The following is a 115,343-nucleotide window of genomic DNA, read 5'->3' as shown; positions in this document are numbered from 1 at the left end:
GGTCGCCGATCAGCTCCGGCCTCAAACTGTCCAAGCTCGCGCCCCTCATGGACGAAGCCGAGCTCGGCGTGCGAGCCTATATGAGCTTCCCGGCTCCGCACCACGCCAAGCTCCACTCGACCGATCCGATCAAGGGCCTCAACGGCGGAATAAGCGGTGGACCGAAGTCGTCGGCATCTTCCCAATGAAGACGCCATCGGTCGCCTCGTTGGTGCGTTTTTGCTCGAGCAAAACGACCAATGGGTCCTCCAGCGCGCCCGCTACATGACACTGGAAACCATCGCGTCATTGAGCGATCATCGTCGTTCTGCCCGCTGTGGCAGGCTGATGCCTTCCGACCCGCCGGAACATCGGCGGTGACCTGCCGCCAGCTACACCACGCCACGGAACACGATCCGCCCAAAACGCCGTGATCGACGGGCTGAGCCGTCGCCTACAGAACTGCCGCGCGCTCAGATATGCTCCACCAGCGAACTCTCCTTTTCCATGGAAGCTCACGATGCGCTCTCCAGCGTGATCCCAAGAACGCAGGGTTCGAAGCCCGTGGGCGGCGGGCCTACCAATTCTGCCTGCTCTTTCGGCTCGCGAGACGCCAATAAGGATCATGGAGCCAACTCATCGACATGGTCGAGCGGATCGTCGACTCGACCGCACGGCCTGTGCGCGTTCACGGTGATGGCTCCTTCGGCAATTTCAATAATGCGCGCCTGCTAGCACGAGAACTTCGTCAGCGCGGGCGTCCCGGGTGTCGCGTATGAAGGCCCCGGTGAGAGCCGACGCGAACTAGTTGCCAAGGCTCGCATGATGCCATCCACGCAGCATTCCCGGGACTTGAGGCCGTCGCGAAAGCTCGACGTCGCGCTAGTCCTTATCCTCGTCGCGCTCCTGCGACGGATCTGAGATCAGCTTGAGGCGTATCGCCTTGATGATACCCAGGACGCGGGTCCTCGTATCAAGCTCTTGCCGGGCGTTCTTAACATGATAATTGACCGTATTCTCGGTGATCTTCAGTTCCTTCCCCATGACGATCTCCCTTCTGCCCCCAACTGGAGGCATTGTTTTTCGCGCTCGGATAGCTTCACTGACGTATCGTGGTTCATGTTTTAGGCGCTCCGTATTACGACCAGATCGCAATCTCTAACCAGCAAGCCGCATGCCAGTTGGGGGCTTGAGAAAATCAGGCGACAAATGCTTGAGAAAGGGCGGACGATCGATTTGCGTCGCCTTAGCGGTCGAAGCATCGCGACATAAGTCGGAAACTCAACGTCCCCTTTGCAGCACCGGCGACATCAGTCGATATCGATCAAGAAGAGCGCGGCCTAGAATGGGACCGTTTTGCTCTCTTCATCTGCGGCGACGGCGCGGTGTGTAACTGAACAGTAACCGGCATGTGGCCCCCACCGAGCCGCCGCTCGGTTTGCGCTCGATAAAGCCTGGCATGAGCTGATCGGTGGAGGTGGAACGATGGCAAATGCCATGCTTGATGCCAGGCAGGAAGATGACGCCTATCGTCGCGTCGAGGTGATCACCGGGGAGCGCCGACGGCGTCGGTGGACTAGCGAGGAGAAGGCCCGGATCGTGGCAGAGAGCTTTGAGGAGGGTGCGAACATCTCCGAGGTTGCGCGGCGCAATGGCGTTTCGCGCGGGCTGCTTACGGTGTGGCGCCGCCAAGTTGCGGCGGCGGTGGGGGGCAAGGCACCGAACTTCGAGCCAATCGAAATTGGTCCCGGGATCGATAGCGGGACAGCGGGCGAGCATGAACGTATTTCCGGGCTACAGACGAGGCCTTTGGAGATCGCCGCGCCGCCGGCCAAGGTTTGCGGAGTTGTCGAGATCGAGGTGAACGGGGCGCGCATCCGGGTCGAGCCGGGCGTTGAGCTGGCGACGCTGTCGACCGTGCTGGCGGCGCTTCGGGGTATCCGGTGATTGCGCTACGCTCTGACCTCAAGGTGGTGCTGGCGACACAGCCGGTCGATTTCCGCAAGTCGGTGCATACACTGTCGGCACTGGTGAGCGAAGCGCTGCGTGCGAATCCGTATTGTGGTGACGTCTTCGTGTTCCGCAGCAAACGCACGGACAGAGTGAAGCTTCTGGCGTGGGACGGCAGCGGCATGGTGCTGGTGACGAAGTGGTTGCACCAGGGGCACTTCACCTGGTCGCTGATCCGCGAAGGCGTGGTGCATCTCAGTGCGACACAGCTCGCAATGCTGCTCGACGGACTCGAGTGGACGCGCGTCTCGGCCAAGCTCGTGAAGCAGCCGGCAATTGTCGGCTGAGAGGAGAGGATTTCGCTGGAGCCTGCGGCGCGCGGAGGTATGGTCCATTTATGGCGATACGCCCCGGGACGTTTCCCGACTGATCCAGCCGCTCTAACGGAGATGGTGCTCGCGCTCGACGCCAGAACGAGAAGCTGCGTGTTGCGGTGCAGACGCTCAAGGAGATGATCTTCGGGAAGCGCTCGGAACGCCTTGCCACGCTCGTGGCCGAACAGCTTGCGCTTGAGCTTGACGATCTTGAGACCAGTGTCACGCCGCCTGCAGCTGCCAACGACGATGCACCTGCGGTGAAGCCGTCCGATAAGCTACGTAAGAAGGCGCGCCGCAACATCGGCGCGTTGCCCAAGCATCTGCCGCGCTGTGAGCAGGTCCTGGAGCCGGAGGTGACGGCCTGCCCGTGCTGCCAGGGCCAGCCTCACAAGATCGGCGAGGACGTCAGCGAGGTGTTGAACGTGATCCCGGCGCTCCTGCGCGTGCTGCGCACGATCCGTCCCAAATACGGCTGCCGCGGCTGCACCGATGGCGCGGTCCAGCCAAAGTGCTGCCGCGCCTGATTGAGGGCGGTATGGCCTCGACGGCCCTCGTGAGCCATATGGTGGTCTCGAAGTTCGCCTGGTATTTGCCGCTGTACCGGTAAGTTCAGATCCTGGCCGGCCACGGCATCCATCTTGACCGCGCGACACTCGCGGTTGGGTCAAACGTACCGCCTGTGGCTCAGGAGCCTTTATGAGCTGTAGCTGCGGATCATTCAGGCTGCGCCGCGCGTGTTCTGCGACGAGACGCCGATGCCGGTGCTTGATCCAGGACGACATCGTCCCCGCATCTGCCAGTTCTGGGCGCATGCTATGGATCACCGGCCATGGGGTGGCCCCTCGCCGCCGGCGGTTACCTACGTATTCGCCGACGGCCGCGGCACCGAGGAGATCGCCGGACAGTTGACGGGCTTTTGCGGCGTTCTGCAGGTGGACGGTTATGCCGCCTACAAGGCCGTGGCCCGCCGTCATGGCGGCGCGATCCAGCTCGCCTTTTGTCTCGTCCATGCTCGACGCAAATTCGTCAGGTGTACAAGTCCACGCAGTCGCCATTCGCGCGCGACGTGATTGAACGGCTGCAGGCGGTCTATGCGATCGAGGCAGAGATCCGCGGCAGCAGTGCGGAGCAGCGGCTGGCCGCCCGCCGCACCAGGAGCGCCCCGTTGATGGTGGCGCTCAATGCGCTACTGATTGAGATGAGCTGTTTTCCCAATCGAAGCTGACAGAGGCGATCAACTATGCGCTCAATCACTGGGACGGACTGACGCTGCTTCTCAGCGATGGCCGCGTCGAGGTCGATTCCAACACGGTCGAGCGTTCCATGCGCCCGATTGCCATGGGAAGACGCAACTCCTTGTTCAGCGGGAGCGAAGGCGGTGCCGAGAGCTGGGCCATCCTCGCGTCGCTCATGAACACCGCAAAGCTCCATGAGCTCGATCCGCAAGCCTATCTGACCGACGTGCTGGAGCGCATTGTCTCCGGTGGAACCAAGAGCCATCAACTGCGCGAACTGCTCGCCTGGCACTGGAAGGCGGCGCGCCAGCGCACCGCACAGGCCGCGGCATGAGCCCGGTCGTCATAAAGCAGCGTCGTCAATGACGCAGCCGCGATGCCACTCGAGGAGCTCGAGCGATGGCTGCAGGCTAGGGTCGATCAGCATCCTGACGCCACCAATCTCCCCATGCTCGACGGCTACGTCGCCGCAATCGTGGCCGGACCGGTGTCGATGAGCCCACTCGACTGGATCTGCCCGCTGCTCGCCATCGATGCCGATGCCTTCAACCACGGCGGCACCCCGGAGTTTGCAGCCATATCGGCTGTCGTCCTGCGTCACAACGACATCAGCAACACCCTCTCGACCGCACCCGACAGGTTCGCGCCGATGCACCGGCGTAAACCCAGTGGAGACGTCGATCCGCGACCATGGTGCCAAGGCTTCTACGCCGCGATGCGGCTCAAGCTATTGGCGTGGGCACCGTTGCTGGACATCGGCAACGTCAATCACGGCCTACTTCTACCTATCCTGCTGCACTGTCGCGACGATCAGGGCCGACCGCTGCTTGGACCGCCACGAAGCGGCCGCGAGACCAAGAAACTTCTGCGTAACGCCCACGCCGATATTCCCACGGCGGTCGAAGCCTTGCGGCAATACTGGATGCCGATCCGCTACGCCCGCGCTCACTGATCACTGCGGACGTGGGAGCTCATGCCGGTTACCTTCAAAATAACCGCGGCAGCGCAACCTACGGGAATCTCGCAATGCATCCCCGCTTTGGGACTGAAGGCCGTGGGGAGGGGGCCAAGGTCCTCACGCGTGTGTGTCGCCTGACCCCGGCAGTACAATGGTCAAACACTTGATCAACGCAGCCGTGGAAAACGGTTTGGCAAGAAAGCAGATCCCGCCAGCCTTGATCGCTCGTGCGCGCACCCCATCGCCGTGATGAAGATGAACGGCATACGATGACCGGGGCTTCGCATATGCATCAGCAGGTCAATTCCGCTCATCATGGACATTTGGACGTCGGTAATCACGCAGGTCGTCTCGGCCAATGCCGCAGCGCGCAGGAACTCCTCGGCGGAGGCAAAGGCAAGGACCGCGTATCCGTACGATGCCAGAAGATTGCTCGTTGCACTGCGAACGGATGGATCATTGTCGATGACCGAAATGATAGAAGGCTTTGACAAACTGATTGCTCGTGATCCGGGCTGCTCCGCCTGCGGAATGTTCACAGTAGAGGGGCTAGGAGCCACATCAGAGGTTTGGGAGCAGCTTGAGTGTCGGGAGAAGGAGACGCTGCAAGACGCGGAACGTCTAACCGAGCAACTTCTGGACCGGCTGATTTCCGAAAGTTTGCCGGACGAATCCGTAACCCAGGATCATGTCAATGTACTGTATCGGCATTGGCCATTGCCGATGTACAATCTCGACCTCCATCCGATCCCGGTATCTCTCGAAGAGCTGAAGGCCGAGCAGGAGCGCCTCCTCTGGGCAGAGGTCGGCGACCCTCGATGACACTGACGATTTGAGTGATCAATCCGATATCAGCATGAGTTTGCGAGGTTTGAGCTGGTCCCGCAAATCTGAACAGCGCGATAAGTGGAGTTTCTGCCTGACGGCGGGCAAGATTGACCCGCGAATCAGGAGCGACGATGAGCAGACGAGCACGGCGGAACGACACTGCGGCTTTCACGGCGAAGGTGGCGCTTGCCGCCCTCAAGGGTGACGGCACGCTGGCACAACTGGCGGAGCAGTTCGACGTTCACCCCAATCAGATCACATCGTGGAAGGCGCAGCTCGAAGGCGGCGCTGCCGATGTGTTCGGTCCGGACGGCGGGAGTCGGATCGCCGAACCCACCATCGACGTGAAGTCGCTGCACACCAAGATCGGCGAGTTGACGCTGGAGAACGAGTTTTTAGAAGGAGCGCTCACCAAGGCGGGATTGCTGAGCGCAAAGCGATGATCGACCGTGAACACGATCTGCCGATCAGCAAGCAGGCGGAAGCCCTGAGCATCAGCCGCGGCAGCGTCGATTACCTGCCGCGTCCGGTGTCGCCCAAAGACCTCGCGCTGATGCAGCGGCTCGACCGGCTGCACCTGGAGTTTCCATTCGCCGGTTCGCGTATGTTGCGACGCCTACTGGCTGCAGAGGGGTGCAAGATCGGCCGCCGGCATTTCAAACCGCTGATGCGGCGGATGGGGATAAAGGCGCTGTACCGCCGTCCGCGCACCACCCAACCCGAGCCCGGGCACAAGATCTATCCATAGCTGCTGCGCGGTATGGAGATCACGCGTCCGAACCAGGTTTGGGCGATGGACATCACCTACATCCCGATGGCACGAGGCGTCGTTTATCTGGCCGTGGTGCTGGACTGGGCGACCCGCCGGGCGCTGTCGTGGCGGCTGTCGATCACCATGGAGGCCGCATTCTGCGTCGCGCCACTGGAAGATGCCATGGCCCGTCACGGCAAGCCGGAGATCTTCAACACCGACCAGGGCTCGCAGTTCACCGGCGCGGCGTTCACCGGAGTGCTCGCTGACAATGACATCGCCATCAGCATGGAGGCCGCGGCGCCTGGCGGGACAACGTGTTCGTCGAGCGGCTGTGGCGCAGCGTCAAATACGAGGAGGTGTATCTGCGGGCCTACGACAGCGTCAGCGAAGCTCGCGCCTCGATCGGCCGTTATTTGGACTTCTACAATTGCCGCCGTCCACATTCGAGCCTTGACGGCGGCACACCGGATCAAGCCTACTTCACCTCGCTGCCGCTTCGCACGGCAGCCTAAACCCGGCAGAGGCTCCACTTATCGACGCGCAGTTGCTGTTCAGACAACCGGGACCAGGTCAGTTACGCGGCCAAGGTCATTCGAATGGGACGCCTTCTTTGGTGTACCCAAGTTTGTCGGCGGCGACCACTAGTTCGTCTCAGGGTGGGTCGCGCATTTATATGGCTTGGTCACGCCTTGGTCGAAATGCATCTCGCCGAGGCACGAAGAGACACCCGCTATAGGGGCTATGACCGCAGCTTTTCGATCTCCGAACGCAACTGCGCATGTTTTTCAGGATTTTGCGTTTTCAATTTTGCGATATTGAGCAGCTTCCGCCGAACCGCCGGTAATTGCGCGGCCTGCGGTAAGCCGATAGGCCTCGAAGTCCGGCTCGCCGTCATGGAGCGTTAGCAGAAAGCGCATCGCCGCGTCGTCGAGCCGTGCAAGCATATCGGACAATAACCGCGACCGCGCTGCCTTGAGCTCGTTGAGGCCGACGGGCGGCACCGTCACTCCCTCGAACTCCTTGGCAAAGATGTCATCAAGTTCTGACAATGACGGACGGACGAGTTCATGCGGAGGACGCCCCGAACTTGCGACGTAGACGAGGAACGTGCGGTAGAGCGCGTCGGTCAGTTCTTCATTGTCATACAGAAACTTCACCTCGAAGAGGTCGCGCGGATGCTGTCGGTCGACAGCAGCATTGAGCTTGCCGCCGAAGAGATCCTCGAATGCCACCACTTGCATCTCCGCAAATCCGAAGGCTTCGGCGGCCGGATCGCTGACGACGCGAAGCTCGGGAGCGTGAACCTTGCCGCATGCGACAGGTGACGTCTCGACTTTGATTTCGGCGCCAGCCTGCCGGACGAGGAGCCGCGTGTCGTTATTGTCGCTGCCGGCGATGCGCTGAACGCTGACGCCGCGGAGATCACGCTGAATATCCTCGCGAATGCGATCAAGAGCGGCGTCGATCCCTGCGAGGGTTGCGTCGCGGTCGCCGATCGGCAAGTAGACGAGGTCAATATCGACCTACAGTCGTGGCATGTCGCGATAAACGAGATTGATCGCGGTGCCGCCTTTCAGAGCGAAGCTGTCCTGACTCGCGATGTAGGGCAATGTCCGGACCAGCAGCTCCACCTGGCGCATGTATCGTTCACGCGCCATCGACCGTTTCCTGTGGCACGAGCTCGGCCGGAACTGTCATGCGACAGGTCGGGTGAAGCCGCCCGCCTTGCACAAGGCTGCGGTCACCGCGGCCCAATTCTATATGGGCGGTGTCGATGTGCTTTCGCCACGGATGTACATGCTTGTCCGCATAAATGAAAAACAAGCGCTTGACTTTGATGCTGCGGCACTCCTCGAGCAGTTGGTTCAGCAGTTTTGGTCGCAGGCTCACCAAGCCCTCGAACAGCGTATCGACCTTTTGGAAGCTTTCATCCGCAGGGAGCTCATCCAGCATTTCGAGAATCGCTCTCTCAGGCGAAGACATCCTGATCGGCCATCTCCAGGGGCTGAGCGCAAGTTCGCTGTTATCGTTGTCCGACAGGCTGAATGCGGCATCCTCGACGCCGACCGGCTGAGATCCAAACGGTGCGTCGGATGTCTGAGCGGTCAGGAAGGTCCCGCGGCTGAAAGAATCCGAACGGCGACCCGAGCAGCCTTCGAGGACCTTGTCACCCAAGCGATCAACGGACAGGTTGCTTTCATGATCATCGCCGGCGATCTCTATGATGGCGACTGGCGCGATTTTCAGACCGGGCTCCTTTTCGTCCGGCAGATGGGGCGCCTGCGCGCGGCGAACATCCCGGCTTTCGTTCTTCACGGCAATCACGACGTTGAAAGTCAGATCACTAAACGGTTGCCACTCCAGGACAACGTGCAGGTGTTCAGCTATCGCAAATCCCAGACCTTCAAACTCGACGATCCTCGCGTTGCGATCCACAGTCAGAGCTTCCGTATGCAGGCGACGACGGATAACGCGGCGGCGGCTTATCCACCGCCCGTGAAGGGGTATTTCAACATCGGTGTTCTACACACCGCCCGTGGAGGACCGAAAGGCCCCCATGAGAATTACGCACCGGGTACGCTCGATGAACTGGTAAACAAGGGCTACGACTACTGGGCTCTTGCACACGTGCATCAGGGCGGCGTGCTGCACGAGCAGCCGCACGTCTCTGCGGCAACCTGCAAGGCCGCCATATCCGCGAAGCCGGCGCAAAGTCGGCGCAGTTGATCACGGTGAGGGACGGCGCGCTGCAAGGCATTGAGCCATTGCATACCGACGTCGTGCGATGGATATATCTCGACGTGCCGGTTGGCGAACGCGCACGATTTGGGGACGTCATCGATCAAATCAAGAGCATCATCGGCGAGGCCACCAGAAACGCAGAGGGCCGGTTGCTGGCCTGCCGCATCCAGCTGAGCGGCGCGACCGCTCTCCATGGCGAGTTGCTGGCCTCCGGGCTGCAATTGCTGGCGGAAGCGCGCGCCGCAGCCCTCGCGCTCGGTGAAGAGGTCGCCTGGATCGAACGCGTTATCAATGTGACCAGATCGGCATCGGCGGTCTGCATTCTGTCGGATGGGAGCGCGATCAACGATCTCCCTGTCCTGCTGGCTCATGCTGCGGACGACGCTGACTTGCAGGCGGAGATCGCGAGCGATCTGGGCGATCTCGTCCGCAGGCTTCCGCATGATGCCGCGCTGGATATCGACGATCCGCTTCTGGAGGCGGCGATCAACAAAGACTTTGGCGCGGTGATTGAGCAGGCAGGCGCATATCTGAGCGCGCGCTTGGCTGCGAGAGAGGCGGTGATCCATGCGTGTCCGTTCCCTTGACCTGATCCGGTACGGACACTTCACCGAAGCCTCGCTTCATATTCCGTCTGAAGGGCCCGATTTTCATATCGTGTATGGCGAGAACGAGGCCGGCAAGTCGACGACGATGTCGGCGATTGAAGAGCTGCTGTTCGGGATTCCGGGTCAGTCTGCAAGAAACGTTCTTCATGAGAACGCGGCGTTGCGCATCGGCGCGACGTTGGAACGTGAGGGAACGGAGCTATCGATCCGGCGGCGCAAGGGCAACAAGGACACGCTGCTCGGCCTTGACGAGCTGCCTCTTCCTGCGGGCGACGGGCTGCTTGGACCGTTGGTCGGCGGGATAGATCGCGCATTCTTCTGCCGGATGTTCTGTCTCGCCCATGAGCGCCTGCGCGATGGCGGCCGGGACATCATCCAGGCCAAGGACGATGTCGGCGCGACCTTGTTCGCCGCGGGGGCGGGCGTCTCCGGTCTTCGCGATCGACTGGCGGCGATGCAGGAAGAAGCGGACGGGCTGTGGGGCAGCCGCAGGGCGGGGCACCGGAAATATTACCAGGCGGAGGAACGTCTCAAAGAGGCCGAAGCGACGTTGCGCCAACACACGGTCACCGCGACCAAATGGCAGGAGCTGAAATCCGCCTATGAAGAGGCGCGCGACGCTGTGTCCAGATCGAGAAAGAGATCGAAGAGCAAGTCGCCGAGCTCGCCAAAATCGTGCGCGTCCGGCGCGTTTATCGCAACGTACGGCGTCTCGGCGAAATCGAATACGAGATAACGGCCCTCGGCGTCGTTGCCGATCTGCCCGCTGATGCCGCGAAGCAATTCGACAAGGCGTCGGCCGATAACGCCGCCGCGGAGGCGCGCATCACAGCCTTTCAGAAACAGATAGCAACGTTCAGCGCTGAGCGCGCCGCGATCGCGATAGACGATAACGTTCTGCTCCATGAGGCGGAGATCGAACGCCTGTCCAAGCTCAGAATCCAGCTCGCTTCGGGAAGAGCTGATTGCCAAAGCGGCGGGCGGAGCTCGCAGCGGCGGAAGACGCTCTCAAGTGGGCCGCGTCCGAACTGGCTTGGACGGGTGAGACCGCCGAGCTGGTTGATAGAATCCCGCCGCGTGCCAAAGCTTCGGCCGTGCAAGGCTTGCTGACCTCTCGCGGCGGCCGCTTTGCGGCCGTCGAGAATGCCCAGAAGACCCTTGAAGACGCGGGCGAAAAGCTGGCCAATCTCCAGGCTCGCATTGAGGCGATCGGGACCCCCCAGGATCTGTCGGGCTTGGCGGGCGTGGTCAAATCCACTTCCGCCTTGGGCGATCTTGACGCTCCTCTCCTGGCTACCCAGCGAGAGTATCGGGACGCGGATGAACTATGTCGGCAGCAAATGGCGATGATGAATCCCGCGGTCGTTGACGAGACGAGTTTGCGCGCCATGAAAATCCTGGTCGAAGCCGCAGTGAAGGCACATCGCGACGCGGTGCGCGATCTTGAAGGCCGTACTCAAAGCCAGCAAGCGGCTATCCGCGATCCGACTCGGGCTGTCGAGAACAATCGAAAGTCCTACGCGCGGTTGGTATCCGATGAAAAGATCGTGTCGGCCGAGGATTTGACGAAGCTGCGGGAACGCCGGGACGCAGGATGGCCTATCATCAGGCGTCGGCATGTCGACAATATCGCAGTGCCGGAATCGGAAGAGCGCGCCTTCGCAGATGGCGACGCGCTGCTCCACGCCTATGAAACGGCTGTCGGCCATGCCGATGCGGCGGCGGATCAGCGGTTTCAGAACGCAGAGTCGACGGCTGCGGCCATGGTGCTGGCTCGGCAGATCGCCGACCAGCAAGACGCTCTCGACTCCAACAAGCAAGAACTTGCCTCGTTAGCTGCAGAGCGGAGCGCCTTGGCCATGCCTGGGCCGGCATGTGGAACGGTGTCACGGATGGCCCGTTGCCCCCTGACGAGATGCTCGACTGGCTCGACGCGAGGGCCGATCTGCTGGATCAGATCGCCAAGCGCGACGGCGCAGCTCGCTCGGCAACGTCGCTGCAACACGAAATCGCAGAAGCCAAGCGACAGCTAGTGGGCTTGCTGCAGGATACGGCGATTGCGGCCTCGGCAGGCAGCCTGCCCCTGAACGGCATTTTGGCGACGGCGGAAGTGCGCATCCGCACGGAAGAGGCGAATGCGCAAAAGCGGACCGAGCTTGCGCTCGATGAGCGGAAGCTCAAGGCCGACGTCGAGCGCAAGCGCGGTGTGGTCGAGGGCGCCGAGAAAGAACGCGCCGCCTGGAATGCGCAGTGGAAGGACGCCTTGGCGGCGCTCAGTCTTTCGGCTGAAGGTCCCATTGAGACCATTCAGGAGCAAATCGACGCGATCGACCAGATGCGCGAGACGTCAGTTAAGATTGCGGACTTGCAGCACGAGCGAATCGGAAAGATCGAGCGCGACATCAAGGCGTTTGCAACGGAGGTCGAAAGGCTCGTTGCATCGGTGTCGGTGCAGCTGGCGGGTGAGGACGCAGACGAGGCCGCCCTCAAGCTTCATGCACGATTGAATGCGTCGAAGCAGGCGCGTGACTCACTTAACGAGAAGAGTGAAGCGGTTGAAAATCTTCAGAAGAAGCTGGACGACTGCGACAGGTCGAGAAATGACGCGCGGGTCATTATGACAGGGCTCCAACGGGCGGCCGGCGCTGGAACGATCGACGCGTTGCGCGAAGCTATTCAGCGGTCTGACCAACAACGCGCGCTCAAGGATGAACGGGCGCGGTTGCGCGACGCTCGAAGCCGATGGTGACGGTCTTGGCCTAGTGGTTCTCGCCGAGGAGTGCCACAGCAACGATCCCGACCAGGCTGCGGCGCGGGAACAGACTTTGAAGAAATCGCTCGAAGAGGTCCGGGAGCGGCAACTGACCAATATCCAGCACAGTAAAGATACCGAGCGCGTATTCGAGGCCGTCGGCGGCGACGCTGCCGCGCAATATGCGCGCGTTCGTTCGGCGTCGGTGATCCTCAGATGGGCGATCGAGCGGTTCCGGCGTGAAAAGCAGGCGCCGCTGCTCAAGCGAGCCGGGGAATTGTTCTCGATCCTGACCGCCGGTTCCTTCGAACGGCTTACGCTCGCATACGATGAGAAGGATGTTCCGCACCTAGCGGGTCTGCGCGGGGATGGAGGCGCCGTCCCAGTATCAGGACTGAGCGAAGGCGCGGCCGATCAGTTGTTGATGGCCTTACGCATCGCTGCCGTAGAAGAGTATCTTACGCATTCCGCGCCAGCGCCATTTATCGCCGATGATCTTTTCATCAATTATGACGATGCGCGGGCTGCGGCTGGTTTCAAAGTCCTGCAACAGCTGGCGGAAAAGACGCAAGTGCTCTTCTTCACTCATCATCAGCATCTGGTCGGCGTTGCCCGCACAGCTTTCGACGGGCATGTGGCGACCGCGGTTCTCGAACCCCGCGGGGTTCCGATAAAGAACGTGGCCTGACGGGTAGACGGCATCAGCGCGAGGGATCGAAGCCGGACGGCGGGTGGGCTCGTTCACGAGCCCGGCCGGTGAGCCAGCACGCGGAGCGCGCTGCCGAGGCTATTCCTCAAGCCGCCATCGGCTATGCAGGGGCCTTGCCGATGGTAATCGCATCGCCGACAAAGCACCGCAGCGGCGTTGATCTTCTTTAGGATCTCGATGGGCGAGGTTGAAATTGGATGAGATTGCGGGCGACTTCAATTTCGGGAACTGCAAAGACTGGCCGATAGCAGTGAGGCGACTATCTGCACTCTCTGTTAGAAAACGGGCGTTCGGTGTACCTGCGAACGATCCGAACGACTCCGTCGCCTGATCACGCGCAATCATACAGCACGCCAACGACTCCTCGCGCAGTGACCAAGGTCGGTATCACGCCGAAGATATCGGTCGCCTCGGTCGCGAGGACAATCGACGAACCGAGGCCGCCGATCGTCTCGAATTGGCGGAGGTGAGCCAACTTACCGGGCAGACGGGCACCGACCCGCTTGAGAATGCTCGTACCATCATCGAGCGTTACTGCGACAAGTGTGTTCTCCCATCGATCGAGATAGCCAATTGTTAGCTCGGCGCCGCCCAAAATGATCTGACCGGGAAGCGCGAGTGGAACGGCGCTGTCCTCTCTGACGCGGTAAGCGACGACGACGTGCGCAAGCTCCGGCACCATATCGACAGGCGTTGCCTCGCCACTTCCAGGCGGCGGCGGCATATCGGTGAAGATTGCGCCGACAATGCGGTGCACGCGCAGCTTGCTCTCGTCGAACGTCAGTGTCGGGCGCGAGGTCCGCGGGTCGGGCATCTGCGCAGCTAGCGAGACACCGATTGCGCCACGTGACGTCACCAGCCGTCGTGCCAGCACTCGATTGCGATACTGAGCAATCACAAGATGTTGGTCGCGGCCAGGATAAGGTTCAACCTCGACGATCGCGACCGCGCCGCCGGGGATAGCAAAGCCCAACGTGTCGCCGCGGACGTAGAAGAGCGCTTTGCCCTCGAACCATTCGCCACTAAGCCGTTCGACAGCAACATCTTGCGTCCCGCCCACGGGCAATTCGCCGACGAACGCGGCGATTTCTGGGCAGAGCGGAACGGAAAAGGTGGGGCGGATGATCGGCCGCAAGGGCGCGACGTCCGTTCTGCTCTCGGAAGGCGCGAGTGGCTCCCGCCACCGGTACAAGCGAAATTGTTCGTGGACCTTTTCGATGCTGGTCCGCAGCCGCGCGAAGTCGGCTTCGACAGCCTTTACGTCCATGTAGCTGATCGACGCCTTGTCGTGGTGCGACGTGTTGAGGACACGCCGCGGCTCCGCCCCTTCGGCGAGGGCGGTATCCTCCGCGAACCGCTTGACGACCGGATTGGCAAACAGTTCGCCTGTCCCGATCGAGACGAGCCCGCGCAGCTTGTCCATCAGAGGGATGAGCGTCAGCGGCTTCGTCGATGTGGCATACGCGGGATGAGCAACATCATCGAATAGATCACCGAGCCGCGATTCGAGGAAGACGCGCAGGCCGCATAGTTCTGTGCGTCAGAAGCGGAATCGGAGTTCATATGAAACGCGTGGCGCCCGCGATCGATCTCCTCGATCGCTGGCGAGACGATGAGAGTCGGCCGCACCGCGTTCACCGGGTGGACAGATAGATGCTCAACGCGGTCGGCGGCACGATTCTCGGCAACGAGCGAGCGGGCGAACTTGCGATCGTGGGTGGTCACTAGAAGCTGAGCGCCCGCCTCGGCGAGCCCAGCCAAACCTCGCGCGAGGCGCTCGCGATTGTCGTTGTCGAGCATTCTGCGGGTCGTCGAGCACCAGCAATGACAGACCGCCGCGGGTTGTGAGGACGTGCTCGCGGAAGGCGAGAAAGAAGCCGAGCAGCGCGCCGCGCAGCGCAGAAGCGTTGGAGACATGCTGGGCAGGTGCGGTCACGCCCTCGCGGCCGACCTTGAGCTCAAGTACGCCCCGTGCGTCCATACCAGTTCCGGTAAGGTCGGGAGCAAAGCCGGTCGCGTTGCGGTAGATCGCGCGCCGCCAGTGCTCCGACCGGTTGTGCAGCTTCGCCCGTAGCGCCTCAACCTGAGACTGGGCGAGCTCGGCGAGTGGCACAAGCAGATCAAGCGCGGATACGGCCCTGCAGCAGGCGTCCATACGCGCCTGCTTCGATGCATGTTCCACGCGGGCGGCTTCTATCCGGCGAACATATTCGATCGCGGTATTAAGCGGCGCGACGCCCTCAACGATCGCGAGCAGCGATGACAATCGGCGGCCGATCGCCCGGCTCGCGTCGGCGGCACCGTCCTGGCCGCGCCGAACGGCTGGAGGAAACTCTTCAGTGCTGCGGCGTTGGCTCCGCGCCATTCGGCGAACGCCAACGCACGCACAGTGCGGTCGACTATCCGCTGCAACGCCGTCGTTCCAGTCACCAATACGGCAGGCAGCACACGAGTGTCCGGTTCTTCGAAGGCAGGCAAAGTCGCGAGGCGCTCATCCACGAGCGCCGAAGCATCGGCGCGAAGCGCCGATAGCGCACCGCGGAACGATTCCGTCCCGAACAGTTCGTCAATCAATCCAGCTCTCAATAAGTCGATGGGTGACCCTGGCAAGTCGCCGCGGGTTTCCTTCGCGAGGGTAGGCGGAAGATCTTGGAGGAGGCGACTGCACCAGTGCGACGACATTCGGCGACGGTGCGCGCGATAACCTCGCGGTCTCGCGTGGCTTCCGCTAGGTGGTCGCTGACCGTATTACCAGTAACCGGATCGCATTCCCCGTGGAGCGGGCCGACGCAAACCGGGCACATGCCGTCATCGGCATGGCCATGCTCGTGCATCCAGGCGGAAAGCCTAGCGTACAGCTGCGCCCGCCGCGCGCGGTCGGGGCTCGCAGCAAGCGCGGCCAGCGTCGCCGCCTCGGCATCGATCTGCGCCAACAGTCTGGCGACCACCGCGATCTCGTCGGCGCTCGCCGACAGGGCCGAGAGCCGCGCGATGGAGGGCAACTCGCTGAGATGCTTCGATAGCTGTTCGATGGCTGGCCGAATGCTCGCCTCGAGGTCGTCGCGGGCCTTCTTGTCCTCGGGGTTGAATTGTTCGCCCAATACTTCGCGCGCCTTGGCCAGTGCCGTCGCCTTCAGGGCCGCGAAATGCTCATTGATCTTCTGGATTCCGCCTTTGGAATCCTCAGCATCGACCGCAGGTGCATCTCCTTCGAATGCGATGGCGGGAAATTCCGCGACGGCGCCGGCGAGGTCGTCGGCAGCCTGCTGGTAGCGTTCTACGACTGATGCGTTGGGCTTCGAGTTCCTTGGTCGTGCGCTTGGCAATCCGCTCGGACGCTTTACCGGCATGCTTGGCGAGATCGACGAGGTCAGCGAGGCCGGTCAGGCGGGCGACTGCCTCGCCGAGTTGCGACGTAGAGCCGACCGCCAGAAACGGCAGCAGCGCGGGCATGGTCGTCGCAATGCGCGAGGCAATTGGGTCGATGCCGATTGCGTCGAGATCGGGCGGTGTCTCGGTGATCTTGCCGCGCGGGGTGCGGCCCTCCTGGTGGCGGAGGGGTGGCAGCGGGTCACCGTGGGCGTCGACGAAGGTTAGCTCGACCCAACTGTCGGCTGGAATCGCCTCGCCGTCCGCAGGCAGATCGCTAGCTTTGTGTGGCATAGGCGTGATTGCCGACATCGGGTGCGTCGTTACCGTGTCGTCGTTGCGCGCGGCCTCGCAAACGAACTCGGTCGGTCCCTCCTCGGGTGGGCGCTGGGAGCGGATGAGGTGACCGGTCAAACACCAGACGATGGCGTTGGCGATGGACGTCTTGCCCGAACCATCGGCGCCCTAGGTGACAGTCTTGCCAGATTCGAAGACGAACGTGTCGGGAGGCGCGGTGGAACGACCGTAAACGTGCAGCCCAGCAAACCGGTGTGCGACGACCTTTCCCAGCCGCAACACTTTGACAGTGCGAGCTTGACCATCATCAGCCGCGGTCTCCAGCGTCGGCGGCTCCGTCCCAATGACGTTGATGATTGCCTCGACGTCGCCTGCGGAAAGATTACCGGCCCACTTGCCCCGATTGCGGCGATACCAATCCAACACCGCGCGGGCATCGTCTGAGTCTATCGAAAGATGGTCGCCCGCGGCGACAGCGACGGCTCGCCCGCCGATCAAATCGGCGAGCAGTGTGTCGGTAGTAAGCAGATGAATGTCACGCGGTGCCGGTGAGTCTTCGTTCACGTTTGCCCCCTTTGCCGGCACTTACCCTGTGAACGCTTATCAGTCCAGCGAATTGAAGGTCCGGCAGCGGCGATGTTCCTTGCGGATCCAAATTCAGGACCGGCAACTTGAGTACAAGGCTGACCGCGCGCGGCTTGAGGCCAACAAGATCGCTGATGCTCGCCAAGTCGTTTCGGACGACCTCCGTTGCTTGATCAAGCTCGCGGAAATAGCGGGCAATGTTGAAGGCGAAGGAATCGTAGTTGTCAATGATGGCAATCAAAGTGCACCAGCTGCTTCAGCACGAAATGCATCAAAGATCCGCTGAGCCTTGGCGAGCGTCTCCTCGATTCGGCCTCTGGGTCCGACAGCACCGTTATTCCACCGCCGGCATGAAATACGGCCAGGTCGTCGTCGATCGTGACAGTGCGGATCGCAATGTTCGTGTCCATGTGCCCGTTGAAGCCGATCGCCCCGCAATATACCTCTCGCGCCACGCGCTCGATTTCCGCAATAATTTCCATCGAGCGCACCTTCGGTGCCCCGGTGATGGAGCCGCCGACGGCGCATCCACACGACAATACATCATTGCGCGATCGATCAGCATCACGCGGCCCTACTGCGCAGGGCGGTATCACTACCGGGGGTTGACACGCAAAGATTTGTTGCACCACTATGGCCAACCGATACTAGGATGCAGACCAATCGAGCGCGGACGCGAACTTGACGATCGAAACAGCCACAATCCCCATCGTCCGGACACCGAAAACCAACGGCATCGTCCCCCTCGATCTCGTCGAAGCGATGTCAGTGGTCGCCGCCTCTCGCGCCACCCTCGCGATCATCAAAGCCTACGAAGCGGCCGGCGTGACCGGCAATGTCATGGTTCCGCTCGTCACAGACTGTCCAGTTGATCCCGCCACACTCGGCCGGGCAATACGGCGGGTCTGGAAAGCCGCATTGGAGGATGTTGGAAACGGAGGCTCCGTACGGGTCGAACTCCGACCTAGAGCGGTTCACAGATTTATTGAATCGGAAGGGATCCCGGATCTGGGGCGAATATGATTCAAGATGCTGGCTGGGCTGGAGGCCAGCATCTGATGGTCCGACCAATTTCCAACGATTTGCGTAAGCGCGCGGTATCCGCTGTTGCCAAGGGTGAGAGCTGCCGATCTGTGGCGGAACGGTTTGGCGTTGCGGTCTCGTCAGTCGTGAAGTGGTCTCAGCGTTATCGAGCGACCGGCTCGGTAGCCCCCGGCAAGATGGGTGGTCACCGCAAGCCTGTGCTTGATCCGCACCGGGCCTTCATCGTCGAGCGGATCACCGAGACGCCGCACCTGACGCTGCATGGTCTGAAGGCAGAGCTGGCAGCCCGTGGGGTCAAGGTCTCACACAACGCAGTCTGGCTGTTCCTGCGCCGGGAGGGGCTGCGGTTCAAAAGAACACTGTTCGCCCTCGAACAGGCTCGCGCCGACGTCTCTCGTAGGCGCCTGCGTTGGCGATCTTGGCAGGCCGGGCTCGATCCGGGCCGGCTCGTCTTCATCGATGAGAGTGTGCTGCAGACAGCGGAAGGAGTTCAAATGAACTAAGACCGATGGTGAAGCTGCGAGAAAGATGGGGGCGGGCCCCCGAGATCAGCTTTCAGGGGCGGGTCTCAAACCAATCCGAGCTGCTGCGGTAAAGAGCTGTGGTGGTGAGCGTCGGATCAGAAGTTCGGAATATACCGAGCAGGTGAGTGTCCGAAAGACGAACGAAAGTGAACCCTCCTGAGACGCGTCGTTATTAATTCAAGTGTCGTCAAAACCAGGACCGTCTCGTCAACCTGGGACACGTCCGCCAGATGCCTGACGACTGGGCGGGCGGCGACCGGCGTAGAGGGGGCGTGAGTCGGACACAGGCTTTCGCGTGGAACTGCAGGAACCAGGCTCTTGATGCCAAGGGAGAAGCGCAAGCGGTGCCAACCGCGAGGCGGGAGTACCGATGCAAGAGACTGGGGCGGACCGATCCGTAGGAGCGTTGAGGGCCCTGTAATGGGGACGGAGCAAAGGGATCGGGTCAGGTAGTCGTACTCTTGGACCAACTGGAAACAGGATGACTTCGAACAGTGCGATAAACAAGCCGTTCTCGATTGAGAAGCGGCGAGTGTACGAAGCGTACAAGGCGGTCAAATCCAATCGCGGAGCGGCTGGAGTGGACGGACAGACCTTCGAGATGTTCGAGAAAGACCTTGCAGGGAATCTCTACAAGATCTGGAATCGGATGTCGTCGGGGGTGTACTTTCCACCTCCGGTGCTCGCCGTCTCCATTCCAAAGAAGACCTGCGGCGAAAGGACTTTAGGTGTGCCCACTATCAGCGATCGGATGGTGGTCAAACGGATGATTGAGCCGGAACTGGAATCCATCTTCCTGCCGGACTCTTACGGTCACAGGCCAGGAAAATCGGCTCTGGACGCCGTGGGCGTCACGCGTCAGCGGTGCTGGAAATATGATTGGGTCCTGGAGTTCGACATCAAAGGACTGTTTGACAATCTCCCGCATGATCTTCTTGCTGAAGGCGGTCCGGAGACACGTGAAATGCAAATGGGCGCTGCTCTACATCGAAAGATGGCTGACGGCATCAAGGGAAAAGGACGGGAAGCTCGTTGAGCGGATCCGCGGAACCCTCAAGGGGCGTGATCAGCCCAATACTGGCCAATCTGTTCCTGCATTATACGTTTGATCTCTGGATGGCGCGGACACATCCCGACCTTCCTTGGTGTCGGTATGCCGATGACGGACTGGTGCACTGCCGGACCGAGCAAGAAGCAGAAGCCATTAAGGCGGAGCTTCAAGCGAGGCTGGAAGTGTGCGGACTTCAGATGCATCCGACGAAGACGCAGATCGTTTACTGCAAGGACAACTCACGGCACCCTTCGTCTTCGACGGCCCGATCAATGGCGAATGCTTCCGCGCTTACGTGAAGCACCTGCTCCTGCCGACCTTGCGCGAGGGCGATATCGTCATTCTCGACAATCTCGGAAGCCACAAGTCGAACGCTGTCAGACAGATGATCAAGGCGGCTGGCGCCAGGCTCTGGTACCTGCCGCCATACTCGCCCGACCTCAACCCGATCGAGCAGGCATTTTCCAAGATCAAACACTGGATGCGGCAAGCCCAGAAGCGCACCCTCGAGGACACCTGGCGCCATATCGGTCACCTCGTCCAGGAGGTCCAGCCCCGCGAATGCGCCAACTACTTCGCAAACTCAGGTTATGCTTCAATCAAAATGTGAAACGCTCTAACGAGGACGCGGTCGATATCATCGCAGGACCTGCAACGGACATCCGTCCCGACAAGTCGAGCAAAGCCAGCTTCCCGCAGCCGTCGTCCTCTTAGAATCCATACGGCCGTTCGGCCCAGCGCAGAAGCACTCGAGCATCCCGATTGGGCAAGATGACACGCTGATCGCGGAGGCCCTTGGCGATGGTTTGACCAACCTCCGGCTCGACGCGATTGCCATGCGTAATCAGAAAAAACCAGCCGAATGGAACGCCGACTTCACGGTCGATCGCTTCCACGCGGTCCATCAAGAAATGGACGGACGCACCTCCCACGCCAAGCCTCTCGTCCGGCAGATGAAGGGGACGCGGCACAAATCCAACCTCGCGCGTGCCTTTGTGGTCGTAGTCGCAAATATCGAGGGCCCAGTGCGCGTAGACGCGTTCAGCCGAGGCGCTCGATTCGTCCCAGTCCTGGAAGAAACGGTTCTCCCGCGGTACGAACTCGAACCAGTCCGGCACCAGTTCAAGAAACGGCGTCTCGGTTGTGCCCTCCCGTGTCACTTCACGCACCGCACGACGTTCCATCTCCGGCCGCTGCGCCTCGCGCCTCTCGCGCTCGAGTCGGGCGCACCGCGTAAGGTAACTCCGAACGTAGATGACGCTGCTGCCCGCGCGCCCAAGCATCCGATAGAGCGGACCCGCGATGACCTTGTTGTCGGACATCTCTTCGTGCGTGATCCATGACGGATCGAGTAATTCGTCCTTGCCCCAAGGGCGGTACGTCGATTGACGATCGGCCCCGCACGCGATTCGACTTCCCGGCCGAGACGGATTTGCACATAGTCCGCCGCGCCCGATCCAGTCGGCGCGAAGGCGTAGACCGTCTTACCGCGCCATTCAGAAGTCTGAAGATCGCTCTGGCGCAATCGCGTCCAGAGCGCGCCGATGTCGCCGTTGTTCTTGGCAAGCTCGGCTTCCATCCACGACCGGTATTCTGCGATCCGTGTCCCGTCAGCGGCGATCACCGAGCGTCTGTCGCGCCAATACTGGTCATCGATGGCCGCCGTCGAAAATGGGAATCCAGCAAACGTCTCTGTCAGCGCGGCCGCCAGCGCCGTTTCGTTAGCTCCGATCGGAAGACGGGCGAGGACCGCCTCGATCGTGGCGGGATCGGGCAGTCGTGCGGAACATTCTCCGGAGGCTCATCCATGACTTGATCCCATCATCGGAGCCTGTTTCGCCGCGCGCTCGATCTCTTCCATTGACGCCAGGATGTGCTCGAACCGAAGCCCCGCCGCAAGATCATTGGCGTCATGTTCGCATAGTCACGCGCGAGCGCGTCGATCGGCGCACGAGGCCGGTTCGCTGTCGTTAAGAAAAGATCGAACTTCTCGCCGGATGACCTCCTTGCAAGCTGCGCTGCTCACGAGCCATCCTCCGGTATGGCGTCGTCACGCTCGAGCAAGGGCCTAAGGAAATCCTGCATCCAGATCGGCATAGCTGACAGACCTGCGCGAAGATCGTCGCGAATCACCCTTCCATGCTGCGGATTTGCAAACAGTCTGTTCAGGAGGTTCACTATTGGCTGTCGATCATACCTACTTGTCATCATGTCCTGCATCCAATAGAGCGCCTGCACGACGCGCATGCCTGGACGTCCGGCCCAATAGAGACGGCTGGGCGCTGCCGACTTGAAATGGATGACCTGCTTTCCAAGGATGATCGGCTTCAGGCGGGCGTCGATCAGGACCTCGATGCGCGATGGGACGGCCCTGGTGAAGCCGAGATCATTCGCGGTAGTCATCCCGTCAACCACGACGCGGGCTTGGTCGCGGCGCGCCACGGCCTTGATGACGGCGCGATAGTCGGGGATTCCCAGCTTGCCCGTGAAATTGCTCTTTCGCGGCCGGTCGTAGAGGCCACGATCGAAGCGGCGTAGTTCGCCAGCCACGACCAGGCGCTGCAACGCCTTGTCGACGGTCGCACGGCTTCCGAAGTCGGCGAAATTGTCCATACCTCTGTGGGTGCCGCGTCGATGCGGGCAATGAGCCGCGATCGGAGGTCCGGGGTCGGCTCCTTGAGCGTGTCCGAAATATGATGTAAATTTCGGTCGGAAGCAACTCAGCTGCGATGGAATCTTTGACTGGAACTCGCCCGTTTTGAGCGGTCAAAGGACCTAAGACCTCGGACCAGTTGACGGACACCCGTCTGCACGCATACTGTCCTCAGTCCTAGGACAGAGGACATGCGCGCGGAACCCATGAAAAGTCAGGATATTGTCGTCCTGCTGAAGCTCGTGTGCTTGCAGGATCATGAGCACGCCGGCGGGGTAGGCCCCTTTGGCCAAGATGGCGAAGACCCATACTCGGTGCGGGGACTCGAGACGTCCCTCGGAATCAGCAAAACCGAAGTCGCCGCCTCGATCAAGCGCAGCCTTGCATCGGGTATGGCAATTAAGCGCCCGATGACGAGCCGTCCCGATCCCAATCGCAGGAACCTGCGCGACTTCATCACATACGGCCTGAAGTTCGTTTTTCCGGCAAGCCCGGGTCCCATGCAGCGCGGCATGCCAACGGCATTCGCCGCCCCGGTCCTGAAGGACTTACTCTACAGCGCGGGTAGCCTGATTCATGTTTGGCCTTATGCGCGCGGCCGCGAGATGGGGCAGTCCGTCGCGCCGCTGTTCAAGACTGTGCCGAAAGCCGCCGAGAGGGATGATCGCCTCTATGCCTATCTGGCTCTCGTCGACGCAATACGGCTCGGCAATCAGCGCGAAGCGAGTCTCGCGGCCAACTTGCTCAAGGAGAGACTAGGGTGACCATCCAGGGGCATCTCAAGGAAATGCTGAAGACAGTCGCCGGCGCACTCGGCGATGAGCTGCGTGCGCGATTGGTCTTCGTCGGAGGCTGCACAACCGCTCTCTACATAACGGATCCGGTCACCCTCGAAGGAGTCAGATCGACAGATGATGTCGACCTGATCGTGGATCTCGTCGGCTTCCCGGAGTGGGCAAAGCTGGTGGATCAGTTGCGAACGCAGGGTTTTTCCGAGACACCCGAGGACAATGTCATCTGTCGGATGAAGCTTAATGAACTCAAGGTCGATTTCATGCCCGACGACGAGAAGATCCTCGGTTTCAGCAATCGTTGGTACGCAAAGGGCATCGAAACAGCTGTTGAGACGCCCCTGGATGATGCCATTACGATTCGTCGCCTCACGCCGCCCTTGTTCATCGCAACGAAGCTGGAGGCTTATCGCGGAAGAGGTAGTGGGACCTTATCGGCAGCCGCGACGCCGAGGACATTCTCCTGCTCGTCGACGGGCGGGAGGAACTGCTTGACGAAGTTGCCGCCTCCGATGCAGACATTAGCTCATACATTGCCGAGCAATTCGGAGCGCTGCTCGCAGATCGCGACTTCGATCATTTCCTCGAAGGAAATATTCGCGGCCCGGTGGGGCGTGCTGACATTGTTCGCGACCGATTCGTTGCATTGAGCCAGTTGGGCAACGGCTGATATGGCGTTTGCAATCCAATGGCACAGCCAGCAGGGAACGAGGACGACCGACAACCGGGATTGCGCCGGGATCGGCATACGCCAGACGTCGGCCCTCGCCATAGTGCTCGACGGTTCGACCTCTGGAGCAGAGAGCGGAGCCTTTGCCCACGAGATTGCGCGTCGGATGGTCGATTGGTACGTGTCGACCGACGAAAACATCACCGCGGGGGTTCTCACAGCTCAACTTCGCGCGACGCATGCTAAACTGTCGAAACAGTTTCGGAGGGATTCGGCGAGTTACCTTCTGATGCATGTCGGCGCTGCTCAAACAGCTCTCGTTCTGCACGCAGGCGATTGCCTGGTTGGCCGTCAGGCGCCGGCGGGTCCGATGTCCTGGCTAACCCAGCCGCACACGCTTGCCAACTCGGTGTCGCAGATGACGATCGGCGACCTTGCGAACGATAGCGGTCGTCATCGCCTCACGCGAAGCTTCCGCTCGCGAGAATTCGTCGAGCCAGCTTTCTGTTCAATTGCGCTGGACGACACGCCAGTGCTCGTGGCGACTGACGGGTTCTGGGCCGAGCTGGATCATCGCCAGCAGAGCGCTTTCATCCATGGTCGCGTTCCGGAGAACGCCGGAGAGAGACGACCGCAGCGTACTTCAGATCACACGACTCGGAAGAGGCGGGTTGTCCAAGGTCTCACGGAGCGAGCCTCCTCGCAGAATCTACATGGTCTGCAAGCGCAAAATTGTCGCAAATTTTGCCCCTCTCGATCGAGACAAATTTCGTGGCGTTGAGACGTGACAGATTTTGTGTGGAATTGACCTGGCATGGACGAGTTTTTGGCTAACGAGATTCTAAATTTCTTCTCTTACGGTGCCCGCGGGCAATTGAAGACCGTGGAGTGTTCTGGATGTTTGCCAAGTTGATGCTTCGCGTTCGTGGTCAGCTGATTGCGGGTTTTGCAGCGGAATGTGCGATCATAGCGCTCTCATTCGGATATGCGGTTTTCGCAGTTAGCGGAGTCTCAACCACCGTCAATGAGATGGTGGGTCTTCGTACGCCGGTTGCGATCGCCAGTGCCGAGTTGGCCGGCAATACCGTAGTCTTTGTCGCTTCCGAGAAGGCTTCGGCTAACCTAGAGTCGGTTGCCTGCGCCACTGAGCAGATGAGCTCATCAGTGACCGAAATCGGCCGCCAAGTGTTGGATGCCGCGCGCATTGCGAGCGCCGCGGTTCGATAGGTGCCGTCGGCGACATTCGGCGCTTTGCCGATCCGACCAGGCTGGTGAGCTACCTGGGGCTGAACCCGAGCGTCAGGCAGTCTGGCGAGGGCCCCTACCATGGCAGGATCACCAAGCAGGGCTGCGGCCAAGCTCGCGGAATGCTCGTCGAAGCAGCATGGGCTGTAGCCCGTTCGGCGGGACCGCTGCGTGCATTCCTTCAACGTGTCGCTGCACGACGCGGCAAGCACATCGCGGCAGTCGCGACGGCGCGGAAGCTGGCGATGATCATCTGGCATATGCTGACCAAGAGCACTGACTAAATCTGGACGAGGCCGGCCCTGCTGGCGCACAAGTTCCGGAGCATCGAACTGCGCGCTGGACTACCCACCAGCCATGCCAAGCGTGGATCGGCCTATGATACAACATCCCCGCGAAGAGGGCTGAGGAACGAGCAGGCGTGGAATGCGCCGAGAAGGAGTATACGAGATTGGCGGCCAAAGCCGCGATCCCGACACAGCAAGGCTTCTGCAACATAGGGCTTGTCTACAACATCCGTGTCGGTCGGCTTGCCGGGCTGCGAGAAGTCCAGCATGACGCCGCGCTGGTAGGCCCACAGGTCAAGATCGCGCGACACGAACTCGCTGCCTTGATCGACGCGGATCGTGGCCGGGAAGCCCGCTTCTTTGCAGGCCCTTTCCAGCACCGCCACGACGTCGGCGCCGCGGAAGGTGAACCGTGGCGCCAGCGCCGGTGAGAACCGTGAGAAGATATCGACGATTGTCAGCACGCTAAGCTTGTGTCCTGTTGCCAACTGGTCATGGACGAAGTCCATCGCCCAGGTCTCGTGGATCGCGTCGCCGGCTTGCGATCATCGCGCAGCTTGACTTTGACGCGGCGCTTGGGCCTTTTTGTTGCGCAATTGCAGGCCCAACTCGCGATAGACGCGCCGGGTCTTGTTCTGGCACGGCGCCCATCCTTCACGACGCAGCAGCACGTGAACGCGGCGATAACCGTAGCGAATGCGGGCATGACAGGTCTCCTTGATCTTCTGCTCGAGGGCAGCTTGGCCGGAGCGACGGGACTTGTAGTGGTGGGTCGACCTGTCAAACTAAAACGCCGCACAGGCCCTGCGGATCGAGACCTGCCATTCGTTGCGGACTTCGTCAACCAGCTTGCGCTTCCGGCAAGGCCTCATAGCCTTCGGCGGATCACGTCCTGCGGCATCTCCTTGTCGAGCGACAGGCCCGCGACCAGTTTCTTCAGCTTGCCGTTCTGGGCCTCGAGCTGCTTCAAGCGCGGCATCTCCGTCGGCAGCAGTCCGTCACACTTCTTCTTCCAGTTGAAGTAGGTCGCTTGGCTGATCCCGACCTTGCGGAAGATCTTCGCAGCCGGGACGCCATCGTTGCCCTGCTTCAGGATGAACGCCTTCCGGGCGTCCGAGAACTTCGAGGCCTTCATCGTCCTTCGCTCCTCCCAGCCGAGGGGATTCGGCAGCGAAAACTCTAGCCAAAGTGGTCCAGCTTGCCGGCCTCAGATCATGTCGTTGAACCGACACGCACGATGGTTTCACCGAAAGGGTTAAGTGTTGGCGCCCTGCCTTCGGTCATGAAGCGCTCGAAATTGAGCGATCTTAACGTCGCTACCGTGTTGCCCCGTTGCGAGCGCTTCTAAGCCTGCTCGTTGTCGTCGCGCTCGCGCACAACCGTTCGGCGCGGCGAAGGACGTTGATCATCGAGAGGAGATCGTCAGCGTCGGCTTCAATGCGGCTCTTCACTCGCATCCCAGTCGGAAACTGAAGATGTCGGCGACCGCGTCCAAGACCTGCTCGCCATCTGTCTGGAGCCTCTGATTCCGATCCTGCGGTGTTTGAAAAGGCGGTAGGCCTGAAGCAGGTGCTCGATTACGACTCGGTCGCCGGATCAGAAGGCCTGGTGCGGCTCGAAATCGTCATGCTCGCGCATGTGAGGGGACTGCGTCGCAGGCAAGCTCGAGCGGGTCCGTGGGACCATAGGACACCGAGAACCAACAGTCAGAGCTTGGCTCTTTTCGTACCAACGCGTCGCGCTTCAGACAACGTGTCGGGAGTCGGACGACGCGAAATCATCGCTGGCAAACCAAATGGCCAACTCTTTTCGAATTCCGTCGGCTCTGGGGGCGCGAGCCGAGTGATCTAAGGGCTGGTATGGCGCTTGCTTAAAGAGAGGCGGAACCACGTCTACGCCCCCTGGCGATTAAATACCTTCGCCTGCGATGGACCTAGGAGATCGGTTCTTTAGCACGAGGAGCTAATAGCATGTCCGGTGTTGCTGCTGCGTTTCTATGCTCTTCAAGCAAGTCACGGGCGACGGTTTATGATCGGCTCAAGCACATGGTTCCGAAACTTGCATTTCGCGGTCAGGCGGGGGTCGGCATTGCAGCTTTCATGCACAAGGAAGGTGTTCGATATGCGAGAGCGCTTCAGTCCTCATGCGACTCAGTGCGCATTGAGCACGATGAACAGGATCCGAATTTTAGGCCCCATGTTGCAATCGCCCATATCCGTAGCCGATGCCGCGGAATCAGCGATGGCGGGGACCTTCAGCCAATTCACAACAATGCGGGCACCAGCCGCAGTTTGGCAATTTCTCTAGATGGAGCCTTGGTCAATGGCCGTGAACTCAGGGGAGAATTGCTTGCCCAGGGCTATAGGTTGGGCAGCAACACAGATGCTGAGCTCTTGCTCAAGTGGATTGAAGGCTCTTGTGAAAGAGACTATTGGCGGCACGGTCTGCCCGTCAATTACGAAAACATCTTTCGCGACATTGATGACCGAATTGATGGCGCTATTAGCGCGATTCTCCTGGACGGAGAAGGAAATCTGGTTGCATACCGTAATCGATGTGGTTTGCGTCCATTGGAAACTATGCAAACAGATGACGGGTTCTTGCTGGTTGCTTCGGAAAATTGTGCCTTTGCCGATCTGGAGGGTAAGACACAGCAAATCTTACCAGGGCACATCAGGTATGTAGACGGGAAAATGGGGTACTGCGTTGATCGTTCCGTGAGCAACGGGCAATACAAAGCCAAACTCTGCGCCTACGAAGCTCTTTACTTAGGAAATCCGAACACATCGGTCGAAGGCCAATCACATTTCGAAACCCGTTACAACATCGGAGCCGCCCTTGGTGGCCTTGTTGCGCAGCGACTGCAAGGAGAACTAGGCTCCACACTCACAATCGTTTCCTCCATGCCGCATACTGGCGGGCCGTACGCTGATGGTCTGTTTGCATCTCTCGTCGAATACGGCGTGTTCGCCCAGCGTCGGGAAGTAGTCTCAACGCAATTTTTTCAGCGAACTCTAATCGGTACACCCAGCGAGCGAAAATGTCTCATTGCTCAAAAGTACCGCGTATCGGAAACGAGCCTTGCTGAAGCCGCGATAATAATTGTCGACGAGGCCCTCATTCGTGGCGATACCAGTCAGGCTGTCACGAATATGCTGCTTGCCGCTGGGGCCAAAGCCGTACATTGGGCGATCGGTTCGCCGCCCATAGTGGCTCCTAACTACTACGGCATGGGTATCGACACACTAGATGAGTTGGCATTCTGGCAGATATGGAAACAATTGCCGCCTGAACAGCGCACGCAAATCCTTCGCTTTCACAAGATGGAGCCGCAAGATCTCAAAATCATCGAAAGCAATATCGCGGCATCCATCAACGCGGCCACGATAACGTATCTGCCGTTTCCACTTCTAGTATCGTTGTTGCCCTGCAGGCAAGACGGCGTCGATTTGTCACCGTTTACATTCGAGATGCCAACCCCTGCGGGGCAGAAGCGCGCGAATAGGAACTTGCGCGAATTAGCGGCCGATCTTCCCTATTCGGAATCGATCCTTGCTTGAGGTCAAATCATGAAACCGGTTCTCGTCTTTGATTGGAATGGAACGCTGCTCGATGATACGTACGCACTGCTCCAAACGACAAATGCCATACTAGATCGCTTTGGTCATGCAACAATCGACATGAGCACCTTCCGGGAACATTGCGATGTTCCGCTATCTCTTCTTTATCGCAGTCTCGGAATGTCGCAAGACGAGGTTGCGACGGTGGATCGCGATGGCAGTGCAATCTTTCACGACACGTACGAACCTCTTGCGGGTAAAGCCGATCTGCGCGAGGGCGCGCGCAGGGTGTTGGAGTTAGCGCACCAAGAAGCAGCTTCGTCCATCATCGTGAGCAACCATATAGTCGATCCTCTGCGCTCCCAATTGAGAAGACTTGGGATCGACGACTACATCAACGATGTGCTCGCCTTTGAAAACCGCACTACCCAATATAAATCGATGAGCAAGGGAGAGCGGCTTCGTCTATACATGCAGAAAAACAACCTGAAGCCGGCGTCAACCTTCATCATCGGCGATATGCCGGTCGAAACGGATATCGCGCGCAATCTCGGACTCGTAAGCATATCCATTACCGGTGGATTTGTTTCGGAGTCGCGCTTGCGCGCGGCGCGTCCTGACTACACGATTAACAACCATCATGAGCTGTTACCAATCTTACAAAGGCACGGGTTTTTTCGGAATGCATAAATCATGATTGGCGAGGAATCATCACCCAACGTCGCTCCTAAAACGGCGAAGCAGAGAATAGGCCTTATCGGAGCTGGACGCATGGGAACCGGTATCGGTATCAGCCTATTGCGTCACCAAATCGAGCTGCATATCAAAGCGAACAAAACTCGCTTCGGTGCGGATCGCTTGACTGGTGCAGGTGCCCATGAACATCCTTCGATCGCCGAGTTGGCGCGGCATGTAAACGCCGTCGTGTTATCCTTGCCTTCCAGCCGCGAGGTTGAGGCAGTATGCCTTGGGCAAGATGGGCTGTTCGTCCATATGCCCCGAGGAGGGTTGATAATTGACTGCTCGACGTCTTATCCTGCTTCAACGGTCGCACTGGCTGAGCAGGCGCAAAAATGCGGCCTAAGCTTTATGGACGCTCCAGTAACGCGGAGCCCCGAACAAGCAGAGCTAGGCCTTCTCAACGCGATCGTTGGATCGAATGAAAAGCTTTTTCCTGTCGCTGAGGGCATTCTTGGTGCGTTTTGTGAGACCGTTCTTCATGTCGGAGATGTCGGACAAGGTCACAAGCTCAAGCTTGTTTACAACAGCATGACTATGGGGATAGCGGCGGTAGCCGCGGAGGTTTGCCAGTTTGCGTGCGGCCTTGACGTCGATCTCGTAACACTCCGCTCTCTGGTTAGTCGGGGCTCCACCAATAGCGGAATATTTCAAGCCTTCGTGTCCTTTTTGTTAGGCGAGAAACCCGATGTTCTGGCAATCTCAATCGCGAATTCCGCAAAGGATATTGAGTGCGCTGTGCGCCTGGCAGGCGAGAGCGCAGTTCCGGTGCCGGTCTTGGCTGCCGCCGCACACAAATTAAATGTCTCAGTTGTTGCGGGCAAAGGCGAACTCACACTACCTCATCTGTCTCGCCCATGAGCTCCTCGGCCTATTCATAGCAATCGAGAGCGGGCTCTAACCGCGGAGCGAGTGCAGATCGTCGTTATGGAGAGGTGTAGCTGGCGGGGCCGCGGCCCTCTATCGGTCTGCGCATTTTCATCGATGCAGTGTACGCATCCGGGCAACCCTACGATTACCCACATTTTTTGAGGTGTACTGTGCCGAAAAACTTGAGTCGCCAGAAACGCTTGTGATTCTTTGACGGGTACCTGATTCGAGAAGAGGTGCTCTATGGACTGACTTCACGCGCGCGGGATGAGAAGGCGGATCGGTTGACGTCTGACGCGGTGACCTGGTTTGACCGTGAAGCAGCGCTTTGCGAATTCCATGACACTCGGCTTGGCGAGAGAATTCGCATGCTGCTGAAGCAGATCGGCGGAGACATCGGACAGAGCATTCCGATGGTGTGCCAAGACTGGGCTAATACCAAGGCGGCCTATCGTTTCTTTCTCCAATGAACGAGTAAGCGAGGCCGACATCCTGTCACAGTGCCGGCCTTTGGCATGAGTTGCATCGTGTCGAGACATGATGCATCCGCGCCACGTCCGCGTTTCACCGTATTGGCGACCGGCGCGAGTACATCTGATTGGCAGCTTCATTCCACGAGGCGACCTAAGTGCGGCAAGGCCGCCGCTTTTGTTGACCAGGCGATTGCCGGCATCTGAGCCGCTTCGCGCGAGAAGATCGGTGCTTTCCCGGTACGACGTTTGGAATTGTGCGAACGGATTGTCGGGCGGAGGGAGCTCCAGCCACTCGTCGTCGTACTCGGGACGGTCGTGCTCGAGTCCGTAGTCGAAATCTTCGACCACGTGGTGGGAGCCGGTGTTGGTTTCCTGATGGTTCTCGACGCCCTCCGGATACTCCCAGACCCTAGGGAAAGTCTTCCCAATTCCGGATGCTTAATAACGGCTTCATGGTGGAGCTCCGGTCCCATCTGTCGCTCGTCGCTGCAAACGGCGTTCCAGTCCAGCAGGTCCGAATCGATTTCGTGTATCTCGCCAAAACGTCGATGTCTGATACGGGCGGTTCCATTGCAGTAGACGTACATCACCAGCGATTTCCCGACTCTTTCCGATGGCATCATACCATCGGAGCGCGCCCGCGGTCGAAGCGGATTGTCGATCGCCGATAACCGACGAAGGAGTGCACGACCGGCGTCGAGCAATGGACAGGAGTCGGATCCCGCGCCCAACATACGGCCATGAAGAAGGTCGTGAAAAGCGATGTCATCGGACAGCAGGGAATGTCCCTCATCGAGGGAATCGTTCTCTTGGAGTTCATGTTCTATCCGACCGGCGGCGTCGAAGCGGAGATCGACGGCTTCATCGAGTTGCGTGACGCCGAAACGGGCGAGGTCGCAACTGGTAGTGTCCAGTATCTTTCGCACATTGATCAGGCGACGACTCCGGTCTCAGAGAGTTGCTGCTGATAGAGCGGTCGCATATTCATGTAGCATTTGGTCGACCACGCGTTCCGGCAATGTGCCGCAGCCGTGCCACTGCCAAGTTGAGACAGGATTGACCGTCAGGAAAGGCGCCGATGACACGGGTTCGTCGCCGGATCTCCTTCATGATGCGCTCGAGCGGATTGTTAACCGGTATGAGGATGGCGCGGTCACTGTTTCCGCTACTGGCTTTTCGAACTGGTGGCATATGCTGCGAGTATCCGGGATAGAGGCTCCGGGAGCACGAAGGTGCGGGCGGCCGGTTCGTACGATGAGCTGCGAGCTCGTTTTGTTAGGTGGCCGCCTCTTACGACTCGCCCGGTTGCGCCGAGAGCGCGAATCCGTAGTTGTCGTGTCGCCCGCCGCTCTCGTTATCAACGTGGCGGGGAGGAAAGACGGACATGCGACGCGTAATCGGAATGGATATCCACCGCACCTTCTGGGAGGTGGCGATTTGGGAAGGAGGCGTGCTGCGGCACGCAGGCCGGGTCGACATGACCCGCGTGGCACTTGAAGGCTTCGGGAGGACGCCTAAGCCGACGGACGAGGTCGTTCTGGAAGCGACTGGCAATAGCATGGCAGCGTCGCGCGTACTGTCGCCTTTCGTCGCCCGGGAGGTGATCGCCAACCCGCTGCAGGTGAAGGCGATCGCCCATGCGCATGTGAAGACCGACAAGGTTGATGCAGGCACTCTCGCGAACCTTTACGTCGCGGGCTACTTGCCCGAAGTGTGGACGCCGGACGCGGTTACCGAGCGATTGCGCCGGCTGGTGGCGCGGCGTTACCAGATTGTACGTCGTCGAACACGCGTAAAGAATGAGGTGCATGCGATCCTTGCGTCGCATCTTGTTCCGAAGTGCCTTCACTCTGACCTGCTCAACCAGCGCGGCCGAGTGTGGCTTGCACGGCAGGTCGTGCCGGCAGATGAGCAGCCGGCACTTGAGCGGAATATCCGTGAACTCGATCGGCTCGCCGAAGACCAGGCGGAGTTGGACCGCGAGATCGCACTGAGTGTCATGGGCGACAGTCCCGTGCGAAGGCTGATGACGATCACGAGCGTCAACCTAACGGTGGCCGTCGGCATCATCGCGGCGGTCGGCGACGTCACGCGAGTCAAGAGCCCACAGAAGCTGGTGAGCTACTTCGGCCTGAATCCACGGGTACGCCAGTCGGGCCTCGGCGCTGCCCATCATGGGCGCATCAGCAAGGTTGGTCGCAGCCACGCGCGGGCGATGCTGGTCGAGGCGGAATGGGGTGCTGCAAAGAGGCCTTGTTCGTTCGCATCAGGGCGAAGCGGGGGCATCAGATCGCGGCGGTCGCGCTTGCCCGTAAGCTCACTGTCCTATGCAGGCATCTGCTGACCAAGCAGGAAGACTATCTTTGGGCGCGGCCGGCTCCGGTGGCGAGCAAGATGCGCGCCATGGATGGAGGCTCAGGCGGGGCGGCCGCAGAAGAAAGGCAATCGCCGGGGGGACCACTTACGCCTATAACGTCAAGTCTCTGCGCGACCAGGAACGTCAGGTCGCCGAACTCGCCGAGAAGAGTTACGTACGATTTGTAACGTACTGGAAAGTATGTCCGCCGAGGGCGCGGCGCGCGGACGCCTCAACCCGATAAGGCTTGAATAGGCTGCCTGGCCGCGCTTCCAGCCGACACGCCGCTCTTCGCCACGAGGTCGCCCGCGCCAACCGCGGCGCGGCTCTCTTGGGTATGAATGGCCTTGAGCATGTGGCTCACCTCGCGGACCCGGGTCGACGGCACGAGGCTGAAGACATTGCGATAAAAATGCACCATGCGGCGCTGATAGCGTACCCCCCGTAGTAATCCGTAACGCTTTCGGCAAGACCTCGGCAGGCATCGGAAACCACCAACTGCACGCCCTTGAGACCACGATCGACGAGATGCCGCAAAAACGATGACCAGCCGGACTTGCCTCCGTGGCACCTTCACAGATGCCGAGGATCCCCCGGAATCCCTCGGCATTGACGGCCGAGGCCATCAGCAGCGACACGTTGCGAACTTCACCGGCCCAGCTGCGCTTCATCACAATGCCATCGAGATAGAGATACGGATGCTCGTCCTCGATCCTGCGATTCCGCCATGCCTCGATCTTGGCATAGATCTTCTTGTTCAGGTTCGACACTGTGCTCGGGCTGACCCGGGTGCCCCACAGCGCCTCCGTGATGTCTTCGACCCGGCGAACTGAAATCCCGGCCAGATACATCTCGATCAGCGCCTCCTCAACCGAGCTCTCCCGCCTCTGGTAGCGCTCGATAGTCGCCGTCTCGAAGGTTTGCCGCCGTAGCTTCTGGCCTTCAAATTGACGTCGCCCGCCTTGGTTTGCAGCGTTCGTTCGTAGCTGCCCGCCCGCGTGTCCTGCTGGGCCTGGCTCCGCTCATAGCGTCCGACACCGCACAGCAGGTCCGCTTCGGCCTCCAGCATGGCATTCAGCGTCTCTTCTACCGTTCCGCGGACCATCTCGCCCAGGTGATCGCGAATCCGGGCTTCATCTATCTGGATCACCTGACCCATGGCATTCCCATCGTTCATCCAAAGCTCCTTCATTCTAGAAGAAGCCGTCAGTGCTGAAAGAGCGAAAGATTCTGTACGCAACCTGCTCCTGCGGGTCCAGGGCAAGGCCACTGAGCGCGAACGACTGCAGGTGGAGACCGAGGAAACGTTCGAATTCGCGTGCGCCGACGCTGACATCGAATACTGGACCAAAGGCACGGCTCCCGTCCTGCTGATCGTCGTGGCTCTGAAGACGCGGAAGGCCTACTGCAAATCGCTGAAGGAGTGGTTTGCGGATCCGGAGCGCCGTAAGTCCCGCAGGTCGTCTTCGAGAAGGCGAACCTACCAACGCTAAGGGGTGTCCCAATGGGGCGATCTGAGTACAATAGGACCTATGCTTGGTGGCAGGATTAAGCCGCCACACTAAAAGCGAGGACTACGCATGCGCCCGAATTATCTTTTCGGAATGAGGCAAGCCGCGAGGCAAGCAAAGGCACTCCAAATTCCCGAAATCGCCGCTATCGAGTTTGGCGTCGCTGGCGGTATGGGACTGCTGGAGATGGAACAAGTCGCTGAGAGTCTTCAGGCTGAAACGGGAGTTCGCTTCCGACTCTACGGCTTCGATCTGGAAACTGGCTTGCCACCCTCTGACGATTACCGAGATCTGCCATACCTCTGGCGCGCCGGTTTTTTCAAAATGGATAGGGCTAAATTGGAGCGTCAATTAAAGCGCGCCACCCTGATAATCGGCAACGTCGGCGAGACGGTTCTGGCGTTTATCGAACGCTATTCGCCACCTGTTATCGGCTTTGTGTCTTTCGACCTCGACCTCTATACAAGTACTAAGCCGGCACTAAACCTTTTCAACTCTGCTGCATCTCATTTTCTACCACGGACCTTCTGCTACTTTGACGATATCGTCGGTGATCTTGATGAAGTACACTGCGAATGGGTTGGGGAACTTCTGGCAATCCGGGAATTTAACGATGCTCACGCAGCGCGGAAAATCGCAAAGATAAACGGTCTGTCTTGGAAGTTTGGCGCACCAACGCAGTGGCATGACCAGATCTTTGTGTTGCACCTGTTCGATCACCCCGCCTACAAGCAATACATCAATGAGCGGACGGACTGGCAACTGCCCCTACCAGAATAAGTTAGCTGGTCCCGGCCTTGCGGCAGATCTCCGCCACCGCAACCCCGTCACTGCCCTGCTTCAGGATGAGCGCCTTCTGGGCGTCCGAAAACTTCGAAGCCTTCATCGTCCTTCGCTCCTCCCAGCCAGGGAACCGGTGCGAAAAACTCTAGCCAAAAATGGTCCAGTTTGCCGGCCTCAGATCAGAAGATGGACGGGCAAGGTTCACGGAAGAGCAGGTTATCGCAGTGTTGAAGGAGCATGAGGCTGGAGCGACGACAGCAGGCCTGGCTCGCAAACACGGGTCTCCGAGGCGACGATCTACAATTGGAAGGCCAAGTTCGGCGGCATGGAAGTCTCCGAAGCCAAGCGGCTGAAGCGCTCGAGGAAGAGAACGCGAAGCTGAAGAAGCTGCTGGCCGAGCAGATGCTCGATGCGGCGGCACTGCGCGAGCTTTTGTCAAAAAATGTATGGTTCACCCCGTCCGTGTAAGGGTTCGTAACAACGAAAATGACACTTCCAGTTGCATAAATGTATCCGGCCTCTCGTGAGTGGACTGCTGTTGCAGCCAGGCCATGATGAGATCTGCGCACGCCGTTCCCAATAAATGGTTCGGGCACGAAGCCCGTTTTTTGCACAGGCCTTACGGCATGTTGATCCACTGTTTCGTCATCACTGTTCCCGAGCCATGCAATCGAAGCCAGCGTCAGGTGAAAGCAGGATCTCTGCGTTCGTAGAGAGCTCAAGACCACCCAGACAATGCGTGCGGATTCCGAGATGATGGTGCGCACCGTACCGACTTGATGGCGCGCAGGGTTCCGAAATGATCGCGCCCAGCATTCCGAGCATTTTCCGCGCAGCATTCGGATTTGATCGCGCGCAGATTCGGATGGTGTGAGGCCCGATCGTTGGGCCAATTCTCCGGCTGGAAGCAGCTGGGAGGATTGGATGCCGACGAGGAGGGTTATCATGCGCCAGGTGCGCGAGATTGTGAGGCTGAGCCTTGCATCGGGAGGCGTCCGACGCGATGACCTGGTTTGATCGTGAAGCAGCGCTTTGCGAATTCCAGGACGCTGGACTTGGCGAGAGATTTACATGCTACTGAAGCAGATCGGTGGAGACATCGGCCAGAGCATTCCGATGGTTTGCCAAGACTGGGCGAATACCAAGGCGGCCTATCGTTTCTTTTCCAATGAACGAGTAAGCGAGGCCGACATTCTGTCTGGTCTCTTTAAATCGACGCGGGAACGTATCGCGGCTGCGAAAGGTCCTGTTCTTGTCCCGCATGATACGACCGAGTTCACCTATCAAAGAGAGCGCCCGGATCTGATCGGGATGATTAAGCGCATCCCCAAAAGCAACTCCCGAAGATTGGACGGAAAACCCAAACGTACACGACATGCGGAATATTGATGCATTCGAGCTTTGCGGTGACCCTCGAGGGGCTTCCACTGGGGCTCAGCGCCGTGAAGTTCTGGACCGAAAGAAGTTCAGAGGGGGCGCCGCGCTCAGGCGCGAGGTCAACCTGACACGGATCCCCATTGAAACCAAGGAGAGCATTCGGTGGCTGGAGAACCTCAAACAATCCACGGAGCTTTTCGAGAAGCCACGCAGTGCATCCATATCGGTGATCGTGAGGCCGATATTTATGACTTGTTGTGCGCCGCCCAAGAGGTTGGAACGCATTTCTTGGTAAGGACCTTTGTCAATCGCCTGGCAGGCGATGGCGATCATACCGTTGCAACGATAATGGACGAGGTCGTGGTCAAAGGCCTCCACCGGATCGAAGTCCAGGATAGCAAGGGCAATCCAGACCAGTCTGTTCTTGAAATCCGGTATCGTAAAATCGGTACTTTGCTACCGATCGGCAAGCAGTCGCGGTATCCAACTTTGACTATGACAGTGATCCACGCTGATGAAAGAGGAGCGCCAAAGAACAGAAAGAAGATTGAATGGAAACTCCTGACCGATCTTCCAGTGCAATCGGCGCAGGGCTGCGATCGAGAAACTCGAATGGTATTCCCTGCGATGGAAGATCGAGGTCTTCCACAAGATACTCAAATCCGGCTGTAGGGCAGAGGAGGACTCGCAACTGCGGACTGCTCAGCGATTGACGAATCTGATCTCGGTATTCTGCATTGTGAGCTGGCGCATTTTTTGGATGACGATGCTTAATCGTTCAGCGCCAAATGCCTCACCGGATTTGTGCTGACCAAGGCTGAAAGCCAATTGCTTGATCGGCTCCTCGAAGACAAGAATCCAGTCGACACACAACGAAAGACATTGTCGCATTATCTTATCAAGATCGCCAGGCTCGGCGGCTATCTCGCCCGCGCCAACGATCCGCCACCAGGGAATCTGATCATATGGCGCGGATTATCGCGATTCATCGATATCGCAACGGGAGCGAAACTCTGACTCAAAAAATGTGGGTAATCGCAAGCATCACCGGACGGATACCATCAAGCTTGGCCCACGGCGAGTTCGGGCGCCTTTCGGCCGAGGGCAGGCTGCTCGTCAGCCGCGCCAAACGCAGCATTGCCGCTAGCGCGCAGAACGCGCCGGTCGCGATGAAAAAGAGCGGCCCTCGCAGGACTCTGGATACTGCACAGTCTTAGATGTTGTATTTCGTGTGGACGGTAAACGATACTATCCCGGCCTCGGGCGCGTGAGCCGTTAGGCCGAAGCGGGCTAAGAGAAGAGCTACCGACCTCGATGCTTGTTCTTCCGGGTTCTGATCAATCGCCAGAGCAACGACGCCGGTCTTCATCATCTGTCTGACCTCGTCGCTAAGGTCGTGCGCGATCACGATTGGTGCTCTGGCCAACCACGGTGCCACTGTGTGGGCAAGCCCATTTTTTGATCCCGCGACGTAGATACCGCTGACAGCATCCTCGGACATTCCTTTAGGGCACTCATCGCTCTCCATTATCTCGACGTGTATCGGAGAAGAAAGTTCTGCCTTCACACCGTCTCGAAATCCACTAATCCTAGAGGCCTCCGCTCGGTATTTCAGATCGGAGCAGACCGCTAAGTAGATTCCCCGATTGACCATCCGGGACATGAAGAATGCCGCAGCTCGTCCGGCTCCGTAGTGGTCAATCCCGACGTAGGCCAACCGTGGTGTCGTCGGCAGGTCTGATCCGAGAGTAATGACAGGGGTCCCCGATGAGGTCACCGAGGCAATCGCATCTATCATTTGATCTGTCTCGGGTCCGTACACTATCACCGCGTCTGCCTTGGCCGCGCGAATCAGACCCGGGACCGCTTCCGCATGCCGCTCCTCGAATAGGACGCGTTCGATCACAAGGGATTTTGTAGTTTGCGCGATTTGGCTTTCAAACGCTCGGGCAAGCCGCAACAGAAGGGGCGTCCTTTGCGAAGGCATTATTACCTTGACTCGAAAGAGCCGACGATGGGGCGATGGAAGAGTCCGACTGATCCCCAGCTGACGAGCAGCTTCGATGACTTTCAGCGCCGTCTTCGGGGATACATTAGCTCGTTCATTGAGGACGCGATCGACCGTTGCAATTCCGACGCCAGCGAGCTTGGCTACCTCGTTCAGCCCAGGTTTCATTCGCTTCGGCTTTCGTTTTGCGGTATGTTTGTTGACGATAGCCCATCGCAGGTCAACACCGCACTTCGCACCAAGATGTCATGGATGCACAGGATTATAACTGATGACTGAGCGATGCAGAATAGTCATCGTTGGAGGGGGGCACGCCGGCGGCAGATTGGCGCAACTCTTGTCTCGCGGCCCCGATCGCGTCCACGTGACCCTCGTCGGGGCCGAGCCTATCTATCCCTACGAACGACCTCCGCTATCTAAAGGAGTTCTCCTGGGCACCAGCGGGCTCGATGACTGCGTGTTGTGGAAGCCTAACGACCCAGTTTGGGAGCGTGTAGAGACCCATCTCGGCGTCGCCGTTGAAGATGTTGATCGCGTCCGGAAAAACATCCGACTTAGCGACGGTAAAGTGATTAGATACGATCGATTGGTTCTCGCTACCGGCTCTCGAGTTCGCGGGTTTCCGGTGCAAGGAAGTCAGCTCCGCGGCGTCTTTAGCCTTCGAAGTTACGCCGATGCTCAAACCGTTTCTAAGTACTTCCTGGCATCAAACCGAGTGGCCGTCGTTGGTGGCGGATTTATCGGCCTCGAAGTCGCGGCGGCCGCCGCACAGCGCGGCATCCAGCCACGAGTGATCGAAGCTTCCGACCGACTGCTTTCTCGCTTGGTGCCGCGACTGGTAGCAGATCGCCTTGCCGAGACGCACCTCCACGCTGGTGTGCAATTGACGTACGGGGCCATGGTCGAGAGGTTCGTTTCCAATGGCCATGGTAGCCTAAAGCGCGCTGTTCTCAGCAATGGAGATGCTGTTGACTGCAGTGTCGCCGTCGTTGCCGTTGGTGTTGAACCTGAGATATCCCTTGCGATTGGCGCCGGCTTGGAGATCGACATTGGTGTAATAACTAACGAGCAGCTGCGTACCTCTGATCCCAACATATTCGCCTGTGGCGACATTGCCGCCTTCTGGCATCCACTTTACCAACGGCATATACGTTTGGAGTCGTGGCAAAACGCGGAGGATCACGCAAGAATCCTAGCCGCCGTACTGCTGGGCGAAGAAGTTACGGCGCCGTCAGTCCCATTCTTTTGGTCTGACCAGTACGACCTCTCCCTTCAAATAATGGGGTTACCTCATCTCGGTACGTCGACAAGGCGAAAACCGACAGCGTCTGGAAGCGCGATCTTGCTTCACTGCGACGCACTTGAACGACTCGTCGGCGCGACCGCCATCGGACCCACGGCGCTCATCGGGCGAGAGCTGAGAAAAATGCGTCAGCTGATTGCTTCACGCGCTATCTGCAACTCTGTCACGCTTGACGGAGCCGAGTTAGAGGTCGTTGCGGGTTAAGCCCGTCGAGGTACCAAAACGGTGACCGCTCCATCCTCGATTCTCACCTCGTACGTGCGCAGGTTTATGCATACCGGAGCGCCAAGTGCCTTTCCCGTCATATAGCTGAACCGTCCAGAGTGACGGGGGCACTCCACCGTGTGGCCCTCAACATAACCATCGGACAGGTGGGCGTGTTCATGAGTGCAAATATCGTCTGTTACGAAGATTTCGCCCTTCGGGGAGCGAAATATTGCGTATGAATGCCCGTCAAACTCCCAGCGACGAACGTCTTGAAGCCGAATATCCTCTACCTTGCACGCAAACACCCATGTACGAGCGGTGTCGTCAACCATCTTCAAATCTAGGCTCATGTTGAACTTCTCTTCCCTCTTTAGAATATGCTGAACGTCTGGCGCCATCACTTTTGCACCTGACATCGAACCCTTCGTCGATCGATCCGGCGGCAAAGTCGGGCTATCATTAGGTCGACTTCTAGTTCTCCCGCGTACCCGTCGACCTCATTGCACCTTTGGATCTTCTCAATAGACCATGTATGCATGCGCCGCTTCCGGCCGGGCCCCCCAAACCGATGTCGACCAAGATCCCAGCGCTCTCATAGCTCAAATCAACAGAAAGAGGCCATCTGGATCAGCACACGAAGCGTGTATCGACGATACAACAAATCGCGATCGCCTTGATCTGGACACCTACATCTGCAGTCTACAGTTTGCAGTCTTCAGCAGCGGAGCAGTAGTGGGCTGTAACGTTTCCTGAGTTCAAGCGCTGTCGTTGTGCTCTACGCGTTGTCTTCCAGGTGGGCTCCAGACTTGTCCCAAGCCTTCCTGACGCATTCTCGAAGCATCAGGGCTTCGCTCCAGCGATCCGTTGTATCTTCACCATCTCGACCGGTTATCGCGTACGGCCGCGGCCCCAACTCGCAAGTAAACGCCAATGCCTCTCCGTCCGCCGCGCGCCGGCGCCAACTCCGAAAGCCGTAGCCCCACCACTCTAAGAACTGGTCGAGCCACATTTGGTGCTGCGGGAAGCTAATCTCGATTTGTATTTGCTCGCGGCTTGCTACCCTACCGTGGAACGCCCAACACCTATCCAAAACTTGATGGATGTGGCTGTTATTCTCCTCGGTAATTGGCCATGAGAACTCGCGCCCAACAACGAAGTGCGAAATATCCCCCAGCAGCTTGAGATCGGGGATTCGTTCAAGTAGATCGAGTGTAAAGAACAGGTCGGTCGTCATCCGGTCGCGATGTGTCTCTATATAGACGGGAAAATCGCCCTCCTCGGCAAGCCGCAGCCATCCTTCTAAAAGCGGGATGCAATCATCCAAGCGACGTGGCCGTACATCTGGTTGAATCTCAAGATGATGAAGACCGAATTCCGTTGCATTTTCGAGCACTGGCTTGAGCTCATCGATGGTCTTCGGAAAACACTGGCCTTCGGCTGTCAACCCGTTCGCCTTCAACAGGCCATGCAGCTCGCGTACGTACTCCCGGCTCCGCCAATCTGCGCTAACGCCGTCATAGCCGGCATCTTTGATCATTCGGATGTTTTCCTCAAGCCCGCGTTCTGGCTCCGTCGCGCTTCGCAATTCCATGGCCCAAAGCGACTGAAAGAACAGGATGGTGTTCATGTAGTGTCTACCTTCGAACTGCTGAGAGAGCGGCTTCATGCGTTGAGTGGGCGTTGACGGCATCTGACTGCAAGAGCTTTCTCAAATCGTAGCTTGGGTCCTGCAGGACGGAAGGCGACGGGCGAAGGCGCCTCTCAATTATCGAGGTCGCGACTCGGACGATCTTTGCTACTTGCGATAGGCTACCGAACGCCGCCGTGGCCTCTAGAACGCCAAATCTGTCTAGGAGAAACGTTACTATACCCCCATCGTCTAAACTACGATTTACCTCGACCTGCGATTTGTTCGGAATGCCAGCAACTTGGAATACTTTGTCGAATTGATCAGACCACATCCATGGAACTGCCCTATAGGAAACCTTTCGTCCCAAAATGTTCAACGCGGCAGTGCCCCCCTGGTCCAGCGCATTCTTCCATGCCTCCAATCGTATCGTGTCTTTACCCGTCGACGCCGGATATCTTGCTGCGTCTCCGGCGGCGAAGATCCGAGAGTCTGCAGTTTGGAGGTATTCATTGACGAGAATGCCGTCGTCAGTGGCAAGGCCAGCCTTCTGCGCCAATTCAACGTCGGGATCCGCGCCAACAGCAACCAGAACTGTGTCGGCTACGAATTCCTGTCCTGATCTGAGTCGCACGCCCTCGACCATGTCGCAACCAATGATCGCCTCCACGTCCGCTCCGAGGAAAACCTTGGTGCCGTTGGAACGATGCAGTTCTAAGATTCTATCGGACGTCGAGATCGGCATCACGCGAGACAGCAGAGCGGGTGCCTTTTCCAAAACTGTTGTGTCAACCCCTCTTGCCCGGGCAGACGCCGCGACTTCCAATCCGATCAGTCCTCCGCCGATAACGACAAGCCTTCGTGCCGGCATCAATCTCTCTCGGAGAACGGCGGATTGATCCAACGACCGCAGCGCGATCACTCCCTTCGAGCCGACGCCAGGCAACTGCGGAAAACGCGGTTTTGCTCCTGTCGCGAGCAGGAGGTAGTCATACCGAAAACGATCTCCTCCAGCGAGTGTAACGCTCTGTGCGTCCCGGTCGATTGCTTCCGCTCTGACCCCAGAGCGGAAAAGGATTCCGTTCTGGTCAAGCCAACCTGGGGCAAGAGCCGCTACGCCGCTGAAGCTCTCCTCTTGAGTAAGGACTGACTTGGACAGAGGCGGACGCTCATAAGGGGCGGACCGTTCCTCCGTTAGGAGTACAATCTCGTCGGACCACCCATGCTCCCGTAGTGCGCGAGCTGCACTCGTCCCAGCATGTCCAGCACCAACTATGACAATTCTTCGAGCCATCACATCAAGTCCGAACTGTGCGAGCTTGGAGGTTAGTCGCCGACATCTGATTTAGGCTATTCTGAACCTGATGTTTTTCCATCATGTTTACGATTCGTAGACTCGCTCGTGTGCGGGGCGCCCCGAGTCGGCGGCCTGCCGGCGTAGGATCAACGCCATGTAGTGTGGCGTGTTCGCCGTCAGCGCCTCTGAGACCAGGACTTCACGAAGGAGGATTTCTGGTTCATCGTTGCCGTACGGAGCGAAGTTGAAGCAGAAATCCGGGCCGGACAAAGCCCCGGCAGAACAAGTGCTGAAGGACAACCGACGCCAGGCACCTCGGCAGTATTCAGCGGAAAAGAATATCCGTATCGTGTTGGAAGGATTTGCGCGACGAGGAGAATATCTCCGAGCTGTGTGGCCTCGATGTATTATGGCCGGTCCAAGGAGTTCCTTGAGGCTGGCAAACGCCGCCTTGGGGGGCGACACTGCCCGCTCAGCCACGTCCGGCGAGGTCAAGGATCTTCGTCGTGAAGCCTCCGAATTGAAGGAGGTGGTCGCCGATCGTACCCTGGAGAACCGCTTACAAAAAAGAGTTGAGCGCGGCTGGGGAGGACGAGGCATGAGGTATCCTGCGTTCGCGAAGGCCGAGATCATCGCGCTGGTCGAGCAATCACCATCTGCGTGCCAGACGCACGCTCGAGAAGCTCGGCATCCCGCGAGCCGCATTTTATCGGTGGTACGATCGCTACCGTGCGGTTGGCGTTGAGGTACTGGCTGAGTATCGCTCGAAGTCGGACATGGTCTGGAATCGGGTTCCTGACGAAGTCCGCGGTCAGATCATCGATCTGGCGCTGGAGATTCCCGAGCTGTCGCCGCGCGAGCTGGCGGTGCGCTTCACCGATGACAGAAAGTACTTAGTCTCCGAGGCGCTGGGTCTATCGGCTGCTGAAGGCGCACGACCTGATCACCAGCCCCGCCTATGAGGTGATCAAGACGGCCAACGAGTTCAAGGACAAGACCACGGCGATCAACCAGCTCTGTCAGACTGACTTCGCCTACCTCAAGATCACCGGCTGGGGCTGGTATTATCTGTTCACTGTGCTCGCTGACTTCTCGCGTTATATCGTGGCGTTGAGGATGAGCCCAACCATGTGCGCCTCCGACGTTACGGCCACGCTCGACCGGGCGCTTGTCGCCTCAGGCCTGGAGTACATCAATATAAAGCAGCGGTCACGGCTTCTCAGCGACAACGGATCAAGTTACGTCGCGGATGATCTGGCCACCTGGCTCAAGGGCAAGGACATACGGCCTGTGCGCGGTGCGCCAATCATCGCCAGACCCAGGGCACTGGCATCAGACCTTGAAGAACCGCATCTTGCTGAGCGCATCAAGCGCGAGACCATCGCAATCCGTCGCTTGCGGCATCGACTGCAGGCAGCTTAACCTCTAGCCCAAGATGATCCGGAGCCTCCCTTCTCGAAATGCATGAGCGGTCTCAAATTATCTGACGACGGACACAACGCGAACATTGCGGCGCCGTGGTCGAAGTTGGCGAAGAGTTCGGCCGCGGCGGTGAAGGTCGTGTGGTCCGTTGTGAGCAAGACGCCAAAGTTCGTCGCCGGTGGCGCAGCCCTCAGCGTACAACGGTTCGCTGCTAATAACGCGAGCGACCGGTTCGCGGCGAAGTCGTTCACCTCGAAGTGGCGCCCGGCGCAATCCGTTGTGGCCGCTCAGATGCTGCATCGCGGTTCGAAAGGCAGTGATGTCTGGTGTACCGGTGTTTCGATAGCGAGCACGCTAAGTTGCATCAGTTGCCGATCTGCAATCTATACTCTCGACCGCTATACGTAGCGTGCAGGGGAGCAAACGAGCCGTACAATGACGAGCGTTTAGCGGCCGTGGCGACAATGCAGTAAGCCGTAGCTCGACATTTTGATGGATTTCAATCAACCTAACCATCGAGCCATCCAACGCTCTGCCATATACTGAAGAAAATATAGGGGTGGATTGCGCGCCAGGAGGAAGCGATGATGGAGGAAACTAAATTCGGCCGTCGCGACGAGTTTGGTCACTACGCGCCTAAGGAGCTCATCAGTTATGGGCCGTTGTTCACGTTGCCTCCGAAACCTATGGCGGTGATAAAGTGGTTGCCAGGGTACTTTTTGCCTTGGAACCTGCTGCTTATCGTGTTCGGGATCGGTTATTGGCTCTTTCTTGCGCCGTCTCTTGAACAAATGAAGACACTCGAGATCGGCTGGGGACTTTATCTCGTTCTCCTCAACTATGCCATCGTCGTCCTTTGGTATGGCGCCTGGCACTCTTGGCTCTACGTTTTGCGACGGCAGGAGACGCGCTTTAAGTACAACCCGCGTTGGCCCACGGCCAGAGCTACTGTTTTCGTCTTCGGCAAACAGGCTTTGGACAATATTTTCTGGACGATAACGAGCGGCGTTCCGGTCTTTACAGCATATCAGGTCGCGGCGTTTTATCTTTATGCCAACGGCTACGTGCCTCTCATCACCTTGTCAGACAACCCAATATGGTTCATCGTCCTGCTGTTACTCGTCCCATTCATTCATGAGGTCCACTTTTACGCGGTTCACCGCCTGCTTCATACTCGTCTCCTCTACAAGTACGTTCATTCATTGCACCACAATAATACGAACGTGCTTCCCTGGTCGGGATTAGCGATGCACCCGGTCGAACACATCCTGTATTTTTCTGTCATCGTGTTGATCGCTGTCTTCAATTCACATCCAATACATATGCTTGCCATGGTGATGCGCGCGGGCCTCGCTCCAGCAATTGCCCATACCGGTTTCGATCGAACCGAGCTGGGGGGCGAGCGCACCGTCCCATCTGGAGTCTACGCTCATTATCTTCACCACAAGCTTTTCGAGGTGAATTACGCTGATGGGGCGGTCCCACTAGACAAGTGGTTTGGCAGCTTTCACGACGGCAGCCCTGAAGCCGATGAGCGTCTAAAGCTTCGTATGGAACGGCGTGCTGAAGCTTATGCCAAGAAGGACGCTCGAGCCTGACTGGGTGCTCAACGTACCCTAGAATCCTATTGAAGAACTCAAGCCGCACGGAGAACTCCGCGGCCAAGCACCACGTCAGCAAAGGGGAAACGTTATGATTGTGGCAAGGATTGTTCGTCGCGCATTTCTCGCAGGCGTCGCGGGGATCGCCCTTACAAGTGTAGCGTTCGCAGACGGGCCCACTCCGATTCGAGTTAAGTCGGACGCGCACGCCGAGGTACCGCAAAAGTTTAAGAATCACGCGGTTAAGATCGCGGTTGTCCGCCAGCTCAACACTGGCGACGTGTATCAGGAGTGGATTGCCGGCGTTGAGGCTGAAGCGAAGAAGCTCGGCGTCAAGCTGACGGTCTACAACGCCGACGGCGACAATGCGAAGCAGGCGCTGATGCTGCAGCAGGCCGTAGCCACTCAGCCGGATGCCATCGTCATTGGTTGGGGATTTGGTGATAGTCTGCGCGACGGCATCAAGGCGGCCGCTGACGCCAATATTCCTGTCGTGACCTACTACGTTTCGGTCGAGCCGTCGGACAAGGTCATCACCGTTGATCAGGGCGACAAGCTGATGATGACCGGCATCCTTGGTGCTCTGAAGGCCCATATCGGCGGCGACGGTGCAAAGGCTGACGTCATCTATGTCTATGTGCCAGGCTATCAGGCGCTCGATCTGCGCAACGAAGTCTGGAAGGAATTCTTGAGGGCCAACCCTGGCGTCAATACGGTAGCGACGATCGGCGTCGTCAACGCCAACACTGCCGCCCAGACGGCCGATCAGGCCAAGGCAGCGCTGACTGCCCATCCAAACGTCAAGGCGATTGTCGCGCCGTATGATGAGTTCACCAAAGGCGCATCGCTAGCGATCAGCGAACTCGGTCTGGCGGACAAGGTTAAGACCTATGGCATGGACATCTCAACTGCCGACATCGCGGTAATGACGAAGCCACACAGTCCTTGGGTGGTCACGGCTACCACCAACCAGTCCAATGTCGGCTCGGTCGTACTGCGGGTGGCCGCGGCCAGGATTGCCGGCGACCTCATCGGCAACACGCTGAGCGTGCCGCCGCTGGTTATCACTCAGGAAGAGCTGCGCACGAACAAAGTCGAGAACATCGAACAGCTTGGTGCGGTCTTTCCGGATCTGAAGACGCCGGACGTGGCGAAGGCCCCTTGGATGGATAAGATGAAATGAATCGGTCCACGCAGGAAAGCCTCGCTGGAGGTTGCCCTATGTCCGAGCGAACGAGAGCCCTCGTCGAGTTCCGCAACATCACCAAGCGCTTCGGTGCCACGCAAGCGCTAAAGGGTGTGAGCTTCTCGATTATGCCGGGCGAGACGCTGGGTCTGCTCGGTGCCAACGGCGCCGGCAAGTCCACGCTCATCAAAGTGCTCTCCGGCAATTTCCTGCGCACGTCCGGCGAAATCCTGATCGAGGGCGAGCGGACCGAAATCCGCTCGCCGACCGAAGCGCGTGACTGCGGCATCGCGACCGTTCACCAGAACATCGACGATGCCGTGGTGTTCGGCATGACAGTGGCAGAAAATTTGCTGCTCGACGATCTCTCGACCGCCGACTCGCCCTTCTTTCTCAACCGCCGCAGCGTCATGGACCGCGCGCAGCAGGTGCAGCAGAAGTTGGGCCTCAAGCTACCGCTGGAAGCTCCGGTGGAGGAACTGTCAGCGAGCGGTCGGCAGGAGGTGGCGATCGCGCGCGCCCTAGTGAAGAACCCTAAGCTGTTGATCCTCGACGAGCCGACTTCGACGCTGTCGGCGCGTGAAGCGGAAAAATTGTTCGAGGCGGTGGCGGACCTCAAGCGGCGCGGTATCGCGGTGCTTTACGTCTCGCACCGCATGAGCGAGAGCCAGCAACTATGCAACCGCGCAGTCGTTTTGCGCAATGGTCAGATCGTTTCCGAGCACCAGTCACCGCTCGATACGAATGCGATAGCGACATCAATTCTCGGCGATCTGATCTTGTCGGCGAAACATGTCATCCGCCGCTCGGACCAGGTGCCGGTGTTTGTCGGACGCGGCTTGCGTGTGCGGCCCGATGCGGTGCCCGTCGACCTGACGTTCCGCAAGGGCGAGGTGATCGGTATCACCGGGCTCGTTGGCGCCGGGAAGACCGAGCTTCTGGAACAGATTTACGGTGCTATGCCGCTGGTTTCGGGCAAGATGCTGCTCAACGATCGGCCCTTCAAGCCGCGCGACGCAGCCGATGCGCTGACGAGGGGCGTGGCGATGGTGCCGGAGGAGCGCGCGAAGCAATCGATCTTCCCTGGCGAGGGCCTGGCGAAGCATTGCTCGATCGGCGCAATGGGATTCTTCAGCCGCTATGGCTTCATCGACCTACATAAAGAAGTGGCATTCACCCAGGATATCATCCGTGACTACAACGTCAAGTGTCCCGGCTGGGATGCCCCCATCGAGGCGCTGTCGGGAGGCAATCAGCAGAAGCTGTTAGTCGGCCGCTGGCTCAAGCACGGCTGGTCACTTCTAATTCTTGACGAACCGTTCCGGGGAATCGACATCGGAGCGCGCGGCATCATCTCGGACGCGCTGCGGGCTTTCTCGGAGTACAACTCGGTCGTAGTCTCGTCGTCGGACCCTGAGGAAGTGGTGGAGGTCGCCGACCGCGTACTCATTATGGTCGAAGGAGCGATCGCGGGCGAAGTTATGGCGGATGCGCTCAGCTCCGAAGAGCTTTCTGAAATCATGAGCCGGACCGGTGCAGCTCGGCAAGGCGTAAGTGGGGGCACCCTTCAATGACAATCCAAAACTCGCTCGCGCAGCCGGCCGAGCCTGGATCCACCCGCGGCAGCGCGGAAAAGCTGAAAGTCTTCATCTACCGCTACGGGCTTTTGGCCGTTCTGGTGCTGATGATTCTGTTCTTCTCCTGGCAGCAGCCGTTCTTCCGCACGTTCGCCAATGCAATGTTTATCCTGCAAGCGGCCTCGGTGGTCGCGGTGATCGGGCTTGGCGCCACGGTTTCGATGACGGTCGGCGGATTCGACCTGTCCGTAGGAGCGTCGATGTCGCTTGCGGTGATGGCAGCAACCGCGGCGATGGTGATCGGCGACCTCGGTGGCGCCCCAGCGATTCTGATCGCCGTGGCGGCGGGCGTCGCGGTCGGCCTATTCAACACTTTTCTCATTGTCTACGCCCGCATCCCCGATCTGGTGGCAACGCTCTCCGGCTTGTTCCTCATCAACGGGTTGACCTTGCTCGGCGTCTCGGGCCAGTCGATCGCGGAGGGTATGTCGTTCAACGGCAATGTCGCTCCGGGCAAGTTCTCGCCGCTATTCGGCTGGCTAGGTGGTGGGCGGCTGTTCGGTATCCCAGCGTCAGTCGTGGTCGCAGGTCTGATATTCATCGTCGTCATTGTGCTGCTCAATTACACGCGGTGGGGGCGGGCCTTCTACGCCGTTGGGGGCAATCCGATCGCAGCCGCGGCGGCCGGCATCCGCGTGGCGCGTTATCGCATGGCGGCATACCTGATCTCCGGCGCGTTGGCAGCAATCGCCGGAGTCATGTTAGCGGCCCGCTCCAACCGGGGCGACGTCAATGTGGGCGACGCGTACTTGCTGCAGGCCGTGTCCGCCGCGCTCGTGGGATATGCCGTGCTTGGCGCCAACAAAGCGAATGCCGTCGGTACGCTGGTTGGCGCGGTCTTCGTCGCCACACTAATCAACGGACTGACAATGTTCAATTTCCCGTACTACGCGCAAAGCTTCGTTCAGGGAGTGCTGCTCGTGGTCGCGTTGCTGATGAGTTACACGCTTGGCCCACGCCGCCGTTGAACTTAGTTCTTGGTCGGCGATCTTGTGCGCGGTTGACGAACAAGGAGCTGTTACGCAAGAGATCTCCTCCAATATCCAGGAGGCACACACGGGGCCCGCCGAGTGGCTTCGAGCATAGCCGACGTGAAGCGCCGCGCAACGGAGACCGGCTCGGCTTCGAGTTAACTGCTCACCTACGCGCAGATGCTGTCCAACGACAGCGCGCGGCTGAAGACAGAGGTCCGGAGATTCCTGATGACGGTTCTTGCAGCTTAAAGCCGTCTCGGCGCATTCGGAGGAACGGTACGGAAGACGGAAAACCGTGTGAAGTACTGCAGTGGAGGATTGAAACCTTTGCCCTATCGCGCACTCGAGAACGGTCATTGTGAACCTCGCTAACCGGCGCGTGCACAAGAGATTTCGGAGCCGCCACATCCCAGGACAATCGACTGTCGTTTGACTGCCGAAGCTACGAGGCGTCAGCGTCATAAGTTTGCTAATTGATCCTTGAGGATGACTGCTGCCAGTCCAGCAAATTGGTAGACAACGTGGCTTGAGTACGCCTGACGCGATCCGCGGATCACTTTCTGAACTACCGATTGTTCGACGTTACCCAATCTTACCCAAAGAGAGTTCGGAAAACCGCTTACGACGGAACAGCGGGCGCTAGCCTTGCCGACACTGCGGCCTCTCGAAGAGGAGGGGGCACGAGGTTTACGGGCCAAAGAGCTCACCGGAGGGGAATCATGCCAAGGAAGTACGCTGCTTGTCCGGACCGTTCAGCAAATTTTGCTAGGAAAGCTACCCTTATCTGCTCCACGCTTTTGGCCGGAACGGCCATGGCGCTTACCCACGCCAAGGCAGACGACATCAATTGGCGCCAGTTCGAAGGCGAGTCGATCGTCTGGGCCTCCGATATTCATCCATATGCCGATGCGGTTGCAGCCCAGCTGCCGGAATTCGAGAAGCTTACCGGCATCAAGGTGACGCCGGAGCTTTATCCGGACGATGCGTATTGGAATAAGTTGACGATCCAGCTCAGCACCAAATCACCAAGCTGGGACGTTGTCGGTACGGGCATTCAACCGGCTTGGGATCTTGCGCCCGGTCAATTGCTTGAGCCCCTCGACCGCTATCTGAACGATCCGAAACTTACGGCGGCCGGCTACGATTACAAGGATTTCTTCCCAGCACTACGAGATGCGCTGACTTGGAAGGTCAAGGAAGGCCAGATCGAGCCGGGAAGCGGGCAGGTGTGGGCCATTCCGCATGGCTTCGAGAATATCCAACTGTTCTAACGGAAGGACATCCTCGACAAGTATGGCATCAAGGTCCCTACGACCCCGCCGGAGATGTCCGCGGCATGCGAAAAGCTGAAGGCTGCCGATCCGACGATTACGCCCCTTGGCGTCCGCGGTGTGCGGTTCTGGAGCAGCATCCACACGGCCGCAATCTCGATCGCCAGGTCCTACGGGGTGCACGATTTCACCGTCAAGGACGGTAAGCTCGACACCGGCCTCGACTCACCCGAGTCGATCGCTTTCCACAAGGACTATGTGGACATGATCAAGAAGTGCGCGGCGCCCTCCTTTGCTAACGACAATTGGTACCAGGTGGTCGAAGGCATCAATTCCGGCCGCACAGCCATGGCGATCGATTCCAACATGTTTGGCTTTTGGAACGACGTTGCCGGCAAGCCAGCCTCAGGCAAAATAGCATTTGCGCCGCCCTTGCGTGCTCCGAATGCCAAAAACTTCGAATCCAACATCTGGATCTGGTCTTTGGCGATGAATGCGGCATCGCAAAAGAAGGGAGCTGCGTGGCTCTTCATCCAATGGGCGACTTCGAAGCAAGTGAAGCTCAACGGTGCCGTGGCCGGCAAGCTCGTCAACTCTCCGCGCACCTCGACCTGGACTGACAAGGCATGGCTCGAATACGCGGCAAAGCCTGAATTCAACAACTTTGTCGACACGTTCAAGAGCGTGCAGGACCGGGCAAAGCTGGCCTTTACAGCTCGCGTCGGCTTTGCCGAAGCAATGAATGCCTGGGCCGTTGCCATGCAGAAAATGGTCAACGGAGCTGACGTGAAGGCGACATTGACAGACCTCGCGGCCGAAATCCGATCGACCATGTGAAGTGCCGAGGGGGCGGCGGCGACCCGCTGCCCCTTCTTGCAATTAGAGATGTAGTCATATGGAACTTCGAGGATACGACGCAATCGTGACGCTGCAGTCTTCGGCCAGCCAACTTGCCTCCTCACAGGATCGGCGGATCAAGAGCGCTGAGGAGCCGCGTCTTGACTGGTGGAGCATTGCAGCAATTGCGCCAGCCATCGTCATACTTGTAGGATTTCTGCTTCTGTTCTTCTACGGCGTCTATCAGTCGTTGACTGACCTCAGGTTCGGTCGCCCCTTGGTCCACTTCATCGGCCTCAACAATTACGCGGCGCTGATTAAGACAGAGGATTTCTGGAATAGCATTCGCGCGACGCTGGTCTACTCTGGATCCGCCGTCCTTGCCGAGGCAGCCTTCGGTCTCGCGCTTGCCAAGCTGTTCGCGACCGAAGTCTTCCTGGCCCGCGTGATGCGGCCGGTCATTCTCCTGCCCCTCGTCCTACCCCCGATGAGCGTAGCGCTCATGTGGACGACCATGATGGACCCACAAAACGGGATCATGAATTATCTGTTGTCGCTTGTCGGGATCGGCCGATTTGCCTGGATCTCAGATCCCGTGACCGCAATGTTCTCCCTGGTCCTGATCGACGTATGGACCTACACGCCCTTCTTCGCACTCATCATCTTCGCCGGCCTTCAGGGCATCAATGAAGAGGTGAGAGAAGCCGCGCGCGTTAACGGTGCGAAGGGCTTGGCGACCTTTCTGCACATCGAGCAGCCTCTGATTGCTCCCTACATTCTGATCGCGGCGGTGTTTCGGCTGATCGAGTCTCTCAACCAGTTCGACATCATCTTCGGGACAACCCAAGGCGGGCCCGGCAACAGCACTTCGGTTCTTTCGGTACGTGCCTACATCACCGCGTTCCAGAATCTCGCTTTTGGGCGTGGCGCCGCACTGATGGTGGTCAATTGGCTGATCGTGCTAGTCGGGACGTTCGCCATGGTCAAGCTCTGGCGCTTTGTTCGCCAGCGCGTCAGCTGAAGAGGCCGCGCATGCGCGTCAATCGTTCGACCCCCGCCAATCTGATCCTCAACCTGCTCGTGGGCGTTTGCGCATTTATCCTAGCTTTTCCGCTTATCTGGATATTGATGATGTCGCTGAAGCAGCAGGCCGAAGTCATGACCTGGCCACCGACCTTTCTGTTCTCGCCGACCCTGGAGAATTTTCGCGTGCTGTTTGATGTCGCCCAGGCGGGGGCGACCAGCTATGGCACCATCAAAGTCGATTTCTTGACGCCGATCACCAACAGCGTCGTCATAGCGCTGGGCTCGGTCATCGTGTCTCTGCTCGTGGGCGTGCCGGCCGGCTACGTGCTGGCGCGGCGCGACATACCTCTCAAAGAGGACATTGCGTTCTTCATTCTTGGATTCCGCTTTGCCCCGGTTCTCCTGGTCGTCATCCCGCTCTTCAGCGTATTCCAGACCATCGGGCTATATGACACCTATCTCGGCATGATCTGGGTCTACCAGGTGGTCACACTGCCGATGATCGTCTGGCTGAGCCGCTCCTACATCGAGGACATCCCCAAGGACATCGAGGAGGCGGCTGCCATGGACGGCGCCAAACCCGTTCGCGTCGTGCTGCACATCGTGCTGCCACTGTTGAAGCCAGGACTGATCGGAGCCTCATTGCTCATCTTCCTGCTCGCCTGGCACAATTTTGCCCTCGGTCTAATGCTGAGCTCGACCAAGGCGCCGGTGACGGTCGCTCTGCTCAAGCTTCTCAATCCGGGCGTGCAGTTCTATCCCGTCATGGCGGCCGGGCTCGTCGTGACGATGATCATTCCCGTCATCCTGATCGTCATTGGCCAGCGTCACCTCGAACGCGGCCTCACCTTCGGTGCCGTAAAATGAACACCCGGCCATTGATGTTCTTCGGAACGACGAATCTCGATCTCTGCTTCAACGTCGAGCGACTGCCGACTCCAGGTGAAAGCCTGATGGGCGGCTTGACCCGTTACCCCGGAGGCAAGGGCGCCAATCAGGCCGTTGCTGCCGCCCGGCTTGGCCTCAAGCCACATTTCTACACGCGTCTCGGCGATGACGATGCCGGCCACTGGCTGTTGCAGTCCCTGATGCAGGCCGGCGTTCGCGCAGATGCCATTCAGATCTCTGCGGGCGAGGTCTCCGGTTCAGCCCTGGTCATGGTCGGCGACGACGGCTCGAACATGATCGTCATAGACCCTGGCACGAATTTGAACGTGACACCCGAGATGATCGAGCGCGCGGCCGAGTTCATCGCGCGCGATGCAATCGTTGTTGCGGAAATGGGGATGCCGATCTCGGCCCTTAATCGGCTCTTCGAGATGAAGGCGGACAAGGGTTTTGAACTCATCTTCAAGCCGGCGCCGGTCAGGCCCGGGCTTTCACCGGCCGCGTGGGCAAGCGTTGACTTCGTCACGCCGAACCAGACGGAAGCCTTTGAGCTCACAGGGATCGAAGTCCTCGACTTCCACACAGCCGCGGGCGCGGCCTTAAAGCTTCTCGATCTCGGTCCAGCTGCCGCCCTAATCACCTTGGGCGCGCAGGGCGCTTACTATGCCGACAAGAAGCAATCTTTTTCTCTGCGCGCCTTCCCGGTGAAGGTCGTGGATACCACGGCCGCAGGGGATGCTTTCAATGGCGCCTTCGCCGCTTCATTGGCTGAGAGCCTGCCCTTGAGGGAAGCCGTACGAAGGGCGCTCGCGGTGGCAGCCCTGTGCGTGACGCGCCGCGGTGCTCAAAGCTCGATGCCGAGCCGCGAGGCGGTTGGCGAATTTCTGCAATCACAAACGATCCTGGAGTTGGAATGACTGAACAGTTCTCAGTTTCGGATAGAACGGTGCTCGTAACCGGAGCCGGTGGAGGCATCGGGTCGGCCATTGTTTCAATGCATTCCGGGCGGGAGGGGCGAATGTCCTTGCCACCGATGCTAATCTCGCAAACCTCAGGGAGACCTTGGCTGGCCTGCCCCATGGCAACGGCGTACTGCCAATGGCGATGGATGTCGCGCGGGAGGACGATGTCGCAAGGGTGCTAGATGAGATTGCCAGACGTTTCGGCCGGCTCGATGTGCTGGTGAATAACGCCGGCATCAAGTCTGCGGAGCCGCTCCTGAACGGCAATTCGGAAAAGATCGAGCGCACGATCCAGATCAACTCAGTCGCTGTCCTGCGCTCCTCCAAACTGGTGGTCGACCGGTTCATGAAGGCGAAAGGTGGCCGTATCGTCAACGTCGGCTCCTCGCTGTCCTCGCAAGGTGCAGTCTTCAACTATCAGGCTGGCGGCGCCGACTACTGCTTGTCCAAGGCGATCGTCCACGATCTCACCAAGCTGCTCGCCTACGAATGCGCGCCGCTCAAGATCAATGTCAACGCAATCGCCCCTGGCATTATCGACACGCCCATGCACGGGCGTCCCCGGGAGGAGACCGAAGCCCGCCATAGTGGCCGGATCCCGCTGGGACGCGTGGGTCTACCGGAGAATATCGCGGGTCTTGCTGTCTTTCTCGCAAGCCCCGCGGCCTCATATATGACCGGGCAGATTCTTCACGTGAACGGCGGGATGCTGATGAATGGCTAATACCGCCCCGGCCCATAACTGGCCGCAAGTCAAAGGTATCATTTCGGATCTCGATGGCGTGGTTTATCGCGGCAACGCGGCGATACCAGATGCTATCCAGACATTTGGAGCTTGGCAGACGGCAGGATTGCCGTTCTGCTTCGTGACTAACAATTCCACCCATCCCCCCGAAGATGTCTCCGCAAACTTGCGAGTTTCGGGCTTGTCGTCACGCCGAAAGACGTTGTCACGAGCGCCATCACTGCCGCCGAGCTCATTCGCGCGACATACAAGGATGCAACGCGCGTATTCGTCGTGGGCGCGCCATCGCTGGTGAAGGCCATCACCGAAGCGGGGCTCGATGTGACCGATCGCGAACCCGATGCCGTGGTCATGGGCCTCGATCGCTAGATAACGCATGAGAAGCTGCGGATTGCGGTCGAAGCGATCCTGAACGGTGCCGCATTCGTCGGCACCAACCCCGATCTCCTCCTGCCGACCGCAGGCGGTTTCGAACCTGGAGCAGGAGCAACGATCACAGCTGTAGCTGCTGCCACAGGCGTGAAGCCCTTGATTGTCGGGAAACCTGAGCCGCACATGATCGAGACGGCACTTTCCCGTCTCGGGACGGCGCGCAACGCCACATTGATGATTGGCGACCAGATCCAGACGGATATCCAGGCCGGAAAGCGAGCGAAGCTACCGACGGTGCTGGTCACGACCGGCGTGCCGCCCCGCGAAGACCCATCCCTGGTGCCACCTGATTTTATCGTCTCCAGCCTGGCAGAGATTGAGGTCCCGGCGGCGCTGGTCGAACGGATTCGACAGAGGAGTTCGTGATGGCCGATGTTCGTTTGGAAGGCGTCAACAAGGCCTATGGGACAATCCAGATCCTGCGGAACATTGATCTCACCATCGATCACGGCGAGTTCGTCGTGTTCGTCGGACCTTCGGGATCGGGCAAGTCGACGCTGTTGCGAATGATTGGAGGACTAGAACGAATCAGCGGCGGCCGGCTTCTGATTGACAACGAGCTCGTCAATGATGTCGATGCGGCGGATCGAAACCTCGGGATGGTGTTTCAGAGCTACGCGCTCTATCCGCACATGACTGTGCGCGAGAACCTTGCCTTTCCTCTGCGAATGGCAAAGGTTGCGAAGACCGGGATCGAGACCAGGGTCGCCGAGACTGCGTCGCTGCTACAGATCGATCATCTTCTGGACCGAAAACCCCGACAACTCTCGGGCGGCCAGCGTCAGCGCGTTGCGATTGGCCGCGCAATTGTTCGCGAACCCAAGGTGTTCCTATTCGACGAACCCCTGTCGAACCTTGATACCGAATTGCGGGTGCAGATGCGGGTTCAGATTGCCAAGCTCCACAAGCAGCTTGGGAATACCATGATCTACGTGACACACGACCAGGTGGAAGCCATGACAATGGCCGACAAGATCGTCGTACTCAAGGACGGCAACATCGAGCAGGTGGGAAGCCCGCATGATCTCTATCACAATCCGGCATCCCGGTTTGTGGCCGGATTCATCGGCTCACCCAAGATGAATTTCCTGGGCGGCCACATCGAGGCGGCGCACGAGGCGGGCATGGACGTCAGGCTCGACGCCGGGGCGACAGTCTCCGTCCCCGTGCAGCCGGATCAATTGCTCGTCGGCAAGCCGATCACACTCGGAATTCGCCCCGATGACTTCTCTCCATCTGCGGCGGAGAGGAAAGAGATCGCGATCGAACTCGACGTCGATTTCGTCGAGCATCTTGGCAGCGTCACCTACATCTACGGAAACGCTGGCAAGGAATCGGTGGTCGCAAAGGCGCCAAAGCCGGAGTCACAGAAGAGGTCTGGCAAGGTTCGTCTTGCGGCGTCGCCGGCGGACTGCCACCTGTTCGTGACGAACGGAAAGGCGCTGCGCCGGTTGCACGCGCCCGCAAATTGGAGCTAGTTTTCGCAACCGCCGTGCAGGAGGCGGGCAAGTCATGCACACGCGGACAGACCAGGCAAAGGGCGGCGGCATCAGGCGGTTCTTCCGCAACTCCCGCTCCTTTATGCTTGGGGCTGGAATAGGATCGGGCATGACCGCGCGAGCGGCCGAACGGGCGGGCGCGGATTTCGTTCTCGCCCTTAACGCCGGCCGATTTCGCGCGATGGGGGGCTCTTCGCCAGCCTCAATTCTTCCAATCCGCAATACAAACGAATTCGTGGCGGGCTTCGGCCGGACCGAGATCCTGCCCTCAACGAAATTGCCGGTATTTTTTGGCGCTTGTACCTTCGATCCGCAGCTGGATATCGACCGCTTTCTCGACCGCATCATGCGATGGGGTTTTTCAGGCGTCACCAATTTCCCGTCCGTCATCCACATTGATGACTACAGGAGATCACTGCTTGAAAGTTGCGGGCTCGGCTACGAGCGGGAAATCGAACTCCTGGTCAAAGCCGCAAAACGCGGCCTAATGACCATCGCTTATACTCGCACCCAGTCCGAAGCAAGGCGCATGGTTGAAGCTGGAGCTGAAGCCATCTGTATCAACTTCAATCTCAACCGCGCTGTCGAAAGCGGATGCGACTTGTCGATCAGCCTGTCGGAGCTTGCCGCGCGAACGAGCGCTGTTGCGCGTGTCGCTCAATCCGTCGACGTGAACGCAATTTGCCTGCTTGGTGGCGGGCCAATCACGAAGCCTGACGAACTCCTGGACATCTGCCGAGAAACGGGTGTGCAGGGTTTCATTGGCGGTTCGTCGCTCGACCGCATCCCGCTCGAAATGTCAGTTCTCGAGGTAACCTCGGGCTTTAAGACCATCCACTTATTGCGAGAGAAGGTCGATCTCCTCGAGCGCCAGCTCCAGTTGAGCGGATTCCGGCATGGCGTCATCGCGCAGTCCTCGATCATGAAGCACGTGCTTGAGACTGCAAGGCGCTTGGCAAGTAATCCCAATTCTGTGCTGGTGTGGGGCGAGGCGGGATCGGGAAAGCGAAGGATAGCGAACCTCGTCCATGCCTTTAGCGATCGGAGACACACGAAGGCCGCGCTGTTTCATTGCCGCCGAGGGCCGGCAATCGACACGGTCGGTGCGCTGTTCGGTGCCGAGAGCGCTGAGAATAGGAGGCGCCAACTGTCGCTCCTCGAAGCCGCAAGTGATTCCGCGCTCCTGCTGACGCATGTCGATCAGCTGTCGCGAGATGGGCAAGAGCGTCTCGCGGACTATCTCGAGACGGGGACTTTCACGCCGCTGAACGGCGTATCCGTTGTAAGGTCAAACGCCCGGATCATCGCAACCGCGACAGTGACCCGCGGAGCAAGCTTGGAAAGTGTTCTATGTCCCCGCCTTCTTGCCTTCTTTGCCGGGCTTGACATAGAACAACCCGCTTTGCCAAACCGTCTGGAGGACCTTCCACAGCTCATTCAGCATTTTGCCGTCGAAGCCAAGGGGGATTCGAATGCACAAACGCTGGCAATAGAGAAGTCCGCGTTCTTGGCGTTAGCGGGCCACCATTGGCCCGGAAATTTGAGAGAATTGCGCCAGATCGTCAATCAACTGGTGATGGTGAAAGACGCGCATATAACTGCTGACGTCCTCAAGCCGCTTCTGAACTCGACGTCGCCCGCTCGGCCCAAAGGAGCATTCTCCGAGCGCGAGTGGTTCATCGAAGGCCTAAAACGAAACAGGCTCCACCGTGGCAAGACCGCACAATCTCTTGGGCTTTCAAGGAAGACGCTTTACAACAAGATAAAGAAACTGCGGATCCTAGAATAGCCTACCCTCATTTCTTGCGTCGGGTTTGCTGCGACGTAGTCGCATGCAAAAACGAGAACCTTGGCATCGACGATGCCTGTTGGCCAAGGCTGATCAACCCCATTTCGTCGCAAATCCTACGCGCAAGAGCCTCTTCGGGCAAATACACAATACCTTCGAGATGCGCTCCAAGTCTCGTCTCTGCCATCGTGATCTCAGAATCCTTGGCAGCAACAAACAGGATTTTGAATCCCAGGCTGGCGAACCATTCCATACGTCGAAGTTCGAGCTCCAGTCCGGAGTTAATTGGCATGCCATCCGTAGCCTGCTCAATGATAGATGCAGGTGGGAAATTTGTGACGCCGGAGATTCTCGCCTCTTTCAGCAAGTCGGCAAAATCCTCCCAACAGGCAAAGGGATCGATCATGACCATCGCCGCGTAGGCGCGAATGGACGCTTGCTTGTCGAGGCTGCGCAAATCTCGCAAAAGACAGTCATTCCAGTCGACGACAGGTAAAGTCGCCATTACGAGCATCGAGTCTGCTGGAAAGCTCCGCAGGGACGGCGCGTAGATTTCCAAGGGCGCGCCTCTAGATGCGGCCGTTAAGCGCGTGGCAAGCTTGCAGCTGACTATACCCATTCTTACCCACCCGGAAGTATCGCCGATGTTATACAATGCTTCAGCCCGGTCTAGACCTCCTATTGTTGAGAATGCTCCGGGAGGAAATTCGTGTCTCATTATTTGGCGGACGGCCAAGCGTCGGTCCCGGATGGAGCCTCGCCTGTAAATGTTTCAATCCGTGCGTGTGAAAGCCGGCGTCACCCTTGTCGGTGGTTGGTTGAAGCTGAAGCAAAAATCACCCGCTGGATCCTTTCGCGGCCACTAAGGGGAAATCTCGCGGCCGCCAGTGATGGGAAAGAGGTGTTCCGCTTCACCGCAACCTTCAATGGTCTGGATCACGCGCAAGCGCCAAAGCCCGTGCCGACCCTCGCTCTCCGAATGCGAGAGTGGCGGCGCAAGTCTCCAGCCTGGTCCAGCGTCTCGTCCGGAATCTCTCCGAACTGGGGGGCACCAGGAAAATCTAATTCAATCGGTAATTTGGTCGCGGTGGTCTCCGGCGTCCTATGTCGATGCGTTGGGCGACCAACTATCCGATTTGTCGCCTGCTAACGATAGCCTTCGGCTCCGCTGGCAGACCGGTTCGTCTGCCTTCCTCCCTCAACTTAAGCCGCTGTTGGAGAAATCTGACAGCGGCTTTTTCTTAAAGGACACTAGGCATCTCATTCATTGAAGCGCGAGTGTCGCTAACGAGCGCGCCAATCCTCAAGGGCGGGACCCTTCCACGCTCTCGGCATTGAAGGAACACGCCCGTACCTCCAAAGGCAGTGAGATAGTAAAATTCGATTAGACCGAAGACTTTATGAGTGAGACAAATGAGGTAGAGTCAGTTCGCCTTTGCCCGAGGCAACCGAGGCGTTTAACTTGTTCGCAGCCGCAGCTAGGATCGGCACCGAAACTACGTTCTCGCCCGCTAGGCGCACAGCGCAATTAATATCCTTTGCGGAATTGGCAATTGAGACGGCCAGAACATCGGGTTTTTCGCCCAACAAAAAGGCAGCGAAGGCTTGGAATATTCCGCTGTTAGTGGAACCGCGGCTGACCAGAGAGCGGAGTGTTACAAGATCAATGTCAAGAGCCTTTGCGAATTGGCAGACCTCTGCTGCGACGGCCGCTATGCCCATAGTCATGCTGTTGTAAACAAGCTTGAGCTTATGACCCTGTCCGACTTCTCCGACATGAAGAACGGTCTCACAAAATGCAGCAAGAATGCCTTCCGCCACAGGAAAGAGCGTCTCGTTCGATCCAACGATCGCATTGAGAAGGCCGAACTCAGCTTGTTCGGGGCTACGTGTTACTGGGGCATCTACAAAACCTAGGCCATGTTCTTGAGCCTGCTCCGCCAGTGTAACTGTCGAAGCAGGATAAGATGTCGTGCAGTCAATTATCAAACCGCCACGGGACATATGGACAAAAAGCCCATCCTGCCCAAGGCACACTGCCTCAACCTCGCGGCTTGACGGTAGGGACAACACCACAGCGCTTACATGTTGCGCCAACTCAGCGATCGAAGGATGTTCACGGGCACCGGCTGAAGCAAATCGATTCGCACCGAAACGATTCTTGTTGGCTTTGATATGCAGTTCAATTTGATGACGCATCAGGCTAATACCCATTCCAGTTCCCATTCGCCCGACGCCGACAAGACCTATTCTCTGTTTCGCAGTGCTAGGACCTGCGTTTGGTGATGATGCCTCGCTGAACATGGTTCATGCACTCTAGAAAAAGCCGTGCCTTTGTAAGATAGGCAACAGCTCATGATGGTTGTTAATCGAATAGTCAGGATTTGCCGCCCGCAAGCGCGAGTCCGAAACAAAACCTCCGGTGATCGATATGCTTATGAGTGCGAGATTGCGTGCGATGTCCATTTCGATCGGCATATCGCCGATGATAAACGTCGACGCCGGGTCGAGGCTGTACTTCTGCATGTAGAGGCGAAGCCGCTCTCCTTTGCTCATCGATTTGTATTGAGTGGCGCGGCTTTCAAAGGCGAGAGCTTCGTTGATGTAGTCATGGATTCCAAGTCTTCTCAATTGGGACCGAAGGGGGGCAACGATATGGTTGCTCACGATGACGGACAAAGCTGCTTCTCGGTGCGCTAGCTCCAGCACTCTACGCGCGCCCTCGCGCAGATCGGCGCGATCCGCAAGTGGTTCATAGGTGTTGTGAAAGACAGCGCTGCCATCGCGATCCACGGCCGCAACCTCGTCCTGCGACATTCCGAGATTGCGATAAAGAAGAGATAGCGGGAGGTCGCAATGTTCCCGAAACGTCTCCATATTGATCGGCGCGTAACCAAAGCGGTTCAGAATAGCATTAGTCGTTTGAAGCAGTGCGTGCGCATCATCGAGCAACGTTCCATTCCAATCAAAGACGAGAACGGGTTTCATTAATGACCTCAAGCGTGAACTGATTGCATGCGGGGAAGATCAGCCACCAATTCGCGCAGATTCCTGTCCGCCCGCTCCTGTCCCGCCCGAGTTGGCATCTCGAATGTAAAGGGTGACAGATCGAAGCTCTCCGGTCTCAGGGGCAGCAACGATTCTAGCAGTGGGAAGGGCAGATACGTTATCGAGGCTGCGTTGATGGATGTCGCGATGTTGCTTTCGATGAGTCTCAAAACGTGGGGTTCCATCTTGTGAAAGCGAAGGCTTTGCGTTCGCTGCTCGGACGGCAGTCGTTTCCAAATCTGCCAGAATGCGAGCTCATCGAGTGTGTTGATACCCATGCCGTAGTAGTTCGGAGCCACTATAGGCGGCGAACCGATCGCCCAATGCACGGCTTTGGCTCCGGCGGTAAGGAGCATGCTCGTGACAGCTCGACTGGTATCGCCGCGAATGAGTGCTTCGTCGACAATTACTACGCTGGTTTTAGTCAGGTCAGTTTCCAGTACTCGGTACTTTTGAGAAATGCGGGACTTTCGCTCGTCGGTCGTGCCGATGAGCGTTCGCTGAAGAAACGTCGTGGCGACCACTTCACGACGCTCGGCGAGCAGCCCGTATTCCGCGAGAGATGCGTACAGGCCATCGGCGAACGGACCACCTGTACGCGGCTTGGAGGAAACGAGTGTGCAGGTAGGATCTGCTTCAGCTTGCAGTCGCTGCGCAACAATCCCACCCAAGGCAGCACCGATATTGTACCGGGTTTCGAAATGTGAATGGCCTTCGACCGACGTATTCGGACTTCCTAAATAGAGAGCTTCGTACGCGCAGAGCCTGGCTTTATGTCGCCCGTTGTGCACGGCACGACTAACGCTGCCCCCCGTCGTTCCGTCCACATACGTTATGTGGCCCGGCGAGATCTGCCGCGTCTTACCCTCGAGAGCGGCAAAGGCACAATTTTCAGAGGCGAAGAGCAAGAACCCGTCATCTGTTTGCATGGTCTCCAACGGTCGCAAGCCGCTTCGATTGCGGTAAGCAATGAGATTTCCGTCTCCGTCCAGGAAAAGCGCGCTAATAGCGCCGTCAATACGATCGTCAATCTCTCGAAAAACGGTTTCGTAATTGGCCGCTAGACCGTGGCGCCAGTAGTGTCGTTCACAACAGCGTTCAATACACTTGAGCAAGAGCTCAGCATCTGTGTTGACGGTTGATCGTTGCTCCTGGGCAAGAAAGGCTCCCCTGAGTTCACGAGCATTGACCAAGGCCTCATCCAGAGAAATGGCCAGATGGCGGCTGGTGCCTGCATTGTTATGAATTGACTGAAGGTCGACGCCATCACTGAGTTCGCGGCATCGGCTACGGACTTGAGCGATTGCAACATGAGGCCGAAAACGCCGATCTTGTTCGTTGGGATCAATGCGCACTGAAGCGCTCGATGACTGAAACGCTCTCCCATATCGAATACCTTGTTTGTGCATGAAAGCCGCAACGCCGACCGCCGCCTGGCCACGAAGCGCAAGTTTCGGGATCATGTGCTCGAGTCGATCATAAACATCCGCCTGCGAATTGCTTGAAGGACAAAAAAACGCAGCAGCAACGCCGGACATGCCTTTACCCCTCTTGTCGAAGAACCGATGTCCCGGCTCGCATCATTGGCGAATGCACCACGGCGTGACGACGTGGCTCTGCTCTCTTTAAGCAAGCGCCGTACCACTCCTCAGACGAGCTGGCTCGCGCTGATGCAACAACGAAGGTCGAGATACGCAAACAGTTTGGCGACCCGCGATGAGCTCCGTGTCCGAATCCCGACATTCTGTCTAAGGTGCGACGAGCTCGTCCGAAAAGTGTCAGGCGCCGACCGTTGGTCTGAGACTCTCACGCTCGCGCGTGGGTACGAGGCAGTGTCCTCACATTAGCGAGCATGACCAATGCGAGTCGCGCCAAGCCGGCCGCGGGGCTTTGCTGGCATCCAGCAGAAGGAAGTATTGCCCGGATGAACTACCAACAATAGTGATTGATCAAGAGATGGTTTCTTGGCAATGAACGGTGGGTAACTGCTGCGGATCACGCGCTGATCGCAAGGCAGATGGGAGGAGGTCGGCAATTAAGATCAACCACAATCGACTATCGTCAACGGGCTAGTCGAGGCGGCAAGGCGGGTCGCAGAACGATCACATGGAGGTTGTGGCGTGTTGAGGCTGAACGCTGCCATGCGCTCGTTGATGAAGACAGGAGCTTCGGCAAGTTGGCAGATGGCACGACTCGTGGCGCGCTCACCAGCCCGCATTGCATGGTGGCGTCCTGCCGAGCGACATCGGGGTCCAAAAGTCGATCTGTTTGTTCCCAGCATTATCGCCGTGCCAATACTACTGAAGGTCGGCTGCGGTTGGCTCTGGTCCGCGTCTTGTGCGTGTTCGGCTTCAATTCCGGAGTAGTCGCAACCACGTGTTGTGCATATTGAGAAAGGGCTTGGTGGTTTCGGTGAACTCTCGGCGGTTGGGAAGAGCTTGTTCAACCCGAAGAGCGATATCTCCGAAACAGATCAAGGAACGTCCGGTCACGCGGCTGGGATCACTTCACAAGCGCGACAACTTTGCAGGAGAGCGCCTATGCCGTCGCGCCCGATGTCCTTCCTTTCTAGATCCCGAAAAGCCGGCCACGACTTAGCCACGGTAGCTGTGATTGGGCGCCGGTTCATTGATCTGGCAACCGACGAAATCGTCGTCGAGCCGTCCTCATCAGTGTGCGAAGGAGCGATGGCTGCGGTCAACGCCGAAGCGAACCGCTATGTCGATCTCATTGGGCTTACGCCCCTTCGCAGGGCCGTCGCCGAAAAGCTCTCGGTCGAAACGCGCGTTGGTTGGAGTGCGGAAGAGATCGTAATCACTACGGGCGCGCAGCAAGCGCTGCTCTATGCGGCCGTGACTGTCCTAGCGCCGGGCGACGAGGTTATCATTATTCGCCCCTGGCGGCCGATATTGCTGTCCCAGGTCGTTCTCGCTGGTGCAGCACCAGTGTTCGTTGATGCTCGCTGCCCGAGATATATTCCCGATATCAGTGCAATCCGAGTTGCTGTCACACCGCAGACGAAAGCTATAATAATCAATTCGCCAAATAACCCGACCGGCGCAGTCTACAATCGAACGATACTACAAGATATCGGCGAACTCGCTATCGAACGCCAGATATGGATCATTTCCGATGAGTGCTACTCGGGACTGGTATTCACTGGTTTTCGTCACCACGAGTCGATCGTCATGGCGCACCCCCGGGTACGTTCGCGGACGATCATAGTCAAGTCGTTTTCAAGGGAGTTGATGATAACCGGCTGGCGCTTGGGCTATTTCGCCGCGCCCGCGCAGCTCGTTTCCGCGGTAAGAAAGCTTCAGAGCCATGCAATCGCAACTCCGAATGTAATCGCGCAGCAGGCGATCCTGCACCACCTTCAAGCCAGCGATGGCAGCTTTGAGGAGCAGATCTATCAGCGTCTTGTCGACGCTCGCAACATAGGTCTTCACATCCTTTCTGATCTACGCGATGTAACTCCATCCCGCGCCGATGGTTCGTTCTGTTTTTATCTCAATCTGAGTCGGCTTTTGTCTGCTTTGCGGACTGAAGGCTCAGTGCGATCTGCCGATGACATCGCACGAGTGCTCCTCGAAGAAGCTAATGTAGGATGTGTTCCAGGCGACGCTTTCGGCGACGCGAACGGCCTACGTCTCTCCTTCGGTGCTCCACCGGAGCTATTGGAGATGGGGCTCAAACGCATCGTCGAGGCGCTCAACGGTCTAAGGCGCGGGCAGCCAGGGACCTAACCGCATCAGAAATGAAGGAATTTGAGCTGAGTGTCCGTCGTTCACCTCATCCATTGCCGCTAAGCGGCGGATAGGGCTTTCGATATCTTGTTAACGGCGAGATTGCTCTATTTCAAAATTAAGCCCTAGCGATGCCGCCACTTCTGGCGATCAATCTCCTGATCTGGTCCGTGATAAGGGCATCGCTGTGAGTCTCACTCAAGAGTCGAGCTCAAAACGTCTAACGTGGGCCAGTCATAAACTGCAAAATCGAACTCGATCCGAACCATAAGAGTCCTTACTAGCGGCGGCGGCTTGTTCCAACGGGGAGCGCAGAGGAAGCTCTGGTGCGGCATAAGCCACGCTCGTTCAACATGGATGGCAATGTAGGGTTAAGCGGTCCTCTGGTTTGCTGCGGCCACAGACAGGTGCAGCAGGACAATCGGCGACGACAGGATCTTCGAGTGCGGACGGCAAGTGAGCTTGTTCGCTTACGATCCGTACATGGTCGGTCGCTGGCGGGGGTTAATCGTGAATCAGGTCTGCCGTCAATTTGAACTGTCACTGCCAGCGCGGCCCAGACGTGCTTTCGTTCATCGGCAGGAGGGATGCTGACCAAGGGACGTTGTCGGTCACCGAGGCGCCGCGTTCGTTCTCGATCCGATCGATGGTACTACCGAAGCACCGAAGCGCGCGAACCCGCCACCTCAACACCATCGCCGAGCGCGCTATGCGAACTTCATTCGTATCAGGTGTCATCCTCTGAGGTCGGGGATCCAGGATGCCCACTCGCACCCTGCTAAGCTCATAGGCCGTTGGTCCTGCGACTGCTGCACCCGAAAAGCAGCCGTACTCTTTTCGGACTCGGATATGCGTCAAGCCATTCCGAACACATCCGCTTACTACAGCGCGTGGATTGTGCTGATCCCGGCCAAAACAGTTGGCGTTTCCCTTGGCAAGCGAGGCCACGTGCGTATTGCGTTGCACTGTCAGATTGCGGCCATGCCGCAACTCTAAGTGATCACGTTGGTGTACTCGTGCCGCCTTACAAAAACTAATCGCTCGCGCCAACTGCGACACAAGTCAAATCCTGGCGGCTGGATGAGGGCGACGCTCAGGGAGGCTGCATTCGTCGCCGGAGCCGCTCTACCGAGTATTACTCAAATTGCGTTGTGCGCCCTCTAGAACAGGCTATTATAGCGCGACAATCTGGTTGGGAAGCACTGTCACTGATTGTCGCGCCGCACGGTTATCGAGCTTTGGTCCACAGTATGCCGTCGCCCCATACGTGCTCGACGCGTCCCCACTCGCAGGCTGCTGCGACATGCGGGAAGAACCCACGTCCATGGTGGTTTGCACTCGTATTGCAAAGCAGCGGAATGCCTGTGAGCTTTTCGTATTCGACGAGAAGCTCGGCGACTTTGTGCTGAGAGGTCCTGCAAATCGTCTGCAATCGCGCCGATCCATCGAGATGTACAACAGCGGGGATTTTGTCCCGCCATTCTGGTCGTGTCTGGTGATCGAAAAGCATGTAAGGGTCCGGTGTTCCGGGACTAAATATATCCGGCGCACGATCCTCTAGGCATATCGGAGCCACTGGCCGGAAGTGTTCGCGAAGTTTGATGTCGTTGAGATAATCCTTCATTCGCGGCGAGGTCGCGGGGGCGAGAATGCTTCTGCTACCCAACGCCCGAGGCCCAAGCTCGGCGCGGCCGGTAAGAAAAATCACGGGCTTGTTGCCGGCAAGAATGGTCGCAAGTTCATGCAGACTACACGGCGCGGCCTTCCATTCGGGGGGTACATCTCGACGTTGCAAGGCTGGACCACTATATACCGACCATTCCAACGGCGAGAAGCCTTTTTCCACCACCATTGCGCAGCAAGCGGCACCGATTGCCGAGCCACTGTCATTCGGAAACGGGGGCACCCAGACGGCATCGAACAGGCCTGTCGCACGTAGTGCGCTGTTCCATTTGATATTGAGACCGCAGCCACCTGCTACGCACAGATTGCGCGCCCCAAGATATGAATGCCGCTGCAAAGCAAGCGCCATTTTGCGGACGAGGAGACGCTCGAGGAAGCAATGAAACGATGCCAGCACATCTTGGGGGGCCCTGGCCTTTAGGTGGCGCGCGCTGGCGTCGAAGAAGTCATGCACAGCCGCAAGCGCGGACTCCATGCTCTCAATGTCTGTACGGAAACTGGCAAGTTTCGTGTCGGCCGCAAAGCGCTCCTGGTAGAGTTCCTCAAAGACCGTGACAATGTTTTCAATGACAGACCCGAGCGCGATATACGCCATCAGCTTGCCGGCTACACCCAGGTTAAGCTTGCCGGCACCGCCCGGGTCCACCTTGCCGGGGCCACCCAGGTCCCAGTTAGCGCGGTTCGCCTGCTTATACGGTCCAAAATGAAGTCCCGCGGCGGCATAGACATGCCCAATCACCGGGAACAGGCATTCGATGAACTGAGCGCCTCGATGTTCTACGTGATAAAGACGTGGAAAGGTGCCGCCGTCCCACACGAGGCAGAAGGCGGGCTGTCCAGCTTTGGCAAAGGGGCTGGTGCAGTATGCGGAGGCTACATGGCCTGTGACGTGCGGATAGCTTCTATAAGGGAAATCGCTGCCATCGAGCCTAAGACCAGAGCCATCGCACGAGGTGAGAAGGCCGTCGGCATGGCGTTCAACATAGGGCGCCCCTTTGAGAGTGATCGGTGTCGTCCCGCTGAGAACCTGGAACTGCGACTCCGCCACCCCCGCCCAGCCATCGATGACGAACTGATCAACTTCTTGCGGATCCAGACCGTGTTCGGTCAAAGCGACGACGATTGCATCGAGGTTGTCGATTGTTTGATACCGCGGATTGTTGCTCCGTTTCTCCTGCTCGATACAAAAGATAAGCCGTCCGTCCTCAACAAGAGCAATCCCGCCGTCATGTGTCAGCTTGATACCGCAGATGCGCATAGTGCCTCCTTGTCTGATGCCGGCAATTCGATTGACAAAGACCGAATCGAACTTAGAAAGATGCGAATAGGAAATCGTCGTGGATCGATTCTGGCACCGCTCGCGCTCGACGTCGGTCTAAGGTTGCATTCCACATACCCACGACCGTCTCGGCACTAGCAGCGTGACCCCAGCGCGGCGATCCGATTACTAGATGCCGCACGTAGCGCAGTGCACGATCTAGACCAATGCAAATCGCAGGAATCCCTCGCGGTTTCTCGGCCGACTCTCGCGTTCGCAAACTGCTTGGCGGGTTCCTGACATCAGACGAGTGTGTTTTCGGACAGAAGCATGCGCTACGCCAATTGGGAGGTGCTATCCGACCTACCGCCGCGAACTGGACTCGGCGGTCGGTTTGGCTTCTCCGGTCAACAGCGGAAGTACCGCAACACGCAGATCATTGATGCATCGATCATCGAGAGCTACCGCGTGCAGGCCAAGCGGACGAAGGAATTTGGCCGACTCGGCGCGATGTTGACGTCGACGGGCGGCTCGAGGTGCGCAGCCTCTCCAAATTTATTGTCGTCGTCGGCGCACCTGTCGAGGCCTTGCGTGACGTGTCGCTCATGGCCAGCGAATTCGTTGTACAGCCTGGCCTTGAAGTCCGTAAAGAGCCAGGGCCTCAATCTAACGTTGTTGTCGAGAAAGCTTGGCGATCGTCGATCAAGTAGCTAGACGGCCCGCAGCTTGTAACTCCAACACAAAGACTTCGAGCCGCCGTATCGCGCGGCAGCGAGGCACGGGAATTGCCAAGCCGCTCCAGCCAGCAAATCACCTCTATCGCCATTTTTCCACCATTGTGAACCCATTCATATTTCTGAGATCAACATTTTAGTGGTCTCACGTGCGCGAGCGAAGACCGCCGACTAGATAGGCATGTTGGTCGCGGGAAAGTTCGGTTGACTCTTTAGTACTTTTCAAATCCCACCATTTTCATGGTCCAGCGGCTGACACCCCCCTTGTCGTCGCGATGAATGAACATCTTCCTGATTGTAGTCTCGAGGTTTCTACGCTCGATCGCGGGCAGGAACGGAATGTCGAGCCGACGTGTCTGAGCGAATTTCTCAACTACGGTCTCAGTTGAATTGCAGGAAGGCAATCGTGCGGCAATCCCGTGCGTGGTATGTAGATCCTCGATAAAGTAGAAACCGCCAGGCTCGACGATGGGAAACAGCTTCGCTAGAGCAAGCTGCTGGTGATAAGCTGCGTGCGAAGCGTCATCAATGATGATCCTTACGGGCGGGAGCGAGTTCGCTAGGCGTTCCAGGGCTACCGTATCGCCCATGTCAAGGCGCTCGAAACGGAACCGGTCCATCTTAAAGGCGCTGAAATCGGCAACGTCGCATCCGATGATCTCGGCTTTGGGAAAGAACTCCAGCCACATCTTAATAGACGGAATGTCGTCAACCTTGCGACCGACCACTACATCGGGATCGAGAGAGCCGTTTCCGTGTTGTAATCCAATCTCGACCATCGTGAAAGGTTGCTGGCGGAATTCTTCGAACAGAAAAGAGTAGAAGCTGGTGTAGCCGTGGGCGTCGCCTACCTCATTCCCCTTGTCGGTTCCGAGGGCATTAGCTCGCTTGGTCAAATTCGGTGCGCTCATTGCAGCATTTCCTATTCTCGGATGGAGCATTACACGGCGGGTCAGCTTCTGAGTTCAAGAAGCATACCAAAACCGTCAGTCTGAGTTTCCTTCTTATTCTCATCTGGCACGTGTCTCAGGTAGAACGGGTGTGTCGTGACTCCGACAGTGCGCCGCATGCTCCTTCTCGGTTCTTTAACGCGTCCCCCACGTGCAAATGCGGCGGCTGATGGTGACTCCGCCCACCGCCCCGACAGCGGCAGTGTGGTAGCCTCTCCCGGCATCTGCACCCCTCGCTACGGCTCCAACAGCGCGATGGGATCTCGGGGGATCACGAGTCACGTACTGGCGTTTGCGCTGAGTGACCGACGGGCGCTGGAAGGTCACAAGTTATTCCAAGAAACCGGTAGCCGCTTTGAGATGTATTACTGCAACCGCACAGATCCGCGCGAACGAGTAAGGTCGACGGTCGCAAATGCCGCATCGTCTTAGTCGCCTTACGACTGAGCTTCGACTGGCTCGCCTCAATCGACTAGATCCAACTGGGCACCCTCTTGTCTGAAGCATATACGGCGCGGCGGTCTGTATTTCTCCTTCCTAGCAGTCCCGATATTCTCAGCCGGGACAATCGTACCCAGAATATCTAAGTACCGATGCAATTCGACCATTGCGACCAGAAGCAAACCGGCGGCCAGCTTTAGCTCAGAGCGACGCGGTTGCGCCGCCGATTGAACTCGTGGCTCTCGCCGGGAGCGAAGATGACAGGGTGATCGAGACGATCAACGATGATCCGGCTAGGCCATCGTAGCTTCCAATGCCTCAGCACCACAAGCAGCCCGACGGCTCTCGTGCGGCGCTCGCAAATCTGCTCGCTTTGTATTGTGTTCCTAAGAGCAGAATTCTGCAAAGGGGTTCTATTTCCCCTGGTAATTTGGGGGCCGCTTCTCGAAGAAAGCGTCCATCCCTTCCTGCTGATCAGAAGTGGTGAAAGCAACCCGGATCGCTTGCCGTTCAAATTCCACACCGGCATCGAGGTTCGTTTGATAGGCGGCCAGAACGGCAGCCTTCGCAAGCTCCGTCGATCGAGGCGGCTTCTGTGCGATTATTTCCGCAATCTCGAGCGCGCGTGCCCGCGCCTGGCCCGTTTCTGTAACCTCGGAGACCATTCCTGCCTGCATTGCGGCACGGGCCGAAATTGATTGGCCAGTGAGGATCATCAGCATGGCAAGCGATTTGCCCGCCACGCGTGTCAACCGCTGGGTTCCGCCGTCACCCGGCAAAACGCCGATGTTGATTTCAGGTTGACCGAAGAGCGCGCCTTCGCCTGCGATAATGATATCGGCCAGCATTGCAAGTTCGTGACCGCCCCCAAGACAAACGCCCTCTACGGCAGCTATGATCGGCTTGAGACAGTTGGTGAGGTCGCGCCAATCATTGCGTCGGGCGAGATTGTTAATGGCCTCGAAGCCGCGTTGTTGCATCTCCTTGATATCCGCGCCCGCGCAAAAGAACGTGTCGGTGCCGCAAAGCACGATGCAGCGGACGTCCTCATCCAAAATTGCGTCTCGGCAGGCCGATGCAAGTGCCGCGATAAGCTCATTGCTCAGGGCATTTCGCTTCGCCGGCCTGTTCATGCTCAGCAGGCGGACGTGCGGGAGAGGGGAAGTGGATAGCACGAGTTCGGATTTTTGGATCACGAGAGAATTCTTCCTGGAGAATGGGAGAAGAACCAGAACTTCTTCTCGACTTGGATCGGGATGCACCTTGCGTAAGCTGGCTTGCAGCGAGCTTCGGAGAGATCATTGCGTTGCACACAATTCGCTGCCATTCATCCGGGCAAGCTGCCGAGGACCCGAGGTTGATATGGTTGCTATCGTGCGAGCAAGGCCAGGAAAAACAGACACCACATTGTGGTTTGGGCGGGCTATCCGAAAGCCTTTCTGCTTCGAGCCTCCTGAATCGCCTGCTCCGAGAAGCCAAAGGAAGTCAGGACCTCCTCGGTAGCGGCACCGATCGGCGCGGGGTGAATCCGGACGGCTGGAGGTGTGCGTGAGAGCCGGACTGGCAGTCCGGCGAGCGAAACGACTCCTCGCCCGGGTACCTCAACCTGCCACATGATGCCGTTTTGGCTTGCCTGAGGGTGGCTGATCGCTTCTGGAATTTCATTCACAGGTGAGCAGAGCAGATCCACGGAAGCCAGACGATCGAGTACCTCCGAAGTGTTCAAGGTCATCAAAGCCGGCGCACAATATTCCTGAATGGCGGTCAGATTTTCGATCTGCTTTTCGCGTGTAGCGAGTTCAGGCCGCGTGCTTATGTCCGGTAGATCGAGCGCCTGGCAAAGCAGGCCAAGCGGGTTGTCGCGAAAGAGCATTACAACGGCTACCCAACCGTCCGCGGTCCTGACGAGCATCGCCTGACGCGTCCAGTCGGTTTTCACACCATAGATGCTCTCGCTGGCGATTTCGCACAGCTGCATAGCGAGCGAAACATCGAACAGCGACGTCGACACCAGTTGTCCCCGGCCCGAGGTCTGGCGTTCGATGACGGCGGCAAGAATGCCCTGGACGAGCGACATCGCCGCGCCATAGTCGACAATAGGAGAGTTCGTCAGCTGCGGAGGCTGGTGCTCCTGCAGTCCTCCCCGTGCCAACCCGCTAAATGCCTGCGCCAGCATGTCCTGGCCCGGACGATCTGCAAGCGGACCTGTTTCCCCGAAACCAAACCCCGCAGCATAGATGAGACGGGGATTGCGTGTGCTAAGATCCTTATAGCCGAGGCCCAGCCGCTCCATCACGCCGGGGCGGAAGTTGTGCATCAACACGTCAGCGCGGTCGACCAGGGTCAGCAAGATCTCAAAGGCGGCCGGGTTCTTCAAATCCAAGGCGAGTGTCCGCTTGTTTCTGCCCATCGCAGCGTAATACGCGCTCATCCCGCCGACGCGGGTGGCCTCAAAATCAAGCCCGCGCGTGATGTCACCTTGGGGACGTTCGATCTTGATGACGTCCGCGCCAAAATCCCCCAACACCTGTCCTGCAAGCGGCACCTGCATCACCATGCCGACTTCCAGAACGATCAAGCCGTCAAGGGCGCCACGCGCTACGGAGGCAGTTGCTTTATCGCTCACGACAGGCCTTTCCCTCAGATTGGAACGCTCGATACTATGCCGCGCGATCGTCGCCGTCAAGATTACTATATCCCATTATAAAATTGATATATTGCAATGCGCTGCGAAACCGGCTTTGAATGCGATTGCCGAATCGAGGCGCCGAACAGGCGTTTGGGCCAGCACCTGCCGGAAAGGGGATCACTCCCTGCCGCCGAAAAGCAGGTGCCGACGCAGTTGGACGTCCTGAGACGTTCTGCAAGGCTTGGTGACGGGGGGCCTGATGACGAAGAACTACATCGCCGGTGAATGGATTGCGGCAGCCAAGGCAGTCGCGAACATCAACCCGTCTGATACTCGCGACATCGTAGGCGAGTACGCCCAAGCCTCTGTAGAAGAGGCGAAGCGTGCGATCGATGCGGCCCATGGCGCCTTTCCGGCTTGGGCGCGTTCGACGATCCAGAGCCGCCACGACGTTCTGAAAGCCGTGGGTGACGAGATATTGGCCCGCAAGGACGAACTCGGACGCCTGCTCTCACGTGAGGAAGGAAAGACCTTGCCGGAGGGGATCGGCGAGGTCGCTCGCGCCGGCCAGATCTTCCATTTCTTCGCGGGTGAGTGCCTGAGGCTGAGCGGCGAGAAGCTGCTCTCCGTGCGAGCCGGCATAGACGTTGAGATGTCCCGCGAGCCGCTCGGCGATCACGCCATGGAATTTTCCTATGGCCATTCCGGCCTGGAAGATCGCCCCGGCACTGGCCTATGGCAACTCCGTCGTGTTCAAGCCTGCAGAACTGGTCCCCGCCTCGGCAAACGCCCTTTGCGACATCATTGCGCGCGCCGGCGTTCCCCCCGGCGTCTTCAACCTCGTCATGGGGAGCGGCTCGGGCGTGGGCGAAACAATGCTCGCCAGTACGAAGGTGGCCGCGATCTCCTTCACCGGCTCGTTGTCGACCGGCCGGCGCATTGCCCAAACCTGCATTTCTGCCGATCCCATGAAGAAGATGCAGTTGGAGATGGGGGGCAAGAATCCAATGGTGGTGCTCGACGACGCCGACCTAAAGGTGGCCGTCGAATGCGCGATCAACAGCGCCTTCTTTTCGACCGGCCAGCGCTGCACGGCCTCATCTCGCCTCATCGTGACAGATGGCATTTACGACGCCTTCCTGGCAGCTATCACGGAAAGGATGGATGCGCTGGTCGTGGATGACGCCTGCAAGCCAGGAACGCAGATTGGGCCGGTGGTTGATCAGAAGCAGCTGGAGCAAGACTTGATGTACATCCGCCTCGGCCAGGACGAGGGGGCCAAGCTCGTCGCTGGGGGCGAGCTATTGAAACGCGATGCGCCCGGTTTCTACTTGTCGCCCGCGCTGTTTGCAGAAGTCGACAATCGGATGCGGGTCGCGCGCGAAGAAATTTTCGGCCCGTGGCAGCACTGATCCGGGCGCGAAATTATGACGAGGCCCTTGAGATCGCCAACGACACCCCATTCGGACTATCTTCCGGAATCTGCACCACAAGTCTGAACTATGCCAGCCATTTCAAGCGCAACGCGGAGGCTGGCATGGTGATGGTCAACCTGCCGACGGCGGGCGTCGACTATCACGTGCCCTTCGGCGGCCGCAAAGGTTCGTCCTATGGATCACGTGAGCAAGGGCGCTACGCTGCAGAGTTCTATGCGACTGTGAAGACAGCCTATGCGTTTGATGGAGGTCCACCATGAGCGTGATGGCGGCCGCCTGAAAGCGCCCGAGTTGAACAGTTCTGCACGTTCAGATGATTGACATGCTGGCTTCGTTGCCGACTTCGAGCGAAGCTGCGACCTGGCGGAGCGCCCATTCGAGATCTTCGATGTTTTCGGGAACGCCGATCGATATCCTCAGCCCCGAGATCAAGGAGGGATCAACCACGAGCGCCGAGGGCGGCGTTGTGATGACGCCCCGTTGCAATGAACGGGCTGCCACCTGTTGAGCAATGTCGCTTGGCAGGTCCATCCAGATGTGAAAGCTGGCCGGATGATCTGCACGTATATGCGGCCGGAGGATTTGGGAGGCAAGCTTCACGCGCTTCTTCGCCTCCTGGACCAGAGACTGCTTCACGCGCGCGGCTGTTCCCGTGCGGATCCATTCGGATACGATGAAGGTTGAAATCGGCGAGGCCATCCAGCAGGTCGCGCGCATAGATTGATGAATCTGCGAAAGATAAGGCTCGGGCGCGACGAGCATTCCGATGCGCAGACCCGGCGCCAGGCACTTCGACAGCGTATTGACATAGAAGGTCCGCTCCGGCGCCAATGAGGCGAGCGGCTCGCTGGTCTCGTCCAGGAAGCCGTATGCGTCATCTTCGATGATCAGGATGTCCCGCTTACGCGCGATCCGCACGATCTCTCGCCGGCGTGCCGCGCTCATGATTCTCGCGGTTGGGCTCTGGATGGTGGGAATAGCAAAAAGCACCCGCGCTGCCCCGCTTGCCGCCGCTTTGTCGAAAGCGCCCGGCAGCAATCCTTCGCCATCCATCGGCAGCCCGATAAGGTCGAGCTTTGCGAAATGAGCATAGGACTTCATGCCGTGATAAGTGCCGGCCTCGACGAAGACTTTGTCACCAGGCTGGCAGATCGAGCTGAAGGTCAGCGCTATCCCGTGCTGTGCTCCATTCGTAATAACGAGGTTGTCCGGATTGGCTTCGAAGCCCGATTGACGAAATAGGCCGGCGAGCTGGGCCCGGTGTTCGGCAACACCAGAGTGGGAGAGGTATCCCACGTAGTCGGAGATGTCAGCCGTTGGAAACGTAGATGGGCTCTCAGCTAGCACCTTGGGCAGTAACGCCGGCCCTGGGATGTTGAGGCTGAGATCGACAACCTTGCCACCGGACGCAGGGGTCGGCCTCTGTGACGCGACAAACGTCCCGCGGCCGACGTGCCCCAGAAGCAGGCCGCGCCGTTGACCTTCTGCATAGGCCTTGATGACCGTTCCGACGCTGAGGCCGATCTCCTCTGCCAAATCACGCTGGGTAGGCAGCCTTGTTCCTGCCGCAAGAGTTCCTGCCGCGATGTCGTGTTCGATGGCCTCGACGAGCCGGACGAACAGGGGAGCGGTGCCAGCCCGCAGGTGAGGGTGCCATTTCTGCATTTTGATTGCTTATCTCAGAATACCGCGCTTTCGCTATCCCAATTTTTGGTCCACCAGATCAAGCTCATAGCGGCCGCACCCTCACGATCTCTGTTTGCTTTTCCTCGATGAGCGAGTTGCGCAATGGCCGCCCGAAAGCCGGAGATTCGATCTCGAAAGCGTCACCGCCGCGCAGCTTGACGCCGGCCGAAAAGCTTAAGGCGCTCGCGCCGAAGAAATAGACGTGGACGTCGCCGGGCCGACGAAACGCGCGGTATTTGAAGTGATGGTGCTCAAGATTCTCAATGGAATGAGACATGTTGTTCTCGCCCGAGATAAAGCTTCCGGACCAGATCGCTTCGCCAGCTCGCAAGACGCGGACCGTTCCGGATACCTCGTCCGGAAGATCGCCCACGAGGAGTTCGGGACCATAGGAGCACTGGCGCAGCTTTGAATGAGCAAGGTAGAGGTAGTTTCGCTGCTCCATCACATGATCGGAGTATTCGTTGCCGAGGCAGAAGCCGACACGCAGTACGTCGCCTCCCTCGCCAATGACGTAAAGCCCTACAATTTCGGCCTCCTCGCCCCCGTCTTCAGCATAGGACGGCAACGTGAGGGGTTGCTCAGGTGCGACTGCCCAGGAGCCATCACCCTTATAGGCCCACTCTGGCTGGACCCCGATGGATCCCGGCGGAGGCTTTCCACCGTCCAGGCCAAGCTTGAACATCCGCATTGAATCGGAAAGTTCGCCTGCGGCCAATTTCGCGTGCATGGCGTCGCGCGACTCGGCGCTACCGAGGTGCGTAAGTCCAGTCACCGCGATCATGCAACGCGAAGGATCAGCGTGGTCGAGAGGCGGCAACAGCCGCTTCTCGCGGATGATCGCATCGTAATCGACCTTCTCTCCGAAGCCGCACCTTTGGACGCATTCGGCAAGCGATAGCCGGGAGCGGGCTGCCTCCAAGGCTAATTCGCGTACACTTGTCCGATTGTTCACGAGCACAGGGACCCCGTCGCCCGCCTGGAGCGCAGCGACATGACGAGAACCGTTCAGAGATACAAATTGGATGAGGCGCACGAGATCCATTCCAGGTGAGAGCCAGCCGCGCTGATTGCGGCAAAGCCAGACTGACATTCAAATTGAGATAGGTCAATGTGCTTGGCTAATCGGGGGTGCCAATATTTCATGAGCGATTTCAGTCGTATAGATGTATCAATCCTTCAGCTAGAATGATGGCTACCAGATTGATATATCCTAATTGTATTTGAGATAGTCTATTGCTTGACATTGGCCCGTCATTGTGATGGTCTCGCTCGATATTGGGCTAGTGCACAGAGATGCCGGCCGTCATGGGAGACGAAGCGGTGGAGGCGATTTACTGGTTTCATGGGAGGAGCGGCTGGGCTGGCGATATTGCAGTCCATGCCAAGCTTCTCGCCAGCCCGCGCCCTTTACAACCATCCCTCTCGCGCTCGCGCGAGCCCCTTTGTCTTTCCGCGCAAGTCCTTGTGATCCAAGCGGCGGCCCCGAGACGATCTCATCATTCACCTTTTCCAGGTCAGTTCGGCTTACGTAAGCAGATACTCGATCAGCTCGCATCGTTTGCGCGGAAAAGTAGGAAACGTTCGCCTCGCCAAGCCGAGCGGACGTCTCAGCGCGGAGGAGTTTGTCCGCCTGCCTTGAATCGAAAAACTTAAGCGTCCCGCAGAAGGGCGCATTGCTACAGGAGGGACCATGGAGTTGGGACATAAGCCCGCCCGCGGGCTGTTACACAGACGATTGGAATGAAGGAAGCCCGATCAGCTGCCTTCGATCGCGCCAGCGTCCATTTACGGGCGTGCCGCCAGAAATCTCAGCGCCTTGAGCAGGCCAACAAGCGACAGGCCGGCGCGCATTCGCGCTTGCCGCGCAAGGCTTAAGCAGTCTTACCCAATGAGCGGAAGCAGACCCATGCAAACAATGGCCCAACCTTCTATCGATTTCATTCAGCCCGAGAAGCAAGTTGCAACGAGATCAATGACTATTGGTCTGGGCGGAGGCGTCGCGCTGGAGTGGTATGACTGGCAAGTCTACGGCTTCATGGCGGCTTTTCTATCTCCCCACTTCTTCCCTTCAAATGACCCGGTCGTTTCGCTGCTGGGAGCATTTGCCGTATTTGGAGCCGGATTCATTGCGCGGCCTCTGGGAGCGGCTTTGCTTGGTCCTATCGCAGATCGCATCAGCCATAAACGCGTCATGATGATCGCTGTTACGGTCATGGCGCTATCTTCGTTCCTGATTGCGATCTTGCCGGCTCATAAGGACATCGGGACCCTTGCCACTGCAGCGCTGGTCATTCTTCGACTGATGCAAGGGCTTGCCACTGGCGCAGAGGCGGGCGTCGCCAATGCAATCGCCATCGAGTTGGCACCACCAGGTGAGGAGGGGCGGTATCTCGGCTTGATCAACGGTACATTCATCATGTTGGGTTCGATCGGAGCAAGCCTCGTCGCTTTTCTGGTGAGCGCGGCCGTCGCCCCCGAGGTCATGCGCGAGTGGGCTTGGCGAGTGCCGTTTGCGGTCGGAGGCCTGCTTGGCGTCCTCATCTTCTTCCTGCGCCAAGCAATCCCGGAAACATTGATCGCCCGCGCTATGCATCATGACGAGATGTCGCGCGTTCAGAAAACCACCGGCGGCGTTTGGAAGGCGCTCTGGAATGTGCGACTGTCGCTTCTGGCCGTGATTTTGGTGATCGGCTCGGTGCAGCTCGCCAACTACACGTACAACGTGGGCCTGCCCAACATCGCCAATGGTGTTTTCAAGGAAAACAGCACGTGGGTGTACGGCATCCTGACCCTCATGGGATTTTGCTGGATGGTCTTTTCACCTGCCATCGGTGCGTTTGCAGACAAGATAAAGCCCTCGCGCGCGTTCATCTTGATGCGCCTTCTGCTCATCCCAGCATTCTTCCTGACGCTGCTCTATTCACACCAAAGCCTTCTGACCTACGCCATGGTGATGCTGGTTGGCGGGGCCATGGTGGGCTGCAATATGGCTCTCTACAACTTCATAGCCACAACCTTGATGCCGCGCACAGTGAGAACGACAGGCGTCGCCCTTGGTTACGCAATCGGTGTGACAATTTTCGGCGGTACCACGCCCTACCTGCTGGTATGGTTGCAACGCGAGGACATGGCATGGATGTTCCCAATCTACGGGTCGCTCGTCGCTTTGCTCAGCGTGGTCGTATATCAGATCGCTAAAAAGCGCGGCTGCATCTATGTAGGCGAGTGATAACAGTCTTGTTAGGGCACTCCAGAGAGGTCCGGCCGATCGGCGGCTCCCCTCTGGAAAGGCAATGGTCTCAGTGGAACAGCGGCTGAACAAGAAACCCTTGATCTCTCCAGCCGTCAAATGCGCCCCTAGGTCCGTTCCAAGCCGCTTTAAGGATTTCGGCCGGGGTAACGCGAGAGTGACACAGAGAGCGCTCGCCGCTGGCCTTCGCCAGCAGCGAGTGCCATTTTAGATTTCTTCAGGCCGCAACCTGCCGGTTAGCAAATGAAGCGCCTCGAACAAGTAGTAGCTACCAAAGATCAATTCGGCATTACTGACGTAGTCCTCGGCTCTCGAATCCCCGCGCTTGTTGAAGCATCCTTCCACCAGCATGCCGGCTGGACGGCTATCGTTCTTATGAACCGGAGTGAGATATCGTTCGACCAGCGCCAAAGCGGTGCGTTCTCCGGCGCTACGGTATTGCCGCCGCTTACTGTCAGTCGGCGCAATCGAGCTCAATTTTAGAAGAGCCGATGCCATAAAAGCGGTCGCCGCAGTGTCCCGCTCGACGTTGGGCGCTTTAGGAGCGTCAAAATCCCAGTACGACACGCAATCATCTGGCACATGGGCGAGCCACCAGTCGGCCCCGTTCATGGCGGCTTGACGCCATCGCTCCTCTCCGCCGCCGGAAAAGTAGCTGATCGTCGAGCACACCACGCCCCACGCCTGTGCTCTTGCCCAAACGCTGTTCTCGCTGAAGCCCTTGTGTGTGTAGCGTCGGAGAACCTTGCCGGTCTCGGGATCGAGGGAGGAGGACTGGATGAAGGATCCGTCCTCACGCTGATGGACGGTCAGAACTTTATCCGTATGATTGGCAGCCACTTCGCGCATCGCGCGGTCGTCTAGAGTTCGAGCGGCCCAAAACAGCAGCAATGAGACGACCAAACTGTCGACGCTGCTTGCAGTGGCTCCCACGTCAGCGCCCTCCTCGGCATTCGCGCCAAGGGGCACAAGACCAAGGTGATGGTTGTAGCGTTGCTTCAGATCTCGTGCCGCCGCAAGGCCGAGCGTCCGCGCGCGGTGACTTCCGGTGAGCAGCGAACCCAGTCCGGCCCCGTAATAGAAGGTCGCAGCCTTGAACGCGGTATCGGCCGAGACGCGCGGTTCAAGACGCTCGCAACCTCGTTCTGCAAGATCTCTGAAGCGCTCGCCGCCGTTACTCCGCGAGGCAAGCCAAAGCATCCCCAGCCAATAGCCGCCGGTCCAGTCTCCGTTTGAAGTTGTCGTCCAGGTGCCGCTCTCCGGATCTGCCCAATGTGGATAGGCGTCGCCAACTTGTTGAGCTGTATTCTCGATCCGCCGCATCATACGTGCGATCGCTTCTTCCCAGTCTATGCTCATCAAAGCTCCTCGTGAAAATGCAGGATGGTTCCACCTGAAAGCGGGTTCTCACCATTGCTTCACTTGAGAGCTTCTCATGATTATTGCATTATATCAATCTGAAATTGGGATAGTGTATTTGCTCAACGAGGTAGGTCTTGCTACATTCAATCGGGCTCCCAGCGTGATGCCGCCAGGTCCCGAAAAGCAGCGCATGATGTTCAGCGCGGTATCAAAGTAGTCTGCGTTTGCTTGCAGGGATATTGGCGCACAGTGGAGCGCTGGCGCGCCGGCCCGAAGTTGATCTATCGATCGAGCCTTCTCAACGGTCGTCCTGGCTCGACAAACGCCGCATCCAGCCTCTGACGAGGGATTGCCGCTACGCCCAATGGGCGAGCATTCGGTAGCCCGCGTGGCGCATGTCCTTTTGCCAGGTGACTTGCTTGCCGGGTGACCTGCGCCGCGGCAGTAGTCACTAAAGAAGCTGCTTCAAGTTCAGCGCCGGATTAGCGAGCGCCTCTGCCTCGACCTTCAGTTCCCGCCTAATGATCGTCTCTGCAACTCGGATTTCCTTCGCAACGGCGCCGAGGCTTCCAAACCCACAAGCAGCCACGAGGCGCCCGCCGTCGACAAGGGAGAATAGAAGTTGGCCCCTCGGGCCTAGGCTTCTGACGACCGGGATTTCTCCGCCGCAGCAGAGGCCGACCATTTGCAAAGTCTCATCGTATTGGTCCGACCAGAACCAGGGGAGATCGTCATACGGACGATCCTCGCCCACCATATTCGCCGCCGCAATCACCCCTTGCCGCTGCGCGTTGCGCCAAGCTTCCAGCCTGATCCGCTTTCCGTAAAGGCGATGTGGAAAGGAACAGCAGTCCCCCGCTGCGAATACGCGCGGATCCGATGTGGCCAGCATTTCGTCAAGCGCGATGCCGTTGTCGACAGCGAGCCCCGCCGCTTGCGCCAGTTCGACGTTGGGGGTTGCACCGACCCCCACGATCACGAGATCGGCAAGATGTCTTTGGCCCCCGGCCAGTACCACGCAGGAGCGTCCTTCACAAAGCTCGATACGTTCAACGACTGCCGTTGTCTCGATCCGTACCCCAGAACGCTCGTGCTTGGCCCTGATCAGTTCAGCTATGCCAACTGGCACTGCCCGGGAAAGTATGCGCGATCCTGCTTCGAAGACGATGACCGAAGCGCCTCGCAAGATCGAGCTCGCAGCAACCTCGAGCCCGATAAAGCCGCCGCCGATCACAGCCATCTCGCAGCCTTGGCCGATTAACTCGCGAAGGCGTGTGGCATCCTCATACGACCTAAGCGTTGCGACCCTTGATCCCTCAGCAATTGGCACGTTCAGGTCACGCGGACGAGCGCCAGTGGCCAAGAGGAGGCGATGATAGCCTATCTTGGCCCCATTCGAGAGAATCACCATGCTGGCCGTGCGATCAATCGAGACCACCTCACAGCCGTGGCGATAATCGATCTTCAATTCGGAAAGCCGCTCTGACGTCACAATCGTCTTCGGCCCAGGCCTCGTCTCATCGACCAGAACTGCTTTGGAGAGAGGAGGGCGCTCATACGGGAGACTGCTTTCGTTGCCGATCAACACCACGCTCTCTTCCCAGCCGCGCTCGCGCAGCGCCAGGGCGGCTGCCGTGCCAGCTTCGCCGGCGCCAACAATGGCAATCGTCGAATGAGTACTCAAATGGCCACCCCTCTTGCAGGCAGAGCCTGCTCCTCACTGGCCACGCTATCGAAGAGGTCACGGACTAGGGACCTAAGAAGAAGAGCTTCCTCCCAACGATCCGTCGTGTCCTTGCCTTGCCGATCGGTGATCGCATAGGGCTGCGGGCCAAGTTCGCAGGTAAAACTAAGGCAGGCACCCGTGCCTGCGCGCTTTCGCCAGCTTCGGAACCCGTATTTCCACCCCCCCAGGAACAGATCCAGCCATATCCTGTGCTGAGGAAACGTGATCTCAACCTGAATTTGCTCGCGAGATGCAACCCGTCCATGAAACGCCCAAGCGCGATCGAGCCCCTGCCGCACCAGCGCTTCATCCTCGTCCGAGATGGGATACCAGAACTCCCGACCCAGCAGGATGTGCGACAAATCGGCAAGGATCCGCATCCCGGGCACCTCGTCCATCAGATCGAGAGTAAAGAGGAGATCCGTGGTCATCCTGTTGCGATGCGTTTCGAAGTAGATCGGCATGCCTGCCTCTTCCGCCACCCTGATCCAGCCATCCAGCAGCGGGATACAATCGCTGACCCTGCGCGGACGGATGTCTGGCTGGACGTTGAGATGCAGAACGTTGATCTGCTTGGCGAGGTCGATGGCAGACTTCAAGTGATCGATCGTCTGCGGGAAGCACATGCCCTCGACTGCAAGCCCGGAACCGTTCAAAGCGCGTGCGATCAGGTTGACGCGTCCTGGATCATTGCAGGACGTAGAGATCCCGTCGAACCCCGCTTGCTGTATCATCGCCAGGTTTTCATCGAGAGAACGTTCGAAACCGTCAGGCTGCCGCCGCTCCATGGCCCAGAGGGACTGCAAGACAAGTAAACGCTGTGAGGTCATCCGCAGCTCTCACCCGCTCAGACCTTGACCATAACAATGCCATTCTCGATTTTTACCTCGTAACTCTGCAAGTCGACGCATGCGGGCAGCGCACGCGACTCGCCCGTTCGATAGTCGAAGGTGCCGAAGTGTTTCGGGCATTCGATAATTCCGCCATCGACAATGCCATCCGCAAGATGGACCTTCTCGTGTGAGCAGTGGCCGTCCATCGCGAAGTAATCGCCCTCGGGCGAGCGAACAATCACAAACGTGCGGCCGCCGTGATCGAGGCGGCGAACCTCTTCAGGCCTCAAAGCGTCCGCAGCGCAGGCCGCCACCCATTCAGCTTGTTTAGTCATATCTAGTCCTCAATCTTCAACTGGCGGCGATCAATCGGCTGTGGCTCAGTCGCGCAGCGTGCGCCAGTACCGTTGCGGCGCAAGGGCTGCCTCAACGTGACAGGCCTTCGGAGCCTCCCCGCTTCGGCGCTAACCGCCGCGCACCCACTTCTTGGCCTTTATGCGCTTATACATTCTCTCGTCGGCCTCTGGAGAGCCGTCGTGAGCCGTGCCGAACCACTCGTCGAGCGGGATGCGGCGTTCACCGTAGTTCACCTCGAAATACTTGTGGTGCAGGTAATGGTAGAAGTTGTCGGTGCTGATCGCCTTCGCATCATCCACGACCACGCGGTCGAAACCGGTATGTGACTTTGCGGGGGACAGTCCCGCGTGCATCAGCTGAAACATTGCGTGCAGCGGATGGGACGGAAGAACGAAATGAATCAATACCCCTGAGAAGTAAGCGATGTGTTCCAGTGTCGACGCCGAGAGGCCGGACCACGGCCCCGGATTGACGTTCTTGTGGTGGACCTTGTGGATGAGATGGTACAGCGGCCCAATATGGATGAGGCGGTGAATGAGGTAAAAGTGCAGTTCGCGCCACGCCGGCATCACCAGCACGAGTGCAGCACAATATAGCGGATGCGCTGCGAAATCGACGTAAGGCAAGCGGTCGTTCGCGTACATCCACCAGGTGAGCGCCTCATATGCACTCCATACAGGCACGGCGCTGCACATGGTCCAGAATATGTTCTCGGCCGTCTGACTTCCGAACATGAAGGTCGGGTTGTGCGCATCCGGCCACTTTGCATTGTATTTAAACGCCGTCTGCTGACGCCGCTCGATATAAAGAATGAAATGGAAGGTGCCGTAGAGGAGGAGAGTCAAAGCGGTGTTACGAAGCAGAATGAGCAGTATCCAGTCGGCGTGGAGTTCTCGCATCGTATCGAGCGATGGAGTGAGATAAGTCCACGATACAAGAGAGATCAGGAAATAGACCGTATTCCAGGGCAGGAGATAGCCCGGTAACCAGCGCAGTATTTTCAGCGGTTGCACCGGCCAGACAAAAATCGGCGCACGTTCGGGCTTCTTCTTTGGTACCCAATTGCCCCGCTTATCGCGCGTGCCGTACAATGCTTCGTCCATATTGCACTCCATTGCCGCTTCAAGGCAGACAGCTCGTGTGTTAGATCCTTCGCCGGCTGATTGAGATCAGCTCTCGTCGCCGTCGCAAGAGCTTTAGATCAATCGCCAAAGCCCGAGTCTTTTAGTCTCGACACGAAGGCCGCATATTCATCGTCGGCGATGTCCGATATTTCCTGCGGGCCTGGAAAGCCATTTGCGGTGACGTCAGCACGGAATGCGCTGAGAGCTTTCACGCGCTCCTGTTTGATGCGCTCCTGCAGGGCCTGAAGATCTCCATAGACCCGAGCGTGCCGGGGCCGCCGGCCTTCGCCACCGCATATGTCCTCGGTGAATAGAAAGATCACGTCAGCATCCGGTCCGGAGCCGAGCGAGACGGTCACCAGTCCGATCCGCCGGCGAATTTCCGACATGACCCGGGCTGGGATGACCTCGCATTCCACCGCAAAAGCGCCGGCTTCTTCTAGACGTCGGAAGCGCTGGAAGAGTGCCAAGGCTTCCTCCGCATATTTGCCGAAGGCGCGAAGCCTTCCGAGCCAGGTCGATTTTCTGGGAACGAGGCCCAAGTGACCGACAACCGGAATATCCTCGGCCGCGAGCATTGAGACGGTCGCCATGCCGCGTGCGGTGATCACCGCATCGGCCCCGTCGCTTAGCGCCTTCAAGGCGGTACGAAGGATGTCGTCCTGTGTTACAGCATCGGCAAAGCCCAACGCGGCGGTGACGAAGAGGTGCTTTGAGCCCCTCCGTACGGCTTCCACGTTGCGGGCGCGGGTCACCAGCATTTCAATGCCGGCCTGCTCCGCGGCCGCTGCCTCCTCGGCGGTCTCGGCAGTGACCTGAGTGTAGCGCTTGCCCGACTTTCGGGAAGCGCGCAGGTCGGCCACCGTCACCGTGCGCTCGGCCTCGCGCGCCGCCCAATCGTAAATCCGCGGCATATCGTTCCAGTTCTCACTGTTCGCGCCCAAGGCGCATTGATTTCTTGTTGCTCTCTCATTCTGCAGCCGAGGCGCGCATTGTGCGATACATCTCGTCTGCTGCGGCGCGCCTCGCCATGCCGGGAATGACCCCTAGCTTTGTGCAGACCAGGGCACCGCAGCACACCCCGAAGCGCGCGGCCTCGATCACATCCCGCCCTTCCGCCAGAGCCACGGCGAAGCCGGAATTGAACGCGTCGCCAGCACCCGTCGTGTCCACTACGTCGACCACTGCAGCCGGAATGGTGGTATCGACCTTGTCGGTGACGATCAGTACACCACGGTCGCCAAGCGTCACGATCACGTTGGCGGCCCCGCGCTTGCGCAACAGATCGACCAGCTCGCGCGAGGGCCGCGGATCATCCGGGCGCAGACCGAGCAGGATGCGAAGTTCGCTTTCATTCGGCGTCAGGAAATCGACCAACGGGAAGATTTCATCCGGCAGCGGTGCGGCCGGCGCCGGATTGAGAATGGTTTTCTTACCGTATTTGCGACCGAGCTCCATCGCCCGCATAGCCACCTCGACCGGCGGCTCCAGGACCGCCATGACGAGGTCGCTCTCGCGAATGCGGCTCTCGGCGCGATCGACAAAAGCCGGATCCATGGCGTTTGTGGCGCCATAATCCATGATAATGAAGTTCTCGCCTCGCTCATTGAGGATGATGAAGCCAACCGCCGTCGGCTTCTCGGTGATCTGCTTGACATGCGCCGTATCGACGCCCTCGGCCTTGTACAGATCAATGCCAATATCTGCGAATTGGTCTTTGCCGATGATCGCAACCAGCGACGAGTCCGCCCCGAGCCGCGCAGTGGCAACAGCCTGATTCGAACCTTTTCCGCCCGGGCCCATATCGAAACTGCTGCCTAACATCGTGACCCCGAAGACCGGGATGTTCGGAGCGCGAATGGTCAGTCCTACGGCGAAGCTGCCGACGACGGTAATTCTCGGTTTACTCATCAATTCCTCCCCTGAAAGTGCCTGAGATCAAGGCGTGGCGTGGAATGCCTCCACCACGTCGCCACAAGGGCCCTGCGCGCGGTGGCGCAGTTTCGTGGGCCGTGAGCATCGGCACCGGTCCTCCCTGAGCTCCCTCAGCGATCTCTATGGATACAAAACGTGCATCCGGGAGCCTGATCACGAGCTCATTTGTTAGTCATTGACATCGAGCCTAGATGCAGAAAGCCCCAGCGGGAATGGACAAAGCACGCTTCAATTTATATAAAACGCGCATGGCCGGCTTGCCGCAGCGCACACTTTTTCCTGAGAGCCATCAGTACGTCCTCCCTGATGCTGCCTGGACCCGATGCGCCTTTACGGTACTTAGGGCGGGCAAGGCCATCACCGCACGTGATCATCACATCGCTCGAGACAATTATCCGGGCCAGGACATTCTATACTGCTCCGCTGGGCGCGGCTTTGTAGTCAGCGAAGGCAGGACATCGACTGTTGAGCGCGGTCAGTTGATCTGGATTGCCAACGAAACGTCGCATGCGCACTGGCCGGATGAAAATGATCCCTGGACTGTTCTGTGGGTGCGGATCGACGGGCCCGACTGTGCGGCCATTCGGCGAAAGGTGTTCGGCACCGGAGCAACGCTAGCAACGATATCAGTGCCGAACGAGATCGAACGGTGGTTCGCAAGACTATTTGATGTCTTGCGCGCCAGGGATGATAACGTCGATTTGGCACTTAACTGCCTCGTGGCGGAACTGCTTCACCTCATCGCAGCACCTTCCTCGAAGCACGGTGAATCCCGTCTCCCGGCCCCATTGCGAGCCATCATTTTAAAGATGCGGCAGTCCCCGGAGCGATCCTGGCACGCCGATGAACTCGCCTCGGTCACTGGCCTCAGCGCCGCACAGACGCGGCGGCTATTTCAAGGGCATCTGCAGATCAGCCCAAGGCGCTTGTTGATTCGAGAGCGGATCATGATGGCGCAAAAGCTGCTCTTGGAAAGTGACGCTGGGCTCGGCGCAATCGCCGAACGCTGCGGTTTTTGTGACGTCTATCACTTCAGCCGTGAATTTAAGCGCAGCACTGGCACCAGTCCCAGCACCTGGCGGCGAGCTGAGGGAAGATAAGCCGGTGTATCAGGGCTGCGTCGTATACGCGGCGATCAAGGGCTCGAAGCAGCGACTTCACGTCGCTGCCCCTGATCCTCTGCGAACACTTCTGAACTCGGTCCGTACTTGTTGAGTTCGCGCCAATTCTTTTGCGGCCCCATCACCAATTTGGTGTGGACCCGGACGGGGTGGCGAAGGTACTGCTGGCTCGCAATGAGAACATAATGACCGACAAGCTGCATAGAGGAGGCGAGCTTGCAAAAAACGTTGCGCTCCGCTGACAAGCAGCGACCTCAACAAGATCGTGGATGAGCGCGCAGTCGGAAGCATGAACGAACGGATCAAAAATGCAGTGCATATGCAAGAGGTTTCCTTATATCAGATGGTAAGGCCAACCCACTCTTATCGCTTCCGGTCGCCATTTCTCCGCTGAAGAGGCGTTCATCGTGAACAACGACAAAGTTGTGCTGGATGTGCGTGCCTTCTTGGAAGCTTGGGCGCGAGCGTTCAACTCTGGCAAGCCGGAGTATCTTGTTGCGTTATACGCAGATGATGCCTTGCTTCACGGTACGTCTAGTTCCACGCTCTACATCGGTGTCGCAGAAATACGCACCTACTTCCATGGCACCGCAAGGGTAAAATTTGACGTATGTCATTGCGTCAGCTTGGCGGCTGACATTGTTATGGCCGTCGGAAATTATGTCTTTTCTGAAACGCGGCATGATCTGCAAGTGGCGACACCCGCCCGATTTACGTTTGTGCTGCGCCGTCATGATGCCTCCTGGAAGATTTTACACCATCATTCATCTACCACCCCCCTTTAGGTGGATTAAGGTGGTGGCGAATGCGCGTACGATCGTGAGCTTGGCGCGCGGCAGTTCGCGCCAGTTAGGGGAAGCGCGTGATCGCCGAAATTGGCTGGTTGTTACTTTGAAATGCTTAGGCCTCTGATGTAATCCGCTGCATTGTCAGATCCGTGCCATATTTCAACTCTAAGGTGACGAGACCGGTTCACTTGTCGCCTTACCAGCCCGTCAAAAAGACCTAAGGGCTCAAAGACAAGCCGGCGAGGCAGGACAGATCGGCGAAACGCCTGCACTGGCAGACGCATTCAGCGTCGTTTTACCCAATATTACCCAACTTGCGTTGCGCACCTTCTGGGGCCGAGCGCCCTGCTGCGCTTTACCTACGGCTAATCTGATAAGCGGCCACGACAGAAGAACGCCGCGTGTCCCAATGACGGGATCAACCTTTCAGGAGAGCCGCGTGTCAGTTTCCCTTCCGACTCCCACCCAGCTTCTCGAAGTTGCCAAGCAGTGTGGTCTTTCGTTGACCGACGAAGATGTCGCCTCGTTCCGCGGTTTGATGCGGGGCTCGCTGGACGCATACAATCTCGTTGCCGCGATGCCCGACGAGTTGCCCGTGGTCAAATATCCGCGGACGCCCGGCTATCGGCCATCGCCAGACGAAAACACTCGCAATGCTTGGTACCGCAAAACCAACATCAAAGGCGCCGGCAGCGGAAAACTGAAAGGCAAGACCGTTGCCTTGAAGGACAACATTATGTTGGCCGGAGTGCCTATGATGAATGGCTCGGCCACCCTCGAAGGCTACGTACCCGATTTTGACGCCACCATCGTTACACGCATGCTTGATGCTGGCGCCGAAATTGTGGGCAAGGTTCACTGCGAAGCCTTCTGTCTCTCTGGCGGCAGCCACACCAACGCGACTGGCCCGGTCCACAATCCACACAAGATGGGCTATTCGGCCGGCGGTTCTTCCTCCGGAAGCGGGGTTGTGGTCGCACTACGCGAGGTCGACATTGCGATCGGCGGCGATCAGGGCGGTTCGATCCGAATGCCATCCTCATTCTGCGGCACGTACGGTATGAAGCCGACTTGGGGTCTCGTTCCCTATACAGGAATAATGCCGATTGAGATCTTTATCGACCACACCGGGCCGATTACGGCAACGGTGGCCGACAACGCCCTGCTACTCGAGGTGATCGCCGGCGACGACGGCTACGATTCGCGCATCAAGGCTCCGAAGGTGGATGAATACACCAAGGCCTTGGGTGCGGGCATCAAAGGGATGAAGATTGGTATCCTCAAGGAGGGCTTCGAGCAGCCGTCCGCAGAAGCTGCCGTGAACGAAAGCGTGCGTGAGGCCGCAAAGCGCTTCAAAGATCTCGGCGCGACCGTAGAGATCGTCTCGATTCCGATGCACCTTCTAGGCGCGGCGATCTGGACCCCCATCGGAACTGAGGGGGCTGTCCAGACCATGATGTTCGGTGACGGCTATGGTCTCAGCCGAGGCGATCTTTATCCAACCTCCCTGATGGATTTCCATCGCGGGTGGCGGCAGAAGGCGGACTCATTGTCCGAGACTAACAAGCTGTTTATGTTGTGGGGGACCTATATCAACAACACCTTCGGGTCCAGGTTTTACGGCAAGGCGCTCAACATCTCCCGCCGCCTCGCTACGGCATATGACAAAGCTCTCGAGAGCTATGATCTCCTCCTCATGCCGACGACGCCGATGAAGGCAACCCCGCTGCCGCCATCCAATGCCAGTCGCGAGGACTACTTCACGCGCGCGATTGAGATGTTCACCAACACCGCGCCATTCGACATTACGCATCATCCAGCTATGTCGCTGCCCTGCGGAATGGTCGACGGCCTGCCAGTGGGCCTAATGCTGGTCGGTCGCCACTTCGAGGAATCCACCATCTACCGCGCCGCCCATGCCTTCGAACAGATAGGCGACTGGAAGAAGATGTGAGGCCGAGACGATAGTGCGACTGGATCGCGGCATATGACTAGTGCATTCATGGCGGCATTCGAGATCCTGAGCTTCGGTGCGATTATCGTGTTGATCGTGCTTGGGCTAGGAATCATCGCGAGCATGATGGGCATCTTCAACTTTGCCCAGGGTGAGTTCGTCCTGCTCGGCGCTTATATTACTTATCTCGCCTATAGTCATGGTCTCCCGGTTTGGCTCGGTATGGCGGCGGCACCGATCTTAGTCGGATTGCTGGGTTTCGTACTCGAAGCGCTCATCATCCGCCGCTTCTATGCCGCACCGATCGTTGCAATGCTCGGCACCTATGCGCTCGGTCTTATCATCCGGGAGTCTGTGCGGGGCCTAATTGGCGGGTTTTATCTGACGGTTCCGGAGCCTATCGGTGGATCCATAGATATCGCCACGATACACATCTCAGCTTGGCGCTTTACGATTCTCGTGATCACGGCTTTGGTGATGGGGGGCTGCTTTCTGCTCCTGTCCCGCACAAGCTTCGGCTTGCGCGTTCGGGCGACCCTGGAAAATCCGGCGCTAGCGCGCGCCTCCGGGGTTTCGACGAATTTCATCTATGGCACCACCTTTGCCTTCGGCGCAGCTTTGGCCGGGCTCGCCGGGGCGCTTATCGTGCCGGTGTTCGATCTGTTTGCAGATCTCGGAATTCGCTTTCTGATCCAGGGATTTGTCGCCGTCATGCTTGGCGGTGTCGGCTCCTTTATGGGCCCAGTGGCAGGAGCCGGGATCATCGGCGCTCTCAGCGCGGCGCTGCCCTGGGTTATCCCTCCGGTCCTCGCCGATGTGCTCGTCTTCTTGCTTGCCATTGTTTTCATCAAGTGTCGGCCGCAAGGCCTCATCGCGCAAGGGGGAGTGTAGTCATATGGCTGTTGATCGACTCAATTTCACACGCCGTCGTTTCCTTTCGAACTTTGCCTTCACGGCCGGTGCAATCGCCACAGGAGCGAGTAGCTGGGTGATCCGTCCCGACTGGGCCAATGCGGCCGAAGGTCCCATCAAGGTCGGCATCGCGATCGATCTGACCGGCCCGATCGGCTTTGCCGGAAAGGCGGATGCCAACGTCGCCAAAATGGTCATCAAGGAGATCAACAATTCAGGTGGTCTTTTGGGCCGGCCGATCGAGCTGTACATCGAAGACACCGCCTCCAATGAATCGGTCGCTGTAGGCAACGTGCGCAAGCTGATCCAGCGGGACAAGGTGGACATGGTCCTAGGCGGCCTCGCGAGCTCAATGCGCAATGCGATCAAGGATGTGATCGTTTCTCGGGGCAAGACGCTCTATATCTATCCGCAATTTTATGAAGGGGGGGAATGCACGCCATACCTGTTCTGCAGCGGCGCCACACCGGCGCAGCAATGCGACACATTTATCCCGTGGCTGATCAAGAACGGCGGCAAGAGATTTGCCCTTCCAGGTTCCAACTACATTTGGCCGCGTAACCTGAATGCATATGCTCGCAAGTTAATCGAAGCCAATGGCGGCGAGGTCGTGTTCGAGGAGTATTATCCTTTAGACCAAGTGGATTTCTCCGCCACTGTCCACGCGATCATGTCCAACAAGGCCGACACCGTCTTTAACACCGTTATTCCACCCGGCGTCGGTCCTTTGTTCAAACAGCTCTATGAAGCGGGCTATCTGAAGAACGGCGGACGGCTTGCTGCCGTCAACGAGGACGAGAATTATCTCAGCCTCCATCCGGTCAATGAGATGGAAGGGCTTGCGAGTTGTCTCGATTATTACAAAGCCGTCGCCAAAGATGACCCGGTCTCCGCCAGAATTCAGGCTGCCTATGATAAGGACTATCCAGGCGATTCTCTATTTGCCGCGAGCAGTGCCGCTCCCAGTACATATCGCGGGCTGAAACTTTGGGAAGCTGCCGTCAAAGAGGCCGGAAAGGTCGATCGCGAGTCGGTTGCTGCGACGCTCGATCACGCAAAGATCGCGGAGGGTCCGGGCGGCCCCGCCGAGATGGTGCCGGGCAAGCGGCACTGTAAGATGAACATGTACACGGCCGTGTGCAAGAGCGGGGTTTTTCAAGTCGTGCAACGCAGCAATGGGCTTGTCGATCCCGGGCAATGTTGACGAATCACTGTGAAAGCGACAAGCGCGGTAGAGAGGCCATCGGTGCCCACGCTAGAAGTGAATTGTGCGACGGCTGACATGGCTGAAATCGCCTTTGCAGGACAGGTCAGTCGTGCACGACGTGTCCTGCTCATCATCGAAGGACTAGTGCTGATTGGAGCACTAGTCCTTCCGGTGATGCTTCACGACTATCTTACGGTGTTTGCCACTCGCGTTGTGATCCTGGCGCTCTTCGCTCTCTCGTTCGATCTGGTCTGGGGCTATGCCGGAATCATGAGCTTTGGGCAGGCCCTCTTCTTCGGCTCCGCAGGCTACGGCGTTGCGCTGCTTGCGCGCGACCTCGATATCACCTCAATCCTTTTGGTACTGCCGGCGGGCACGCTGATTGGCCTCGTATTCGCGCTGCTACTTGGTGGGTTCCTCCTACTCGGACGGCATCCGGCCAGCATGATCTTCGTTTCGCTCGGTACGCTCACCGGTGCCTATGCGGCGGATCGCCTCGCGCGTGGCTGGTACTATCTCGGCGGCCAGAACGGCATTCCCTCGATTCCGCCGATGACGCTCGGCTCCTACGAATTATCGGAAGGGTCGAACTTTTACTATCTGGCACTAGGGCTTCTTGTCATCGTCTACGTTGCATGCCGTTTCCTGGTGCGCTCGCAGTTCGGTCTTGCACTCGCAGGCCTCCGCGAGAACGAGCAACGCATTGCCTTTTTCGGCTACCGGACACAGCATCTAAAAGCCATAGTGTTCGCGATCGGTGGCGCCATCGCAGGCCTGAGCGGCAGCCTCTATGCCTTCCACGAGGGTTTTGTGTGGCCCAATATGATTGGCGTTGTCGTCTCCACGCAAGTCGTGCTCTACGTTCTGTTCGGCGGTTCCGGCACGCTGATCGGTGCGGTGATCGGTACGGCGATTGTCGAAGGTCTCTCCTTCTGGCTGTCGGACAATTACCGCGATATCTGGCCGATCATCCTGGGCGTGCTCCTGCTCCTGGTAATCCTTTTTCGGCCGCTTGGGCTTATCAGCCTGGTGTTGACGGAGCGCGAGCGGGTAGGCAGTTTCGCCGCCAAAGCGCAAGACAAGAAGAGGGCGCAGCATCATGCCGCTTCTTGAAGCTGCAGGCATTCGAAAGATCTTCGGCAAGCTCACGGCAGTCGACGGTGCGGCGCTCACCGTCCGCGAGAACGAGTTCCACGGGTTGATCGGGCCGAACGGCTCGGGGAAAAGCACGCTGATGAAGTGCATCGCGGGGGCGGAGGTACCGACGCAAGGCAAAGTCCGATTCATCAACACTGATATTACCACATTCACCCCCACCGAGCGCGCGCGCGCTGGCATGAGCCTGAAGTTCCAAATCACATCGGTTCTGCCATCCCTCACCCTCTACGACAACATCCTCCTTGCCCTGCAGGGGCACTGCTCTCTTTTTGATCTTGTGTTCTCGCGCAGCCGCAGACAGCTGCACGACCAGGTCATGATGATGCTCACCCAGTTTCGTCTTGCCGATCGTGCGTTCGATGCAGCAGCAGCGCTATCCCATGGCCAGCAGCAATGGCTGGAGATTGCGATGGCGCTCGCGGGAAAACCCCGGCTCCTGCTGCTGGACGAGCCTACCGGAGGCATGAGCCTGGAGGAGCGTCGCGTCACTGGCGAACTGTTGCGACCAATAAAGGAGCACTGCTCCCTCGTTATCGTCGAGCACGATCTCGATTTCATCCGCGACATTTGCGACCGCCTCACCGTCCTCGACCAGGGCCGTGTGCTGGCGACAGGAAGCGTCGCTGAGATCCAGGCTGACAAAAGTGTCCAGGAGATCTATTTGCGCCGTGCTTGAACAACGCTTTCTCGACATAAGACATCTCGACGCCGGTTATGGTCGCAGCCAGGTGCTGTTTGACCTGAGCCTCGACATTCCGTGGCGTGGTGGTACCGCCGTGCTTGGGCGCAACGGTGCAGGCAAGACCACGCTTATGAAAGCTATCGTTGGCGAGCTACCAAGCTGGAGAGGCGAGGTAGTCTTCGATGGCCACGATTTCAATCGGCTCCAGACCGAGCAACGCGTGCGCGCCGGCATCGGCTATGTGCCGCAAGAGCACTCAGTGTTCTCACGCCTTTCAGTGCGGGATAATCTTGCAATGGGCTCCCTCTTCAACACCGACGCTTCGGCGATCGATCGGGTCCTGGCGATCTTTCCCAAGCTCGGCCACCGCCTGGACCAGGCGGCTGGTACGCTTTCTGGTGGCGAGCGTAAGATGTTAGCGATCGGGCGCGCCCTCCTGGGGAACCCAAAGCTGCTGCTGCTGGATGAGCCGACCGAGGGCGTCTGGATCGGCGTCATCGAAGAGATTACCGAACGTCTCATTGAACTCGCCAAGGAAATCGCGGTCATCATCGTCGAACAGCACCTCGATCTCGCGTTGCGCGTGGCGAGCAAGGCCTATGTCCTTGATCGCGGCCGTATCGCACTACAAGGCGCTGCAGCCGATATCCGCACGAATCCGGAACTTCTGCGCTACCTCGCGCCTTAAGTGGCGCGTTCCAGATTGCTTTGACGGCCGACGCTAATCGTAGACCGGTTCGGCTGACTTCTCCCTAGATTTGAGCGGCTGTTTGGAAAACTCCAGCAGCGGAGTTTGCTGACTTGACCTCAGCAACTTGACGCGCCCGCTACGGGCTCACAGGCGCGCTGGGCCCCATTCTGCGTTCGAAGCGAGCCGACATTCTCGTCCACTTGAAAGTACGCCTCCGACGAGGACCGTCTTGCGTGACGGGTGGTAATTCGCGAAGCGTGTGACCTTAAGTCTAGCTTTAAGGTCATCAGGCGATGCGGGTCGAAGTTTTGGGCGGGCTTGAGCGGCGGCGGCGTTGGTCGCAGGACGACAAGGCACGGATTGTCGAGGAGACGCTAGTACCGGGCGCGAAGGTAACTGAAGTCGCGCGGCGCAACGGAGTAGCGGCCAGCCTGGTGTTTACCTGGCGTCGACAAGCACGGACATCGGAACAAGTTGCACCATCTTTTACGCCGGTGCAGATCGCCGCCGTAGCGGCCTCGGCTGAAGAAACTGCGAAGCTTTTGCCTACGGTTGATGGCCGAGTTCGCTCGGCGGCAGCCGCACGTACTGGATTGATAGAGATCGATCTCGGCAACCGACGGTGCATCCGGGTGGATGCGCACGTCGATCCGGAGGCGCTGGCGCGGGTCCTCGATGTGCTTGGACGCCGATGATTGCTGTACCAGGGAATGTGCGAGTGTGGCTGGCGACAGGCTACACGGATATGCGCAGAGGCTTCCTGTCGCTGGCCCTCCAAGTTCAGGAGGTGCTGCGCAAAGAACCGCTCAGCGGTCATTTGTTCGTCTTCCGCGGTCGCCGCAGCGATCTTGTGAAGGTGATCTGGCACGGTGTGCTGCAGAGCATGAAGGAGGTGAATAACCGAATTTGATGCGTACAGCTTTATGAGAGATGGAGGACGGCCCTCCTGCATCGGTGTTCCAGGCGCAGGTGCAAAACCACGACACTGTGGCTTCGTTTAAAAGGCGCGGTCATCAGCAAGTGTTGCAAAAGTCCCGGGTTTACGGGGCAGGTAAGTATCCAGAAGGCGAGCGAAAGCAAATCTTCCGATGACGCGTCGAAAATTACTAAGGCGTCGCCAAAATCAGGGGCGCGTGCCATCCCTGAGATCAATCCGTGAGACGCCTGGATTACTGCGCGGATGGCGACCGGCGTTTAGGGGACGCGATCTGGATACAGGCTCTTGTAGAGAACTGCAGGAACCAGTCGTTGTGATGCCAAGGGAGAAGTTCAAGCGGCACACACCGCGAGACGAGAGTACCGAAGCACAACACTGGGGCGGATCGGCTCGTAGTAGTGATGAAGGGGCTGTAATGGAACTGGAGCGAAGGGGCCGAAACAAGTGGGTTGCGCCCATATGCAACTGTGATGAGCAGGAGGACATGTGAGTGTAACCGGACGTAAGCAGTACGATATCGACAAGCAGACAGTGATGAAGGCCTACAAACTGGTCAAAGCCAATGCGGGCGCGGCCGGCGTGGATAAGGTATCGCTCGAAGCTTTTGAGAAGGACTTCAAGGGCAACCTTTACAAGGTCTGGAATCGAATGTCTTCTGGCAGCTACTTTCCACCTGCCGTTCGGGCTGTCCCCATTCCCAAGAAGAACGGCGGACAACGCATTCTAGGCGTGCCGACAGTAGCAGATCGCGTGGCGCAGACGGTCGTCAAGCTTCAGATTGAACAAGTACTCGAGAAAATCTTCCTTCCCGATTCCTACGGCTACCGGCCCGGAAAAGCCGCGCTGGACGCCGTCGGCATCACCCGGCAACGGTGCTGGAAGATGGACTGGGTGCTGGAGTTCGACATCAAAGGCCTGTTCGACAATATCAGCCACCAGTTGCTTATGAAAGCCGTCAGGAAGCATGTGCAAGACGAATGGGCTCTGCTCTACATCGAACGCTGGCTAACAGCGCCGATGCAAGGCAAAGACGGAGCGATCACCGCTCGCGACCGGGGTACACCCCAAGGCGGCGTGATCAGTCCCGTCCTTGCCAATTTGTTCTTGCATTATGCGTTCGATATATGGATGGCGCGAAACTTCCCGCAGTCACCGTGGTGTCGATACGCGGACGACGGGCTCGTACATTGCCGAACCAAGGCTGAAGCGGAAGCCATCAAGGCGGCGCTGCAGGCGAGGTTCAGGGAATGCGAACTCGAAATGCATCCCGACAAGACCAAGATCGTCTACTGCAAAGATAGCAATCGCCCGGGTAGCCATGCCAGTCAGTCATTTGACTTTCTGGGATTTACCTTTCGACCGCGCAGGGCAAGAAACCATCAGAAGAAAGAAAACTTCTGTACGTTCTCGCCAGCGGTCAGCAGGGCGGCAATGAAGTCTATGCGGATGACGATCCGGCAGCTCCGGCTCAGGCTTCGCTCGCAGACGGAAATCGACGCAATCGCCTTGGAACTGAACCCCGTCCTTCGTGGATGGATGCAGTACTACGGCAGATATGGGCGGTCAGAAATGCATAACCTGTATCGATACGTCGACGAATCTCTAAACCGCTGGGCGCGACGCAAATACAAAGGGCTGAAGAATGGAAAAGTCAGGGCCTCCACCAGGCTCAGGCTGATCCGCTGCCGTAGGCCGAAGCTGTTCGCTCATTGGACGATGTTAGGTTCTGCTTCGTTACTTGTTGAGAGCCGTATGACGTGAGAGCGTCACGTACGGTTCGGAGAGCGGCTCCGGGTGCAACTCCCGGGGCCGACTCACCATGGCCAGGGAGCATGCCTGTTCACTAAGAGACTTGAGAGAGGAAGGTTCGTCTGGCCATCGGTTGCGGGCGAAGCGGTGACGATCTCATCGGCTCAGATGAGCTACCTGTTGTCCGGAATCGATTGGCGCAACCCTCAAGAAACTCATCGTCCGACGCGTGTCGGATAGCCGTTTTTGGTTTGAATCTGCGGCTTGATCTGATTCAATGGCTTCATGACATCGAAGCCGGACGATCTTCCGTCGGATCTCGCGAGCGCCTACCTTGCGCTGCTGGCCGAGCGCGAGGCGTTGCAGGCTGAACGCGATGTGGCAGTCGCGGATGCCGCCAACGCGCGGGCGGAGCTGTCGGACAGCGAGGTGCTGATCGCTCATCTTGAGCTACGGATCGAGAAGCTCAAACGCGAACTGCACGGGCTGCGCTCCGAGCGCACGGCGCGGCTACTCGAGCAGTTGGAATTGGAGCTCGAAGAACTCGCCACCACGGCGACCGAGAATGAGCTGGCTGCGCAGGCTGCCGCCGCAAAAACCCAGAGCGTAAGCGCCTTCACGCGTAAGCGGCCGGTGCGCAAGCCGTGGCCGGACGACATCGAACGTGAGCGCGTCGTTATCGAGGCTCCAACGACCTGCGCCTGCTGCGGTGGATCGCGCCTTGCGAAGCTAGGCGAGGATGTGACCAAGACGCTGGAGGAGATTCCGCGTCGCTTTAAGGTCATCGAGACGGTACGCGAGAAGTTCACCTGCCGTGATTGCGAGAAGATAAGCCAGCCGCCGGCACCGTTCCATGCCACGCCGCGCGGCTTCATCGGTCCGCAATTGCTGGCGACAATGCTGTTCGACAAGTTCGGCATGCATATCCCGCTCAATCGCCAGAGCGTGCGCTTCAAGGCTGAGCGGATCGCCCTGCCGCTGTCGACGCTGGCCGACCAGGTCGGCCACGGAACCTTCGCCGTCATGCCGTTGTTCCAGCTGATTGAGCGCCATGTCCTCGCCGCCGAGCGGCTGCACGGCGATGACAGTGTTCTGCAGAAGCACACAGAAAGGATGATCAAAATGATCTGAAAATCTGTGCGCGCAAGCTGTGGCAGCGATGAGGGTAGGCCCCTCGGGATCGACTTTCAGGAGTAGGTCTCAAATCACTTCAAGCGGCTTCGCTTAAGAGGCGCGGTCGTGAGCGTTGAAGCTAACGGTCGGGGGAGACCCGAACGGATACGCGTCCGAGAGACGAATGAAAATGAACCCGCCGATGAACCGTCGTAACGTGGAAATCGTCGTCAAAACCAGAGGTGTGTCGTCCCTCTGGGATGAGCCCGCCGGGAGCCTGATGACCGGGCGGGCGGCGACCGGCGTTGAGGGGGCGTGAATCGGATGCAGGCGCTGCCGCGGAACTGCAGGAACCAGTCGCTCCGATGGAAAGGGAGAAGCACAAGCGGAGAAGACCGCGAGGCGAGATTACCGACGCGGAGCACTGGGACGGACCGATCCGTATTAGCGACGAAGGCTCGTAATGGGGCCGGAGCGAAGGGATCGGATCAGGTGGGCTGGCCATCGTCGCAACTGGCAACAGGAGGACGTCGATGAACCAGCCGAGCAAGCCGTTCAACATCGACAAGAGAGAGGTGTACGAAGCATATCTGCAGGTGCGATCCAATGGTGGCGCAGCCGGTGTCGACGGAGTGACGATTGAGCAGTTCGAGTCCGACTTGAAGGGAAATCTCTACAAGATTTGGAATCGAATGAGTTCAGGCGCTTACTTCCCGCCGCCTGTTCGGGCTGTCTCCATTCCAAAGAAGAGTGGAGGCCAGAGGATCCTCGGGGTGCCCACCGTGGCGGACCGCGTGGCACAGACAGTTGTTAAACAACTGATTGAGCCGGCTCTTGACGCAATCTTTCTGGCGGATTCCTATGGCTACAGACCCGGAAAATCGGCTCTCGATGCCGTAGGCGTCACGCGACAGCGGTGCTGGAAGTATGATTGGTTTCTAGAGTTCGACATCAAAGGATTGTTCGACAATATCGACCACGAGTTGTTGCTACGGGCCGTCCGGAAACATGTGACGTGCGCATGGGCGCTGCTCTACATCGAACGATGGCTGACAGCGCCGATGGTGCAAGAGGATGGAACGATAATCGAGCGAAGCCGCGGCACCCCACAAGGGGGCGTGGTGAGCCCGATCCTCGCCAACCTCTTCATGCACTATGCATTTGATCTCTGGATGGCGCGGACGTTCCCCGATCTCAGGTGGTGTCGGTATGCGGATGACGGGTTGGTACATTATCGGAATGAGATGGAGGCGCAAAGCGTTCGCGAAGCGCTCCAGGCTCGGCTGGCGGAGTGCCATCTGGAATTGCATCCTACGAAGACGAGGATCGTCTACTGCAAGGATGATCGACGCCGAGGTAAAAGCGAGACGGTCATGTTTGACTTTCTCGGTTATTGCTTCCGGCCACGATCGGTCCTGGGGCCGCATTCGCAGAAGATGTTCTGTGGGTTCACCCCGGCGGTCAGCAAACCAGCGCTGAACGCCATGCGGGCGAAGGTCCGAGGCTTGAAACTTCGCAGGCGAGCCGAGGTGACGCTGGACGATATTGCTCGCGAGCTAAACCCGATGGTTAGGGGGTGGATCGCTTATTATGGGCAATACACCCGCTCAGCGCTTTATCCGCTGGCGCGCTACATCAACCAGACGTTAGGTATTTGGTTGAAGCGAAAGTACAAGCGCTTCCATCACCGTTTAGGACGCGCGCGTCTCTTCCTGGAGAAGATCGCGCGTGAGAACCGCAGGCTCTTTGTGCATTGGCAACTCGGCGTGGCGGCAAGCTTGCCTGATGGGAGCCGGGTGAGGCGAGAGTCTCACGCCCGGTTCTGCGAGAGGCTGGAGGTGAAATCCCTCCGGCCTACTCACCCCACCATCCGGATCCTGGCGAAGGGCAAATGCACGACCGGCCGGATCTGGACGTATGTGCGGGATGACCGGCCGTTCGCCGGGCCTGCGCCGCCGGCGGCGGTCTATTATGCCTCGGGCAACCGACGGGGCGAACATCCTCAGAGGCATCTGGCCGCCTTCGCCGGCATTCTGCAGGCGGATTGCTATGGCGGCTTCGAGCCGTTGTTCGATCCAAAAAGGAAAGCAATGCCGATCACTCCGGCATTTTGCCTGGCCCATGCGCGGCGGGGATTCTTCGAGCTGGCTGACATCGAGAAAGCCGCCCGGGAAGGCAAGGGCAAACCGGTCTCCCCGATCGCGCTGGAGGCGGTCAGGCGTCTTGACGCCCTGTTCGAGATCGAGCGCGCCATCAACGGCCGTGGTGCCGACGAGCGGCGTGCTGTGCGCCAGGAGCGGAGCAAGCCGCTGCTCGACGACATGCACGCCTGGCTGCTCCGCGAGCGAGAAAGCCTCTCCCGCTCCGCCGAGGTCCTGAAGCCCATGAACTACATGCTCAAGCGCTGGGACGCTTCGTCCGCTTCCTCGACGATGGCAGGATCTGCTTGATCAACAATTGCGCTGAGCGTGCATTGAGAGGCATTGCCTTGGGAAGGCGCAACTGGACCTTCGCTGGCAGCCAACGTGGCGCCGACCGTGCCGCTATCATGCTGACGATGATCACGACCTGTCGCCTCAACGACGTCGATCCCAAGGCTTGGCTCGCCGACGTCCTCGCCCGGATCGCCGATCTTCCCACCTCGCGTCTGCGCGAACTGCTGCCCTGGGAATGGAAGCTCCTTCACCAAGCCGGCAAGTCCGCCGATCAGCAAGCCGCCTGACCTTCACGCAACGCCATCGTAGAACTCGCCGTGCTCGCGCGCATGCGTCAATCAGGCGGCCTTCGTCGTATGCGTACACTTGAAAAGCCCGCGCGCACGTAGCTCGAACTTCGGGAGGAGGCTACCCAATCTTACCCACTTAGACGCTTTGCGGTCTTATACGCCGATCCCGCTCGGTCTAGACCTCGCGTTGGTCAGAATGATCTAGGAGAAAAATCGTGTCTCACCATTGCACGGACGGCCAGGGGGCGGTCCGGGATGGTAGCCTGTCCGAGCTTTCGAACGCAGTCGCGATTGTGGCTACGCTCGATACCAAGGGCCGCGAAGTCTCCTACTTGGCCGATATCATCTGTAAGTGTGGCCGCAAGACCGTCCTGATTGACGTCGGCACCTCGAAGATTGCGCCCCGGACGAATCAAGCAGGCGGTCATAGCGTTCGCGTCGCCTCGCCCGCCGAGCTCTTGAAAGAAATCGCCGCAACAACACGCGGGAAAGTTCGCGATCTGCTGGCATCAGGGGCCATCGGCGCGATCGTCGGGGTCGCCGGTGGGAAGGGGAGTGCGGTGTTCGGCGAAGTCGTATCTGATTTGCCTTATGGCTTTCCCAAGCTGCTCGTGAGCAGCGCAAGGCCAGCACTTCTCGCCGAATTGGCGGTCCACAACGACATCATGCTCTATCCGACATTGGTCGATCTCTTCGGGATCAATGCGTTTACCGAGCGGGTCTTGCAGAATGCAGGACAGGCCATCGCCGCCATGCGCTATGCGCCCGCCAAAGCTGCGCGAAAGACGAAGATCGTTGCGATCACGGCCTTCGGAGTGACGACGCCGGCGGCAACTCAGTGCGTTGGGCGCCTCGGCAAGGCCGGGGTCGACGCGATCGTCTTTCCTGCAAACGGGGCGGGCGGCCGCAAGATGGAGCAGCTGATCGCGGCCGGCGAATTCGATGCTGTGATTGATCTGACCACAACCGAACTCGCCGACGAAATCGTGGGTGGCACCGCGAGCGCCGGGCCGGATCGGCTCAAGGGAGCGGCAGAGCAATCAATACCGCATGTTATCGCGCCTGGCGCGGTGGACATGGTCAATTTTGGTGCGCCATCCAGCGTTCCTGATCAATTTCGCGGCCGGCTATTCTACTCCCATACACCGTACACGACGCTGATGCGCACAACCCTCGCCGAGAATACGAGCATCGGCCGGCTTACGGCCCAGCGGCTGTCGTTGGCAGAAGGGCCTGTCATGGTCCTTTGGCCGGCAAAAGGCGTCTCCGACTATGACCGCGACGGCGGCATCTTTCGAGATCCTGATGCGGACCGCGCGTGGCTCGATGCGCTTAAGGACAATCTGCCGCCCAAGGTTACGGTCCGCGAATTGAACTGTCACATCAACGATCCCGAATTTGCGGAGGCGGCTGCGAGATGGATCCTCAAGCAATTGGGCAAGAAGGCTGATGGCGATGCGAATGTTTGAGCGAACCGAAATCCTGGCCAAGATCGCAAACCAGGTGGCGGAGCGAAAAGCCATTCTTGCCGCGGGCAGCAGCTGTGGTCTGGTTGCGAAATGTGCAGTGCTCGGGGGCGCGGACATGCTGGTCGTCTACAGCACCGGGCTGTCGCGCCTAATGGGACTTCCGACCAGCCGGATCGGCGATTCCAATGCGCGCACGCTCGAACTTGCCTCGGAAGTCCGCAACGTCGTTTCTTCGGTGCCCGTGATCGGCGGCATTGAGGCATGGGATCCCCTCCGGCTCGATCTTGATGCCCTGCTCGACAAATTCTGGTCGGCCGGTTTCTCCGGCGTAATCAACTATCCGACCATCTCCACGATGGGCGACAAATGGCGCTATCGCCGCGGGCGCGTCGGACTAGGCTTCGAACGCGAAGTCGAGATGATCGCGGCTGCGCGCAAGAAGGACATCTTCTCGCTTGCCTATGTCGCGAGCCCTGACGACGCCAAAGCGATGGCGGGCGCAGGTGCGGACTGCATCGTCCCTCACGTAGGAGCCACCCGAGGCGGGCTCGTCGGCCATGAGGAAGGACAGCCCATCCAAGAGGCGATCAGGCGCATCAACGACATCAGCGACGCCGCAAGGAGCGTGCGCTCCGATGTGATCCTGCTTTGCCATGGCGGTGCAATCGCGGAGCCGGAGGATACGATCGTGGTGTACCGATCAACGCAATGCGTGGGTTTCGTTGGCGCCTCGTCCATCGAAAGAATCCCGATCGAACGGGCAGTGAAGGCGGCGGCTGAGGAGTTCAAAGCCGTCCCGCTTCCGCGGCATCACTGACGTCAGCTCCAAGAGAACACTCGCAGCGAGGCTCGAATGAATAACCCGATGGGCCAATCAGGCAAGGGAAAGACCGTCGCACTCGCCCGAGAGGGGAGGCCGGAGCACAATTGGGCAACCGACGTTCTCGTGGTCGGTAGTGGTGCGGCCGGGCTTTCGGCTGCGCTCTATGCAGCAAAGGCAGGACTGCGCGTCACTGTCTGCGAAAAGTCGGCGCGGCTTGGCGGCACGACAGCTCTCTCCAATGGAATGATCTGGGTTCCTTGCTCGAACCAAGCGCGCTCGGCGAAGATCGACGACTCGCTTGCGAAGTCGAAGACCTACCTGCAACATGAACTTGGCACATATTACCGGTCAGGCTTTGTTGATGCCTATCTCGAGGACGGCCCGGCTGCGCTCGCCGCCCTTGAGAACGGGACTGAAGTCAAGTTCACGCTGGCCTCGGCCCCCGACTACCATTCAAGCCAGGTCGGCGGAGTCGATAAGGGCCGGGCACTGAGCCCCGCGCCTTATGACGGACGGCTTCTTGGCAGCGACTTCGATCTGATAGGCAATCCCATCCGCGTTGTGCTCGGCGGAATGATGATCTCATCGAGCGAGGTGAGAAGCTTCCTCAATCCGTTTCAATCCTTTGCCTCGCTCAGGCACGTCTTGCGCCGCGTCAGCCGCTACGCGCGTGACCGGCTTGGCCACAGGCGCGGCACCGAGCTCAGCGGAGGCAACGCCCTGATCGCGCGCTTGCTTGTGAGCCTGCGCAAGTACGGCGTCGAGATATGGCCGGAATCCCCGCTCGTAGAGTTGATCAAGGAAGAAGGCCGCGTCACCGGCGCGGTCGTTAAGTCGGCCGATTCCGAGATTCGCGTGCGCGCTTCCCATGGGGTGATCCTCGCAACGGGCGGGTTTGCGCGTAACGCGCAATTGAGAGCCGAGCTCAGTGGCCCCCACCAGCACGACGACACGCTCGCCCATCCCGATGCGACAGGCGACGGCATCTCTCTTGCGACAAGGCTCGGAGCGGCAATCGACAACAATGTTGCCTCTGCCGGCTTCTGGACGCCCGTATCGATTCTGAAGAGCGGCAGTTCCTCGCAAGTCGTTCCCTACGGCTGGCTCGACCGCGGCCGTCCCGGCGTCATTGCCGTGGGGCCAGATGGAAAGCGTTTTGTCAACGAATCCAATTCCTATCACGACATCTGCTTGGCGATGTTCAACGGTGGGTATCCGGCAGACAAGCGGTTCTATTTCATCTGCGACCACGACTTCGTACGGCTGAGAGGGATGGGGCATTTGCTGCCATGGCCATGGACCTTGAGCATCGGGAAATATGCGCGCCTTGGCTACATCAAGGTCGCCCGGACGATTCCAGAGCTTGCGAAGCAGCTGGGATTGGAGTCCGCCGCGCTTCAAAAGACTGTCGAAGAACACAACGCGCATGCGTCTGAGGGGCGCGATCCGCTGTTCAATCGCGGTGAATCGGCTTTCAATCGCACGCTCGGCGATTCGGCCGTGGGCAAGAAGAACCCAAACCTTGGGCCAATCAAAACCGGCCCGTTCGTCGCACTCCCAATCGTTCCGGCAACGCTCGGCACTGCAACCGGATTGGCAACCGACACTTGCGGGCAGGTATTGGACGGTCAGGAAAGGCCAATTCCAGGACTCTATGCTTGCGGCAATGACATGACCTCCCCGATGCGTGGGATCTATCCCGGAGCAGGCATCACCATTGGGCCAGCCATTGTGTTCGCGTACCGGGCCGTCAACAGTATCGTTTCCTCGACGCAGCAAGAGAAAGCTGCTGCCGCTTCGGGAGCGTGATGTCGACTTGGGAATGGCGCGGGCGAGGCGCGTGATAAACCCGGTATTGGCAACAGCTATGAGCGCCGATCCCTAACGTAGCCCATTGCACAGGATTCAATTTTGATGCGTCGTTCGCGCCACGCCAAGATCGTCGCAACCCTCGGTCCGGCCACAACCGAGGCTAACAAAATCCGTGATCTCTATCTTGCAGGCACAGATACCTTTCGCCTGAACTTCAGCCATGGCAGCCAAGACGACCACGCGCGCGCGTTTTCGGCGATCCGCGCGCTCGAGCAAGAGTTCGGCCGTCCCATCGGAGTGCTACAGGATCTGCAAGGCCCGAAAATCCGGATCGGCTTGCTTGAAGAGGGCAAGCTATGCCTGCATGCTGGAGAGAGCGTCCGCTTTGTCCTCGACGGAGCAAGAGGTGGAAAGCAGGCAATCCCTCTGCCGCATCCGGAAATATTTGCAGCTGCGCATCCAGGCCAAAAGCTGCTCATCGACGACGGCCGTGTGCGCCTGAGCGTCGAAAGACCGGGCGATCGCGAAATGGTCGCGCGCGTCATTGTCGGCGGCCCGATCCGCGATCATAAGGGCGTAAACCTGCCGGGGGCGTCGCTCGATATCTCGCCCCTCACCAAGAAAGATCGCGCCGATCTCGCCTTCGGCCTGGAGCTCGGTGTCGACTGGGTTGCGCTGTCATTTGTTCAGAAGCCTTCAGACCTGATCGAGGCGCGGGCCCTCATTGGTGAAGCAGCGGGCCTCGTCGCCAAAATCGAGACGCCCATGGCGCTTGATCGCATCGACGATATCATTCAGTTGTCAGACGCTCTCATGGTCGGGCGCGGTGATCTCGGGGTCGAAATCCCCCCAGAAGACGTGCCTGGCCGGCAAAAAGAACTCGTCCGCGCCTGCCGGCTGGCCGCAAAGCCCGTGATCGTCGCAACCCAAATGCTCGACTCTATGGTGGCGGCGCCGACGCCAACGCGCGCGGAAGCCTCAGATGTTGCGACCGCCATCTATGATGGCGCCGATGCCGTGATGCTGTCAGCCGAATCGGCAAGCGGCGCCTATCCCATCGAGGCCGTCGCCATGATGGATCGCATCATCAGGAGTACAGAGCAGCATCGTCTCTACCGGTCCCTGATTGAGGCCTCACGAGTTGACGAGGAGAATACGCCTCCGCATGCGGTCGCTGCCGCGGGTGCAGATCTTGCAGCCACCATCGAGGCCAAAGCCATCGTCGGCTTCACAGCCAGCGGGACGACCGCGGCCCGCATCTCGCGCAAGCGGCCGCCGGTTCCGATCCTTGCTCTGACGCAGGATGAAAACGTGGCGCGGCGCATGTGCCTGTTGTGGGGCGTACACAGTGTGGTGGCCAGCGATCCCTCTGGCTATGAGGAAATAACCCAGATCGCCGCCGTGGCGGCCCAGCGGGAAGGTTATGCGCGGTCGGGCGACCTGGCGGTGGTGGTTTTTGGCCTGCCATTCGGACATAGAGGCGCGACAAACAATCTCCGCGTGGCTGCCTGCTAAGAAGGACAAGGTCATTTGCCGTGAACCGTCGGGCGAGGCGTCTTGGTTGCGGTCGGGAGGAGGGCGAGGCGTCAAAGATGATCGCGCGCGAGATGCACCGAACTCGGCCCCAGGTCCGGCCAGGAGCTCACATTGCCTGACTTCGAGAGCGGCCTCAGCCTTGCAAATGTCCTTCCATTCTTGGAAGAGAAGCTCTCTGTCGGACTGTGGCGCAGCGACGGCAACGGCCAGATGCAATGGTCCCGTGGCCTTTATGAGCTATTTGGGCTGGATCCGCGTCGAACTACGCCAGCATACGCGGAAATCGAGAAAAGGATTCATCCCGATGACCGCAGCAGCATGCGCTGTTTCGGCGCACGGGAGCTCAATCGATCGTTGCTCGAGGGTGAATTTCGTGTCATCCGTCCGAACGGAACTTTGCGCTGGATCCACGGCCGGGCCGAACCGCTGCTCGATGAGGCCGGCAAACCAGAGTGCATTCTTGGGCTCGCGCGCGATATCACTGAACAGCGCAATCTCTTGGACGCGCTCAAAGTAGAAGCGGAGCGCTACAGGGCATTGGCTGAGATCTGTCGGGGTTTCCCATGGACAAGCAGTAGCGATGGTCGCCTCACTGCAGTTTCCAATGCGCTAGAGACTGCCGAAGATCATGGATCACGTTTCAAGGACTGGATCGGTCTCATCCATGAGGATGACCGCGAGGCAGCTCTAAGAGAGTGGGCGGTCTCGGTCGAGACAGCGCAGCCTTATAACGTCGAATGTCGCTTGCGCCGGCCGGACGGCATCTATCGCTGGCACCAGGGCGCGGCGGTGCCCCTCAAGAACAGCGAGGGTGGCGTTCGAGAATGGCTCGGCACGTGGAGCGACGCACACCATGATATACTCGCGCGGGAGCGAAGAGGGGCCTCAAAGGTCACGGGGAGGCAACTGCGTGCAGCGCGTGGAATGTTAAACTGGTCGGTAAAGGAGCTAGCGGAGCGAGCGGGCGTGTCTTCCGCGGTCATTCGGCGGCTGGAGGAGTACAATGACACTCCCCAGATGTCTGATGAGCTGATGGAAACGTTGCGGAAGACGTTTTCTGAAGCGGGAATCGAATTTACGTTCCCTGTGGTTGGCAAGCCCGGTGTCCGGCCGCGATAGCCGGTGCAGACCCAACGGCCTCTGATGACTACTCCCCAGCTCTCTTTCTCGTCTAGCTACCCCGAAACTTCGGCGAACGCTTCTCAGAGAACGCGTTCATTCCTTCCTGGTGGTCGCAGCCATGGTGAAGGCATAGCGGATTGCCTGCTGCTCGAATTCAATGCCCTATCAAGAAAGGTCTGAAATGTGGCGAGAAGGGCCGACTTGGCGAACTACGATAGAAGCTTGGCGCATCAAGGTCGGAAATGTGTTCGAGAAGGATACGCGAATGGGGGACAACTCGCCAATTCGCGGCTGGCCGATGCGATGGAGAGCTTCGTTGCCGGCGCTGTCAGTCCAGCGCGGCGCATTCTTGCAGACCGATGGCAAGCGCATTGGCAACGAAGGGTTCTTCGTCGAGTCAACGGTCCTGACGGGGACCTCGCCCGAGGCGTGTATCATGAATGAAGAGTCGTTTGGCCGCTCGCGCCAGATCATTGCATTCAAGAGCTACGACGAGGTCGCCGAGGAGGCCAATCGACGGCTTGTGCCTTCGGGGCCGACCGCTTGAAAGCGGTATGGTGTCCATCAAATACCTAGCTTGGCGCTTTCAGAAGTCCCGTTCGGAAACATCAGGGATTCCAGCTACGGTTCGTAAGGCGGGGTGGAAGCAATCGAGGGATATCTCAGTACTAAGTTCGTGATCCGGGCGAGCACCTGATGTGGTCAGAAGCCGTCTCGGACTTGAGCAAATCGAAGAAGGGGCGGTCGGTTCTCGACCACGCGGCCATGGACAATTTTTCGGTAGCTCCTCCTGATATGAATGTGCCGCTCAGGGTGTTTCATGCTTGCAAGTCTCAGTCTTATCTTGCTCTGCCAACTCGCCGGCGAAGTCATCACCCGGGGCCTCGGCCTACCGCTGCCAGGTCCCGTGCTCGGGCTCCTGCTCTTGCTGATTCTGCTGCTTGCCCGTGACAGATTTTCAAGCATCGCTCGAGGCCCACTACGAAATAGCGGCGTGGAAACAGCAAGCAAGGGGCTGCTCAAGCATCTGTCGCTCCTGTTCGTCCCAGCCGGCATTGGCGTCGTGGAAAAGCTCGATCTCCTCGCGACGCACGGGCTCGCTATAATATTGATCCTTGCTGTCTCGGTCATGGTGACTTTGCTTGCGACGGTTCTGACGTTCCGCCTTATCAGTCGGCTGTTCAGCGAGGCACCGTGAAGGACAATCCGTTCTCCCTCTGGGTCTATCTCTCGCAATCCCCGTTGCTTTGGTTGACGGTCACCTTGCTGGTCTATGCAATCGCGGATGCCGTGTCGCTTGCGCTTCGCCGTCATGCCCTTGCCAATCCCGTGCTGCACGCGGTCTGGATCATCGGCGCGTTTCTATTCGCAACTGGCACGCCGTATGCGATCTATTTCGGCGGAGCGCAGTTCGTGCATTTCCTGCTCGGCCCGGCAACCGTCGCGCTCGCGGTCCCGCTATACGAAAATCGCAAGATTGTCCTTGCCTCGATCGTGCCGATGCTGGCAGCGCTCGTTGCGGGCTCGGTCACGGCCGTCTTCTCGATTGTGCTGCTTGCGGAGGCTGCCGGCCTGCCTCGCGAGGTGATCCTGTCCCTTGCCCCGAAGTCGGTAACGGCCGCGGTCGCAATGGGCATCAGCGAAACGCTGCAGGCGGATCCGTCTCTGACGGCAGTCGCGGTCATCCTCACCGGGATCATGGGAGCGACCGTTGTCACGCGATTGATGAACCGTACCGGCATCACCGATTTTCGGGCTCGTGGCTTTGCGGCAGGAATCGCCGCGCACGGGATCGGCACCGCGCGAGCATTTCAGGTGGACGAGGTGGCTGGCGTGTTTTCTGGAATTGCTATGAGCCTAAACGCACTAATCACATCTTTCCTCGTACCGCTAGCGCTCACAGTGCTAATGAGATGAGCGTCGGGTTTTTGTATCGGCTCCGCACTAGCTCGCTATCGATCTTGATGGTTGATAGCGTCACTGGCCCGATCTTCACTGGGCCGGGGCAGTCCACCCTACGCACTCACAGAATAGGTTCCTTGAACCCAATCGCGTAGGAATGGACGCCCCGGCGCTGTGAGCGCAAGTGCGGCTGCCTCCTGAACCGGATATTTGCCACACAAGCCTGCAATTTGAATTTACTACTCGTGGGCAACGATTGGTACCATGCAGCGCCCGACGCCACGGAAGCTGTCGTTGGCTATCGCCCCCGCCCATACGGCCATAGTGCTGGACGCATTTACTCGCCGTCAGGGACGGTTTGCAGGGATTCCGACGGCGACAGTTCCAACTGAAGCTGTCCGATCTTGTCGACAAGTCCTCACGAGATGGCTGAAGGCCTGGAGGTGTCGCGCCATTGCCCGTTTGCCGCCCGGAGTGCACGCACTTCATCGGACTCGCACGAGCCGGAGAGTGACAACTACATCGTCCTCAACAAGGGATTTGATCTTCCATGGCAGAATTGGAAAGTATAAGACCGGCGGGGATATCGCAGGGATGCAGGGATGGCGCGACAATCAGGATGAGAGCGGCGCGTCAATCAAGATGAGACGAGGCGGCCGAGTCAGAAGATAATTGACGCTGGCTGCGGGCTTGGCAAGGCTTGATTGACGCTGCGCGACAATCAAGCGGCATTGCCAGCGTCAGTCACCGCCTTCTCGAGTTCATTTGGAGTGGCGTGAACCGGCGGCCGGCCTGGACCGCGCCTGCGATCGAGAGCAACTTTTCGACGGTAGCTCTCGACGTTCATCTCGAGGATCGTGGCGTGGTGCACCAGGCGATCGATCGCCGCCAGTGTCATCGCCTGATCGGGGAAGATACGCCCCCATTCGCCAAATGGCTGATTGGCCGTGATCAGCAGCGAGCGTCGCTCGTAGCGGGAGGCGATCAGCTCGAACAATACGCTGGTTTCCGCCTGGTCCTTGCTCACATATGTGATGTCGTCGAGGATCAGGAGGTCGTAGCGGTCAAGCTTGGCGATTGCGGACTCCAGCGCCAGCTCGCGCCGGGCCACCTGCAGCCGCTGCACCAGATCAGTGGTACGTGCAAAGAGAACGCGCCAACCGTCCTCGACGAGAGCCAGGCCGATCGCTGCGCCGAGATGGGTCTTGCCGCCGCCGGGTGGACCGAACAGCAGCAGATTGGCGCCGGTCTTCAACCAGACGTCACCGGCGGCGAGCGCCATCGCCTGTGCCTTTGACAGCATAGGCACGCTCTCGAACTCGAACGTGGCGAGCGTCTTGCCGGCGGGCAAACGCGCTTCCACCATGTGTCGTTCGATGCGGCGGCGGGGGCGATCGGCTGCCTCGTGCTCGGCAAGGGCCGCAAGGAAGCGGGCGGCGGGCCAGCCTTCCTTGTCCGACTGCGCGGCGAGCTTCGGCCAGATCGCCTTGACGCCGGGCAGGCGCAACTCATTGAGCAGCAGCTCGACGCGGGCGGCATCGATGGAGGTAGCTCCGCTGGTCATGCTGCTCCTCCCAGGTTCGAGTGGGCCGACACGACGCTGACGGAGGCCAGCTCATCGTAGACGTCGAGCGACGCCAGCTTGACGGCGACACTCGGGATCGAGGCCGCCTCGGGTCGGAAGCGATCGCGCAATGCCGCAAGATCGGGTAACCGTCCGGCATCGAGAGCGGTCGCGATCGCCTCGGCGAGCTCGGCTTCGCAGGCTCGCTCATGGGCCAGAGCCAGAAGCTCGACCGTCACCTTGCAGGCGCGCCGGTCGTCGCCATGCTCCCGCAAGGTCTCGAAGAGGCGCTTGTAAGCCGCGCGCGGGAAGAGCTGATCGCGATAGACGAGATTGACGAGCGCCATCGGCTTGCGCCGCAGGGCATGGATGACGTGCCGATAATCAACGACATGCCCGCCGTGGTTCTCCGACACAGGCCGCCCGCGCCGCAGCGTCCCGACCGGCGTGACGCCGAGGAAGCATTCGAGCCGGTCGTCGAAGATGCGCACACGCAGGCGATGGCCAATCAGTCTTGAAGGCACAGTGTAGAACACGCGCCGCAGGATGAAGCCGCCTGACGACGTCACCGGGATCACCTTCTCCTCGAAGTCGGTCGTGCGGCCTTTCGGCAGTGGCGCCAGTGCTTCCTTTTCGAGCGCGATCCGCTTAGCGAGGTTGGCGTTGCGCCGGCCGACAATCTCGTCGACAAAAGCCCGGTAGGCATCGAGACTGATGAAGTCGCGCGTGCCCCGCAGCAACAGCGCATCCTCCAGCGCTCGTTTGAGATGACCGTGCGCGCTCTCGATCGAGCCGTTCTCGTGTGCAATGCCCGCATTGTTGCGCGTTGGCGCCATGCCGTAGTGGCCCATCAGCGCGGCGTAGCGCTGTGTCAGATCCTCCCGCGCGTCGGCCGCCAGATTGCGGAATGCTGCCGACAGGCTGTCGCTGCGATGCTCCCGCGGAACGCCGCCGAGCGCCCACAGGGCGTTCTGCAAGCCCTCGGCCAGGGCGACGAAGCTTTCGCCGCCGAGCACGACATGGGCATGCTCAAAGCCGGAGAACGCCAGCCGGAAGTGGTAGAGCCGGTGATCGAGCGTCTCACCAGCAATGGCAATGCCGAGCGGGCTTGTATCGGTAAAGTCGGACAGACCCAGACGACCGGGCTCGTGCTCCTGGCGGAAGATCACGTCCTGTTCAGGGCCATTGAGCGCCCGCCAGGCATTGATGCGCCGCTCCAGCGTGCGTCGGATGTTGGGGTTGAGGTCGGGATGCCGACGGCGCAGCTCGTCCAGCACGCCGATCACGCGGATGCCGGGCGCAGCCTTCAGGATCGGAACGATCTCGGCGTCCCAATAGGGCACGAGCGGATCGGACCGTCGCCGGCCTCTCGGCACCTTCTTCTGCGATGGCAGGCGCAAATCGTCCTCGATCCGATACGCGCTCGCTTTCGAGAACCCCGCCTTGGCCGCCGCGGCCTCGGGAGACAATGTCAGTCGGTAGGTCATGTACAGCCTTCTGTGGTTGCCGCCCGCAATGCAAGAAGTTTCTGACCCTTTGGCGTGTGATCGAGTGCGGTCTTCTGTCAGGCCTTCCTTTACGGCATTTTCAGAAGCCGCTGGCCGGTATGGTGATCCGCGGACCAGGTCCAATTCTCATCTCCGAGCACGTCGGCTCTTTGGCTCTAGCTGGTTTCCTGATCCAGATCTGTTCGATCGTTGCGCCCATTCGGGTCGTCGCCTTCTCACACCCCCTTCGCCAACGTCAGGCTATTTCGTGCTGCATGCAGTCATGCCGTCACTGCCTGCGCTGGGTTCCGATAATCCTCCTTCCGGGTGAGCATGGCCCAAATCGTCCGAGCCATCTTGTTCGCCAAGGCGATCGCCACAAGCATGCGCGGCTTCCTCGCCAGCATCTGCGCCAGCCAGGATCCGCTAGGGATCGACTTGCGCCCGAGCCAGTTCAGCCGCGACATCGCCCCAACGATGAGCAACTGGCGAATGTCCGCCTGTCCTTCCTTCGAAACGCGTCCGAGCCTTTCCTTTCCCCCTGAGGAATGTTGCCGTGGGACCAAGCCGAGCCAAGCCGCGAAGTCTCGGCCACGTCGAAAG

The 115,343-nt window shown here is 58.8% G+C and carries 91 protein-coding genes and 28 pseudogenes (2 of these 119 cut by a window edge); 76 read left to right on the top strand and 43 right to left on the bottom strand.

What is annotated here, in order from left to right:
- Window positions 1–360 (top strand): annotated as a pseudogene (locus X268_RS36710) (IS256 family transposase); it begins 789 nt to the left of the window's first position.
- Between the two features lie 501 nt (window positions 361–861).
- On the opposite strand, the gene X268_RS36705 reads toward X268_RS36710, so the two are convergent.
- Window positions 862–1,023 carry a helix-turn-helix domain-containing protein gene (locus X268_RS36705; protein ID WP_232995617.1) on the bottom strand — a complete coding sequence of 54 codons (162 nt, stop codon included), beginning with the start codon at window positions 1,021–1,023 and terminating at the stop codon, window positions 862–864.
- 441 nt (window positions 1,024–1,464) lie between these two features.
- On the opposite strand from X268_RS36705, the gene tnpA (X268_RS40955) reads away from it, so the two are divergent.
- From tnpA (X268_RS40955) to X268_RS36685, 4 genes and pseudogenes are all read left to right on the top strand, one after another.
- A complete protein-coding gene (tnpA, locus tag X268_RS40955) occupies window positions 1,465–1,926 on the top strand; it encodes an IS66-like element accessory protein TnpA (protein ID WP_128929789.1) in 462 nt (153 codons plus the stop codon).
- Window positions 1,923–2,276, top strand: coding sequence for an IS66 family insertion sequence element accessory protein TnpB (tnpB, locus tag X268_RS36695; RefSeq protein WP_128929788.1), 354 nt, complete (start codon window positions 1,923–1,925; stop codon window positions 2,274–2,276). The genes tnpA (X268_RS40955) and tnpB (X268_RS36695) overlap by 4 nt, the downstream gene beginning before the upstream one ends.
- A gap of 39 nt (window positions 2,277–2,315) precedes the next feature.
- Window positions 2,316–3,875: pseudogene (tnpC, locus tag X268_RS36690) on the top strand (IS66 family transposase).
- Window positions 3,876–3,917: 42 nt separating this feature from the next.
- On the top strand, window positions 3,918–4,493 hold the full coding sequence (locus X268_RS36685; protein WP_128929787.1) for a YecA/YgfB family protein: 576 nt from the start codon (window positions 3,918–3,920) through the stop codon (window positions 4,491–4,493).
- Window positions 4,494–4,616: 123 nt separating this feature from the next.
- On the opposite strand, the pseudogene X268_RS36680 reads toward X268_RS36685, so the two are convergent.
- Window positions 4,617–4,993 (bottom strand): annotated as a pseudogene (locus X268_RS36680) (response regulator transcription factor).
- On the opposite strand from X268_RS36680, the gene X268_RS36675 reads away from it, so the two are divergent.
- Complete coding sequence (locus X268_RS36675; protein WP_128929786.1) at window positions 4,965–5,321, top strand: hypothetical protein; 357 nt, start codon at window positions 4,965–4,967, stop codon at window positions 5,319–5,321. The pseudogene X268_RS36680 and the gene X268_RS36675 sit on opposite strands and share 29 nt — an antisense overlap.
- Before the next feature lie 137 nt (window positions 5,322–5,458).
- Window positions 5,459–6,593 (top strand): annotated as a pseudogene (locus X268_RS36670) (IS3 family transposase).
- 227 nt (window positions 6,594–6,820) lie between these two features.
- On the opposite strand, the pseudogene X268_RS36665 reads toward X268_RS36670, so the two are convergent.
- Together X268_RS36665 and X268_RS36660 are read right to left on the bottom strand one after the other, a co-directional pair.
- Window positions 6,821–7,739: pseudogene (locus X268_RS36665) on the bottom strand (nucleotidyl transferase AbiEii/AbiGii toxin family protein).
- Window positions 7,729–8,256 carry a type IV toxin-antitoxin system AbiEi family antitoxin domain-containing protein gene (locus tag X268_RS36660; protein ID WP_232995616.1) on the bottom strand — a complete coding sequence of 176 codons (528 nt, stop codon included), beginning with the start codon at window positions 8,254–8,256 and terminating at the stop codon, window positions 7,729–7,731. The pseudogene X268_RS36665 and the gene X268_RS36660 overlap by 11 nt, the downstream one beginning before the upstream one ends.
- A 24-nt stretch (window positions 8,257–8,280) precedes the next feature.
- Here X268_RS36660 and X268_RS39820 point away from each other — a divergent pair, with 24 nt between their 5' ends.
- Genes X268_RS39820 through X268_RS36650 form a run of 3 tightly spaced genes read left to right on the top strand, consistent with a single transcriptional unit; the run spans window position 8,281 to window position 10,167 of the window.
- The gene (locus X268_RS39820) at window positions 8,281–8,808 is read left to right on the top strand and encodes a metallophosphoesterase family protein (protein ID WP_167506287.1); all 528 of its coding nucleotides are present in this window, start codon (window positions 8,281–8,283) and stop codon (window positions 8,806–8,808) included.
- 5 nt (window positions 8,809–8,813) lie between these two features.
- A complete protein-coding gene (locus X268_RS39815; protein WP_488230385.1) occupies window positions 8,814–9,410 on the top strand; it encodes a hypothetical protein in 597 nt (198 codons plus the stop codon).
- Entirely contained in the window at window positions 9,391–10,167 is a 777-nt protein-coding gene (locus X268_RS36650) for an ATP-binding protein (RefSeq protein WP_128929785.1), read from the top strand. Before X268_RS39815 ends, X268_RS36650 begins: the two co-directional genes overlap by 20 nt.
- 589 nt (window positions 10,168–10,756) lie before the next feature.
- Here the strand turns inward: X268_RS36650 and X268_RS39765 are convergent.
- The gene (locus X268_RS39765) at window positions 10,757–11,227 is read right to left on the bottom strand and encodes a hypothetical protein (protein ID WP_128958632.1); all 471 of its coding nucleotides are present in this window, start codon (window positions 11,225–11,227) and stop codon (window positions 10,757–10,759) included.
- 104 nt (window positions 11,228–11,331) lie between these two features.
- Between X268_RS39765 and X268_RS39760 the strand changes: the two genes are divergently transcribed.
- On the top strand, window positions 11,332–12,180 hold the full coding sequence (locus tag X268_RS39760) for a coiled-coil domain-containing protein (protein WP_128958633.1): 849 nt from the start codon (window positions 11,332–11,334) through the stop codon (window positions 12,178–12,180).
- Window positions 12,140–12,871 carry an ATP-binding protein gene (locus tag X268_RS36640; protein WP_128929783.1) on the top strand — a complete coding sequence of 244 codons (732 nt, stop codon included), beginning with the start codon at window positions 12,140–12,142 and terminating at the stop codon, window positions 12,869–12,871. Before X268_RS39760 ends, X268_RS36640 begins: the two co-directional genes overlap by 41 nt.
- Before the next feature lie 352 nt (window positions 12,872–13,223).
- Here the strand turns inward: X268_RS36640 and X268_RS40315 are convergent, their stop codons facing one another.
- The 4 genes from X268_RS40315 to X268_RS40300 all read right to left on the bottom strand — a co-directional run bounded on the left by X268_RS40315 (window position 13,224) and on the right by X268_RS40300 (window position 16,242).
- The gene (locus X268_RS40315; RefSeq protein WP_206733199.1) at window positions 13,224–14,315 is read right to left on the bottom strand and encodes a hypothetical protein; all 1,092 of its coding nucleotides are present in this window, start codon (window positions 14,313–14,315) and stop codon (window positions 13,224–13,226) included.
- Window positions 14,316–14,329: 14 nt separating this feature from the next.
- Window positions 14,330–14,692, bottom strand: a complete 363-nt coding sequence (locus X268_RS40310) for an ATP-binding cassette domain-containing protein (RefSeq protein ID WP_206733200.1) — start codon at window positions 14,690–14,692, stop codon at window positions 14,330–14,332.
- A 393-nt stretch (window positions 14,693–15,085) separates the two neighbouring features.
- A complete protein-coding gene (locus X268_RS40305) occupies window positions 15,086–15,466 on the bottom strand; it encodes a hypothetical protein (protein WP_206733201.1) in 381 nt (126 codons plus the stop codon).
- 8 nt (window positions 15,467–15,474) lie between these two features.
- Window positions 15,475–16,242: a hypothetical protein gene (locus X268_RS40300; protein WP_206733544.1), complete on the bottom strand. Its 768-nt coding sequence runs from the start codon at window positions 16,240–16,242 to the stop codon at window positions 15,475–15,477.
- Here X268_RS40300 and X268_RS40295 point away from each other — a divergent pair.
- On the top strand, window positions 16,241–16,489 hold the full coding sequence (locus X268_RS40295; RefSeq protein WP_206733545.1) for a hypothetical protein: 249 nt from the start codon (window positions 16,241–16,243) through the stop codon (window positions 16,487–16,489). The two genes, X268_RS40300 and X268_RS40295, sit on opposite strands and share 2 nt — an antisense overlap.
- 237 nt (window positions 16,490–16,726) lie before the next feature.
- Here X268_RS40295 and X268_RS40290 read toward each other — a convergent pair whose 3' ends face one another.
- From X268_RS40290 to X268_RS36625, 3 genes and pseudogenes are all read right to left on the bottom strand, one after another.
- On the bottom strand, window positions 16,727–17,122 hold the full coding sequence (locus X268_RS40290) for a hypothetical protein (protein WP_245478035.1): 396 nt from the start codon (window positions 17,120–17,122) through the stop codon (window positions 16,727–16,729).
- Window positions 17,094–17,384, bottom strand: a complete 291-nt coding sequence (locus tag X268_RS40775) for a type 1 glutamine amidotransferase family protein (RefSeq protein ID WP_347339917.1) — start codon at window positions 17,382–17,384, stop codon at window positions 17,094–17,096. The genes X268_RS40290 and X268_RS40775 overlap by 29 nt, the downstream gene beginning before the upstream one ends.
- Window positions 17,381–17,670 (bottom strand): annotated as a pseudogene (locus tag X268_RS36625) (chorismate-binding protein); the annotation flags it as partial. The pseudogene X268_RS36625 and the gene X268_RS40775, both read right to left, overlap by 4 nt.
- Before the next feature lie 154 nt (window positions 17,671–17,824).
- Between X268_RS36625 and X268_RS36620 the strand changes: the two are divergent.
- The 4 genes and pseudogenes from X268_RS36620 to X268_RS36600 form a co-directional block, all read left to right on the top strand.
- Window positions 17,825–18,166 carry a hypothetical protein gene (locus X268_RS36620; RefSeq protein WP_128929782.1) on the top strand — a complete coding sequence of 114 codons (342 nt, stop codon included), beginning with the start codon at window positions 17,825–17,827 and terminating at the stop codon, window positions 18,164–18,166.
- 35 nt (window positions 18,167–18,201) lie between these two features.
- Window positions 18,202–18,666 (top strand): annotated as a pseudogene (locus X268_RS36615) (helix-turn-helix domain-containing protein); the annotation flags it as partial.
- 526 nt (window positions 18,667–19,192) lie between these two features.
- Window positions 19,193–20,007 (top strand): annotated as a pseudogene (gene ltrA / locus X268_RS36605) (group II intron reverse transcriptase/maturase); the annotation flags it as partial.
- A pseudogene (locus X268_RS36600) lies at window positions 19,998–20,372 on the top strand (IS630 family transposase); the annotation flags it as partial. The pseudogenes ltrA (X268_RS36605) and X268_RS36600, both read left to right, overlap by 10 nt.
- A gap of 100 nt (window positions 20,373–20,472) precedes the next feature.
- Here X268_RS36600 and X268_RS36595 read toward each other — a convergent pair.
- A pseudogene (locus tag X268_RS36595) lies at window positions 20,473–21,539 on the bottom strand (hypothetical protein).
- Window positions 21,540–21,784: 245 nt separating this feature from the next.
- A pseudogene (locus X268_RS36590) lies at window positions 21,785–22,455 on the bottom strand (DUF6088 family protein).
- 166 nt (window positions 22,456–22,621) lie between these two features.
- Here X268_RS36590 and X268_RS36585 point away from each other — a divergent pair.
- The 4 genes and pseudogenes from X268_RS36585 to X268_RS36570 all read left to right on the top strand — a co-directional run.
- Window positions 22,622–23,179 carry a hypothetical protein gene (locus tag X268_RS36585; RefSeq protein ID WP_128930177.1) on the top strand — a complete coding sequence of 186 codons (558 nt, stop codon included), beginning with the start codon at window positions 22,622–22,624 and terminating at the stop codon, window positions 23,177–23,179.
- Window positions 23,176–23,856: a hypothetical protein gene (locus tag X268_RS36580; RefSeq protein WP_308421722.1), complete on the top strand. Its 681-nt coding sequence runs from the start codon at window positions 23,176–23,178 to the stop codon at window positions 23,854–23,856. Before X268_RS36585 ends, X268_RS36580 begins: the two co-directional genes overlap by 4 nt.
- 917 nt (window positions 23,857–24,773) lie before the next feature.
- Window positions 24,774–25,103, top strand: coding sequence for a hypothetical protein (locus X268_RS36575; protein WP_128929781.1), 330 nt, complete (start codon window positions 24,774–24,776; stop codon window positions 25,101–25,103).
- Window positions 25,094–25,575, top strand: a pseudogene (locus X268_RS36570) (transposase); the annotation flags it as partial. The gene X268_RS36575 and the pseudogene X268_RS36570, both read left to right, overlap by 10 nt.
- A 51-nt stretch (window positions 25,576–25,626) precedes the next feature.
- Here the strand turns inward: X268_RS36570 and X268_RS36565 are convergent.
- Window positions 25,627–26,543 (bottom strand): annotated as a pseudogene (locus tag X268_RS36565) (IS3 family transposase); the annotation flags it as partial.
- Between the two features lie 835 nt (window positions 26,544–27,378).
- On the opposite strand from X268_RS36565, the gene X268_RS36560 reads away from it, so the two are divergent.
- From X268_RS36560 to X268_RS36540, 5 genes are all read left to right on the top strand, one after another.
- On the top strand, window positions 27,379–28,968 hold the full coding sequence (locus X268_RS36560) for an amidophosphoribosyltransferase (protein ID WP_232995614.1): 1,590 nt from the start codon (window positions 27,379–27,381) through the stop codon (window positions 28,966–28,968).
- A 9-nt stretch (window positions 28,969–28,977) separates the two neighbouring features.
- Window positions 28,978–29,658 carry an HAD family hydrolase gene (locus tag X268_RS36555; RefSeq protein ID WP_128929780.1) on the top strand — a complete coding sequence of 227 codons (681 nt, stop codon included), beginning with the start codon at window positions 28,978–28,980 and terminating at the stop codon, window positions 29,656–29,658.
- Between the two features lie 81 nt (window positions 29,659–29,739).
- On the top strand, window positions 29,740–30,567 hold the full coding sequence (locus X268_RS36550) for an NAD(P)-dependent oxidoreductase (protein ID WP_206733206.1): 828 nt from the start codon (window positions 29,740–29,742) through the stop codon (window positions 30,565–30,567).
- Window positions 30,568–30,812: 245 nt separating this feature from the next.
- Window positions 30,813–31,046: an IS4/Tn5 family transposase DNA-binding protein gene (locus X268_RS40285; protein ID WP_246767936.1), complete on the top strand. Its 234-nt coding sequence runs from the start codon at window positions 30,813–30,815 to the stop codon at window positions 31,044–31,046.
- Window positions 31,047–31,789: 743 nt separating this feature from the next.
- The gene (locus X268_RS36540) at window positions 31,790–32,017 is read left to right on the top strand and encodes a hypothetical protein (protein WP_188637434.1); all 228 of its coding nucleotides are present in this window, start codon (window positions 31,790–31,792) and stop codon (window positions 32,015–32,017) included.
- On the opposite strand, the pseudogene X268_RS36535 reads toward X268_RS36540, so the two are convergent.
- Window positions 31,981–32,189, bottom strand: a pseudogene (locus X268_RS36535) (transposase); the annotation flags it as partial. The gene X268_RS36540 and the pseudogene X268_RS36535 sit on opposite strands and share 37 nt — an antisense overlap.
- A gap of 244 nt (window positions 32,190–32,433) precedes the next feature.
- On the opposite strand from X268_RS36535, the pseudogene X268_RS36530 reads away from it, so the two are divergent.
- Window positions 32,434–33,660 (top strand): annotated as a pseudogene (locus X268_RS36530) (IS110 family RNA-guided transposase).
- A gap of 61 nt (window positions 33,661–33,721) precedes the next feature.
- Here X268_RS36530 and X268_RS36525 read toward each other — a convergent pair.
- Window positions 33,722–34,564, bottom strand: a pseudogene (locus X268_RS36525) (IS256 family transposase); the annotation flags it as partial.
- On the opposite strand from X268_RS36525, the gene X268_RS36520 reads away from it, so the two are divergent.
- Both X268_RS36520 and X268_RS36515 read left to right on the top strand, forming a co-directional pair.
- The gene (locus tag X268_RS36520; RefSeq protein ID WP_128929778.1) at window positions 34,563–34,898 is read left to right on the top strand and encodes a DUF4365 domain-containing protein; all 336 of its coding nucleotides are present in this window, start codon (window positions 34,563–34,565) and stop codon (window positions 34,896–34,898) included. The pseudogene X268_RS36525 and the gene X268_RS36520 overlap by 2 nt on opposite strands.
- Window positions 34,899–34,985: 87 nt before the next feature.
- Window positions 34,986–35,696, top strand: coding sequence for a hypothetical protein (locus X268_RS36515; RefSeq protein ID WP_128929777.1), 711 nt, complete (start codon window positions 34,986–34,988; stop codon window positions 35,694–35,696).
- A gap of 4 nt (window positions 35,697–35,700) precedes the next feature.
- Here X268_RS36515 and X268_RS40770 read toward each other — a convergent pair.
- Window positions 35,701–35,802 (bottom strand): annotated as a pseudogene (locus X268_RS40770) (transposase); the annotation flags it as partial.
- Between the two features lie 52 nt (window positions 35,803–35,854).
- Between X268_RS40770 and X268_RS36505 the strand changes: the two are divergent.
- The 4 genes and pseudogenes from X268_RS36505 to X268_RS40265 form a co-directional block, all read left to right on the top strand.
- A pseudogene (locus tag X268_RS36505) lies at window positions 35,855–36,146 on the top strand (transposase); the annotation flags it as partial.
- Window positions 36,147–36,770: 624 nt separating this feature from the next.
- Entirely contained in the window at window positions 36,771–37,088 is a 318-nt protein-coding gene (locus tag X268_RS40275; protein WP_232995611.1) for an IS4/Tn5 family transposase DNA-binding protein, read from the top strand.
- Between the two features lie 150 nt (window positions 37,089–37,238).
- Window positions 37,239–37,748, top strand: coding sequence for a hypothetical protein (locus tag X268_RS40270; RefSeq protein WP_232995610.1), 510 nt, complete (start codon window positions 37,239–37,241; stop codon window positions 37,746–37,748).
- Between the two features lie 132 nt (window positions 37,749–37,880).
- Window positions 37,881–38,093: a hypothetical protein gene (locus X268_RS40265; RefSeq protein WP_245478034.1), complete on the top strand. Its 213-nt coding sequence runs from the start codon at window positions 37,881–37,883 to the stop codon at window positions 38,091–38,093.
- A 196-nt stretch (window positions 38,094–38,289) separates the two neighbouring features.
- Here the strand turns inward: X268_RS40265 and X268_RS36495 are convergent, their stop codons facing one another.
- Both X268_RS36495 and X268_RS40950 read right to left on the bottom strand, forming a co-directional pair.
- The gene (locus tag X268_RS36495) at window positions 38,290–38,982 is read right to left on the bottom strand and encodes a substrate-binding domain-containing protein (protein ID WP_232995608.1); all 693 of its coding nucleotides are present in this window, start codon (window positions 38,980–38,982) and stop codon (window positions 38,290–38,292) included.
- Between the two features lie 192 nt (window positions 38,983–39,174).
- A pseudogene (locus tag X268_RS40950) lies at window positions 39,175–39,252 on the bottom strand (LacI family DNA-binding transcriptional regulator); the annotation flags it as partial.
- Window positions 39,253–39,355: 103 nt separating this feature from the next.
- Here X268_RS40950 and X268_RS36490 point away from each other — a divergent pair.
- On the top strand, window positions 39,356–40,591 hold the full coding sequence (locus X268_RS36490) for an NAD(P)/FAD-dependent oxidoreductase (protein WP_232995607.1): 1,236 nt from the start codon (window positions 39,356–39,358) through the stop codon (window positions 40,589–40,591).
- On the opposite strand, the gene X268_RS36485 is transcribed toward X268_RS36490, so the two are convergent.
- The 3 genes from X268_RS36485 to X268_RS36475 all read right to left on the bottom strand — a co-directional run bounded on the left by X268_RS36485 (window position 40,588) and on the right by X268_RS36475 (window position 43,515).
- The gene (locus tag X268_RS36485; RefSeq protein WP_128930174.1) at window positions 40,588–40,926 is read right to left on the bottom strand and encodes a MocE family 2Fe-2S type ferredoxin; all 339 of its coding nucleotides are present in this window, start codon (window positions 40,924–40,926) and stop codon (window positions 40,588–40,590) included. The genes X268_RS36490 and X268_RS36485 overlap by 4 nt on opposite strands.
- Window positions 40,927–41,369: 443 nt before the next feature.
- On the bottom strand, window positions 41,370–42,221 hold the full coding sequence (locus tag X268_RS36480) for a sugar phosphate isomerase/epimerase family protein (RefSeq protein WP_128929775.1): 852 nt from the start codon (window positions 42,219–42,221) through the stop codon (window positions 41,370–41,372).
- 7 nt (window positions 42,222–42,228) lie between these two features.
- Window positions 42,229–43,515, bottom strand: a complete 1,287-nt coding sequence (locus tag X268_RS36475) for an NAD(P)/FAD-dependent oxidoreductase (protein ID WP_128929774.1) — start codon at window positions 43,513–43,515, stop codon at window positions 42,229–42,231.
- Between the two features lie 247 nt (window positions 43,516–43,762).
- On the opposite strand from X268_RS36475, the pseudogene X268_RS36470 reads away from it, so the two are divergent.
- From X268_RS36470 to X268_RS36405, 16 genes and pseudogenes are all read left to right on the top strand, one after another.
- Window positions 43,763–44,878 (top strand): annotated as a pseudogene (locus X268_RS36470) (DDE-type integrase/transposase/recombinase); the annotation flags it as partial.
- Between the two features lie 104 nt (window positions 44,879–44,982).
- On the top strand, window positions 44,983–45,348 hold the full coding sequence (locus X268_RS36465) for a hypothetical protein (RefSeq protein ID WP_128929773.1): 366 nt from the start codon (window positions 44,983–44,985) through the stop codon (window positions 45,346–45,348).
- Between the two features lie 176 nt (window positions 45,349–45,524).
- Window positions 45,525–46,538, top strand: a complete 1,014-nt coding sequence (locus tag X268_RS36460; RefSeq protein ID WP_128929772.1) for a sterol desaturase family protein — start codon at window positions 45,525–45,527, stop codon at window positions 46,536–46,538.
- 94 nt (window positions 46,539–46,632) lie between these two features.
- Window positions 46,633–47,724 (top strand): substrate-binding domain-containing protein, encoded by a 1,092-nt coding sequence (locus X268_RS36455; RefSeq protein WP_128929771.1) that lies wholly within the window; start codon window positions 46,633–46,635, stop codon window positions 47,722–47,724.
- A gap of 38 nt (window positions 47,725–47,762) precedes the next feature.
- Window positions 47,763–49,301, top strand: a complete 1,539-nt coding sequence (locus tag X268_RS36450; protein WP_164934141.1) for a sugar ABC transporter ATP-binding protein — start codon at window positions 47,763–47,765, stop codon at window positions 49,299–49,301.
- On the top strand, window positions 49,298–50,332 hold the full coding sequence (locus tag X268_RS36445) for an ABC transporter permease (RefSeq protein ID WP_128929769.1): 1,035 nt from the start codon (window positions 49,298–49,300) through the stop codon (window positions 50,330–50,332). The genes X268_RS36450 and X268_RS36445 overlap by 4 nt, the downstream gene beginning before the upstream one ends.
- 13 nt (window positions 50,333–50,345) lie before the next feature.
- Window positions 50,346–50,587 (top strand): annotated as a pseudogene (locus X268_RS40260) (hypothetical protein); the annotation flags it as partial.
- Between the two features lie 470 nt (window positions 50,588–51,057).
- Window positions 51,058–52,446, top strand: a pseudogene (locus X268_RS36440) (extracellular solute-binding protein).
- A gap of 85 nt (window positions 52,447–52,531) precedes the next feature.
- The gene (locus X268_RS36435) at window positions 52,532–53,467 is read left to right on the top strand and encodes a carbohydrate ABC transporter permease (protein WP_232995606.1); all 936 of its coding nucleotides are present in this window, start codon (window positions 52,532–52,534) and stop codon (window positions 53,465–53,467) included.
- 11 nt (window positions 53,468–53,478) lie between these two features.
- Window positions 53,479–54,339 carry a carbohydrate ABC transporter permease gene (locus X268_RS36430; protein WP_128929767.1) on the top strand — a complete coding sequence of 287 codons (861 nt, stop codon included), beginning with the start codon at window positions 53,479–53,481 and terminating at the stop codon, window positions 54,337–54,339.
- Window positions 54,336–55,277: a ribokinase gene (locus X268_RS36425; protein ID WP_128929766.1), complete on the top strand. Its 942-nt coding sequence runs from the start codon at window positions 54,336–54,338 to the stop codon at window positions 55,275–55,277. The genes X268_RS36430 and X268_RS36425 overlap by 4 nt, the downstream gene beginning before the upstream one ends.
- A gap of 136 nt (window positions 55,278–55,413) precedes the next feature.
- A pseudogene (locus X268_RS36420) lies at window positions 55,414–56,046 on the top strand (SDR family NAD(P)-dependent oxidoreductase); the annotation flags it as partial.
- Window positions 56,039–56,362: an HAD family hydrolase gene (locus X268_RS40945; protein WP_430648443.1), complete on the top strand. Its 324-nt coding sequence runs from the start codon at window positions 56,039–56,041 to the stop codon at window positions 56,360–56,362. The pseudogene X268_RS36420 and the gene X268_RS40945, both read left to right, overlap by 8 nt.
- A 260-nt stretch (window positions 56,363–56,622) precedes the next feature.
- Window positions 56,623–56,865 (top strand): HAD hydrolase-like protein, encoded by a 243-nt coding sequence (locus X268_RS40245; protein WP_232995604.1) that lies wholly within the window; start codon window positions 56,623–56,625, stop codon window positions 56,863–56,865.
- A complete protein-coding gene (locus tag X268_RS36410) occupies window positions 56,865–57,977 on the top strand; it encodes an ABC transporter ATP-binding protein (RefSeq protein ID WP_128929765.1) in 1,113 nt (370 codons plus the stop codon). Before X268_RS40245 ends, X268_RS36410 begins: the two co-directional genes overlap by 1 nt.
- A gap of 130 nt (window positions 57,978–58,107) precedes the next feature.
- The gene (locus X268_RS36405; RefSeq protein ID WP_245478033.1) at window positions 58,108–59,787 is read left to right on the top strand and encodes a phosphoenolpyruvate hydrolase family protein; all 1,680 of its coding nucleotides are present in this window, start codon (window positions 58,108–58,110) and stop codon (window positions 59,785–59,787) included.
- A gap of 7 nt (window positions 59,788–59,794) precedes the next feature.
- Here X268_RS36405 and X268_RS36400 read toward each other — a convergent pair whose 3' ends face one another.
- The 4 genes from X268_RS36400 to X268_RS36385 form a co-directional block, all read right to left on the bottom strand.
- On the bottom strand, window positions 59,795–60,346 hold the full coding sequence (locus X268_RS36400; protein ID WP_232995603.1) for a hypothetical protein: 552 nt from the start codon (window positions 60,344–60,346) through the stop codon (window positions 59,795–59,797).
- Between the two features lie 839 nt (window positions 60,347–61,185).
- A complete protein-coding gene (locus tag X268_RS36395) occupies window positions 61,186–62,001 on the bottom strand; it encodes an NAD(P)-dependent oxidoreductase (protein ID WP_164934142.1) in 816 nt (271 codons plus the stop codon).
- Window positions 62,002–62,103: 102 nt separating this feature from the next.
- Window positions 62,104–62,775 (bottom strand): HAD family hydrolase, encoded by a 672-nt coding sequence (locus X268_RS36390; RefSeq protein ID WP_128929761.1) that lies wholly within the window; start codon window positions 62,773–62,775, stop codon window positions 62,104–62,106.
- 8 nt (window positions 62,776–62,783) lie between these two features.
- Window positions 62,784–64,373 (bottom strand): amidophosphoribosyltransferase, encoded by a 1,590-nt coding sequence (locus X268_RS36385; protein WP_232995602.1) that lies wholly within the window; start codon window positions 64,371–64,373, stop codon window positions 62,784–62,786.
- A gap of 1,002 nt (window positions 64,374–65,375) precedes the next feature.
- Here X268_RS36385 and X268_RS36380 point away from each other — a divergent pair.
- A complete protein-coding gene (locus tag X268_RS36380) occupies window positions 65,376–66,581 on the top strand; it encodes a pyridoxal phosphate-dependent aminotransferase (RefSeq protein WP_128929760.1) in 1,206 nt (401 codons plus the stop codon).
- Between the two features lie 1,228 nt (window positions 66,582–67,809).
- Here the strand turns inward: X268_RS36380 and nodU are convergent.
- The 4 genes from nodU to X268_RS36355 form a co-directional block, all read right to left on the bottom strand.
- Window positions 67,810–69,522 (bottom strand): nodulation protein NodU, encoded by a 1,713-nt coding sequence (gene nodU / locus X268_RS36375; RefSeq protein WP_128929759.1) that lies wholly within the window; start codon window positions 69,520–69,522, stop codon window positions 67,810–67,812.
- 946 nt (window positions 69,523–70,468) lie between these two features.
- Window positions 70,469–71,167 (bottom strand): hypothetical protein, encoded by a 699-nt coding sequence (locus X268_RS36365; protein WP_128929758.1) that lies wholly within the window; start codon window positions 71,165–71,167, stop codon window positions 70,469–70,471.
- An 893-nt stretch (window positions 71,168–72,060) separates the two neighbouring features.
- Window positions 72,061–72,843 (bottom strand): enoyl-CoA hydratase-related protein, encoded by a 783-nt coding sequence (locus X268_RS36360; protein ID WP_232995601.1) that lies wholly within the window; start codon window positions 72,841–72,843, stop codon window positions 72,061–72,063.
- Between the two features lie 227 nt (window positions 72,844–73,070).
- On the bottom strand, window positions 73,071–74,333 hold the full coding sequence (locus X268_RS36355; RefSeq protein WP_128929757.1) for a CaiB/BaiF CoA transferase family protein: 1,263 nt from the start codon (window positions 74,331–74,333) through the stop codon (window positions 73,071–73,073).
- Window positions 74,334–74,535: 202 nt separating this feature from the next.
- On the opposite strand from X268_RS36355, the pseudogene X268_RS36350 reads away from it, so the two are divergent.
- Window positions 74,536–75,972: pseudogene (locus X268_RS36350) on the top strand (aldehyde dehydrogenase family protein).
- A gap of 49 nt (window positions 75,973–76,021) precedes the next feature.
- Here the strand turns inward: X268_RS36350 and X268_RS36345 are convergent.
- Window positions 76,022–77,377 (bottom strand): aminotransferase-like domain-containing protein, encoded by a 1,356-nt coding sequence (locus tag X268_RS36345; protein WP_128929756.1) that lies wholly within the window; start codon window positions 77,375–77,377, stop codon window positions 76,022–76,024.
- 64 nt (window positions 77,378–77,441) lie between these two features.
- Window positions 77,442–78,434 (bottom strand): AraD1 family protein, encoded by a 993-nt coding sequence (gene araD1 / locus X268_RS36340; protein ID WP_128930170.1) that lies wholly within the window; start codon window positions 78,432–78,434, stop codon window positions 77,442–77,444.
- Window positions 78,435–79,307: 873 nt separating this feature from the next.
- Here araD1 and X268_RS36335 point away from each other — a divergent pair.
- Complete coding sequence (locus X268_RS36335) at window positions 79,308–80,630, top strand: MFS transporter (protein ID WP_164934143.1); 1,323 nt, start codon at window positions 79,308–79,310, stop codon at window positions 80,628–80,630.
- A gap of 228 nt (window positions 80,631–80,858) precedes the next feature.
- On the opposite strand, the gene X268_RS36330 is transcribed toward X268_RS36335, so the two are convergent.
- The 7 genes from X268_RS36330 to X268_RS36300 form a co-directional block, all read right to left on the bottom strand.
- On the bottom strand, window positions 80,859–82,010 hold the full coding sequence (locus X268_RS36330; RefSeq protein ID WP_128929754.1) for a glycoside hydrolase family 88 protein: 1,152 nt from the start codon (window positions 82,008–82,010) through the stop codon (window positions 80,859–80,861).
- A 454-nt stretch (window positions 82,011–82,464) separates the two neighbouring features.
- Window positions 82,465–83,697 (bottom strand): NAD(P)/FAD-dependent oxidoreductase, encoded by a 1,233-nt coding sequence (locus X268_RS36325; RefSeq protein ID WP_128929753.1) that lies wholly within the window; start codon window positions 83,695–83,697, stop codon window positions 82,465–82,467.
- Complete coding sequence (locus X268_RS36320) at window positions 83,694–84,569, bottom strand: sugar phosphate isomerase/epimerase family protein (protein WP_128929752.1); 876 nt, start codon at window positions 84,567–84,569, stop codon at window positions 83,694–83,696. Before X268_RS36320 ends, X268_RS36325 begins: the two co-directional genes overlap by 4 nt.
- A 17-nt stretch (window positions 84,570–84,586) precedes the next feature.
- Entirely contained in the window at window positions 84,587–84,907 is a 321-nt protein-coding gene (locus tag X268_RS36315; RefSeq protein WP_128929751.1) for a Rieske 2Fe-2S domain-containing protein, read from the bottom strand.
- Between the two features lie 129 nt (window positions 84,908–85,036).
- Window positions 85,037–86,032: a sterol desaturase family protein gene (locus X268_RS36310; protein ID WP_128929750.1), complete on the bottom strand. Its 996-nt coding sequence runs from the start codon at window positions 86,030–86,032 to the stop codon at window positions 85,037–85,039.
- 98 nt (window positions 86,033–86,130) lie between these two features.
- Entirely contained in the window at window positions 86,131–86,997 is an 867-nt protein-coding gene (locus X268_RS36305) for a 3-methyl-2-oxobutanoate hydroxymethyltransferase (protein ID WP_232995600.1), read from the bottom strand.
- Between the two features lie 25 nt (window positions 86,998–87,022).
- On the bottom strand, window positions 87,023–87,964 hold the full coding sequence (locus X268_RS36300; RefSeq protein ID WP_128929749.1) for a ribokinase: 942 nt from the start codon (window positions 87,962–87,964) through the stop codon (window positions 87,023–87,025).
- Window positions 87,965–88,200: 236 nt separating this feature from the next.
- Between X268_RS36300 and X268_RS36295 the strand changes: the two genes are divergently transcribed.
- The 23 genes and pseudogenes from X268_RS36295 to X268_RS36185 all read left to right on the top strand — a co-directional run bounded on the left by X268_RS36295 (window position 88,201) and on the right by X268_RS36185 (window position 111,704).
- Complete coding sequence (locus X268_RS36295) at window positions 88,201–89,088, top strand: AraC family transcriptional regulator (protein ID WP_237891805.1); 888 nt, start codon at window positions 88,201–88,203, stop codon at window positions 89,086–89,088.
- Between the two features lie 428 nt (window positions 89,089–89,516).
- Window positions 89,517–89,894 (top strand): nuclear transport factor 2 family protein, encoded by a 378-nt coding sequence (locus X268_RS36290; protein WP_128929748.1) that lies wholly within the window; start codon window positions 89,517–89,519, stop codon window positions 89,892–89,894.
- A gap of 442 nt (window positions 89,895–90,336) precedes the next feature.
- Window positions 90,337–91,851, top strand: a complete 1,515-nt coding sequence (locus X268_RS36285) for an amidase (RefSeq protein WP_128929747.1) — start codon at window positions 90,337–90,339, stop codon at window positions 91,849–91,851.
- Window positions 91,852–91,884: 33 nt separating this feature from the next.
- Complete coding sequence (locus X268_RS36280) at window positions 91,885–92,742, top strand: branched-chain amino acid ABC transporter permease (protein ID WP_128929746.1); 858 nt, start codon at window positions 91,885–91,887, stop codon at window positions 92,740–92,742.
- A 4-nt stretch (window positions 92,743–92,746) separates the two neighbouring features.
- Window positions 92,747–93,967 carry a substrate-binding protein gene (locus X268_RS36275; protein ID WP_128929745.1) on the top strand — a complete coding sequence of 407 codons (1,221 nt, stop codon included), beginning with the start codon at window positions 92,747–92,749 and terminating at the stop codon, window positions 93,965–93,967.
- 78 nt (window positions 93,968–94,045) lie between these two features.
- On the top strand, window positions 94,046–95,083 hold the full coding sequence (locus tag X268_RS36270; protein WP_128929744.1) for a branched-chain amino acid ABC transporter permease: 1,038 nt from the start codon (window positions 94,046–94,048) through the stop codon (window positions 95,081–95,083).
- A complete protein-coding gene (locus tag X268_RS36265) occupies window positions 95,070–95,804 on the top strand; it encodes an ABC transporter ATP-binding protein (protein ID WP_128929743.1) in 735 nt (244 codons plus the stop codon). The genes X268_RS36270 and X268_RS36265 overlap by 14 nt, the downstream gene beginning before the upstream one ends.
- Entirely contained in the window at window positions 95,797–96,498 is a 702-nt protein-coding gene (locus X268_RS36260; RefSeq protein WP_128929742.1) for a branched-chain amino acid ABC transporter ATP-binding protein, read from the top strand. Before X268_RS36265 ends, X268_RS36260 begins: the two co-directional genes overlap by 8 nt.
- A 296-nt stretch (window positions 96,499–96,794) precedes the next feature.
- Complete coding sequence (gene tnpA / locus X268_RS36255) at window positions 96,795–97,196, top strand: IS66-like element accessory protein TnpA (RefSeq protein WP_128929741.1); 402 nt, start codon at window positions 96,795–96,797, stop codon at window positions 97,194–97,196.
- Window positions 97,193–97,366: pseudogene (tnpB, locus tag X268_RS36250) on the top strand (IS66 family insertion sequence element accessory protein TnpB); the annotation flags it as partial. The gene tnpA (X268_RS36255) and the pseudogene tnpB (X268_RS36250), both read left to right, overlap by 4 nt.
- Window positions 97,367–97,972: 606 nt before the next feature.
- On the top strand, window positions 97,973–99,199 hold the full coding sequence (ltrA, locus tag X268_RS36245) for a group II intron reverse transcriptase/maturase (protein WP_128929739.1): 1,227 nt from the start codon (window positions 97,973–97,975) through the stop codon (window positions 99,197–99,199).
- A 33-nt stretch (window positions 99,200–99,232) separates the two neighbouring features.
- Window positions 99,233–99,427, top strand: coding sequence for an IS66 family insertion sequence element accessory protein TnpB (gene tnpB / locus X268_RS36240; protein ID WP_128929738.1), 195 nt, complete (start codon window positions 99,233–99,235; stop codon window positions 99,425–99,427).
- Window positions 99,428–99,472: 45 nt separating this feature from the next.
- Window positions 99,473–100,282: pseudogene (locus X268_RS36235) on the top strand (IS66 family transposase); the annotation flags it as partial.
- Window positions 100,283–100,833: 551 nt separating this feature from the next.
- Window positions 100,834–102,069: pseudogene (gene ltrA / locus X268_RS36230) on the top strand (group II intron reverse transcriptase/maturase); the annotation flags it as partial.
- Window positions 102,070–102,165: 96 nt separating this feature from the next.
- Window positions 102,166–103,022: pseudogene (gene tnpC / locus X268_RS36225) on the top strand (IS66 family transposase); the annotation flags it as partial.
- A gap of 218 nt (window positions 103,023–103,240) precedes the next feature.
- Window positions 103,241–104,494, top strand: coding sequence for a Tm-1-like ATP-binding domain-containing protein (locus X268_RS36220; RefSeq protein WP_232995598.1), 1,254 nt, complete (start codon window positions 103,241–103,243; stop codon window positions 104,492–104,494).
- On the top strand, window positions 104,424–105,311 hold the full coding sequence (locus tag X268_RS36215) for a phosphoenolpyruvate hydrolase family protein (protein WP_232995597.1): 888 nt from the start codon (window positions 104,424–104,426) through the stop codon (window positions 105,309–105,311). The genes X268_RS36220 and X268_RS36215 overlap by 71 nt, the downstream gene beginning before the upstream one ends.
- Window positions 105,312–105,347: 36 nt before the next feature.
- On the top strand, window positions 105,348–107,126 hold the full coding sequence (locus tag X268_RS36210; protein ID WP_128929737.1) for an FAD-dependent oxidoreductase: 1,779 nt from the start codon (window positions 105,348–105,350) through the stop codon (window positions 107,124–107,126).
- 105 nt (window positions 107,127–107,231) lie between these two features.
- Window positions 107,232–108,644, top strand: a complete 1,413-nt coding sequence (gene pyk, locus X268_RS36205) for a pyruvate kinase (RefSeq protein ID WP_128929736.1) — start codon at window positions 107,232–107,234, stop codon at window positions 108,642–108,644.
- A gap of 132 nt (window positions 108,645–108,776) precedes the next feature.
- On the top strand, window positions 108,777–109,784 hold the full coding sequence (locus tag X268_RS36200) for a PAS domain-containing protein (protein ID WP_128929735.1): 1,008 nt from the start codon (window positions 108,777–108,779) through the stop codon (window positions 109,782–109,784).
- Between the two features lie 160 nt (window positions 109,785–109,944).
- Window positions 109,945–110,334, top strand: a complete 390-nt coding sequence (locus X268_RS36195; RefSeq protein ID WP_128929734.1) for an aldehyde dehydrogenase family protein — start codon at window positions 109,945–109,947, stop codon at window positions 110,332–110,334.
- Between the two features lie 273 nt (window positions 110,335–110,607).
- Window positions 110,608–110,985: a CidA/LrgA family protein gene (locus X268_RS36190; protein ID WP_128929733.1), complete on the top strand. Its 378-nt coding sequence runs from the start codon at window positions 110,608–110,610 to the stop codon at window positions 110,983–110,985.
- Window positions 110,982–111,704, top strand: coding sequence for an LrgB family protein (locus X268_RS36185; RefSeq protein ID WP_128929732.1), 723 nt, complete (start codon window positions 110,982–110,984; stop codon window positions 111,702–111,704). The genes X268_RS36190 and X268_RS36185 overlap by 4 nt, the downstream gene beginning before the upstream one ends.
- Window positions 111,705–112,410: 706 nt before the next feature.
- Here the strand turns inward: X268_RS36185 and istB are convergent.
- The 3 genes from istB to X268_RS36170 all read right to left on the bottom strand — a co-directional run.
- The gene (gene istB / locus X268_RS36180) at window positions 112,411–113,253 is read right to left on the bottom strand and encodes an IS21-like element helper ATPase IstB (protein ID WP_128929731.1); all 843 of its coding nucleotides are present in this window, start codon (window positions 113,251–113,253) and stop codon (window positions 112,411–112,413) included.
- Window positions 113,250–114,740 carry an IS21 family transposase gene (gene istA, locus X268_RS36175; RefSeq protein ID WP_128929730.1) on the bottom strand — a complete coding sequence of 497 codons (1,491 nt, stop codon included), beginning with the start codon at window positions 114,738–114,740 and terminating at the stop codon, window positions 113,250–113,252. The genes istB and istA overlap by 4 nt, the downstream gene beginning before the upstream one ends.
- 281 nt (window positions 114,741–115,021) lie before the next feature.
- Window positions 115,022–115,343, bottom strand: the end of a protein-coding gene (locus X268_RS36170) for an IS110 family RNA-guided transposase (RefSeq protein ID WP_164934317.1). Its footprint extends 704 nt past the window's final position; 322 of the gene's 1,026 nt are visible here — the last part of the coding sequence; its start codon lies beyond the right edge, outside the window; it ends in the stop codon at window positions 115,022–115,024.

The sequence above is a fragment of the Bradyrhizobium guangxiense genome, assembly GCF_004114915.1.
Taxonomy (GTDB): domain Bacteria; phylum Pseudomonadota; class Alphaproteobacteria; order Rhizobiales; family Xanthobacteraceae; genus Bradyrhizobium; species Bradyrhizobium guangxiense.
The sequence above is the reverse complement of the archived record's forward strand: the minus strand, read 5'-3'. Positions and strand labels throughout refer to the sequence as shown.

Coding starts and splice junctions, on each gene's coding strand:
- X268_RS36705 (WP_232995617.1), bottom strand. CDS start 1,023: ATGGGGAAGGAACTGAAGATCACCGAGAATACGGTCAATTATCATGTT.
- tnpA (WP_128929789.1), top strand. CDS start 1,465: ATGGCAAATGCCATGCTTGATGCCAGGCAGGAAGATGACGCCTATCGT.
- X268_RS36685 (WP_128929787.1), top strand. CDS start 3,918: ATGCCACTCGAGGAGCTCGAGCGATGGCTGCAGGCTAGGGTCGATCAG.
- X268_RS36675 (WP_128929786.1), top strand. CDS start 4,965: ATGACCGAAATGATAGAAGGCTTTGACAAACTGATTGCTCGTGATCCG.
- X268_RS39820 (WP_167506287.1), top strand. CDS start 8,281: ATGATCATCGCCGGCGATCTCTATGATGGCGACTGGCGCGATTTTCAG.
- X268_RS36650 (WP_128929785.1), top strand. CDS start 9,391: ATGCGTGTCCGTTCCCTTGACCTGATCCGGTACGGACACTTCACCGAA.
- X268_RS36640 (WP_128929783.1), top strand. CDS start 12,140: ATGAACGGGCGCGGTTGCGCGACGCTCGAAGCCGATGGTGACGGTCTT.
- X268_RS40315 (WP_206733199.1), bottom strand. CDS start 14,315: ATGGACAAGCTGCGCGGGCTCGTCTCGATCGGGACAGGCGAACTGTTT.
- X268_RS40310 (WP_206733200.1), bottom strand. CDS start 14,692: ATGCTCGACAACGACAATCGCGAGCGCCTCGCGCGAGGTTTGGCTGGG.
- X268_RS40295 (WP_206733545.1), top strand. CDS start 16,241: ATGCTTGGCGAGATCGACGAGGTCAGCGAGGCCGGTCAGGCGGGCGAC.
- X268_RS40300 (WP_206733544.1), bottom strand. CDS start 16,242: ATGCCGGTAAAGCGTCCGAGCGGATTGCCAAGCGCACGACCAAGGAAC.
- X268_RS36585 (WP_128930177.1), top strand. CDS start 22,622: ATGAAAAGTCAGGATATTGTCGTCCTGCTGAAGCTCGTGTGCTTGCAG.
- X268_RS36575 (WP_128929781.1), top strand. CDS start 24,774: ATGTTTGCCAAGTTGATGCTTCGCGTTCGTGGTCAGCTGATTGCGGGT.
- X268_RS36560 (WP_232995614.1), top strand. CDS start 27,379: ATGTCCGGTGTTGCTGCTGCGTTTCTATGCTCTTCAAGCAAGTCACGG.
- X268_RS36555 (WP_128929780.1), top strand. CDS start 28,978: ATGAAACCGGTTCTCGTCTTTGATTGGAATGGAACGCTGCTCGATGAT.
- X268_RS36550 (WP_206733206.1), top strand. CDS start 29,740: ATGGGAACCGGTATCGGTATCAGCCTATTGCGTCACCAAATCGAGCTG.
- X268_RS36540 (WP_188637434.1), top strand. CDS start 31,790: ATGAAGAAGGTCGTGAAAAGCGATGTCATCGGACAGCAGGGAATGTCC.
- X268_RS36520 (WP_128929778.1), top strand. CDS start 34,563: ATGGCATTCCCATCGTTCATCCAAAGCTCCTTCATTCTAGAAGAAGCC.
- X268_RS36515 (WP_128929777.1), top strand. CDS start 34,986: ATGCGCCCGAATTATCTTTTCGGAATGAGGCAAGCCGCGAGGCAAGCA.
- X268_RS40275 (WP_232995611.1), top strand. CDS start 36,771: ATGCTACTGAAGCAGATCGGTGGAGACATCGGCCAGAGCATTCCGATG.
- X268_RS36490 (WP_232995607.1), top strand. CDS start 39,356: ATGACTGAGCGATGCAGAATAGTCATCGTTGGAGGGGGGCACGCCGGC.
- X268_RS36485 (WP_128930174.1), bottom strand. CDS start 40,926: ATGGTTGACGACACCGCTCGTACATGGGTGTTTGCGTGCAAGGTAGAG.
- X268_RS36480 (WP_128929775.1), bottom strand. CDS start 42,221: ATGAACACCATCCTGTTCTTTCAGTCGCTTTGGGCCATGGAATTGCGA.
- X268_RS36475 (WP_128929774.1), bottom strand. CDS start 43,515: ATGGCTCGAAGAATTGTCATAGTTGGTGCTGGACATGCTGGGACGAGT.
- X268_RS36465 (WP_128929773.1), top strand. CDS start 44,983: ATGAGCGGTCTCAAATTATCTGACGACGGACACAACGCGAACATTGCG.
- X268_RS36460 (WP_128929772.1), top strand. CDS start 45,525: ATGATGGAGGAAACTAAATTCGGCCGTCGCGACGAGTTTGGTCACTAC.
- X268_RS36455 (WP_128929771.1), top strand. CDS start 46,633: ATGATTGTGGCAAGGATTGTTCGTCGCGCATTTCTCGCAGGCGTCGCG.
- X268_RS36450 (WP_164934141.1), top strand. CDS start 47,763: ATGTCCGAGCGAACGAGAGCCCTCGTCGAGTTCCGCAACATCACCAAG.
- X268_RS36445 (WP_128929769.1), top strand. CDS start 49,298: ATGACAATCCAAAACTCGCTCGCGCAGCCGGCCGAGCCTGGATCCACC.
- X268_RS36430 (WP_128929767.1), top strand. CDS start 53,479: ATGCGCGTCAATCGTTCGACCCCCGCCAATCTGATCCTCAACCTGCTC.
- X268_RS36425 (WP_128929766.1), top strand. CDS start 54,336: ATGAACACCCGGCCATTGATGTTCTTCGGAACGACGAATCTCGATCTC.
- X268_RS40945 (WP_430648443.1), top strand. CDS start 56,039: ATGGCTAATACCGCCCCGGCCCATAACTGGCCGCAAGTCAAAGGTATC.
- X268_RS40245 (WP_232995604.1), top strand. CDS start 56,623: ATGATCGAGACGGCACTTTCCCGTCTCGGGACGGCGCGCAACGCCACA.
- X268_RS36410 (WP_128929765.1), top strand. CDS start 56,865: ATGGCCGATGTTCGTTTGGAAGGCGTCAACAAGGCCTATGGGACAATC.
- X268_RS36405 (WP_245478033.1), top strand. CDS start 58,108: ATGACCGCGCGAGCGGCCGAACGGGCGGGCGCGGATTTCGTTCTCGCC.
- X268_RS36395 (WP_164934142.1), bottom strand. CDS start 62,001: ATGGGTATTAGCCTGATGCGTCATCAAATTGAACTGCATATCAAAGCC.
- X268_RS36390 (WP_128929761.1), bottom strand. CDS start 62,775: ATGAAACCCGTTCTCGTCTTTGATTGGAATGGAACGTTGCTCGATGAT.
- X268_RS36385 (WP_232995602.1), bottom strand. CDS start 64,373: ATGTCCGGCGTTGCTGCTGCGTTTTTTTGTCCTTCAAGCAATTCGCAG.
- X268_RS36380 (WP_128929760.1), top strand. CDS start 65,376: ATGCCGTCGCGCCCGATGTCCTTCCTTTCTAGATCCCGAAAAGCCGGC.
- nodU (WP_128929759.1), bottom strand. CDS start 69,522: ATGCGCATCTGCGGTATCAAGCTGACACATGACGGCGGGATTGCTCTT.
- X268_RS36365 (WP_128929758.1), bottom strand. CDS start 71,167: ATGAGCGCACCGAATTTGACCAAGCGAGCTAATGCCCTCGGAACCGAC.
- X268_RS36345 (WP_128929756.1), bottom strand. CDS start 77,377: ATGCAGAAATGGCACCCTCACCTGCGGGCTGGCACCGCTCCCCTGTTC.
- X268_RS36335 (WP_164934143.1), top strand. CDS start 79,308: ATGCAAACAATGGCCCAACCTTCTATCGATTTCATTCAGCCCGAGAAG.
- X268_RS36330 (WP_128929754.1), bottom strand. CDS start 82,010: ATGAGCATAGACTGGGAAGAAGCGATCGCACGTATGATGCGGCGGATC.
- X268_RS36320 (WP_128929752.1), bottom strand. CDS start 84,569: ATGACCTCACAGCGTTTACTTGTCTTGCAGTCCCTCTGGGCCATGGAG.
- X268_RS36315 (WP_128929751.1), bottom strand. CDS start 84,907: ATGACTAAACAAGCTGAATGGGTGGCGGCCTGCGCTGCGGACGCTTTG.
- X268_RS36310 (WP_128929750.1), bottom strand. CDS start 86,032: ATGGACGAAGCATTGTACGGCACGCGCGATAAGCGGGGCAATTGGGTA.
- X268_RS36300 (WP_128929749.1), bottom strand. CDS start 87,964: ATGAGTAAACCGAGAATTACCGTCGTCGGCAGCTTCGCCGTAGGACTG.
- X268_RS36295 (WP_237891805.1), top strand. CDS start 88,201: ATGGACAAAGCACGCTTCAATTTATATAAAACGCGCATGGCCGGCTTG.
- X268_RS36280 (WP_128929746.1), top strand. CDS start 91,885: ATGACTAGTGCATTCATGGCGGCATTCGAGATCCTGAGCTTCGGTGCG.
- X268_RS36275 (WP_128929745.1), top strand. CDS start 92,747: ATGGCTGTTGATCGACTCAATTTCACACGCCGTCGTTTCCTTTCGAAC.
- X268_RS36270 (WP_128929744.1), top strand. CDS start 94,046: ATGGCTGAAATCGCCTTTGCAGGACAGGTCAGTCGTGCACGACGTGTC.
- X268_RS36265 (WP_128929743.1), top strand. CDS start 95,070: ATGCCGCTTCTTGAAGCTGCAGGCATTCGAAAGATCTTCGGCAAGCTC.
- tnpA (WP_128929741.1), top strand. CDS start 96,795: ATGCGGGTCGAAGTTTTGGGCGGGCTTGAGCGGCGGCGGCGTTGGTCG.
- ltrA (WP_128929739.1), top strand. CDS start 97,973: ATGAAGGCCTACAAACTGGTCAAAGCCAATGCGGGCGCGGCCGGCGTG.
- X268_RS36210 (WP_128929737.1), top strand. CDS start 105,348: ATGAATAACCCGATGGGCCAATCAGGCAAGGGAAAGACCGTCGCACTC.
- pyk (WP_128929736.1), top strand. CDS start 107,232: ATGCGTCGTTCGCGCCACGCCAAGATCGTCGCAACCCTCGGTCCGGCC.
- X268_RS36195 (WP_128929734.1), top strand. CDS start 109,945: ATGCCCTATCAAGAAAGGTCTGAAATGTGGCGAGAAGGGCCGACTTGG.
- X268_RS36190 (WP_128929733.1), top strand. CDS start 110,608: ATGCTTGCAAGTCTCAGTCTTATCTTGCTCTGCCAACTCGCCGGCGAA.
- istB (WP_128929731.1), bottom strand. CDS start 113,253: ATGACCAGCGGAGCTACCTCCATCGATGCCGCCCGCGTCGAGCTGCTG.
- istA (WP_128929730.1), bottom strand. CDS start 114,740: ATGACCTACCGACTGACATTGTCTCCCGAGGCCGCGGCGGCCAAGGCG.